Consider the following 115,343-nt stretch of genomic DNA (forward strand, 5'->3'; position numbering starts at 1 on the left):
TGACCCAGTTCAACACCCTGAGCGGCAGCCACTCGACGGATTTCGTCCGGGTTACCTAACAGTACGCACTCAGCAATGCCGCGCTCAGCACAGATTGCCGCCGCTTTCACGGTGCGTGGCTCGTCGCCTTCTGGCAGAACGATGCGTTTGCCGGCTTTACGTGCCAGTTCGGTCAGCTCGTAGCGGAATGCCGGTGGAGACAGGCGACGTGAACGCTCTGAGGTTGCGCTCAGTGAGTCGATCCACTCGCTGTTGATGTGGCTGGCAACGTAGTTTTGCAGCTTTTCAACGCGCTCGTGGTCATCCGCAGGCACTTCCAGATTGAAGCTTTGCAGGCTCAGAGAGGTCTGCCAAGTGTTAGTGTCAACCATAAATACTGGCAGGCCAGTCTGGAAGGCACGTTCACACAGCTGTTTGATTGGCTCGTCGATAGCATAGCCACCGGTCAGCAAAATTGCGCCGATTTCAACGCCATTCATCGCCGCCAGACAGGCTGAAACTAATACGTCTGGGCGGTCTGCGGAAGTGACCAGCAGAGAGCCTGGGCGGAAATGCTCCAGCATGTGAGGAATGCTGCGCGCACAGAAAGTCACGGATTTAACGCGGCGAGTATTGATGTCGCCTTCGTTGATAATACGTGCGTTCAGGTGTTTGCACATGTCGATTGCGCGGGTAGCAATCAGCTCGAAGCTCCATGGCACACAGCCCAGAACTGGCAGCGGACTGTTGGCAAACAGCTGAGTCGGATCGACTTTCGCTACGCTGGCCTTGGTGGAATCATCAAAGATTTCAGACAGGTCAGGGCGAGTACGGCCTTGCTCATCAACCGGGGCATTCAGTTTGTTAATGATAACACCGGTGATGTTTTTGTTTTTGCTGCCGCCAAAGCTGGAACGAGCCAGTTCGATACGCTCTTTCAGCTGATCTGGCGAATCGTTACCCAGCGCCAGCACGAACACGATTTCTGCGTTCAGCGTTTTAGCAATTTCATAGTTCAGCGCGTTGGCAAACTGGTGCTTGCGGGTTGGCACCAAACCTTCAACCAGAACCACTTCGGCATCTTTGGTATTTTCGTGGTAACGGGCCACGATTTCTTCCATCAACACGTCTTGCTGGTTAGAACTCAGCAGAGTTTCCACGTAGTTCATATTTAGCGGCTCGGCAGCGGTGATGCTGGAGTTGGCGCGAATGATGGTAGTGGTCTGGTCAGGCGCATCGCCGCCGGAACGCGGCTGGGCAATGGGTTTGAACACGCTTAAGCGGACGCCTTTTTGCTCCATGGAACGAATGACACCCAGGCTGACGCTGGTCAGACCCACGCTGGTGCCAGTTGGGATCAACATAATTGTACGGGACACGGCTAAACCTCTTTACGGTTGCACTCAGGCGACGGTTCTCGCCTGCTGTCGGGTGAAAACAACACCGCCAGCCTTGGCTGACGGTGTTGAGGAGACTTATGCAGTCAGACGGGCTGCGTCTTGTGCGATAACCAACTCTTCGTTGGTTGGGATGACCATCGCCAGACGGCTGCCATCTTTAGTGATGGTGCCGGATTTACCGAAGCGAGCTGCCAGGTTACGTTCGTGGTCAATTTTGAAGCCCAGCAGGCCCAGTTTGTCCAGAGTCAGTTCGCGTACCATAGCTGCGTTCTCACCGATACCGCCGGTGAAGATAACCGCGTCTAAACGACCGTTCATCAGCGCAGTGTAAGCACCGATGTATTTGGCCAGACGGTGGCAGAATACGTCCATTGCGCGCTTAGCGTCAGCTTTGGTGTCGTAGTTGTCTTCAACGTAACGGCAGTCGCTGGTGACTTCGGTCAGACCCAGCAGGCCAGATTCTTTGGTCAACATTTTATTGATTTGATCAACGCTCATACCCATTGCATCGTGCAGATGGAAGATGATTGCTGGATCGATGTCACCGCTACGAGTCCCCATGACCAGACCTTCCAGCGGGGTCAGACCCATAGAGGTATCGACACATTTACCGTTGCGAACTGCGGTAACAGAACCACCATTGCCCAAGTGGCAAGTGATTACGTTCAGTTCTTCCATTGGCTTGTTCAGAGCCTTGGCTGCTTCCTGGCTAACGAAGAAATGGCTGGTACCATGTGCGCCATAGCGACGGATGCCGTGATTTTTGTATAGGCTGTATGGCAGAGCGTACAGATAAGATTCTTCCGGCATGGTCTGATGGAACGCAGTGTCGAATACTGCGACATTTTTATCAGCCAGATTCGGGAAGGATTTCAACGCCTCAGCGATACCGATCAGGTGGGCTGGGTTATGCAATGGTGCAAACGGGATCGAATCTTTGATACCCTGAATAACTTCATCGTTAATGATTGCTGATGAAGTGAATTTCTCACCGCCGTGAACAATACGGTGACCGATAGCAGTCAACTGGGCAGAAAGCTCTGGTTTTTGTGCCAGAATAGTATTAACAATGAAATTCAGTGCTTCGCTGTGCGCTGCACCAGCACCCAATGCTGCTTCTTGTTTGCCGCTATCCATTTTCCATTTGATGCGGGCTTCAGGAAGATGGAAGCATTCGGCTAAACCAGACAGGTGCTCTTCACCGTTGGTCGCGTTGATTACGGCGAATTTCAGGGAAGAACTACCGCAGTTAAGAACCAGTACTAGCTTACTCGACATGGAAGTACCTATTTATAGTCGTGTTTGCAATAAACACGTGGTTAATAAAACGTCAATCTGACCACAAGCGTAGCGCATAATGGCGATGACATTAATGATTAACATCATGCGATAAATGAAAAAGGCATGATGGTGGAAAAATCGCTGATCAAGTGTTTAAAACCTGGTGGTTAAAATGCATCAACGATTTAACAAAAATGATTAATTTGCTGCTAAAAGTTGACATATTATGCATCTTCTTCTAGCGGCCAAAAGGCCGGGCTAGGATACCGATAGCGCGCGCTAAAAACAAAATATATTTAATCCATCCAATTTCTCGTTGGTGGGTTGCAAGAAAATTTTAAACTTTGTCTTTGAAGTTGAGGTGAGCCATGACATCCAAACCTTCTGATTCCGTTAGCTGGTTTCAGGTCCTCCAGCGCGGGCAGCACTACATGAAAACTTGGCCATCAGACAAACGTCTGGCGCCGGTGTTCCCAGAAAATCGCGTGGTTAACGCGACGCGCTTCGGTATTCGCTTTATGCCGCCGCTGGCGATTTTCACGCTGACCTGGCAAATCGCACTGGGTGGGCAGCTTGGCCCTGCGATTGCGACCGCACTGTTTGCCTGTGGTTTGCCGCTGCAAGGTCTGTGGTGGTTGGGCAAGCGCTCTATTACTCCGTTGCCGCCGACTTTATTGCAATGGTTTCACGACGTGCGTAATAAACTGGCTGAAGCCGGGCAGGCGGTTGCGCCCATAGAGAAAACACCGACCTACCAGTCGCTGGCTGAACTGCTGAAACGGGCGTTTAAGCAGTTGGATAAAACTTTTCTCGATGATTTATGATTTTTTACAACGATAAATAAATACAAATCCGAGGGTCGGCAGCGGCTCTCGGTGAATCCTTTCACCAAACCCCCTGTCAAATCAAAGAATGTCCTGCTAGTAGTACCACTGAAAGATGCTCTATGCGATGATTTCACCATTAACTTGCCTTTCAGGAGATCATGATGGATATGACTAACGCCCAACGGCTGATCCTTTCAAACCAATACAAAATGATGACCATGTTAGATCCGGATAACGCCGAGCGTTATCGTCGTCAGCAAACCATTGTCGAGCGCGGTTTTGGTCTGCAAATGCGCGAGCTGGACCGTGATTTTGGTGAGTTAAGCGAAGAGACCTGCCGCACCATTATTAATATTATGGAGATGCACCACGCGCTACAGGTGTCTTGGGATAATCTGAAAGATAAGCAAGATCTGGACGAGCGCCGCATCGCCTTCCTCGGTTTTGATGCTGCCACCGAATCTCGTTACCTGAGTTACGTGCGCTTTATGGTGAACACTGAAGGGCGTTATACCCATTTCGATTCCGGCACTCACGGTTTCAATGCCCAAACCCCAATGTGGAAGAAATATCAGAGCATGCTGTCTGTCTGGCAGTCCTGCCCGCGTCAATATCATTTGAGCGCGGTTGAGATTTCGCAAATCATTAATGCCTGATTAATCACCCGCCAAATTGCTTACTGTTCAAGCGAGACGAGGGGAAATAGGCCATTGGCTCGGTGACGGTTTGTCCGTTACGGTGCCCATAGGTATATTAACCCCTCGTTTACCCGCCCCTGTGGCCGGGCTTGCCGTTAAACTCAATAAATAGCCTGATGATTTAGGTTTCAAGAGGATGTACTTGTGGAGTGCAAAGGTTTTCTTTTTGACTTGGATGGAACGCTGGTAGATTCATTGCCAGCCGTGGAGCGAGCATGGATTGGCTGGGGAGCCAAGCACGGTATCGAATCATCGGTGGTATTGGGCTTTATTCACGGTAAACAGGCTATGACCTCCTTGCGTCACTTTATGCCGGGGCAGAGTGATGAGGCGATTCAGGCCGAGTTTCTGGCGTTGGAAAAAATCGAGTCGGAAGATACCGAAGGCGTCACCGCATTGCCGGGTGCCGTTGCGCTGCTGGAACGTCTGAATCAGTTGGATATTCCTTGGGCGATTGTTACTTCGGGTTCCGTACCCGTTGCGTCCGCCCGTCGCGCAGCCGGTCATTTACCCTTACCGGAAGTGTTTATCACGGCTGAACAGGTCACTCACGGCAAACCTAAGCCCGATGCCTATCTGCTGGGCGCAGAGCGTCTGGGGCTGAAACCGGAAGATTGTGTTGTGGTGGAAGACGCGCCCGCGGGGATTCTTTCCGGTCTGGCCGCTGGCTGTAAAGTGATCGCGGTTAACGCACCTGCGGATACGCCAAAACTGGATCAGGTTGATTTGATTCTGAGTTCCCTTGAGCAAATAGCGGTAGAGAAAACGCTAAACGGCGCAGTGATTAAGCGAGTTAAGTAGCTTTCCTGCTTATTCATTGAATCTGCGATAAAAACTAAGAGCGCCTTAAGGCGCTCTTTTTACGTATACCGAGTCTCAACTGCAACTTAACCAGCAGGAAGGGAAAAACTGGCCGCCAGACTCTCCAGATTTTGCGGTATCACCTTAATCACGCCGCCGCGCGGGCTATCTATATCGGCAATCAACATAAACGAGAAAGAGATAACCAGCGGCAATATCAACAGCATTACTTTTCGCCCTTTGCCGCTTTTAAAACCGTAGCCCACTAACGTGCAGCAGCAGATTGCAATAATGCTCATCAACATCCATGCCGCAGGGGGAATACGGTTCCACCAAGCCGCCTGAGTGTAACCGGCTGAGTTCAATACATCGTTCATTCCAGCCAGTACCAGCGCCATCGGTGGTGTTGGCTGTTGCGCCGCAGGGTCAAGCAGCACTGTCCAGAGTTCGTCCTGTAGCCGATTGGATTGGCGGTTAATTTCCATCAGCTTGGCGCTATCGCGGGTGCGATAAAACAGAATTCGTTGATCCACGTAGCGTATCAGCAGATCTTTGGTTTTATCTCGCGCGGCGGGCGAGAGCAGGTCTGCACGCAGGTATTCGGTGCTAATAGCGTTGGCTTCCGCTTCTTCATAATTTTTACGTAAATCGTAGCGGCTGATAGCCATGGAAAAACTGAAGCCAATAATCAGCCCCAGTAGCGTCAGTGTCGCACCCTGGATAACGGTGAAGTTTTCCTGAGTGTTGCCATCCATGGTTTGTCCATGACGAAAAAACGCCTGACCGATAAGGGCGCAGCCCCACAGCACCAGAAAAGTCAGGATAAACAGAACCAGCGGATAATTAGTGATATTAAACATTTAGCGACCTTGCTCTGATGGATAATTTCAGCGGTGACTGCCGCGCGGCTGTTACACGGCCTACGTTTACGGAGTAACCCAAACCCGGTGGGTTGCCACCAGTATAGTCAGATGTTGCCCGGATTGCCGATAGGCTTACTGTTTATGCGGATATATATCGCCAACGAACAAATGACTCACTTCCGGCGAATAATCAGCAAATCGGCAATAAATGGGATAAAAATACACCATAAAAACGGTATAAGACTGATAAGCGACAATTTTTTAATCAATATTGATCGCAGGCAGTGGAACTCGCTGCGTTTAATGCTTTACTGATAGCGCCTAATCTTTGATTTCCGATTTACCAGCGAGGCCATTTTGAATAGCGAACTATTGTGGGTATTAACTTTACTTCTAATAGCGATAGGACTGTTTACCACGAATAAATTGCGAATGGATGTGGTGGCGCTGTTGGTGATTATTGCCTTTGTGATGAGCGGCACGCTGACGCTGGCGGAAGCTACCAGTGGTTTTAGCGATCCCAACGTGATTTTGATTGCCGCGCTGTTCGTGATTGGCGAAGGTTTGGTCAGAACCGGCGTAGCTTATCAGGTGGGGGATTGGCTGGTTAAGGTGGCAGGGCACAGCGAGACCAAAATGCTGGCTTTGCTGATGGTTACCGTAGCCGGATTGGGCGCATTTATGAGTTCTACCGGCGTAGTGGCTATTTTTATTCCGGTGGTGCTAAGCGTTGCCAGCCGAATGAAAACATCGCCCAGTCGTTTAATGATGCCCCTGAGCTTTGCCGGATTAATCAGTGGCATGATGACGCTGGTGGCGACGCCGCCCAATATGGTGGTGAACAGTGAACTGTTGCGAGAAGGCATTCAGGGCTTCGGTTTTTTTGGCGTCACGCCAATCGGCCTTATTATTCTGCTGTTGGGCGTAGGCTATATGCTGATTGCCCGCCGCTGGCTGGGCAGCAACGAACCACGCTCAGATAAGGAAAAGTGGCAGCGTCGTACTTTCCGCGATTTAATTCGGGATTATCGACTCACAGGCCGCGCGCGTCGTCTGGCGATTCGTAAAAGTTCCCCACTGATAGGGCATACGCTGGATGAACTGCATTTACGCGCTCGCTATGGCGCTAATGTGGTTGGGATCGAGCGCTGGCGGCGTTTTCGCCGGGTGATGGTCAGCGCGACCGGTAATTCCGAGCTACGAGAAGGGGACGTATTGTTGATCGATATGTCCGATTGTGACGTGGATTTACGCGAATTCTGTAGCGATCAATTGTTGGAACCGATGGTACTGCGGGGGGAATATTTCTCTGAGCAGGCGCGAAATGTCGGTATGGCCGAGGTTTCTCTGATTCCTGACTCCACTTTGATCGGGAAAAGCCTACGGGACATGACATTTCGCAGTCGCTATGGCCTGAATGTGGTGGGCATTCGCCGCCACGGTAAAGCGATGGAAGGGAAGCTGGTGGATGAGAAACTCCAGTTCGGCGATATTTTGCTGGTGATTGGCGACTGGAAACTGATTCGCCAGCTTCAGTCTCAAACCAAAGATTTTATCGTACTCAGTTTACCGGCAGAAGTGGACGAAGTGGCTCCGGCTTTGTCACAGGCTCCTCACGCGCTGTTTTGTCTGGCGTTGATGGTCGCCATGATGCTGACCGACGAGGTGCCTAACGTGATTGCTGCGTTGATCGCTTGCCTGCTAATGGGGCGTTTTCGTTGTATTGATATGGATAGCGCTTATCGAGCGATTCATTGGCCAAGTTTGATTCTTATTATTGGGATGATGCCTTTTGCGCTGGCACTACAGAAAACCGGTGGGGTAGACCTTATTGTTCACGGCCTGATGGATGTCGCGGGCGGCGCGGGGCCTCGGGTGATGCTGCTGTGTCTGTTCGTGCTTTGCGCCGCGATTGGGTTGTTTATCTCTAATACGGCCACGGCGGTATTGATGGCGCCCATTGCCATCGCGGCCGCGAGAGAAATGTCGGTATCACCACTCCCATTCGCCATGATTGTCGGTATTGCCGCTTCCGCTGCCTTTATGACGCCGGTTTCATCGCCGGTTAATACGCTGGTATTAGGCCCCGGTGGTTATAAATTTGGCGATTTTGTACGTATGGGCGTGCCATTTACGCTGCTGGTGATGGCCGTCAGCGTGATGGTCGTACCGCTCTTATTCCCATTCTGATTAGCTTCCGCCCTTGGTGTTAAGAGCGGTTGGCGGCACTGATGCACCGAGTTACTGACGTGAGCCCGCTCATTAGGTTGGGTTCACGTCAGCTACGGATCTGGATTATTCCAATGGGTCGAGGCTGATTTCATCCAGAGACAGGCTGAAGCTAGGCACGAAGACTTCCATAAAGTAATCCATTTCCGGGCTTTTACGCAGGTCGAGAGTTTTCTCCAACCGTGTTTTTGCTTGGGTAAACTCGTGATTTCCCGCCGAAAGCTCTTCCAAACATTTCAGATAGGCACACAGGGCATCAGCCTGTTTAACCAGCAGTTTTTCATCTTCACTGTAATAGTTTTCATCCAGCAAGCAGCGGAAATCATGCTGTAATTCGGCGGGTAACATTTCGATCAGTTTCTGCTGCGCCACTTTTTCTATCTTCTTATATTCGTGGGCAATCTGCGGATTGTAATACTTGATAGGCGTGGGCATATCGCCGGTAATCACTTCGCTGGCGTCGTGGTACATGGCTAACAGCGCGATGCGATCGGCGTTCAGATTGCCATTGAATTTACGGTTTTTGATGATTGCCAACGCATGCGCGACAAAGGCCACTTGTAGGCTGTGTTCCGATACATTTTCAGTTCGAACATTACGCATCAGCGGCCAGCGGTTAATCAGTTTCAGGCGGGATAAATGGGCGAAGAAATGGCTCTGACTCATCATTTTCTCTCTTTATTTTTTCTACGGCGATAAATCGGTAATCAAACAGGGAGTCGGGGTGATTTTAGGTTTATAGCCTAACAGAAGAGAAGGTGAGTTTTGTAATTTCTCATCTGCGATAGCGATGAGGTGATCAGATAATTTGAGGTGGGTTTTGAAAGCCTGACGGCTCAGTTGCTCCTCACTCGTCGTTGAGGCTTCCGAGCAGGGTTGGCCTGCACACGGGCTTGGCGCGAAAGCGGGTTTCTTCGAACTTCCCTCGTGCATGTTTCGTCCGGCGAGCCAGCGCGAGCGAATCGCGACATTCCGTCAGCGGAGGCGATGAGTGAGGGAAACCACGCAGTGGGCAGGGAGGCGCGGATTGTTAAGACGTGGGGAACAGGGGGGCGCGTAGCCCCCCCAGAATCAATTATTGATGGTATGTCTCTAGGAACCGACCTAGCTTCCCGACCGCCATTTCTAACTCATCTACGCGCGGTAAGGTCACGATGCGTACGTGGTCGGGGTACGGCCAGTTGAAGGCGCTGCCTTGTACCAGTAACACTTTTTCTTGCAACAGCAAATCCAGCACCAGTTTCTGATCGTCTTTCAGATTGAAACGCTTGGCGTCGATACGCGGGAACATATATAGCGCACCGCGAGGTTTCACACAGGAAACCCCAGGAATCTGATTGATCAATTCCCAGGCGCGATCCCGTTGTTCATACAAACGACCGCCGGGCTGAATAAATTCGCTGATGCTCTGATACCCCCCCAGAGCGGTCTGAATGGCGTGTTGCATCGGCACGTTGGCACACAAACGCATCGACGCCAGCATTTCCAGACCTTCAATATAACCTTTAGCGTGCTTCTTCGGCCCGTTCAGCACCATCCAGCCCTGACGGAAACCCGCCACGCGGTAAGTCTTTGACAAACCGTTAAAGGTCACGGTCAGCAAATCTGGTGCTAATGCAGCAATCGAATGGTGCTGCGCATCGTCATACAAAATCTTGTCATAGATTTCATCGGCAAAAATGATCAAATCATTCTGGCGGGCAATCTCAACAATTTCCAGCAATAGCTCTTTGCTATATACCGCGCCGGTTGGGTTGTTCGGGTTGATAATCACAATGCCGCGAGTGCGTGGAGTGATTTTGCTACGGATATCATCCAGATCGGGGAACCAGTCAGATTCCTCATCACACATATAGTGCACAGCTTTACCGCTGGACAGGGAAACTGCAGCGGTCCACAGCGGGTAATCCGGCGCGGGTACTAGCATTTCGTCGCCAATATTCAGTAAAGCTTGCATGGATTGCACAATCAGCTCGGAAACGCCGTTGCCGATGTAAATGTCCTCCACCGTCAGATCGCGCATATCCCGCGCCTGATAGTGCTGCATAATGGCTTTGCGCGCCGAGTACAGGCCTTTGGAGTCGCAATAGCCTTGCGCCGTGGGCAGGTTACGAATTACGTCTACCAGAATTTCATCCGGTGCGTCGAAACCAAACGGGGCAGGATTGCCGATGTTCAGTTTCAGAACCTTATTACCTTCTTCTTCAAGACGCTTAGCTTCTTTTAGCACCGGGCCACGAATGTCGTAACAGACGTTGTCCAGTTTGCTGGATTTTTCAATGGGGGACATAAAACAGAGCCTTTTCACTGGTAAACGCGTGTCCTGTTCCTGGAACACGGCAAGGTGTTCAATGTACTCCGCTGCCGCACATTTTTGAAGTTCTATACATCGCTTAACTGCAAATGTTTATCGATGCTAACCGACTTATCAGTTTTTCTGTTTGATTCATCAGGAAAACCTTACTGATGAGATAAATTGAAGTGTCAGCTGTCTATTTTCTGATCGAAATGACGTATTTCGGCGATAAAGCAACCGGTGACGCATAATATTTATCCAGAATTACTTATCAAGTTAACGTGTTCCCTTACTATTTTGACAATAAAATATTGGCCAATTTCTTTTATATAATAAGTCGATAGCTAAATATCCACGTTTTTATCATACATATTGTAGATGCCAGTCTAAAAATGGCCGGGAAGCTAAAAACTATAAATAGGAAAACTATTAAGAACATTTAATGTAAGGGATTCATTCTCACACTTTAGTAGAAAATTATTAGTTAAATCTTTTTGAAAAGATAAACCACCATCTTGGTGATAAGTTGTTTTTTTATATATAAAATAAGCTGCCATTAAGGCGAATTTAATTAAAAACAGTACATTAGGAGCATTAAGTTTAGCTGCGGGAAATGGCGTTCCCCAGTACAAAAAATCTTCATTTATCGAAGATTTAGCGTTTTTTTGTGACGCTATTCATATAATTGGATGACAGGTTGGGAAAAGATGTTTTTGAAAAAGAGATAAAGATAACGAAATATAAGTTATTTTTTTGCCCTACTCTAATGAGTGGGGTACTGTCATACTTAACATTGTCCCATTTGATAATGTTGTTAGTTAAACACCAGGGTAGTTTGTAATTAGAATTCAAAAAAGTGAAGAATACACTATGACAAATGCAAATCGTCCGATAATTAATCTCGACCTCGATCTGCTTAGAACCTTTGTCGCTGTTGCTGACCTGAATACTTTCGCCGCCGCTGCTGCCGCAGTATGTCGAACTCAATCAGCAGTTAGCCAACAGATGCAACGGTTAGAACAGTTGGTTGGTAAAGAGTTGTTTGCCCGCCATGGGCGCAACAAGTTACTTACTGAACATGGTCTCCAGTTACTTGGCTATGCCAGAAAAATTTTGCGTTTTAACGATGAAGCCTGCACTTCCCTTATGTACAGCAATGTAGAAGGCGTGCTGACCATTGGTGCATCTGATGATACCGCGGATACGCTGCTTCCTTTTCTTTTGAATCGGGTGGCAACTTTATATCCGCGTTTAGCTATAGATGTGCGGGTCAAACGCGGGCCGGAAATTGCTGAGATGCTGAGCAGTGGTGAAGTTGATTTAGCGATCACCACGGCAGCAGTAGAAAGTCTTCCCCATCTGATGTTGAGAACCTCCCCAACGCTGTGGTATTGCTCTGCGGACTATCAGTTTGTCCCTGGAGAGGCCATTCCGCTGGTGGTGATGAATGAGCCAAGTCCATTTCGTGACATGGCAATAGAGCATCTGACACAGGCAGGTATTCCGTGGCGCATCGCCTACGTTGCTTCTTCGCTTTCAGCCATCAGGGCAGCGGTGAGGGCAGGGTTGGGTGTGACCGCCAGACCTATCGAAATGATGAGTCCGGACCTGCGGGTATTAGGCGAAACAGAAGGATTACCTCGGTTGCCTGAGACCCACTATGCGCTGTGCAAAGATGATGCATGTGAAAATGAGTTAGCATTGGCGATCTTTAGTGCCTTGCAAAATGGTTATCAGCCTTCATTGCTGACCGGAACAGAGCCATCCCAGGGTTCCGAATTGTATATCGATAATTAATAATAATTATTTAACATCTCGTGTTTCGTTAATCCCCTGTTTAAACAGGGGATTTTTCGTTTCTAAGAAGATAAAAACCTAGTTATTGCCATTATGTTGATATTTCGTGACTAAAGGCGCGTTTTCCACACTTATTTTGGGGTATAGACCAAGAGAGCCAGGCTGCGGTCTGGACTCATACCTATACAGCTCCCCGCATTATTTTTTTTCTTTTCGTTAACACGACCCTAGTTGGTTCGAAACGACGTTTCACTATTTTTAGTGTCAATAGCAGATTTTTATTTGTTAATAAACTGCCTAATAACACTCAAAACGTGTTCTGGATCAAAAAAATACCCCTAGCTAGTGAGTGGAAGAACAGGTTATTCCTGCGACAATGGTATAGTAAAAACGAAAGATCCACGTTGCTTTATATGTGCATGATAGCGCTCAACAAATGACTGACTCGATTTAGCTTTCGAGGTCGCACCAAATGTTAAGCAAGATCGTGCGTTTGTAAATTAATGTGTACTTACTTTTGTCAAAGTTGACAAAAGGTTATTGAAAGGAGTAAAAAGCCCACAGTAAAACACTGGCTAAATAGTTGTAAAGACAGTGTCTTTGTGTGGTTATTATCCTTCCCTTGAATCGATGTGGTGCACAACTGCCGACACAAGAGCAGAACGTTCGACGCCACTTTTGATGAGTAAGCAATGAGTATGTCAACAACCACTGAAGTTATCGCTCATCACTGGGCGTTCGCTGTATTCCTCATTGGCGCTATCGGGCTGTGCGGTTTCATGCTGCTAGGTGCGTTCTTCCTGGGTGGGAGAGCTCGGGCCCGTGCCAAAAACGTACCCTATGAGTCCGGCATCGACTCGGTTGGCTCTGCGCGTATGCGCCTGTCGGCCAAGTTCTATCTGGTCGCCATGTTCTTCGTTATTTTCGACGTTGAAGCCTTGTACCTGTATGCCTGGTCGATTTCCATTCGTGAAAGCGGCTGGATAGGTTTCATCGAAGCCACCATTTTCATTTTGGTGCTGCTGGCTGGCTTGGTTTATCTGGTGCGCATCGGTGCTCTGGATTGGACTCCTGGGCGGTCGAACCGCCGCGTGAGCAAACCGAGCACGGTCACAAATTCCAAAGGTATTCCGCCCGATTTGCGCCAATAAATACAGCGAGGCATTAACATGGACTATACGCTAACCCGCATAGACCCCAACGGTGAAAACGACCGTTATCCCCTACAAACACAGGAAACCATCAGCGGCGATCCGCTCGAGCAAGACATCCATCGTAGCGTGTACATGGGTAAACTCGAGCACGCGATGCATGACATGGTGAACTGGGGACGTAAAAACTCACTTTGGCCGTATAACTTCGGTCTTTCTTGCTGTTACGTTGAAATGGTGACCTCGTTTACCGCTGTGCATGACGTGGCGCGTTTCGGGGCTGAAGTATTGCGCGCCTCACCGCGTCAGGCTGACTTCATGGTGGTTGCAGGAACCTGCTTCACTAAGATGGCTCCGGTTATTCAGCGTTTGTACGAGCAAATGCTTGAACCTAAATGGGTTATCTCGATGGGAGCCTGCGCCAACTCCGGCGGCATGTATGACATTTACTCCGTGGTGCAGGGCGTAGATAAATTCCTGCCGGTGGATGTGTATATCCCAGGTTGCCCACCGCGTCCTGAAGCTTATATGCAAGCGCTGTTACTGTTGCAGGAATCCATTGGTAAAGAACGCCGCCCACTTTCTTGGGTTGTCGGCGATCAGGGCGTTTATCGCGCCAATATGCAGCCAGAACGCGAGCGTAAACACGCTGAGCGTATTGCGGTCACTAACCTGCGTACTCCTGACGAGATTTGATTCTGTCGATTTGACAATCAATCTAGGTACGACAGCTAAATTCGCGGCGCACTGACCACGAAATGACCCCGGTAGTGATCAAAAAAGTTGTGGTGAAAAAAAATTATGACAGATCATACAACGACCGACAGCGCCCAGCCCGCATGGCAAACCCGCGATCATCTCGATGATCCGGTAATAGGTGAGTTGTCGAACCGTTTTGGGCCAGAGGCCTTTGTTGTTCAGGCGACCCGTACCGGCATGCCGGTAGTCTGGGTGAAGCGTGAACAATTGCTGGAAGTAATGTCGTTTTTAAGAAAACAGCCTAAGCCTTACGTTATGCTGTTCGATCTGCATGGGGTGGATGAACGTTTACGTACCCATCGCCAGGGCTTGCCTGATGCGGATTTCTCTGTTTTCTATCATTTGCTTTCTATTGAGCGTAACCGCGACATTATGCTGAAAGTGGCACTGTCTGAAAAAGACATGCACGTGTCCACAGCAACCAAAATTTTCCCGAATGCCAACTGGTATGAGCGGGAAACTTGGGAAATGTTCGGTATTACCTTTGATGGCCACCCACATTTGACGCGCATTATGATGCCGCAAAGCTGGGAAGGTCATCCGCTGCGTAAAGACTATCCTGCTCGCGCCACGGAATTCGATCCCTTCGTGCTGACCAAGCAGAAAGAAGATATGGAGATGGAGTCTCTCACCTTCAAACCCGAAGATTGGGGTATGAAGCGTGGAACCGAAAATGAGGACTTCATGTTTCTTAACCTCGGGCCTAACCATCCGTCTTCTCATGGTGCTTTCCGTATTGTATTGCAGTTGGATGGCGAAGAAATTGTCGATTGCGTGCCGGACGTGGGCTATCACCACCGTGGCGCGGAAAAGATGGGCGAACGTCAATCCTGGCACAGCTACATTCCTTACACTGACCGTATCGAGTACCTCGGCGGCTGCGTAAACGAAATGCCTTACGTGCTGGCGGTAGAGAAACTGGCCGGTATCGTGGTGCCCGATCGGGTTAACACCATTCGCGTGATGTTATCCGAACTGTTCCGCATCAATAGTCACTTACTGTACATCAGTACCTTTATCCAGGACGTGGGTGCGATGACCCCGGTGTTCTTCGCCTTTACCGACCGTCAGAAAGTGTATGACGTGATCGAGGCGATTACCGGCTTCCGTATGCACCCAGCCTGGTTCCGTATTGGTGGCGTAGCCCACGACCTGCCGCGTGGCTGGGATCGTTTGCTGCGTGACTTCCTCGACTGGATGCCAAAACGCCTGGATTCCTACGTCAAAGCGGCATTGCAGAACAGTATCCTGAAAGGGCGTTCTGTCGGCGTCGCGGCTTACAACGCCAAAGAAGCATTGGATTGGGGTGTAACCGGCGCAGGCCTGCGTGCTACCGGCATCGACTTCGATGTGCGTAAATGGCGCCCGTATTCCGGTTATGAAAACTTCGAATTCGAAGTGCCAATCGGTAATAACGGTGACTGCTATGACCGCGTCATGCTGAAAGTGGAAGAACTGCGTCAAAGCCTACGAATTCTGGAGCAATGTTATAAAAACATGCCAGAAGGTCCGTTCAAGGCTGACCATCCGCTGACTACGCCGCCGCCGAAAGAACGTACGCTTCAACATATCGAAACGCTGATTACTCACTTCCTGCAAGTTTCATGGGGCCCGGTGATGCCAGCTAACGAGTCATTCCAGATGATTGAAGCGACCAAAGGGATCAACAGTTACTATCTGACCAGTGACGGTAGCACCATGAGCTATCGCACCCGGATACGTACTCCGAGCTACGCCCATTTGCAGCAGATCCCATCGGTAATCCGTGGCAGCCTGGTATCTGACCTGATCGTCTATCTGGGCAGTATCGATTTTGTAATGTCTGATGTGGACCGCTAATTATGAGTGATCAAAAAGAGACACAGGATCATAAAGATCAACTTGATGTGGTGAACCTGGCTGTCGATGCAGCGCAGTCTGCTGCCGCTGAGCGCTCTGTCGCTGAACAGCCGACTACCGCACAAGAAGCCTTTGAACTGAGCGCGGAAGAACGTGATGCCATCGAGCATGAAAAGCATCATTACGAAGATGCTCGCGCCGCGTCGATTGAAGCGCTGAAAATCGTACAGAAAAAACGCGGTTGGGTGCCAGACGGTGCGATTCACGCTATTGCTGAGGTGCTGGGTATTCCGGCTTCCGATGTTGAAGGCGTAGCCACTTTCTACAGCCAGATCTTCCGCCAGCCGGTCGGTCGCCATGTGATTCGTTACTGTGACAGCGTGGTTTGCCACATTACCGGTTATCAGGGCATTCAGGCGGCTATCGAGAAAAAACTCAGCATCAAGCCGGGCCAGACCACTTTTGATGGGCGTTTCACGCTGCTGCCAACCTGCTGCTTGGGTAACTGTGACCGTGGTCCGACGATGATGATCGACGACGATACTCACAGCTACCTGAAGCCTGAAGAAATTGAAAAGTTACTGGAGCAATATCCATGACAAATCCTTCAGGTTTTACTCGTGAAATTATCCGTACCCCGGAAATGCATCCGCTGACCTGGCGTTTGCGCGATGATAAACAGCCGGTATGGCTGGATGAATACCGCAGCAAAAACGGCTATGTCGGAGCAGAAAAAGCCTTAAAAGGCATGGCTCCGCCGGACGTTGTCAATCTGGTCAAAGATGCGGGTCTGAAAGGGCGCGGCGGCGCAGGTTTCTCCACCGGTTTAAAGTGGAGCCTGATGCCGAAAGACGAAAGCATGAACATCCGTTATCTGCTGTGTAACGCCGATGAAATGGAGCCGGGCACCTATAAAGACCGCCTACTGATGGAGCAATTGCCCCATCTGCTGGTGGAAGGGATGCTGATCAGCGCCTTCGCGCTGAAAGCCTACCGAGGCTACATCTTCCTGCGCGGTGAATACATCGAAGCGGCAGTGCATCTGCGTCGCGCTATTGCCGAAGCGACCGAGGCCGGTTTGCTGGGCAAAAATATTATGGGCAGCGGTTTCGATTTTGAGCTGATTGTCCATACCGGTGCGGGTCGTTATATCTGCGGGGAAGAAACCGCGCTGATTAACTCACTGGAAGGCCGCCGCGCTAACCCACGCTCCAAGCCGCCATTCCCTGCGTCTTCCGGCGTGTGGGGCAAACCGACCTGTGTCAACAACGTGGAAACCCTGTGTAACGTACCGGCAATTCTGGAACATGGCGTGGATTGGTATCAGGGAATCACCGCGGGCAAGAGTAACGATGCAGGTACCAAGCTGATGGGCTTCTCTGGTCGGGTGAAAAATCCAGGCGTATGGGAATTACCGTTTGGTATTTCAGCTCGTGAAATTCTGGAGGATTACGCCGGTGGTATGCGTGACGGTTTGAAATTCAAAGCCTGGCAACCGGGCGGAGCGGGTACCGACTTCCTGACTGCCGATCATTTGGATCTGCCTATGGATTTCGAAAACATCGGCAAAGCGGGCAGTCGTTTAGGTACGGCGCTGGCAATGGCGGTGGATCACGAAATCGGCATGGTTTCGCTGGTCCGTAATCTGGAAGAGTTCTTTGCCCGTGAGTCATGCGGCTGGTGTACTCCGTGTCGTGACGGTCTGCCGTGGAGTGTTAAAATTCTGCGTGCGCTGGAACGTGGCGAAGGCCAACCGGGTGACATCGAAACGCTGGAACAGCTTTGCCGCTTCTTAGGGCCGGGTAAAACCTTCTGTGCTCACGCGCCGGGCGCGGTTGAACCACTACAAAGCGCGATTAAATATTTCCGGGACGAATTTGAAGCCGGGATCGCGACTAAGGACTATGGCAATACCCGAGCCATAGCCGGTATTCAGCCTAACCTGTTAAAAGCGCGCTGGTAGCACTGATGCCCTTGCTATCTATAAATCGTTATAAGTAGCAAACAGTTATAAGCAGCAAGGGCCAGAATTTTTTGATTAATGCTTGTAAAAAAAACGGGTTCAAGGTCGTCGTGAGCGACGGTCAAACGAGGAAGAAATCAGTAAGAAAGCGTATTTCTGGCTGATTTTTGACGAAGTATCACCGAGCGCAACAGACCTTGAATGTGTTCTGACGCAAGCCACTTGGAAGCATGCTGATATGGCTACGATTCATGTAGACGGCAAAGAATATGATGTAAACGGGGCCGACAACCTGTTACAAGCCTGTCTCTCCCTGGGACTCGATATTCCTTATTTTTGCTGGCATCCGGCGCTGGGAAGCGTCGGCGCTTGCCGCCAATGTGCGGTAAAGCAATACCAAAACGCCGATGACACCCGTGGGCGTTTGGTGATGTCCTGTATGACCCCGGCCACCGATGGCACCTTTATTTCCATCGATGACGGCGAAGCAAAGCAGTTCCGCGAAAGCGTGGTTGAATGGTTAATGACTAACCATCCACACGATTGTCCGGTCTGTGAAGAAGGCGGTAACTGTCACCTGCAAGATATGACGGTGATGACCGGCCACAGCTTCCGTAAGTACCGTTTCAGTAAACGGACTCACCAGAATCAGGATCTCGGTCCGTTCATTTCCCACGAAATGAACCGCTGTATCGCCTGTTACCGCTGTGTGCGTTACTACAAAGACTATGCAGACGGCACTGATTTCGGTGTATATGGCGCGCATGACAACGTGTATTTCGGTCGTACCGAAAGCGGCACGTTGGAAAGCGAGTTCTCCGGTAATCTGGTAGAAGTTTGCCCGACCGGCGTATTCACCGATAAAACTCACTCCGAGCGTTATAACCGGAAATGGGATATGCAGTTTGCCCCAAGCATCTGCCAACAGTGCAGCGTCGGTTGTAACACCAGCCCAGGCGAGCGCTATGGCGAACTGCGTCGTATCGAAAACCGCTATAACGGCAGCGTAAACCACTACTTTATGTGTGACCGTGGCCGCTTTGGTTATGGCTACGTCAACCTGAAAGATCGTCCGCGTCAGCCGCAGCAACGTCGTGGCAACGATTGGATTGCTCTCAACGCCGAACAGGCTATGCAGGGGGCGGCAGATATTCTGCGTCAGGCGAAGAAAACCATCGGTATCGGTTCCCCACGAGCCAGTCTGGAAAGCAACTTTGCGCTGCGTGAACTGGTGGGAGCAGAAAATTATTACACCGGCATCGCCGCGGGCGAGCAACAACGTCTGCAGTTGATGTTGAAAGTGCTGACTGAGGGCGGTATTCACACGCCGGCGCTGCGTGAAATTGAAAGCTACGATGCGGTACTGGTTCTGGGTGAAGATTTGACCCAAACCGGCGCGCGCATTGCGCTGTCTGTGCGTCAGGCGGTGAAAGGCAAAGCTCGTGAAATGGCCGCTGCGCAAAAAGTTGCCGATTGGCAAATCGCCGCGATCATGAACATTGGCCAACATGCCAAACATCCGCTGTTTATCACTAACGTTGATAACACCCGGATGGATGATATCGCTGCCTGGAACTACCGTGCGCCAGTGGACTGTCAGGCTCGTTTGGGCTTTGCTATTGCCCATGCGCTGGACGAGTCCGCGCCGGCAGTGGAAGACCTGTCAAAAGATCTGAAGGGTAAAGTGGATATCATCGTGCAGGCATTGGCCGGCGCGAGAAAACCGCTGATTATTACCGGTAGCAGCGCGGGTAGCGATGCAATCATCGAAGCGGCAGCCAACATCGCCAAAGCGCTGAAAGGCCGAGGATCTGACGTAGGCATTACCTTCGTTGCGGCAGCAGCTAACAGCATGGGGCTGGCGATGGTCGGCGGCGGTTCGCTGGATCAGGCGTTGGCTCAGTTAGCCAGCGGCGAAGCCGATACCGCTATCGTGATGGAAAACGATCTTTATCGTCATGCGGCGGCGGATCAGGTTGACGCGGCGTTAGCCAAAGCGGAAAACCTGATTGTGCTGGATCATCAGCGTACCACTATTATGGATAAAGCCAGTTTGATTCTGTCTGCGGCCAGCTTTGCTGAAAGCGATGGTACGCTGGTGAATCAGGAAGGTCGCGCACAGCGTTTCTTCCAGGTTTACGATCCAAGCTACTACGACGAAAACGTGTTGATGCTGGAAAGCTGGCGTTGGCTGCATTCTCTGCATTCAACCTACACCAGTCGCCACGTAGACTGGACTCAGCTGGATCACGTGATTCAGGCCTGTGTCAAAGCATTGCCACAGTTGCAGGGTATTGTGGAAGCTGCGCCAGACGCGACTTTCCGTATCCGAGGTCAGAAACTGGCACGTTCACCGCACCGTTACAGTGGTCGTACTGCGATGCGCGCCAATATCAGCGTGCATGAACCGCGTCAACCGCAAGACATCGATACGCCGTTTGCCTTCTCAATGGAAGGGAACAACAGTCCATTGGCCGATCGTCAGCAAATTCCGTTTGCCTGGGCGCCAGGTTGGAACTCACCGCAGGCGTGGAATAAATTCCAAGCTGAAGTGGGGGGGAAACTGCGCTTTGGCGATCCGGGCGTGCGCCTGATCGAAGCTGGGGAGGGCAGCCTAGCTTACTTCACCGGTATACCTGCCGCCTTTGCGGCAAATGACGACGGCTGGCGTGTGGCACCTTACTACCATCTGTTCGGTAGCGAAGAAATGTCTCAGCGTTCAGACGTGATTCAACAGCGTATGCCAGCGCCTTATGTGATGGTCAATCCATCCGACGCAGCGCAACTGGGGGTTAACCTCGGTACGTTGGTCGAGTTCAACTGTTCCGGTCAGACGCTGCGTCTGCCAGTGCGATTGAGTGAAACTTTGGCTCAGGGTCAGGTCGGCTTGCCGCTTGGCTTACCGGGCATTCCACCTATATTGGTGGGCACCCGCGTTGAGAACCTGCGGGAGGCGGTGCTATGAGCTGGTTTACCCCTGAATTGATCGAGATCCTGATCTCCGTCCTGAAAGCGGTAGTGATTCTGTTGGTGGTTGTCACCTGCGGCGCGTTTATGAGCTTCGGTGAGCGCCGCCTGCTGGGTCTGTTCCAGAATCGATACGGGCCAAACCGTGTCGGTTGGGGCGGCTCGCTGCAGCTGGTGGCCGACATGATCAAAATGTTCTTCAAAGAAGACTGGGTACCGCGCTTCTCTGACCGGGTAATCTTTACTCTTGCACCGGTTATTGCCTTTACCTCGTTGCTGCTGTCTTTCGCGATTGTCCCGGTCAGCCCGACTTGGGCGGTTGCTGATCTCAACATCGGCATTCTGTTTTTCCTGATGATGGCCGGTCTGGCGGTATACGCGGTACTGTTCGCCGGCTGGTCCAGTAATAATAAATATTCTCTGTTAGGGGCGATGCGTGCGTCAGCACAAACCCTGAGCTACGAAGTGTTCCTCGGCTTATCGCTGATGGGCGTGGTAGCGCAGGCTGGCTCATTCAATATGCAGGATATTGTTAACTCTCAGGAGCACGTCTGGAACGTTATCCCGCAGTTCTTTGGCTTCGTGACCTTTGCCATTGCGGGCGTTGCGGTGTGTCACCGTCATCCCTTTGACCAACCGGAAGCGGAACAAGAGCTGGCCGATGGTTACCACATTGAATATTCCGGTATGAAATTCGGTTTGTTCTTCGTCGGTGAATACATCGGTATCGTGACCGTCTCTGCACTGATAGTCACCTTGTTCTTCGGTGGCTGGCAAGGCCCGTTCCTGCCGCCATTTATCTGGTTTGCGCTGAAAACGGCTTTCTTCATGGTGATGTTCATTCTGATCCGTGCATCTTTGCCGCGCCCACGTTATGACCAAGTGATGTCATTCGGCTGGAAAGTTTGCCTGCCGTTGACTCTGCTGAATCTGCTGGCGACTGCCGCGGTCATTTTGTACAACGCTCAATAAGGGGTGAATGAACCATGACGTTGAAAGAGTTAGTGGTTGGTTTCGGCACCCAAGTGCGCAGCCTGTGGATGATTGGCCTTCATGCCTTCCACAAGCGTGAAACCCAAATGTATCCGGAAGAGCCGGTTTACCTGCCGCCGCGCTACCGTGGCCGTATCGTGCTAACCCGCGATCCGGACGGCGAAGAGCGCTGCGTAGCCTGTAACCTGTGCGCCGTGGCTTGCCCGGTAGGCTGTATCTCTCTGCAAAAAGCTGAGCAGAAAGATGGCCGCTGGTATCCAGAATTCTTCCGTATCAACTTCTCACGCTGCATTTTCTGCGGCCTGTGTGAAGAAGCTTGCCCAACGACCGCTATCCAGCTCACGCCGGATTTCGAAATGGGTGAGTTTAAACGGCAGGATTTGGTCTACGAAAAAGAAGATTTGTTGATCTCGGGTCCGGGTAAATATCCGGAATATAACTTCTACCGGATGGCCGGTATGGCGATTGACGGCAAGCAGAAAGGCGAAGCCGAAAATGAAGCCAAACCGATCGACGTTAAAGGTCTGATGCCTTAAAGGAGCCGTTGATCATGGAATTTGCATTTTATATAGCAGCATTGGTCGCGGTAGTGGCGACAATTCGCGTCATTACCCATACCAACCCGGTACACGCCTTGCTGTACCTGATTATCTCTCTACTGGCGATTTCCGCGGTGTTCTTCTCACTGGGCGCGTATTTCGCCGGTGCGTTGGAAATCATCGTGTACGCCGGTGCCATTATGGTGCTGTTCGTCTTCGTGGTGATGATGCTGAACCTGGGCAACGTCGATGCGCAAGAACGTGCTTGGCTGAAACCGAGCGTCTGGATTGGCCCCGGTCTGCTGGCGCTGGTGCTGTTATCGGTACTGATTTATGCCATCAGCAGCGTATCCGATCAGGGTATTAGCGGCGAAATGGTTGACGCGAAAGCCGTAGGTATCAGCCTGTTTGGTCCGTACGTATTGGCGGTTGAGTTGGCTTCAATGCTGTTGCTGGCGGGTCTGGTCGTTGCCTTCCACATTGGCCGGGAACATAAACCCGGTGATGTGCTGAGCAGCGGCGATTCAGCGAAAAGAAAAACGGAGGAACAAGCATGATCCCTCTACAACATGGCCTTATTCTGGCGGCCATTCTGTTTGTGCTAGGGCTGTCTGGGTTGCTGATACGCCGCAACCTACTGTTTATGTTGATCAGTTTGGAAGTAATGATCAATGCGGCGGCGCTGGCCTTTGTGGTCGCGGGCAGTTATTGGGGTCAGGCTGACGGACAGGTGATGTATATCCTGGCGATTACGCTGGCAGCGGCGGAGGCCAGTATTGGCCTCGCATTGCTGCTTCAGCTTTATCGTCGCCGTCATACTCTGGATATTGATACAGTCAGTGAGATGCGCGGATGAACCTATTATATTTAACAATTCTGCTGCCACTGCTTGGTTTTCTGCTGTTGGCATTCTCCCGCGGTCGCTGGTCGGAAAATACTTCCGCTACCGTCGGAGTTGGCTCCATTGGCCTGGCTGCGCTGGTTACCGCTTACGTTGCGGTTGATTTCCTCAGCCAGAAAGCCACTGGCGTTCAGGTGTTTAACCAAACCCTGTGGAACTGGATGTCCGTTGGCGACTTCAGTATTCCGCTGACTCTGACACTGGACGGTCTGTCGCTGACCATGCTGTCGGTGGTAACCGGCGTGGGCTTCTTCATTCATATGTATGCCTCTTGGTATATGCGTGGGGAAGAAGGCTACTCCCGCTTCTTCGCTTACACCAACCTGTTTATCGCCAGTATGGTGGTCTTGGTATTGGCGGATAACCTGCTGCTGATGTATCTCGGTTGGGAAGGTGTGGGGCTGTGCAGTTACCTGCTGATCGGTTTCTACTATACCAATCCGGCAAACGGCGCGGCGGCGATGAAAGCCTTTATCGTGACTCGTGTGGGTGATGTCTTCCTGGCTTTTGCGCTGTTCATTCTCTACAACGAATTGGGTACGCTGAATATTCGCGAACTGATGGTACTGGCACCGCAGCAGTTGGAAATGGGCTCCACGGCCATTACCTGGGCGACCTTGATGCTATTGGGCGGTGCAGTAGGCAAATCGGCGCAGTTGCCGTTGCAAACCTGGCTGGCCGATGCGATGGCAGGCCCGACGCCGGTTTCCGCGCTGATCCATGCGGCGACCATGGTTACTGCCGGTGTGTATCTGATTGCCCGTACTCACGGTCTGTTCCTGATGGCACCGGAAGTTCTGCATCTGGTGGGGATTATCGGGGCGGTTACGTTGGTACTGGCGGGCTTTGCGGCGCTGGTGCAAACCGACATCAAACGGGTTCTGGCTTATTCTACTATGAGCCAGATTGGTTACATGTTCCTGGCGCTGGGCGTTCAGGCGTGGGATGCAGCCATTTTCCACCTGATGACTCACGCATTCTTCAAAGCCTTACTGTTCCTCTCCTCCGGTTCAGTGATTCTGGCTTGTCACCACGAGCAAAATATCTTCAAGATGGGGGGGCTGCGTAAAACCATTCCTCTGGTTTATATCTGCTTCTTGGTGGGCGGCGCGGCGCTGGCAGCATTGCCAATCGTCACCGCAGGCTTCTACAGTAAAGACGAAATCCTCTGGGGCGCACTGGCTACCGGCCATATCAACCTAATGGTTGCTGGTCTGGTGGGGGCATTCCTGACGGCGCTGTATACCTTCCGCATGATCTTTATCGTGTTCCACGGCGAGGCAAAAACCAAAGCGCATCCGGTCAAAGGTATTACTCATAACCTGCCATTGCTGGTGCTGCTGGTGCTGTCTACCTTTGTCGGCGCATTGATCACACCACCGTTGGCGGGCGTATTGCCAGAACTTCACCTCGGTGAGGAAGGCAAAATGCCGCTGGAGATCTTCTCCGGGGTGATTGTGGTGATCGGTATTCTGCTGGCTGCAGCACTGTATCTGGGCAAACGTCAGTTGGTGAACAGCATCGGGCAAAGCGCGATCGGCCGTTTCTTCACCGTCTGGTGGTTCCACGCATGGGGCTTCGATTGGTTGTATCACAACCTGTTCGTGAAACCTTATCTGTGGATTGCGCGCTTGCTACAGCGCGACCCGCTGAACTCACTGATGAATACGCCGGCATGGATTGCACGCTTGGGTAATCGCGGCTTGACGTTCAGTGAGAATGGTCAGGTGCGTTGGTACGTTGCCTCAATGGGTCTGGGTGCAGTTGTCATACTGGCTCTGTTGCTTTTCGTTTAGAAGCCTGAATAGGCTCTTTAATTAGGGACACAAAACGCCATGCTATTACCTTGGCTAATTCTTATCCCCTTTATCGGCGGTCTGCTGTGCTGGCAGTTTGAACGCTTCGGTACCAAGGTACCGCGCTGGATAGCGTTAATCGCGATGGGGCTGACGTTGGTACTTTCCCTGCAACTGTGGTTGCAGGGCGGCTATTCACTGACTAATCCTGCGGGCATTCCGCAGTGGCAGTCGGAGTTCTCCTTGCCGTGGATTCCACGCTTTGGCATCGAGTTCCATCTGGCACTGGACGGCCTGTCACTGCTGATGGTGGTGCTGACCGGCCTGTTGGGCGTATTGGCGATTCTTTGTTCGTGGCGTGAAATTCAGCGCTATCAAGGCTTCTTCCACCTGAACCTACTATGGATTCTGGGGGGAGTCATCGGCGTGTTCCTCGCCATCGACATGTTCCTGTTCTTCTTCTTCTGGGAAATGATGTTGGTGCCGATGTACTTCCTGATTGCTTTGTGGGGTCACAAAGCGTCAGACGGTAAAACGCGTATCACCGCCGCGACTAAGTTCTTCATTTATACCCAGGCCAGCGGCCTGATCATGTTGATTGCCATCCTGGGCCTGGTGTTTGTGCATTACAAAGCCACCGGTGTCTGGACGTTCAACTACGAAAATCTACTGAAAACGCCGATGTCCCACGGTGTGGAATATCTGTTGATGCTCGGTTTCTTCATCGCTTTCGCGGTGAAAATGCCGGTGGTGCCATTGCACGGCTGGTTGCCGGATGCACACAGTCAGGCTCCAACCGCGGGTTCGGTGGATTTGGCCGGGATTCTGTTGAAAACCGCTGCTTACGGTTTGCTGCGCTTTAGCCTGCCGCTGTTCCCGAATGCTTCCCACGAGTTTGCGCCAATCGCTATGTGGTTGGGTGTTATCGGTATCTTCTACGGTGCGTGGATGGCGTTCTGCCAGACCGATATCAAACGTTTAATCGCTTACACCAGTGTGTCCCACATGGGCTTCGTACTGATTGCCATCTACACCGGCAGCCAGTTGGCTTATCAGGGCGCGGTAATTCAGATGATTGCCCACGGCCTGTCAGCCGCTGGTATGTTCATCATCTGTGGTCAATTATACGAACGTCTGCATACCCGCGATATGCGTCAGATGGGCGGCCTCTGGGGACGAATTAAGTACCTGCCAGCGCTTTCCCTATTCTTCGCTGTTGCGACGCTGGGGATGCCGGGTACCGGTAACTTCGTCGGCGAATTTATGATTTTGTTCGGCAGCTTCCAGGTCGTGCCGGTGATTACCGTCATCTCTACCTTCGGGCTGGTATTTGCGTCGATTTATTCATTAATTATGATGCAGCGCGCTTACTACGGTGCGCCGAAATCGGAAGAAGCCTTGCCGGGTATGAGCCTGCGAGAACTGTCGATCGTGTTGCTGCTGGTGGTATTACTGGTGTTGCTGGGCTTGTACCCGCAGCCGATTCTGGATACCTCTCATGCAGCGATGAGCAATGTACAGCAGTGGTTTAACGCTTCATCACCACTAGTTTCACCAAACATAACAACAAGGCCGTAATTCGCCATGACAATAACTCCTCAACAACTGATCGCAATGCTACCGCTGTTGATCGTCGGATTGACGGTGGTGGTTGTGATGCTGTCCATTGCGTGGCGACGCGATCATTTCCTGAACGCCACCCTGACGGTTATCGGGCTTAACCTGGCGCTGCTGTCTCTGTATTTCGTCGGGCAAGTCGAGCCGATGGATGTCACGCCGCTGATGCGGGTTGACGGCTATGCGATGTTCTATACCGGGCTGGTGATTATCGCCAGTCTGGCCACGGCGACCTTTGCCTATCCGTGGCTGGCAGGGTATCCGGATAACCGCGAAGAATTCTACCTATTGGTGCTGATTGCTACTCTGGGTGGCATTCTGTTAGCCAGTGCTAATCATTTGGCTTCGCTGTTCTTGGGTATCGAACTGGTTTCTCTGCCGCTGTTTGGTCTGATTGGCTATGCCTATCGCCAGAAGCGTTCATTGGAAGCCAGTATTAAGTATATGTTGCTGTCTGCGGCCGCATCGTCTTTCCTGTTGTTCGGTATGGCGCTGTTGTACGCGGAATCCGGTAGCCTGTCCTTCGCCGGTTTGGGTAAAAGCCTGAGCGATTCTGTTATTCATCAACCGCTGATTCTGGCCGGCTTGGGGATGATGATTGTCGGTCTGGGCTTCAAACTGTCGCTGGTTCCTTTCCAACTGTGGACGCCAGATGTGTATCAGGGCGCACCTGCCCCGGTATCCACCTTCTTGGCGACTGCCAGTAAGATTGCCATCTTCGCCGTAGTGATGCGTTTGTTTATGTATGCGCCGGCGGCGGACAGCGAAGTGGTTCGTCTGGTGCTCTCGATCATCGCCGTTGCCTCTATTCTGTTTGGTAACCTGATGGCGATCAGCCAGAGCAATATCAAACGTCTGTTGGGTTACTCTTCCATTGCGCACCTCGGTTACTTGCTGATTGCGTTGGTAGCGGTGCAGACTCATCAGTTGGCGTTGGAAACCGTCGGTGTTTACATGGCCGGTTACCTGTTCAGCAGTCTGGGTGCTTTTGGCGTAGTGAGCCTGATGTCCAGCCCGTATAAAGGGCCGGATGCGGAATCCCTGTTCTCTTATCGCGGCCTGTTCTGGCACAAACCGATCCTGTCTGCGGTAATGACGGTGATGATGCTGTCTCTGGCCGGTATCCCGATGACGCTGGGCTTCATTGGTAAGTTCTTCGTTATTGCGATGGGCGTTAGCGCTAACCTGTGGTGGCTGACCGGAGCTGTAGTTCTAGGGAGCGCAATTGGCCTTTACTACTACCTGCGCGTCACCGTGAGCCTGTTCCTCAGCCCGCCTGAGAAACTGGTGCGCGATACCCCAAGCAACTGGGCCTTAACTGCCGGTGGTGTTGTAGTGTTGATTTCTGCGATTCTGGTACTGTTCCTCGGTATCTACCCGCAGCCGTTGATTACGCTGGTACAAATGGCTCAGCCGATGTTCTGAGCCCGGCAATAATCCGCCAAACGGTGGGTTAATATGCTGAAATAGAACCCCTTGTCGATCTTCTGGCAAGGGGTTTTGCTTTTTGAGGGGAATATCGACATCTCGTTGATTCGTCGATAAATTTAAAACCTCATTTGTTTTTCACGATGGCCGGAGGCTGAGAAATAACAATAGAAATTAAATTCTTCTTATTTTTCTCTTTTAGATAATTGGCTAACGTGTGTACGGCGGCGGTGTCGTTGCCCCGAACTGAGTTTTCGGATATAAGATTCAGGACATAAGGGGGCGCGGTAACCGATGCGGCCAAACCTACGTTATTGCCATCGATATTCGTGGCTACGGGCAAACGAATAATTCCCCCCGCGGCCTGACCACAACATAAAAATAATTTTCATTAGGGGGGCCGTAGCCCGTTTCTAATGGTATCGCTAATGGTTTGACTAGTTTGCCAACGGTTCCTTCCTGAGACACGGGCTGTCCACCCGGATCAAGGGGAATAGTCTGCGCGCGACGGCTCGCAATCCTTCTTCGATGTGGCAAGCCTTAACCGCATATCCGGTGGTGCCGCGGGTCACGATGTTATTATTCATTTGGCCAGAATGCCCTCTGTTCCGTTAAATACCGCGACCAAACAGGAGGGTGTAATCAGTCAGCATATCCATAGTCCATACAATGCAGCGCGAGTGCTGGTCTGTTTTAATCTGGCGGAAAAGGCGCAATGTATTCCGTTAATTTGCGGTGTCTGGCCGGCGAATGCGGCACTGGGCTTGGAATGTGTCTTCGAGGCTATTGATCACCGCACGCACTCGTGCTGCCCGTTGTACGTCTGGATGTAAAACTAGCCAGATATCCACTGGCTCCTGCCGTTCAGGCCAGATTCGGACAAAATCCTCATCGTTATCTGCCAGAAAGCAGGAAAGCAGCGCAATGCCTAACCCCTTTTGAGTGGCAGAACGCAATAATATTTGCGAGTTGCTTTGCAATACGACATTGGGTTGAACCAGCATTTCGCCACATAAGCTTTGCCAGTGGCGAGGAACGTCTTGCTGAGGGAACAGCAAGAGATCGTGACCGCGAAAGTGTTCGCCGAGCTGAGGGACGCCTCGCAGGGCGATATATTCATGGGAGGCATATAAACCCATATTGATCGTCGCCAGCCGCTTAACGATTAACTCTTCATTTTCAGGTCGATTGCCGCGAATGGCCAGATCGGCGTCGTGATGTGCCATATTGGTAATGTTAATGCTGGTTGCGACGCTATAACTGATATTTGGATGCTGCTGACGTAGTAATTTCAATGCGGGAAGAACAAATCCTTCGGCCAGCGTATCCGTGGTGACAATAGAAACCGTGCCTTGTAACCGGTCGTCGCCGTTGGCCGCTTTACGATTAATCGCCTGTGCCGCACATTCCATAGCAACAGCATCAGTTAGAAGCTGCTCACCCAATAAGCTAAGAGTGAAATGTTTTGGCGTGCGAATAAATAGCTTTGAATTTAAGGCATGTTCCAACGCTGAAATTCTACGCCCGACAGTAGCCTGATCGACATGTAGCTCACGTGCGGCCTGACGCAGAGTACCGGCACGCGCCACGGCGAGAAAGAATCGTGCGTCATCCCAATTCATCAACTTTTCCTTTCGGTATCAGTCCGTTTACTGTGGTTAGTTTAATGCATAAATGCATCGAGGTGATGCATTTATGTCTATTTTGATGCAATTTTGCAGGCGTATAATCCGGAACTTCTTTTGTTGTCTGTGACAAGGTATTCCCTTGTTGTTTCCCCGTTTTAGGAGCTATTTATGTCTCTGGGAGTTGCCCCCGTTGCCCACTCTGCTGCCCGGTATTTCCCGGTGCTGTGCTTTCTGGCATTGGCGCTGACTGCGGCATTACTGAATAGTAGCGTGCCAACGCCGCTGTACCCGCTCTATCAGCAGCAACTGGGGCTCAGTTCGGTCAGTTTGACAATGGTGTACGCCGCTTATGCCGCTGGCGTGTTAATTTCGCTATTGGCGGTAGGGAATCTGGCGGGAAAGATTCGGGACCTTCGCATGATGATTGTGCCTGCTCTGGTCGCGGTACTGGCTGGAGCCTGGCTGTTTGCTATTGCAGATACTTTTGGTCGTCTGTTTGTAGCGCGATTGCTGGCTGGAATTGGCACCGGAGCGTTAACCGGTGCGGCGAACCTGGCGCTGATCCGTTTTTGTCCGCCGGATGGTGGTAAGCGAGCAGCGTTAATTGCCACGCTTTCTTTTACCGCTGGGTTGGCCCTGGGGCCGATATTTAGTGGCGTAGCGTTACAAACCCAATTTCACCCTACGGTGCTCCCCTTTACTCTGATTATTGCTATGGCCGCGTTGGCTGCGGCAGGAATCACATTGGGCTGGCCGGAAACTCGCGCCTTGCGGCATAAGAACATAAAGCTGAATCGCGGGGCCAGTGGTGCAGTGAAGTCTGCTGGCGGTTTACTCAGTGGACTCACTGCTACGGGAATGCGGTTTTTCTTATGCGCCGGTGCATTGTTTGTCTCTTGGGTCGTTGCCGCCAGCATTCTGGCTATCGGCCCGGCGATTGCGAAGCAACTGTTGTCTTTACCGGGGCAAGGCGGATTGGGCTATGTGATCGCTGTCTATCTACTGATTGCGGGTATCTGTCAGTTGGTCAGTCGTAATATTCCTAGCCGTATCTCCCTGTATAGCGGCTGTCTGGCTCAGGCGGCTGCGGTGGTGTTCTTCGCCGCTGCGCTGTATTTTCATTCATTGCTGCTGGGAGGCATTGGTATGATCGTGACCGGCTACGCTTTTGGCGCCATCTTTGTCGGCAGTGCCGCGTTGGTGAATTTAATCTCACCCAAAGCCAGCCATGCCCCCTTGCTGTCGCTATTTTATGTGATCGCATACACCGCTAATTGGGTTCCCGTCGCATTAGGATGGGTGATAGACCGCCACGGATTATTATTAGCAGCTAATCTTTTATTCTGGGTAAGCTCGCCGATATGTTTGCTGCTGGCATGGGGGATAAAACGCACCGCGTTCTGCGCTTATGAGTGATATTTTGTGACAAATATCACAAGATAATTTATCCAATTGCATTGTTGCTATAATGTTTGTGATTTAAATCGCTATAAAATTCGCCAGTTCGGGTAAAATGAGTTCATTACTATCTCCCGTTTATTGAACCGAACTTTATCGCGAGTGAATCCTGATGAACATTATCTTGATGATTGCTATCACCACCGGTGTGCTTTCTGGCATTTGGGGCTGGATTGCTGTCACCTTTGGTTTGCTCAGTTGGGCGGGTTTTTTGGGTTGTACCGCTTATTTCGCCTGCCCACAGGGTGGAATAAAAGGATTGATTATCAGTTTGCTGACCTGCGCTAGCGGCGTTTTTTGGGCGATGATGATTATTCATGGCAGCGCATTACAGCCAGAGTGGACGATACTCGGCTATCTGTTGACCGGCGTCGTCGCATTTTTAATGTGTATTCAGGCCTGCCAGCAATGGCTGTCTTTTGTACCCGGAACCTTTATCGGCGCCTGCGCGACTTTTGCCGGTGGCGGCGATTGGAAGCTAGTTTCAGCCTCATTATTAGTCGGATTGATATTTGGCTATGCCATGAAGAACAGCGGGCTATGGTTGGCGGAGAAAAGAGAGAAGCTAAAGAATGAAGCTAAGCAGCCAGCGGCAATGGATATAGAGCCAGAAAACTGAAAAACCGGTCATCGAGACAAGTAAAACAAAAGGGCGGCTATCCGCCCTTTTTGCTGGAGTTTAGAGTAAATGATTGGCGACTTTGATCACCAGCTTACGCAGTGGTGCCGGCTCGCTTAAGGTTCCCATTGGGCGGTGAAGTTCTCCTGGGAATAGCATCACTACATCGCCGGGTGTCAGCGTCAGCAGCGTTTCTTGCGTGATACCTTCGAACAGGCCGTAATCTTTCTCGCTATCAAAATCCATAGTAGGGCGTTGCCCTTGCGTATCCGGCGCAGCCCCAATCACTTCGCTTCCTTCCAGCAGAATATGCAAATCAATGTAATAACGGTGCAATTCAGACCGTTGCTGAGACAGGGGCTTAGTTTGGCCGATAATGTGATTGAGGTAGATTTCGCGGCCTTCCAGATCCAGTTCCCCGGCGGGTAGGGCCGATAAATCCATCTGGCAGAGGCGGGTCAGCGTGCGGCGAATAACCTCCGGATAAAGCGGATTATTGGCTGCACTTTTTAATTCATCCAATATCATAATAAGCCTTCTTTTTTAGTAGTGATAAATTCAGGCGTGGCAGTGGGCGGTGTCGGCCTGCTCTAATGCTGTGATGCAGTTTTGCACTACGCCAGCCAACGGCGGGGTGATATCAATTTTGATGATGTCCCGCTCCACTGCGTCTGGGGCTTCCAGTGTGGCAAACTGGCTCTGTAATAGGCTTTCTGGCATAAAATGTCCGGCACGTTGCCGCATTCTGGCCAGTACCAGCGAATAATCGCCGGTTAACCATAGAAATTGAATATCCTGATTGCCAGCGCGTAGTCGGTCACGATACTGCTTTTTCAAAGAGGAACAGACTAGAAAACCGGTTTCATTTTTCTGTTGCAGGCTGTAAGCCACATCACTCAAACGTTCCAGCCAAGGCGCGCGATCCTGATCGTTGAGCGGTTGGCCCGAGGCCATTTTCTGGATATTGGCGCGCGGGTGTAAATCATCACCATCGATAAATTTGGCATTCAGCCGCGAGGCCAGCGCCTGACCGACGCAGGATTTACCGGTTCCTGCGACGCCCATAACAATAATGCATTTGCCTGTCATCATGTCCCCCGCTTTATTTCTGTTCTGATACGGTTTTACGTTTTCGGCCTAATACAAAAATCAGCGCGATTAACACCAATACGCCCACAACCATAGCCGGAGCCATATAAGGCTGTAGTTTCGCCAGTAGCGGAACCGGCCCACCGGCGCGTAACTCAGCGACATCAGCCTCGCTGACGTTCACCTGCGGATTGCCGTAATTCTGTAAAACATAATTGGCTATCAGCGCAATCTCTTTGTCATTCAGATAATTGACGTAGGATTCCGGGCCAAAGTTCGGCATCAACACATGTTCATTACCCACTTTCCGATCGACACCGAATAACATGGCAGAAATCAGGTTAGCCGGATTGCTGGAACCAGTGGCGGTGTTATTGAACAGGGATGGATAAGCCTGATTTTTGCTGCCGCTACCGTCCGGTTGATGGCAGCTGGCGCAGTTACCGCTAAATAACGCCGCACCGGTGTCCTGAGTATGGTTGGCGGTCGCCGGATGCAGGCCACGTAATCCGTTCTCCACATTAACCGGCTGACCGAACTGGTCTGCCGCCTGCATATCCAGCGGGTCGCGTACCGGCTTGGTGCTTTTCAGGTAAACCGCAATCGCCAACAGGTCTTCATTGGGTAAATATTGCAGGCTGTTTTGTACCGCTTCCGCCATGCCACCCGCCGCCTGATTTTTACCCTTGGTGCGGCCGGTAGCCAAATATTCCACGAGCTGCTCATTGCTCCAGCCGCCAATACCACTCACTGGGTCTGAAGTAATATTCGGCGCATACCAAGGCCCAACCATACCACCGGCGAAAGCTTTGCCGTGGTTTTCGCCCATCAGTAGATTACGAGGCGTATGGCAGGTATCACAGTGGCCGGGACCGTTCACCAGATAAGCGCCGCGATTCCATTGTTCACTTTGGCTAGCGTCAGGTTCAAAGCGGCCTTTGTCGAGGAACATCATGTTCCAGCCGATCATGGCAAAGCGCATATTGAATGGAAAAGGCAATTCCGTCGGGATGTTTTCCTCATCTACCGCTGTAACGCCGTGCATAAAGTAGGCGTACAGCGCCTTAATATCCTCGTCACTCAAGCGTGTGTAGGAGGTATAAGGCATGGCGGGATACAAATGGCTACCGTCAGAGCGAATGCCGTCGCGTACTGCCCGGGCGAACTGTTCTTCGGTGTAGTGGCCAATACCGTCAGCTTTGGAAGGCGTGATATTGGTGGAGTAAATCACGCCCATCGGCGAGCTGATACCGTAGCCGCCAGCGTAAGGCGTTCCGCCTTCGGGCTTGGTGTGGCAAGCCTGACAGTCAGAAGCAATGGCAACTTGCTCGCCTTTGTGAATCCACGCCTGCTGGCTGAGAGGAACATTGTCCGCTGCCAGAGCCACCGCGCTGATGAAAGACAGAGAAAGCAAGGAAGCGCTCATTCGTTTTTTCATCATTTGCCCGCCATTGAACGCGCCATATCGTCGGCTGCTTTCAAACCCAGCGCCGCCATTGTCAGGGTGCTATTTACCACGCTGGCGGAAGGAATGGCGCCACCGCCTGGTAACCACAGGTTGGCGTGATCGAAGGTTCGACAGTTTCCATCCACTACCGAATCCTTCGGATCGCTGCCCATAATTGTTCCCCCCATAATATGGTTGTTGGCATTCAGACTGGTGGTGATTTTGAATTCATCGGCTTCAAACAGTAGACCGATATGCTCTAGCTGTTTGTGCGCGGCCTCGGCACCCTGACGTACATAGTCACCGACATCATAATAAATATCCGGGCATGGCAAACCGTGGGCATCTGTGCGGGTTTTGCTCAGTGTCAGCCGGTTTTCCGGATCGGGCAGCGGTTCTAGGCTGATAGACAAATCAGCGCCATAAGCCGCTCGGCGACGGATTTCGTCATCCAGTTCCTTGCCGACTAGCCCCATCTCCAGCGCTTGCTGAGTCGCAGGCAAGACCCGATTGATATTGTTGAGAATCATTTTGTTAGCCGAATAATCTTTACGGAACTCGCCGTCCCGTGGGCCAACCAAACAGCTGCTTTGCGCCGGGCCGCGGCCTAGCCACAGCGGTTCTTTGGCCAAAAACGTACAGTGGAAACCGGAGTGGTCCATCATGTTGCGACCGACCTGATCGGAAGAATTGGCGATACCGTTCGGGTTTTTCTCATTCGCCGCGATCAGCAGTAGTCGCGGTGTTTCAATCCCGTTACAGGCTAATGCGAAGGTTTTACCGGTGGCTTTATGAGATTTTTTTTGGTTATCCAGCCAGTGTACGGCGGTAACCTGATTATTCTCATCGGTATCAATTTTGTAGACCACGGCTTCCGCCAGTACCGCCGCGCCTTTCATTTCTGCGCGTTCGATGTGATGGATGCCGTTATACATGGCACCGATTGGGCAGATCGGTTGGCAATTATTGTTACCGCAGCAGGTTGGGCGGCCTTCCCACGGGCGGGTACTGCGTCCCTGCGGAATGGGCACCGAATGATAGCCATGAGGGTTAACCACTTCGGCAAAGCGAGTATCGCCGTAAGCCCAAGGTACACTATCCATCGGATAGGGTTGACTGCGTTCAGACGGAGATTGCTTAGCCGGATCGTTCGGTCCAGCTACACCAATTTCGTCTTCTGCACGGCAATAGTAGGGTTCCAGTTCGTCATAAGAAATCGGCCAATCGCGGCCCACGCCGTAGAGCGTTTTCATCTGGAAATCGTTGGGAACGTGACGCCAGCAAGATGCGGCCCAATGCCAGGTGGTGCCGCCAACGGTGCGTAAATAGCCTTGTTTAAAGCTACCGGCGCTTGGGCCACTGAGTTCGACGTAATGATTTTCCGGAAAATACAGCGGCGCAGTGGCATATTTTGACTGCGGATAAAGCCCTTGATAATCCGACCCCGCACGGTTATCAAACGGCATATTCCGCCAGTTTTCTACGGCCTGACCGCGGCTGATGCGCAGACCGGCTTCCAATACTAATACCGAGTAGCCTTGGCTGACTAATTGGTCGGCCATCATGCCGCCGACAATACCTGAACCCACGATGATAACGTCGGCAGAGGCGTCACCATTGGCGCTAAAAATAGGTTTTTTCATTATGAATGGCTCACATTGTCAGGCTTAGGCAAATTGATATCAGGTGGGGCGGCGGTCCACCACAGCGGGCCGTTGCCACAGTAGGTTGGTACGATCAGGCCATCACTGACAGGGCGATACATCAGTGCATCTTTGTAGGCGATTAACACCGCCTGCTGGCCGTGTCCTACGGTGCCGGTGTACCAGGCTGCCATGATGTTGCTGACCACTTTTTGTAGATTATGGCCGCTAGCCGCAGCCAACAGTTGCTGGGCGCTTTGTTCTGGCTGCATCAATGTGGTGAGTTGGATTATTTGATCGGCAAACTGAGCGTCACTGTTGTGCAGTGCGGTAAAGATCCGCGCCGACAGACCTTGATCGATACCTTTATGTTCTGTCAGTGTCTGAGACAATGTGAAGAAGCGAGCGAAAGCCAGTGGGTTGGCAGCGGCGGTAGCCTGTTCGGCTTTAGTCAAAAATGGGTAGCCTAGAAGTGAGGTTGCCACCATCGCGGAGGCCACGCCAAACAGCAATTCCCGTCGGGTGAAACCGGTTCCATTTTTTTCCGGCTCAATAACATTGCGAGATGAAATTTTTTCCATCGAGAGTCTCTCTTGGATCGGGTGTGGTGCTGAACATCAGCTTTGAAAATGAATTATTGTTATTTTATGTAGCGTTTTTTAGAGGTTATATGGCCGCAGAGTGGGCAAATACAGTGTGAGAGTGCCATTCACTAGGAGATTGTCACCGCTTCAATGAGCGGTAAATTAACAAGCTATTAAACAATTTTCAATAAAATTGGTTAGGTGTCTAACCATTTGTTGATAATTTGCGCGGTTCTTAACAATCCTAATTCGGGGATCGTGGGCGAGAGGATTTAGGGCCAATCTTCATCAGGATCAAAATGGTAAGTCCGATTATAAGCTATGGTTAGTAGGGAAAGGTTATAGGGTGTAATTGATTTTTTTAATCACGGAGAAGTCACATGAGCAGAGTAAATGACCCTCAACAAACCTCGTTAGATGACGACTTGAGCATGTTGACCGACACGCTGGAAGAGGTGTTGCGGTCATCCGGCGATATGGGTGACGATGGCTACCAGATTGTGAAAGCCCGGGCTGAAAATGCGCTGAAAGCGGTAAGAGATCGCTTGAATAGCAACACTGATTGCTATATTGAACGCGCTAAGCAGGCGGCCTGTCGTACCGATGAATACGTGCGGGAAAAACCTTGGCACGGCGTGGGTATCGGTGCCACCGTTGGCCTGATCGTCGGATTGTTATTAGCTCGTCGCTAGCGATAAATGCGGTGGAGTGACTCAACGGCTCATTTATGAGCCGTTTTTTTGGGCCTGCCTATTGCGTTTTTTCAGTCACAAATTAGCGGAAATAGTTACGTGTGTGACTAATGATTAGCGGTTCATGCATTATTTTCACAAGGGCAATATAAATCATATTACTATTATCACCTTATGTATTTTGGTTAATATAATTTCATCTTTAACAATGAGTAATAGGTTTTTGGCAATAATATAAATTAAATATTGTAATTTATTAAGATGCTGTAATTAGTAGGTATGAGTTTATTTGTGAAAGGTGTTGTTTTTTCTAGTAGATGAGCAATATTATTTTTTTAAAAAAATAATATATATGTTTATCTGGTTATAACTCACTGATAAGTTAGGGTAAAATAGAATGCTCAATTATTTGTCGATATTAAAAATGTGATGTTGATCACGCCAAATGGAAAAAACAAAAAAAAGATTTGAAGGCTTGTGTATATAAACTAACCTTAATCTTACTTCCGAATTATTAATGAAATGACAATTAATCCCTTCACTAGTAATATCGGGCGATTTTTTTATCCCTATGTAAATGCTATTTTTTATCTGTATTTTATCATGTGTTTATGGGGTTGTTTTTTGCTGGTATTTTCTCATTTATAAGATTTCATTTTGTTTTTTGACGTTTTCACCCTTATTTATTATTGTGAATAAAATAGAATTTTTATTTTAAATCTTGGGTCGGTGTTGATTGCTGATATCGAGACGTAGTGATGCAGTTCGTTTTATTTTTTTTATTTTACACACAGCGCTTTATCTAAAGCGAAAAAACTAATGTTGAAAGGATAGATATTATGTCGAAGCAAATTGTAATTAAAGTGTCTAAGGATTTTAGCGATTTCTGTAAAAGCAATAATTTCTCACTTGCAGCATTTCGTGGAGCAAGTGCCAGTAATACTAATGGCGTTCCCGTTGTTTGGTTTAACGTGGATAATACCAATATTGTTCCGAATAATCCGATAAACGTGAATTTTGATCCTGCTTATCAGGTTTACGATTCTTTGGTGAATGCGGTCATTCCTGATGGCAGAATTACCGTGGGGCAATCCATGTCGGCGAGACTAAGCGACAGCTTTGGTATTGTGGACAAACAGCTAACAAAACTGCCCGATGGCGGTATTCCTACGGGTATCCGTATCATTAACAAAACTACCGGGGTTAATATTGTGGCCGGTCTGGCAGGTGATAATGGCGTACCTATTGCAGCCTTTGTGTGCAATCCGAATGTCAATTTATTCTTGGAGCCGTTACAGACCGTAACGATTTCGTTAATCGGAGCGGCCTTTGGCGTCGGTACTGCGATTGTTAAAGCGACCGGGCCATCGGTATTGTTGGATCTTACCAGTAATGATGTGGCCAATATTGAATATAATGTTTTAATGGGTGCATGGGAGCTGTCTGTAGGTTCACCGAGTGTGCCTTTAACTCAAATTCCTGCGGAGACGATAATGCAGCCATTTGTATTGCCAGGAATGAACAGTGCAAAACTAGAACAGTTATCGGCTATGAAATTTTAGGCAGTGAAATAACATAATGGATATTAAAAATCACTGAATACCCGCTTCTTGCGGGTATTTTTTTAGGGATAATCTTAGCTAATGTAGGTCAATGCTGTTTATGGCACCCACGGTATCCGGTGCTAAGTTTGTAATAGAACTTCTTTTCTGATGTTCACTCCGTATAATCACATTCTTTATGTTGATTTACCGAGGTGCGCGTGACACAACTTTCTGATTTGCTGGAAGAATTACGGCACCTTTTGGATGCTGATTTTCCCGATCGGGCCGGTGTCCGACAGATCGCTTTGGCAGTGCCTGCCGTGCTTGGCGTTCAATTGCTGGAATGGCTGGCAACGCAGCCTGTGTTTCCGCAGTTTTACTGGCGCCACCGCGATGGACATGAAGAGGCTGCGGTATGCGGTCAGGTGCGCTTATTCCGTGATATGTCTGCCGCCGATGAATTTATCCGGCAATATAAAAATCATACCGGATTACGTATTTGGGGGTTGAATGCCTTTGAGCCCTTTCCGGCTATCGCTAATGAAACAGACATTTCCTCCGCTTTCCTTTTTCTGCCGCGAGTGCAACTGCTGCGTCGCGGTGGAGAAATTATCCTGACGCTCAATTTAGCCAGTGAAACCTCCCTGCGACAGGATGTTTGTCGGGCGCTGGACTTCATCGAGCAATTACTGACACCGCGTCCAATTCCTGAACTGGCGGTCAGCGTTGAGACACTTGTTCACCAGCCCGATCAAAATGGCTGGTACCAACTGCTGGAACAGGCATTACGGGCAATTGCCAACCAGCAGATGGAAAAAGTGGTGCTGGCGCGCATGACTCGTCTGACCCTACGGGAAACCTTATTCAGCCCGGCATTTATGGCCGCCAGTCGTCAGGTTAATCACCAGTGTTTCCACTTTATGCTGCGTTTTGACGATCGGCGGGCGTTTCTGGGCTCCAGTCCGGAACGTCTGTATCGCCGTCAGCAATCACAGTTGGAAACTGAGGCGCTGGCGGGAACCGTGGCGAATGATAAGGATGATGCCAAAGCCGCACGCTTAGCCCATTGGTTAGCCGATGACGATAAGAATCAGCGGGAAAACCTGCTGGTGGTAGACGATATTTGCCAGCGCCTGCAAGGCGGAGTTTCAGCGGTGGATGTGATGCCTGCCGAGGTGATTCGTCTGCGGAAAGTGCAGCATTTGCGTCGTCGGATTCGGGCGCAATTACAGCCGAATGTCGCCGATGCCGATTGTTTACAACGTTTGCAGCCCACGGCAGCGGTGGCGGGATTGCCCCGTAAACCGGCGCGGTTGTTTATCCTCGCTGAAGAGCCGTTTTCTCGCGGCTGGTACGCCGGTTCCGCAGGCTATTTTTCATTGGCGCAATCGGAGTTCGCGGTGGCGCTGCGCTCGGCGCAAATCGAGGGCAATCAGGTTCAGATTTATGCTGGAGCTGGCATCGTAGCCGGTTCTGACCCATTAATGGAATGGCAGGAAATCGAGAATAAATCCGCCGGATTACGCAGTCTATTGGAAAAATAAGCCCTTAATCGATAACCACTAACTAATAGTGGGTAATTACCCCTACCGCCTATGAGGGCGGATTGTGGCGTTGATTCGGCAGGTGTAAACTATATCGCCGTTATTCATCGGTAAAACTTTGGCCTAGCGCAGGGCTTTTCCTTCGCTGCCGAGTGAAAATATTTATTTAGGCTATCAGCCTGTTAACTGACTGTTGAGCGAACCATGTCGACAAGCGTCTTTAACCGCCGTTGGGCGGCCTTGCTACTGGAGGCATTGACCCGCCACGGTGTGCGTCATATCTGTATTGCTCCAGGGTCTCGCTCTACGCCTTTAACGCTGGCTGCAGCGGCGAATCCGTCACTGGTTTGCCATACCCATTTTGATGAGCGCGGTTTAGGGCATTTGGCGCTAGGGCTGGCTAAAGCTTCGGCTCAGCCGGTAGCGGTGATTGTCACTTCCGGTACGGCGGCGGCCAATTTGTATCCCGCGCTGATAGAAGCCGGGCTGACCGGCGAACGTCTGGTCTTTCTGACGGCGGATCGCCCGCCAGAGCTAATTGACTGCGGTGCTAATCAGGCGATTCGTCAGCCAGGTATGTTCGCCAGCCATCCCAACGCCAGTCTGAATTTGCCGCGCCCAACGCCGGATATTCCCGCAAGTTGGCTGCTTTCCAGCCTGGATAACGCGATGGCGCAGTTACAGCAAGGGGCATTGCATATTAATTGTCCTTTCGCTGAGCCATTGTACGGCGGTGACGATAGCCAATATAGCGAATGGTCCGCGGCGCTGGGGGATTGGTGGCAAGGTCGCGAGCCTTGGTTAAAGTCTTCATATCCTGCCAGCCACGCCGTCCAGTCTGATTGGTATTTCTGGCGCCAAAAGCGCGGCGTTGTGATTGCCGGACGCATGAGCGCAGAAGAAGGGATTCAAGTTGCTGAGTGGGCGCAGCAATTGGGCTGGCCACTGTTGGGCGATGTACTATCTCAAACCGGCCAGCCGCTGCCCTGCGCGGATTTATGGTTGGGGCATCCGCAGGCACAAAAACTGTTACAGCAGGCGCAGGTGGTGGTGCAATTCGGCAGCAGCCTGACGGGCAAACATTTATTGCAATGGCAGGCTCAGTGTCAACCGGAAGAATACTGGCTGGTGGATCATTTAGCAGGTCGCCTCGATCCGGCTAACCACCGCGGGCGGAGGTTGATCGCCAATATCGACGCATGGTTGGAGCAACATCCGGCGCAGCCGCGTGCCCCTTGGGCCGCAGAGCTGGCTTTGTGGTCCGACAGCGCCGAAGGCTGCGTGGCAGAATATCTGAACGACAAATTTGGTGAAGCTACGGTGGCCCACCGACTGGCGGAATTACTGCCTGAAAGCGGGCAGCTTTTTGTCGGTAATAGCCTGATCGTGCGTTTAGTCGATGCGCTAGGCCAGCTTCCCGCTGGCTATCCGGTTTACAGTAATCGCGGTGCCAGCGGTATCGACGGCCTACTTTCCACCGCCGCCGGTGTGCAGCGTGCTACCGCCAAACCGACTCTGGCGATCGTCGGCGATCTTTCTGCGCTCTACGATCTGAATGCCTTGGCGTTACTGCGCCAGTGCTCGGCTCCAACGGTACTGCTAGTGGTGAACAATAACGGCGGACAGATTTTCTCCCTGCTGCCAACGCCGGCAGACGATCGCCAGCGCTTCTACTGCATGCCGCAGAACGTCAGTTTTGATCATGCCGCCACCATGTTTGGCCTGCGATATGCCTGCCCGTCCAGTTGGGATCAATTGCATGAAGAGGTGCAGCAAAGCTGGCGACAGGGGGGGGTGACGCTGATTGAGCTACAGGTTCCGGCTAGTGAAGGGGCGGAGACGTTGCAATATCTGACGCAGCGGGTAGCGGAACTGTGACTCTGGCCTGCCGCATCGTCAATTCGCACAACAGTACGAAACCTTGGCTGGTCTGGCTGCACGGTCTGCTGGGCAATGGCGAAGATTGGTCGGGGGTAGCCGATCGCTGCACCGAATTTTCCTCGCTGTTTGTTGATCTTCCGGGCCACGGCGGTTCGGTTGCCCAAGCGCCCGGTGATTTTGCCGAGGTCAGCCGTGAGCTAAATGCGACATTGGCGGCGCAAAATATTCAGGATTATTGGTTGATAGGCTACTCGTTGGGTGGGCGCATTGCCATGTATCACGCTTGCTGCGGTGAACATACCGGGCTGCGTGGTTTGCTGGTCGAAGGGGGAAATCCCGGCCTGGAAAACGAAGAATTGCGGCGAGCGCGTCTGCTTCATGATGCCCATTGGGCGCAACGTTTTCGTCAGGAACCCATGGCGCAAGTTTTGGCAGATTGGTATTTACAGCCGATTTTCGCTGATTTAACCGCCAGTCAGCGCCAAGCGTTCATAGATTTGCGCTCGGTCAATCAGGGCCTCACCGTAGCTGCTATGCTTGAATCCACCTCTTTGGGCCGCCAGCCTTATTTGCTGCCCGCACTGCACCAGTTGGCTATACCTTTTGCCTACCTGTGTGGTGAGCGAGACTTTAAATTTCAGCAACTGGCGCGCCAGAACCGGTTGCCGTTATACACCATTGCCGGAGCTGGCCATAATGCCCATCGGGCCAATCCCGATGCTTTTGCCGCGCAGGTGCGTTTATTCTTATCACTCTCCCGTTAAAGGAATGCTTAATATGCTGTATCCGAGCGAAGAACAATTGTACGCCGCCATTGAGTGGCAGGACTGCTCAGCCGGGTTTGAAGATATTCGTTATCATAAATCCCGCGATGGTATCGCCAAGATCACCATTAACCGCCCTCAGGTACGCAATGCGTTCCGTCCCCAGACGGTAAAAGAGATGATTCAGGCGCTGGCCGATGCCCGTTATGACGATCATATCGGCGTGATTATTCTGACAGGAGAAGGGGATAAAGCCTTCTGTTCCGGTGGCGATCAGAAAGTGCGCGGCGACTACGGTGGCTATCAGGATAACAGCGGTGTGCATCATCTGAATGTGCTCGATTTCCAGCGCCAGATCCGTACCTGTCCAAAACCAGTTGTGGCAATGGTTGCAGGCTATTCCATTGGCGGTGGGCATGTATTGCATATGATGTGTGATTTGACCATAGCTGCAGACAACGCCATTTTTGGTCAGACGGGTCCGAAAGTCGGTTCTTTCGACGGCGGCTGGGGCGCAGCCTATATGGCACGCATCGTAGGGCAGAAAAAAGCGCGTGAAATCTGGTTCCTGTGCCGCCAGTACGATGCTAAACAAGCGTTGGACATGGGGCTGGTTAACACCGTGGTGCCTTTGGCCGATCTGGAAAAAGAAACCGTGCGTTGGTGTCGTGAAATGCTGGAAAACAGCCCAATGGCGCTGCGCTGTCTGAAAGCGGCGCTGAATGCTGACTGTGACGGTCAGGCCGGTCTGCAAGAGCTAGCGGGTAACGCCACGATGCTGTTCTACATGACTGATGAAGGTCAGGAAGGGCGTAACGCGTTTAACGAAAAACGCCAGCCGGACTTCAGCAAATTCAAGCGTAATCCGTAATGCGTCGGGCGAGTTTATATCGCTTTAGCCTGCCCATGGAGGCGGGCGTGATTCTGCGTAATCAACGGCTGAAAAGTCGCGATGGGCTATTGGTGGAACTGACCGAAGGCGAAAGCAGCGGCTGGGGGGAAATCTCCCCGCTGCCGGAATTCAGTCAGGAAACGCTGACTGAAGCCGAAGCGGGGACCCTGCAATGGTTACAGGCTTGGCTAAGCGGAGATCAACCGGCGGAAAGTCCGTTGCCTTCAGTGGCTTTTGGCCTGAGTTGTGCGCTGGCTGAGTTGGATCAGACATTGCCGGTACAGGCGGATTATCGTAAAGCCCCGTTGTGTAACGGCGATCCCGATGAGCTTTTTGACGTACTGATGGCGTTGCCCGGTGACAAAGTGGCAAAGGTCAAAGTCGGGCTATATGAAGCCGTCCGCGATGGGATGATCGTCAACGTATTGCTGGAAGCCTTGCCGGATCTCACTTTGCGTCTGGATGCCAATCGAAGCTGGACGCGTGCCAAAGCCGACGGATTTGCCAAATACGTCAATCCCGAACTGCGTTCCCGCATTGCTTTTCTGGAAGAACCTTGCAAAACCCGCGACGAATCCCGCGCTTTTGCTCGTGAAACCGGTATTGCTATCGCCTGGGATGAAAGCGTGCGCGAAGCTGATTTTCAGGTACAGGCCGAACCGGGCGTTGCGGCAATCGTGATCAAACCGACGCTGGTTGGCAGTATCGCCCGATGCCGACAATTGGTGCAACAGGCTCATCAGGCGGGCTTAGTCGCGGTGATCAGTTCCAGTATTGAATCCAGCCTCGGGTTATCGCAATTGGCTCGTTTGGCCAGTTGGTTAACGCCAGATACGGTGCCGGGTTTGGATACGCTGGATCTGATGCAGGCGCAGCTATTACGCCCATGGCCAGACAGTCAATTGCCGCTGATTCCGCTGGAACAGCTGGAATGCGTATGGCGCAGCTAAACCAATGGCCGTGGCGGCACTGGGCGGAGTTACAACCACAGAAAGAGGCGTTGCGGCTGGAAGGTCGGTCTATCAGTTGGCAACGGCTGGTGGCGGATATCGACGCCGTGGCGGCCAGCTTTCATCATCAGGGCGTGGTGGAAGGCCGTGGTGTTGCGGTCAGAGGGAAAAACAGTTATGCCTTGCTGTTGGCCTATCTGGGCGCTTTGCAGTGTGCCGCTCGCGTCCTGCCGCTCAATCCGCAGTTACCTGAAACGTTACTCAAACAGCTGCTTCCGGGGTTGGATATTGAGTTTATTTTCGATTCTCACGGGAGCGACTTAGCAGGCTTAGATTTAATTCCTCTGACCGACAGCGTGGCGTTGCCTGTAACGCCGCAGCCTTGGGATGGGCAGCGTTTAGCGACGCTAACCCTGACCTCAGGATCCTCCGGTTTGCCCAAAGCGGCAGTACATCGACTCGATGCTCATCTGGCTAGCGCGGAAGGGGTATTGAGTCTGATGTCTTTCCATACCGACGAGAGCTGGCTGCTGTCACTGCCGCTGTTCCATGTTTCCGGGCAGGGCATTATCTGGCGCTGGCTTAGCGTGGGTGCCACGTTAGTTATTCGTCCAATGCAATCATTATCTGAAGCGCTGGCGGGATGTACTCATGCATCACTGGTACCGACTCAGCTTTGGCGTTTATTGACTCAACCTTCGGATAAACTGAGCCTGACGGACGTATTGTTAGGTGGCGCTATGATTCCGACTGAACTGACCGAGCAGGCCGAAGCGCGGGGTATTCGCTGCTGGTGTGGTTATGGTTTGACGGAAGCGGCTTCCACAGTGTGCGCCAAGCGAGCCAATGGCAGTGCCGGGGTGGGCGTGGCGCTTTCCGGGCGACAGGTGAAGTTGGTGGATCAGGAAGTTTGGGTGAAGGGAGATTGTCTGGCCGCCGGTTATTGGCAGCGGGGGGAATTACTTCCTTTGACTGACGAAAACGGCTGGCTGCACACCCGCGATCGCGGTCAGTGGTTTGAAGACGAACTGCATATTTTGGGGCGGCTGGATAATCTGTTTTTCAGCGGTGGGGAAGGGATTCAACCGGAAGATGTTGAGCGCATTTTGCTGCGACATCCTCAGATTTATCAGGCATTTATCTTGCCGGTAGACGATAGCGAGTTTGGTCAGCGTCCGGTAGCGGTGATCGAAAGCGATCCCCAACTTTCATGGTCAGATCTGACCGATTGGCTGACACCGCAGGTAGCGCCATTTCAGCGTCCGGTGGCTTTCTATCGCTTACCCGAAGAATTGAAGAATGGCGGAATTAAGATCTCACGGCGTTCGGTGGGGGAGTGGTTAAGGTGATGTTTTTGTTTGCGAGTATTTTCGCGACCGGAAACCGAGATTGGATCCGTTCCGACAGCCCAATAGCCCCGAGTCTCCTCACTTGCCGTGAAGGTTTCCAAGCAGGGGGGCCGTCGGCCCAACCCTGAACCCGCACCTTGTGGATTGTTAAGGCTCGCGCTTACGAGCCTTAACTCGGTTGAGGCTGCAGAGGTGAGGTATTCACAACGAGAATACCAACCGAAACCTGATCCGATTTTAGAGTTGAACTTCCACCATAACGTTTTTTACCAGAGCGATATTAGTTTAGCCCTAGCGCCTTTTTCACACCCATTCCGTAGTCTGGATGTACTTGCTCAAATAGCGCTATCTGACGGCGTTGAATCTCCTCGGGCACCTGCGAAAGTTCCCCAGCGATACGGGTAAACATGCGCTGATGTTCTTCTGTGCTCAACAGGTTAAATAAGGCCCGTGGTTGACTAAAATAGTCATCGTCATCGCGGTGATTCCAGTGATCCGCCGCACCGGTCAGCGTTAATGGTGGTTCGCTAAAATCAGGCTGTTCCTGGAATAAACCGAAGCTGTTCGGCTCATAGGTGGCCGTATTGCTGCTGTTTCCGTCCACGCGCATTGCACCATCACGATGATAGTTGTGGAACGGGCATTTGGCGCCGTTAACCGGAATCTGATGGTGGTTAACGCCTAAACGGTAACGATGCGCATCGCCGTAGGAGAACAGGCGGCCTTGCAGCATTTTGTCCGGAGAGAAGCTAATGCCCGGTACCACGTTGGCCGGGTTGAACGCCGCTTGCTCCACTTCAGAGAAATAGTTCTCCGGGTTACGGTTCAATTCGAAATATCCGACGTCAATCAGCGGATAGTCACCGTGTGGCCAAACTTTGGTTAAATCGAACGGATTGTACGGCACTTCCGAGGCTTCGTGCTCTGGCATAATCTGCACTTGCAGATTCCAACGAGGGAAATCACCGCGCTCAATGGCTTCGTACAAATCGCGCTGAGAACTTTCCCGATCGGAACCGATCAGTTTTTCCGCTTCATCGTCCATCAGGTTTTCAATGCCCTGCTGGCAACGGAAATGGAATTTTACCCAATAACGCTCGTTCTGATTGTTGATAAAGCTAAAAGTATGGCTGCCGAAACCGTGCATATGACGGTAGGATTTTGGCAGGCCGCGATCGCTAAAATCGATAGTTAACTGGTGAAGTGATTCAGGAAGCTGGGAGAAGAAATCCCATTTGTAGGTTGGGTTCCGCAAGTTGGTTCGAGGATCACGTTTGACCACATGGTTCAAATCCGGGAATTTCAACGGGTCGCGCAGATAAAACACTGGCGTATCGTTGCCCACTAAGTCCCAGTTACCTTCTTCGGTATAAAACTTCATGGCAAACCCGCGAATATCCCGCTCTGCATCAGCAGCGCCGCGTTCACCGGCTACCGTTGAAAAACGCACGAACATATCGGTTTTCTTACCGATCTGAGAGAAAATCTTAGCGCGAGTATACTTAGTAATATCGTGAGTCACGGTAAAGGTACCGTAAGCGCCAGAGCCTTTGGCGTGCATACGGCGTTCAGGAATCACTTCCCGATCAAAGTGAGCTAATTTCTCAAGAAACCAGACATCTTGCAGTAACATCGGGCCGCGAGGGCCTGCGGTCACCACGTTATTGTTGTCGACAACGGGTGCGCCAGCTGCCGTAGTTAGTCCTTTCTTTTTGCTCATCATGTTCTCCAGTATCGCTGTTGAATTGACTGCGGGTGTTGAAATGAGTCTGAGTGAGAGACTCTGTCAAAAATTGGACTTATTGCCAGATGACAAAGAATGACTTTAGCGAATTGCCGCTGACTGTTCTTTGATCACCCCACTAGTTGTAGCTGTATAGATTGCCTTCGGCAAATAGGTATAGGTTATCGCTGGGATTAAATCTGCGGCAGGACGATTCATCGCATTTAGTTACAATCATATGAAATGATGAGTTATTTATTCGGTTTTTTCTGGCTTATTATGGAATGCTTTTCGGTTAAACTCGTGGCGGGAAAGGTCTGTCGGCAAGTTGCACGGCAGATAATTGAATAATAACGAGAGATTATATGAAAAAGACACTTATTGCCTGTACAGCAAGTTTGCTGTTTGTTGCAGGTTCAGCCAGCGCGATCAGCGTCACTGCAGAAGCAGGACGTCATTACACTAATCTCGGTGTCGGTATGGGCACCAACAGCGGCGGCCTGGCTGTGAGCGGTAACTGGGCGCGCAGCGATCACGACGGCGACATGGGAAGCTTGGGTCTGGGTTTTAACCTGCCAGTTGGTCCATTGATGGCGACCATTGGCGGTAAAGGTATCTATATGGCGCCTGAAGACGGTAAAAACGGCGGCGCAATTGCCGTTGGCGGCGGGTTAAGCTATCCGATAACCAAATCATTCACGTTGTACGGTGAAGGTTACGTCGCGCCAGAATCCATGACCAGTGGGATGAAATCCTACACCGAAGCGAACGCCGGTGTGCGTTGGAGCGTGATTCGCCCTCTGACGGTAGATGTGGGTTATCGCTACATCAATATGGAAGGGAAAGAAGGCCGTCGGGATAACCGTCTGGCGGATGGCATGTATATCGGAGCCGGTCTGAACTTCTGATTTAATTCGTTGAAAACAAAACGGGCGATGGGTGTGATACCCGCGCCCGTTTTTTTATCTGGAGATACTCGATTTTTATGTGGAGATGATAGGTATAAAACCTGTCACCTCAGGGTACTAACCCACGGCGGGTAATACCCCTGCGACAATACCGACCTGAATCGCAATCACGGTCACGCCGCAGGTAAATACCAGTGCCAGAGCCGGTTTACCGCCCCAAACACGATAGTTTTTTCCCTGATGCATCTGGCGGGCTTTCCAAGCCAATAACGAAGGCAAAATCAGCGCCAGAACCGATAGGGCAACGGCGGCAAAGCCCAGCGCCATGACAAATCCGCGTGGGTAAAACAGCGCGAACAGCAGCGGTGGCAGGAAGGTGATTACACCGGTTTGCAGACGACCGCGCACCGTATTACGACGCTTAAATAAATCTGCCAGATAATCGAATAATCCTAAGGCTACGCCGAGGAATGAAGTCGCCAGAGCCAAGTCGGCAAACAGGTGTACCGCCAGTTCAACGTGCGGTGAGGCGACGACTTCACGCACTGCCTGTAATAAACCGTTTAGACCGGCCTGCTGCGCCAGAATACCGACAAAGGTATGAGAAGAAATCGCGCCCAGCGTCGCTAATTGCCAGAAAATATAAGCGATTAACGGAATGGCGCTGCCAATGATAAACACCCAGCGCAGTTTGCGAATATTACCGCCCATATAATTGACGATACTCGGCACGCTGCCATGGAAGCCGAAAGAGGTAAAAATCACCGGAATGGCAGACAGCGCCAGCCCTTGCTCCAAAGGTAAGGTCAACAGGTTGGCTTTTTCCACGTGTGGCATCATTAATGCCAGCATAACCACGAGGAAAATAATTTTCGCGCTGAATAGGATTCGGTTAAATAAATCGACTGAATGGGTGCCAATGCACACCACTCCACCGGCTATCAATGTGAATAGCAGTACGCCGAGATAGGTCGGGAAGCTTTGTTCCGTCCATTGGCTAATACTGGTAGCCAAAAGCTCACCGGCGCCGCTGATATAGGCAGAGGTCAGTGCGTACATCAAAAACATCATGCTAAAGCCGGTTAACCACTGGCCACGGCTGCCCAGATAGCGTTTGGCCAAAGTGCCCAGACCGGTATCGGCAGCTTCGTGTTGATATACTTCAACCAACAATAATGCGGTGTAGCACATCAATAGCCAAAGTGAGACCAGAAGGGTCAAGGTTATGCTGAAACCCACGCCAGCGGCAGCAAGCGGCATTGCCAGCATCCCTGCACCAATAGTGGTTCCCGCCACGATAAAAATACTGCCAAGAGTGCGATTCTTCACGCTTTCCTCTGCTAACCGACATTTTATTGAAATTATTGAGTGCAGCAGAGTAGATGATCCTATTAATTCTGTCAAATCGACGTTACAAGTAGTGTAAGTTTATGTTTACACTTGATCGTTGATTGATTTATCAGGTTTTAATACAGAGCTGCTGCGGGCGTGGTGGAAAGCGTGGAAAAGATTGTGTTTCACCGAGGCTGTTCTTAAAGTGTGAGTAAGGGAATTTGCGGAGAGAGAAATGCTGAGAATTGAGATGTTAAGCACCGGCGATGAAGTATTGCACGGGCAAATTGTAGACACCAACGCCGCCTGGCTGGCGGACTATCTGTTTACTCAAGGATTGCCGATGAGCAGCCGGGAAACGGTAGGAGACGATCTGGAGGCGCTCATTGCCGTACTGTTGGAACGCAGCCATGTAGCCGATGTTTTGATCGTCAACGGCGGGTTGGGGCCGACCAGCGACGATTTAAGCGCGCTGGCCGCAGCGCGTGCCTGCGGCGTGGAACTGATCGAACATCCTCAATGGATTGCCCGTATGGAAGCGTTTTTCGCCGAGCGTGGAAGAGTGATGTCCGCCACTAATCGCAAACAGGCACATATACCGGCCAACGCAGAAATGCTGGATAACCCCGTGGGAACTGCCTGCGGTTTTGCGTTCAAACTGAATAAATGTCAGATGTTTTTCACACCGGGTGTACCGTCTGAATTCAAAGTGATGGTCGAGCAGCAGATTGTGCCGCGTTTGCGGGCAAGCTATCCGCAGACTGCGCCACCGCTTTGTTTACGTATGACCACCTTTGGTCGTTCGGAAAGCGATCTGGCGATGGAGCTAGACCCACTGCCGCTGCCAGAAGGCGTGGTGCTAGGTTATCGTTCTTCCGCACCTATTATTGAGCTGAAACTGACAGGCCCGGCTTCACAGCGTTCGGCGATGGAAGACGTCTGGCAGCAGGTGCGTCAGGTGGCCGGTGAAAGCCTGATTTATGAAGGCACAGAGGGATTACCCACGTTGATCGCCGGGCAGTTGAATCAGCGCGGATTAACGTTGGCGCTCAGTGAGCAATTTACCGGCGGACTGATCAATCTACAGCTACAAAGCGTGCAGGCACCTTTAGCCGGTGGGGAATTGCTACCGTTATCCTGTGTGGAAACTTTGCCTGAGCTAGCCGCTCGCGCTCAGTCGTTGGCTGCCCTGTGCGGTGCGCCGTTGGTATTGGCGGTTAGCGCAATGAAAGGTGAAAATCTTAGCATAGCCTTACATACACCAAACGGCACTTTCGGTCAGACGGTACGCTATCAGGCCAGTCGTCACGGGTTAATCATTCGACAGGAAACGAGCGCGATGCTGGGCCTGGAAATGTTGCGTCGCTGGCTGGCAGGAGGCAAAGTCTGCGGCCAGCACGGCTGGTTGACGGTGATTGAAATGCTGTGATCTCATGGCGCAAATAAAAAAGCAGACAGTGCCATCACGCTGTCTGCTTTTTATCTAATTTTCGTCGGTTTTCATTGCCACCGGGGATTATTTTTCCTGCGCGCTGTGTACGTCTTTACTGGCTTCCCACAGACGATATTTTACTTCCACGCCTTGTGGCACATATACCACGATTGGCAGGCGGCTGTTATAACGCTGCATGGTATTGCTACCCAGATTGGCGGTAACAAATGCCTGATGGTTAGCGCTTTCTGGGCATGCCATCGTGGTTGATATACCTTCGGAGATTTCATTCATTACCAGATAGTCGTAACCCCAACCCTCCAGAGTATGGGATTTTAATTTTCCGCCCAACATATGGCGGTTACAGTCAACTTCCAGATTTTTGCCAATCAGCAATTCAACTTTAAAGCGATCTTCATCTGGCCGCTGCGGCAGATAAATAACTTGGCGGCTCATACCGGTTTCAGCGGCAGGGAAGGGAGCGATCTTTTCCAGCGGCTGCTGTTCTGGTGCCGTATTGTCTGCGGCGATTGCTCCGGCGGAGGCCGCAAGCAGTAAACCGGCGATCAGGGAAAATGCTTTATTCATATTGATTTCTCCTTGCGATTAATGCAGATAATTTTAACACAAAAGTATCATAAGATTAGTCAGTATAATTGGTTAGAATCATATTAGTCATGGATGATTATATCCCTATTCTTTCGTTGAAGCTCAGAATATAATTTTACAATGCTCGTTTTATAAAATGAAAAAAATCAACCATGTCTTATTATACCTCCTCAGAATAGTGCAGGTATGTATATTCCCAATGATTCTTATGATGCGTGATTTTATATTTATGCCATTGATGAATGAGCGTTTTTATATATTAATTTTTTGTAAAAAGGAGAGGCTATGAATGTTGGTATGACATCAGGGGTTTATAAGATTAATAATTCAATGGAGAACGTCGCTGAAATTAAAAGTGGTTCCCAGTTCACCCATTCGTTGGCTAAATTATTAACTAACGTTAAAAATGTCTATAATTCACTTGTTACTTCGGTTAGGTCATCAGCGGTATCGAAAGGAGAAGATAAAAATCCCCCTGAAATGAAATCAGAAGGACTATTACAAAGATTTCTAACCGGAATTAAACTGTTATTTGGCTCTTTACCCACATCCTGTAATGTCGATAAACCCAAATTATCAGCAGCCAGTTTTACGTTAAATAGTCTATTTGATATTAAGGAAGGAGAACGCGGTGGTGGAGTTGAACAACTTTGTAAGAAAATAAAAGAGACCGCAAAGCATGAAGATATTCTTGCTATGTTCAGGATGTCACCGTCAAGCGATGATGCTCAAGAAATAAAACAAAAAAGTTTTGGCTTTGAACAATTTTGTTCAAGTCAGTATTGTACACCTGAAATTTTGTCCTCAATTTTCAAAAAAGAAATGAGCCATCTTTTGCCTAAAATAGATAATAATGATTTTAAGCGTCTTCCTGATATTAATCCCGACAATAAAAAAACGCTTGATGATTGCAAAGACGCGGTACGGAATATCTTGATAGAGAAAATTAATCAGATGCCGGCGGATAAAATAAAACTTGTAGTTATGATGCTCAACACGCTAGCAGAAGTTAAAAAAGTGGCAATAGACAAAGAGGTCCACACACTCAGAGACATCAATGGACTTAACCGTTATGTCATTCCCCATTTGATTGGTGATGATCTTGAATCTCGTTATTTAGAAAAAATCCCCGGAACCAATAAGATGATGAAGGATGATATCGAAGCTAAGTTAACTACGCCATTTAATCACTGGCAACATCTATCCATAGATCAATCTGGTTGCGTAAGTGTAGTTAACTGAGATAAAAAATTCGGTGGTTATAGCTTAATAAAAAACCGCGCTTAGGGGGCGCGGTCTCAGCTTATTTTATGTTTTCGGATTTTTATCGGTCTGTCTGAAATCAGTGCGCGGCAGACTAAATTTCCAGCTCAATATCGCCCACCGGCTGGCAGCAGCAGGGGAGAATCTCCCCTTCTTGCACAAAGGCCAGCGGTTGCTGGGCGTAGCAAACTTCGCCTTTTAGCAAACGGATACGACAAGAACCGCAATAGCCAGAGCGGCATTGGTATTCGACCTGAATCTGATGCTGCTCCAGCACTTCCAACAGGTTGGATTGATTATCGGGATAGGGCAACTGCGTACCTGAAGTACGCAGATTGATAATAGATTTTTCCATACAATTAAAGCTGGAAATCACTCAAATCGTCGGCGCTGACTTCGGAATCAATCTGACCGACCAGATAGGAGCTAACTTCCACTTCCTGCGGGGCAACCTGCACATTATCTGACACTAACCAGGAGTTAATCCATGGAATTGGGTTGGTGCGGGTTTTAAACGGAATGCCTAACCCTACGGCCTGCATACGGATATTGGTGATGTATTCCACGTATTGGCACAAAATATCTTTATTCAGGCCGATCATGGAACCGTCGCGGAACAGGTATTCTGCCCATTCTTTTTCTTGCTGAGCGGCCAGTACAAATAGGTCGTAGCACTGTTGCTGACATTCTTCCGCAATTTCAGCCATTTCCGGATCGTCTGCACCGGAGCGCATCAGATTAAGAATATGTTGAGTGCCGGTCAGATGCAGAGCTTCGTCGCGGGCAATCATTTTGATGATCTTGGCGTTGCCCTCCATCAGTTCGCGCTCGGCGAAGGCGAAAGAGCAGGCGAAGCTAACGTAGAAGCGAATAGCTTCCAGCGCATTGACGCTCATCAGGCACAGATACAGCTGCTTTTTCAGCTCACGCAGGTTAACGACCACGGTTTTACCGTTGACCTGATGGGTGCCTTCTCCCAACAAATGGTAATAGCTGGTCATTTCAATCAGATCATCGTAATAAGCCGAAATGTCTTTAGCGCGTTTCAGAATCTCTTCATTTGTCACGATATCGTCAAATACCACCGCCGGATCGTTCACGATATTGCGAATGATATGGGTGTAAGAACGAGAGTGAATAGTTTCCGAGAACGACCAAGTTTCTACCCAGGTTTCCAGTTCAGGAATGGAAATCAGCGGCAGTAAAGCCACGTTCGGGCTACGACCTTGAATGGAGTCCAGCAGCGTTTGATATTTCAGGTTGCTGATAAAAATGTGTTTTTCGTGTTCCGGCAACGCATTGTAATCGATGCGATCGCGGGAAACGTCAATCTCTTCGGGACGCCAGAAGAAAGACAGTTGCTTTTCAATCAGCTTCTCGAAAATTGGGTGTTTCTGTTGGTCGAAACGTGCCACGTTAACGGACTGACCAAGAAACATGGGTTCGAGTAACTGGTTGTTTTTGTTCTGAGAAAAAGTGGTATAGGCCATGATGTCCTCGAGGATATCGCAAAAGGCAAAAAGAAATAGCCCTCAGGATGACTCGATTTTTGCGCGGACGAAACGGCAGGGCGCAAAATGATCAACCGCCAGCCAATCGCTGAATGGATTGTCCGGCGGGAGGGCCTTAACTAAAAATTAAATCTTACACGCACCGCCTTCGCAGTCGTCGTCTCCTGGCTGACCCTGAATGTCTTCCTGCACATCGTCAGCACCGTCGCGGGTGTTTTGATAATACAGCGTCTTCACACCAAATTTATAGGTGGTCAGCAGGTCTTTTAGCAATTGCTTCATCGGCACTTTGCCTGATGGGAAACGGGCCGGATCGTAATTGGTATTCGCTGAAATCGCTTGATCGACGAATTTTTGCATTAAACCGACCAGTTGCAGGTAGCCATCATTATTTGGCATTTCCCACAGCAGTTCGTAAGCATCTTTCAGGCGTTCATACTCAGGTACAACCTGACGCAGAATACCGTCTTTCGAGGCTTTGATGCTGACATAGCCGCGCGGTGGCTCAATACCGTTGGTAGCATTAGAGATCTGCGAAGAAGTCTCTGACGGCATCAGGGCAGACAGCGTGGAGTTACGCAGGCCGAATTCCTGAATATCTTTACGCAGCGTTTCCCAATCGTAGTGCAGCGGCTCATCGCTGATCGCGTCCAAATCCTTCTTATAGGTATCGATCGGCAGAATACCTTGAGAATAAGTGGTTTCGTTAAACCACTGGCATGCGCCTTGCTCACGCGCCAACTGGTTAGAAGCTTTCAGCAGGTAATACTGAATGGCTTCAAAAGTACGGTGAGTCAGGTTATTCGCGCTGCCATCGGAGTAACGCACGCCGTTTTTCGCCAGATAGTAAGCGTAGTTAATCACGCCGACGCCCAAAGTACGACGACCCATCGCGCCACGGCGAGCCGCTTCGATCGGATAATCCTGATAGTCCAGTAATGCATCCAGCGCGCGAACGGCCAGAATAGCCAAGTCTTCTAATTCATCCAGACTATCAATTGCGCCGAGGTTGAAGGCAGACAGCGTACAAAGCGCAATTTCACCGTTCGGATCGTTGATGTCGTTCAGCGGTTTGGTCGGCAGCGCGATTTCCAAGCACAGGTTAGACTGGCGTACCGGTGCAATCTTCGGATCAAACGGGCTGTGTGTGTTGCAATGGTCAACGTTCTGAATATAGATACGGCCAGTTGACGCACGTTCCTGCATCATCAGGGAGAACAGTTCCACCGCTTTGACGCGTTGTTGACGGATGCTGCTGTCCTGCTCGTACTGGGTATACAGACGTTCGAATTCTTCCTGATCGGCGAAGAAGGCGTCATACAGCCCTGGTACGTCGGACGGGCTGAATAAAGTGATGTCGCCGCCTTGCAGCAGACGTTGATACATCAGCTTGTTGATTTGTACGCCGTAATCCATGTGGCGGACGCGGTTGCCTTCCACCCCACGGTTGTTTTTCAGCACCAGCAGGCTTTCAACTTCCAGATGCCACATTGGGTAGAACAGGGTGGCTGCGCCGCCGCGAACGCCGCCCTGCGAGCAGGATTTCACGGCGGTCTGGAAATGCTTGTAGAACGGGATACAGCCGGTGTGGAACGCTTCACCGCCGCGAATTGGGCTACCCAGCGCACGGATACGACCGGCGTTGATACCGATACCGGCGCGTTGAGAAACGTATTTCACTATGGCGCTAGAAGTGGCGTTAATAGAATCCAAGCTGTCGCCGCACTCGATTAGCACGCAAGAGCTGAACTGACGGGTAGGAGTACGCACGCCGGACATAATCGGCGTAGGCAGTGAGATCTTGAAGGTAGACACTGCATCATAGAAACGCTTGATGTAATCCATGCGGGTATCACGCGGGTAGCCGGAGAACAGGCAGGCCGCAACCAGGATGTACAGGAATTGGGCGCTTTCGTAGATTTCACCGGTAACGCGGTTCTGCACCAGATATTTACCTTCCAGCTGCTTAACCGCAGCGTAGGAGAAGTTCATATCGCGCCAGTGGTCAATAAAACCGTCCATCTGCTCGAAGTCTTCAGCGGTGTAGTCTTCCAGCAGATGCTTATCGTATTTGCCCATGTCGACCATTTTGCTGACGTGGTCAAACAGCTTTGGCGGCTCAAACTGACCGTAGGCTTTTTTACGCAGATGGAAAATCGCCAGACGCGCGGCCAGATATTGGTAATCCGGTGCGTCACGGGAGATCAAATCCGCTGCGGCTTTGATAATGGTTTCATGGATATCGGCGGTTTTGATGCCGTCATAAAACTGGATATGAGAACGCAATTCTACTTGAGATACTGAGACGTTATGTAAACCTTCCGCGGCCCAGTCGATGACTCGGTGGATTTTATCAAGGTTGATGCGCTCTTTGCTGCCATCGCGTTTAGTAACAAGTAGACTTTGGTTCATGTGTTCGTGACCTTTTTTCCCCTGTTCAGCCTACATAAAACACAAGTCTATGCTCTCCTTGATTGCAGTAATCATTGAGGGCAGTAGTGCATTGTTCAGTATGTAAACACTATATGTGGGGGTAGTATGTTGGTGAGATAACAAGATAGTGAGAAACGACGATTTTAGCAAGTGAACAAAACGGATGAATTGTGTGGATAACTTGGGGGTGAAATGTTACCAACGGCTTACAACCTGCGTCAGCACTGGAGATCTTGCACCCTCAGTCTGGGGGATAAGATTTTACCGAAAATCTTAAAAAATTGATCGTTTGACGCTTTATTAAACGTTAGAAAAAAACGCGATGAGGTATCTGTTTTCATGTCAAAAAAAGAGGCTTGAATCACATTTTTTTGTTGACGTCGTATAAATCAACGCATTTCGGATAGAAGCTGGTCAATCTGATAAAAACTCGGGCGACGTGCAATTGGCCGCCATCGCCCGTAAAGCCATAACTTATTCAAACATTACTCGTTAATCAAACACGACCCGTTAAGACTTTCTTGGCTCATTTGGGTGTGTAGCATGTAGTTGACGTCTACATTGCGACCAAGCTTAAAGTGATCGGTCAGAGGATTATAATGCAGGCCAATAATATGCTTTTCTCGCAGCGGAGTTTGGTCGATCCAACCGATCAATTCTGACGGACGAATGAATTTTTTCGAGTCGTGGGTGCCTTTCGGTACCATTTTCAAAATGAATTCAGCGCCAACTACCGCCATCAGCCAGGATTTGGTATTGCGGTTAATGGTAGAGAAGAATACGTGGCCGCCGGGTTTGACCAAACGGGCGCAGGCGCGAATTACCGAAGCCGGATCGGGAACGTGCTCAAGCATCTCCATGCAGGTCACGACATCGTATTGCTGCGGATGCGCTTCAGCGTGAGACTCGACGGTTTCCTGCACGTAATCCAGCTTGACGTCGGTTTCCAACGCGTGCAAACGAGCCACTTGCAGCGGCTCTGTGCCCATATCCAGCCCGGTGACAACTGCGCCTTCCCGCGCCATACTTTCCGCCAAAATGCCGCCGCCGCAGCCGACATCCAGAACTTTCTTACCGAAAATGCCGTCTGCGCGCTGCAAAATATAGTTCAGTCGCAACGGATTGATCCGATGAAGGGGTTTGAATTCACCTTCTAAATCCCACCAACGGGAGGCGACGGCCTCGAACTTGGCGATCTCGCTTTCATCAACGTTAGGGTGGTTTGCTGGGGTTTCTGCACGCATGGCTGAATATCACTCCTCTATCTCTTTGCGCGGATTATACATGCTCCCCGCAGATTGGCGCAGTTTTGTATCATCAGCCTAAGTTTCATCAGAAGCTTGTGGAACAAGAATTCGAGGATAAACTTGGCATATTCACGTCTGTAGTTTCCCCAAAATCTGCGGTTTGTGATATAGTTCCGTACCTTTGAATCCGGTAATTAGTAGAGGGATAGCGGCTCAATGAGCGACCTTGCCAGAGAAATAACACCGGTCAACATCGAAGAAGAGTTGAAAAACTCCTATTTGGATTATGCGATGTCCGTCATTGTGGGACGTGCGCTACCAGATGTTCGAGATGGATTGAAGCCGGTACACCGTCGCGTTCTGTTTGCGATGAATGTACTGGGTAACGACTGGAATAAACCATACAAAAAATCGGCCCGTGTAGTTGGGGACGTTATCGGTAAATATCACCCGCATGGTGACAGCGCGGTCTACGACACAATTGTGCGTATGGCTCAGCCGTTCTCACTGCGCTATATGCTGGTGGATGGGCAGGGCAACTTCGGTTCCGTTGACGGCGACTCCGCCGCGGCGATGCGTTATACCGAAGTGCGCATGTCAAAAATTGCTCACGAACTGCTGTCGGATCTGGAAAAAGATACCGTCGATTACGTGCCTAACTACGATGGCACCGAGCAGATTCCTGCCGTTATGCCAACTCGCATACCGAACCTGCTGGTCAACGGTGCGTCGGGTATTGCTGTCGGTATGGCAACCAACATTCCACCGCATAATCTTTCTGAGGTTATCGATGGCTGTCTGGCGTATATCGAAGATGAAAACATCACCATTGAAGGGTTGATGGAGTACATCCCAGGGCCAGACTTCCCAACAGGCGCCATTATCAATGGTCGCCGTGGCATTGAAGAAGCTTATCGTACTGGCCGTGGCAAAGTGTATGTCCGCGCCCGTGCTGAAGTGGAAGCTGATGCTAAAACCGGTCGCGAAACCATTATTGTTCACGAGATTCCGTATCAGGTGAACAAAGCGCGGTTGATTGAAAAAATCGCCGAGCTGGTGAAAGAGAAACGCGTCGAAGGCATCAGTGCACTGCGTGACGAGTCTGATAAAGACGGTATGCGCATTGTTATCGAAGTGAAACGCGACGCGGTAGGGGAAGTGGTTCTTAACAACCTGTATTCTCTGACTCAATTGCAGGTCACTTTCGGTATGAACATGGTTGCCTTGTCTCAGGGCCAGCCAAAATTACTGAATCTGAAAGATATTCTGGTGGCATTCGTGCGCCACCGCCGCGAAGTGGTTACGCGCCGGACTATCTTTGAACTGCGTAAAGCCCGCGACCGTGCTCATATCCTGGAAGCGCTGGCGATTGCACTGGCTAACATCGATCCGATTATCGAACTGATTCGCCGTGCGGCAACGCCAGCCGAAGCAAAAGCCGGTTTGATTGCCAATCCGTGGGAACTGGGTAACGTTGCCTCCATGCTCGAACGTGCTGGCGATGACGCCGCGCGCCCGGAATGGCTGGAACCAGAATTCGGTATCCGCGACGGTAAATATTACCTCACCGAGCAACAGGCTCAGGCGATTCTGGATCTGCGTTTGCAGAAACTGACCGGTCTGGAGCATGAAAAACTGCTGGATGAGTATAAAGAACTGCTGACTTTGATCGGTGAGCTGATCTTTATTCTGGAAAATCCAGAGCGTTTGATGGAAGTGATTCGTGAAGAATTAGTGGCGATTAAAGAACAGTACAGTGACGCACGTCGTACTGAAATTACCGCCAATACTTCCGATATCAACATCGAAGATCTGATCAGTCAGGAAGACGTGGTTGTGACGCTGTCCCATCAGGGTTACGTCAAATACCAGCCGCTTTCTGATTACGAAGCGCAGCGTCGCGGCGGTAAAGGTAAATCAGCAGCCCGTATCAAAGAAGAAGACTTCATCGATCGCCTGCTGGTTGCCAATACCCATGACACTATTTTGTGCTTCTCCAGCCGTGGTCGTCTGTACTGGATGAAGGTGTACCAATTGCCAGAAGCCAGCCGCGGTGCTCGTGGTCGCCCAATCGTTAACCTGCTACCGCTAGAGCCGAATGAGCGTATCACCGCTATTCTGCCGGTGAGGGAGTATGAAGAAGGCCGTCACGTCTTTATGGCAACCGCCAGCGGTACCGTGAAGAAAACTGCGCTGACCGAATTCAGCCGCCCTCGCAGCGCCGGTATTATTGCCGTCAATCTGAACGAAGGCGATGAGCTGATTGGCGTCGATCTGACCGATGGTAGCAACGAAGTCATGTTGTTCTCTACCGAAGGTAAAGTGGTTCGTTTCCCAGAAGAACAGGTTCGTTCGATGGGTCGTACCGCGACCGGTGTGCGCGGGATTAACCTGAACGGCGATGACCGTGTAGTGTCACTGATTATCCCTCGGGGTGACGGTGAGATTCTGACGGTGACAGAAAACGGCTACGGTAAACGCACGGCGGTAGAAGAATATCCTACTAAGTCTCGTGCAACGCAGGGTGTTATCTCCATCAAAGTCAGTGAGCGTAATGGTAAAGTGGTCGGTGCGGTTCAAGTTGCGCCAACTGACCAAATCATGATGATCACCGATGCCGGTACTTTGGTGCGTACTCGCGTTTCTGAAGTCAGCATTGTGGGCCGTAATACCCAGGGTGTGACGCTGATTCGTACTGCTGAAGACGAGCACGTTGTCGGCCTGCAACGCGTTGCAGAGCCAGAAGATGACGAGTTTGAGGATGACATCCTTGACGGTGAAGAAGGCAACGCAGAGAACGCTGAGCAGCCAGCAGCACCGGAAGATGATGCCTCCGACGCGTCGGAAGACGACAACGCATAACGTTAAAACAGGTGCGGAGAATCGCGCCTGTTATTGACTGCTGTGATGAAAAGACAAGCCAGCCTCAGTGCTGGCTTTTTTATGTGTTATCGGTAGTGTATTCTGTTAGCAGAACTGCCCATCCGGCAACGTTTTCACCATGGTATCCGATTGAAATATCTTTCTTCTTTTCGAACAACGCTAAAAATATCCCGCTATTTATTCCGGGTACTTGCCGTTATGCTGTGGTCGCTAGGCGCACTGCTGACTACCTTCTATATCCTGAATATTCTGAATGAGAAAAAATCAGATATTCGTCAGGAATATAATACCAATTTCGAACAGGCGCAGAATTACATCCGACATTCCGCTGATATTATCCGTGATATCAGATATATGGCAGAAAACCGCCTCACCGATCTCAGCAATTCCGTCGAGATACGCAGCAATGGCATGGTACATAAAGCCAGTGAGCCAAAATATTATCCGCTTAATGCCAACGCCGAATGTGGCGATCTGCGTTCTTCGTACCATTCTTCGCTGGAATCGCTGAGCGATCTGATTTTGTACTGGAAAGAGAACTTTGCCGCAGCCTATGACCTTAACCGGATCTTTTTCGTTGGCGCAGAAAGCCGCTGTCTGGTTGATTTCAATATTCGTAACACGCCGTTGGATCAGAAAAACCTGCTTTCCGCTATGCATGAGCATATGCAGAAATATATGGATGCGAAAAATCAGGATAAAGACAACACGCTGTACTTTGTGGTGCCCGGCGCACGCTCAGATACCGGTTTTCTTTATGTGCTCACGCCGGTGTTTATTGGCAATAAGCTGGAAGCGTTGATTGGCACTGAGCAGACGATTCGCCTGGAGGACTTTATCTCCACGGGAACCTTACCAATTGGCGTGACTTTGCTCGATCAGAATAATGAGCCGGTGCTGCGACTGGCTACCGGCGAACGCTATGCCTCTATGCTGGATGAATATCCGGACTCGCCGTCCTATTTTGGCTATGCAGATGATTATAACGACCTGATCCTGAAGAAGAACTTACTGCCTTCTTCGCTCAGTATTGCTTATTCACTGCCGGTGAAAACCGTGGTTGAGCGTTTTAAGATGTTGATTTTTAACGCGCTGCTACTCAACGCTTTGTCTGCGGTTGTGATTTTCACTTTAGCCTGGGTCTTTGAACGCAAAATGTTCCGCCCGGCAGAAAATAACGCTTCGCAGCTGGAAGAACATGAGCAATTTAACCGAAAAATCGTGGCTTCCGCGCCGGTGGGGATCAGCATTTTGCGGCTCAGCGATGGGACTAATATCCTGAGTAATGAGTTAGCTCATAACTATATTAATTTGCTGACCAATGAAGACCGGGAACGCATTACGCGAATTATCTGCGATCAGCAGGCTAATTTTGTCGATGTGATGACCAGTAATAACAATAACTTGCAAATCAGCTTCGTCCATTCCCGCTACCGTAATGAAGACGTGGCGATCTGCGTGCTGGTAGACGTCAGTTCGCGGGTAAAAATGGAAGAGTCGTTACAGGAGATGGCCGCCGCCGCTGAGCAGGCCAGCCAGTCCAAGTCCATGTTTTTGGCTACGGTTAGCCACGAATTGCGCACGCCGCTGTATGGCATTATCGGCAATTTGGATTTACTACAAACCAAGGAGCTGCCGCCGGGCGTAGACCGTTTAGTCACGGCGATGAATAACTCTTCCGGTTTACTGCTGAAAATCATCAGCGATATTTTGGATTTCTCCAAAATCGAGTCAGAACAGCTAAAAATCGAGCCTCAACCCTTCTCCTGCGTCGAAGTGATCACTCATATTGCCGCGAACTATTTGCCGCTAGTGGTGAAAAAACGGCTTGGCCTGTACTGCTTTATTGAGCCTAACGTTCCGGTCATGATGAACGGCGATCCGGTGCGTTTACAGCAGGTTATCTCCAATCTATTGAATAATGCCATTAAATTCACCGATACCGGCTGCATTATTGTGCAGGTCAGGCTGCATGGCCTGTATCTGGAATTCCGCGTGCAGGATACCGGCGTCGGTATTAACGGCAAAGAAATCACTCAGTTGTTCGATCCCTTCTTCCAGGTCGGCACTGGCGTTCAGCGCCACTTCCAGGGAACAGGTTTGGGTCTGGCGATCTGCGAAAAGCTGATCAACATGATGGACGGCGATGTTGAGGTGAATTCCGAGCCGGGTATCGGCAGCGTATTCTCAATCCGAATTCCGCTGTATAACGCGACGTTACCGACGCCTCCGACTGGCAAGTGCTGGAAGGGGAAGACTTTGCTGATGGAAGTGCGGAACGCGCGCCTCGAATCTTATCTGACCAGCCTGTTTTGCAGCTACGGCGCAGATATTCAGCGTTACAACGGTCAGGCAACCCGTGGTGATGAGGTACTGATTACCGATTATATTCCGCATGTCACCACACCGCTGTTGGCGCGAATTTATTTTTCTATCGAACATATTGGTTTACCACAGGAAACCCGGCCGGGCTACTGGATGATCAGCACGTCGACGTTGCTGGAAGCCGTTCCTCTATTGCATCGAATTTTACTGGATGTATCGATTATGACGTCCACGCCGTTGCAATTACCGGTGCTGGATAAAGATAATCAGGTGGATAATAGCGATATGCATATTCTGGTGGTAGATGACCATCCGATAAACCGTCGTTTATTAGCTGATCAGCTAACGTCCTTGGGTTATCAGGTGCTTACGGCTAATGACGGCGTTGATGCATTGACGGTATTGGGTGGCAATCATATTGATATCGTGCTGACAGATGTCAATATGCCAAATATGGATGGTTATCGCCTGACCCAGTGTCTGCGTGAACAGGCGCTGAATTTCCCCGTGATTGGTGTAACAGCTAATGCGCTAGCGGAAGAGAAGCAACGCTGTCTGGATGCGGGGATGGATGACTGTCTGGCTAAGCCGGTGACGCTGGATACGCTGCAACAAATGCTTAATCAATACAGTGAAAAGGTGCGGCAGGGGCGGTGAGTGGGTTTGAAATAATAAACCCAGCGTGAGAATGCCGGGTTTATTGGTAGGAAAACCGCTTTATTACTCTTTATATTACTCTTTATCAACCTGGCTGATGCTGACGGAAGACAGGTAATTTAGCAGGGCAATATCGTTATCCACACCCAGTTTCAGCATAGCTGATTTTTTCTGGCTACTGATGGTTTTGATGCTGCGGTTCAGTTTCCGGGCGATCTCTGTCACCAGGAAGCCCTCGGCAAACAGGCGCAACACTTCGCTTTCTTTGGGAGAAAGACGTTTGTCGCCGTAGCCGTTAGCGCTGATTTTTTCCAGCAGTTTAGCCACGCTTTCCGGGGTGAATTTTTTCCCTTTCTGCAATGCGGCCAAGGCTTTGGGTAAATCGGTCGGCGCACCTTGTTTGAGCACAATCCCATCGATATCCAGATCCAAAACGGTGCTGAGAATCGCCGGGTTATTATTCATGGTCAAAACAATAATGGCCAGATGCGGATAATGACGCTTGATATATTTGATCAACGTAATCCCGTCACCGTACTTGTCTCCAGGCATGGAGAGGTCGGTAATCAGAACGTTGGCATCAAGTTTTGACAAGCTGTTTATCAGTGCAGTGGAGTCTTCAAACTCACCCACTACATTTACCCATTCAATTTGTTCTAGTGATTTCCGAATGCCAAACAAAACGATTGGATGGTCATCTGCAATAATTACGTTAAGGTTGTTCATGTTATGGGTTACCTTGCTGCAGCAGCCTACTGACGAACGAATCAATCTGGCTGATGCTAGTTTCGATCTTCAACTGATCGCCGTTTGCGATATGCTGTTCTAATGTTTCACACAGTTGCTTGCCGAGAACCAGGTTCAACATAGCAAACACGCCTTTCAATCGGTGCGCAGTCTGCGAGAGCGATATAAAATCACGTTGCTGGGCCTCAGTATACAGTTTCTTCAAATCTACCGGTACTGTCTCAACAAACAGCGCATAATAGTCACTGGATTTTAACTGTTGCTCATATCCAAAAATATCATCCTCGACAGGGTTTTCTTCCGCTATTTCCACGCTATGAGCGGAATCATCGGAGGAAATCTGCTGCTCTATCAGTAACAGAATGGCATCTATTACCGCGCTGCCAAGGTTGTAATTAACCCGAATATAGTTCTGTTGCAACTGCTGTAAACCCGGTTCGTCTGAGGTCAGTAAGAGGGTATAAGGCGCATAGTTTTGCGGGTTATCCGTTAACATTACGTCATACTCTCTACCCGGCAGACGATCGTCAGCAATAATACAATTTGCACCGAATGCATTCAGTAGCGTAGTCACGATAGATTTCACTTCATCTGAAGTAATATCCAGCATCGCGGTTACGCCATCCAGTAATTTCTCCTCTTCATCTTCTTGATTTTCCTGAAATCCCATAGCAACGCGGACGGTGTAACGAGTACCGATGTCCACTTTACTGCGGATTTCCAGCTGTCCATTCATTTTTTTGCATAACTGATTGCATAAAAAGAACGTCAGACCAGAGCCCTGACTATAGCGGTCGACCAACGTTTGGCTTAGGAACGGATAGCTGAGATTACTGATTTCTTCGTCTGAAATACCGGCACCGGTATCCACAATCTGAATAGTCAGTAACTCTGGATGCTCAGGTTCATGTTTCACCGTTAAGGTGATTTTACCGTAGCTGGTGGTCACAATGGCATAGTCCAGCAGCAACGATAGTACTTTACGCAATGCACGCTCATCACCGATATAGGTTTTGTCTACATCTGCCAAATAATGGTTGAATAAACTCAATCCTTTTCGGTTTATGGACGGCAAAGCTTTCAGCAATAGCTCATCGATCAGTCTGGATAGCGAGAAATTCTGCTGTTCCGGTTGCCAATCCTGAGTTTCCAGACGGGTGAGCAGAGTGATGTTATCGATGAGCGTTAGCACGCTATCTGAATGATGCACCAACTCGTTGATGACAGAATCACGCACCGCTGGATCGGCGTCCGGATGTTGTTGCAACTGGTGCACCAGCTGATTTAACGTGCTGACCGGTTGATTCAATTCAATGCCCAGGTTATGCAGCATCAGTTTACGCGCCTGTAGATTCTTATCGTATTCGCGCCGCGCCATTTGCAGTTTTTTGTTCACCAGTACTTCTTTATCCTGATCGTGTAACAGGAAAAGGTAAGTTTCTGGGGATAATCGACTGCGGAACATTCGTATTTCATAGACTTCGTTGTTAACCGTTCCCTGAATGACCCCGTGATGCTGTTCCGCCATATGGGCAATTTTTTGCAAATTCAGGTGAGGCAGCAAGTGCTCGGCAATTTTGTTACTGGCCACCAGCTTACTGGTCGCAAAGTTATATACCAGTAATCCTAAAGGCAGGCTGGTAATAATTTCCTGACTCAGAGACTTCTGCGCTTCCAACTGCTCGGCCATATCTTCGCTGGGGCGAACATACTGATGGCGAATAAAATAGATGCACAGCAGCGTCAGGCCGAATAAGAACAGATTAGTTAATATCAGCCAGAAATTATTACGTGCTAGATCGAGGGCCAGACCGGTCAGAGGAACGCGATACATGACTTTGAGCGAGGCATTAGCCAGCGGAGCGGAAAACTCCAGCCATGAACCGTTAATGGCGATCGAGGCGGTAGCCAAATCTTCCGGTGCCATCCCGCCATCGCCAATTGGCGTGTTGTCCGGCTGGAGCAGGAAGCTGGAGCGCGCCATATTGACAGGAATCAGATCGTTAATCGGCAAATCAAAGGCAATAACCGTTGCCAGATGGCCGGGATGGTTGAAGGTGGTTCTGAGCGTAAAATAATAGGCATTTTGAAAACGCTGTTTACGTAACGGAGAGAAACTTTCCCGCTCATCCAGCGTATTGGCCTGTTGCAGCATTTCCGCCCGGCGAGACTCAGCGGACGCCGTCAGGTAGGTTTCCTTAAAGCGGGTGGTAAGCTCTTTTAGCGACTGAGTCGTAATCAGAATCAGGCTGTTATCCTGCCCGTTCAAGTAGTACATGGAAAAGGTGTCGCTCTGTGAACCCCAGCGGCTATCCAGATAGTTGGACATGCGCAAAGTCATGCCCAGCGTGGCTCTATCATGATTACCAAAAATCACCGCATCAGTTTTAGCTCTGGGTTTTTCAATGAAATAAACATCAGGCCGCAGGCGGGTTTCTTCTACGCCCGCGGGTAGCACATCATCGGCATCATTGTAGGTGGGGTTGGTTGCCAACTCGTAAATCTGATAGGTATTGTAGCGATAATCATCAATGCGCTGCTGCAAGCTGGTAGCGATATTATTCAGAGCAAACTTTTTTTCTGCCAGATATGCGTTGGTATAGTTGTAGCCGTAGAGACCCACGGCGATCAGCAATAGCAAGATAAACAGCCAAAAACAGCGTGCGATATTGGTCAGGCTAAGAGGTAACGAATTATTTTGCATAGGGAGAACGCTGATTCCTTGGTTAACGCGTTACTGTCCGGGCGCTGGCCGTCACGCTGAGTAACAGAACCGCCACGCACCCGAAGGCAAAGGACAAACTACTGAGCTGTGCGATAAAACCTATCAGCGCAGGACCTGCCAGAATACCGGCGTAGCCAATGGTTGTCATTGAGGCAATGGCTAAATTAGTTGGCATAACTCGCTGATTGCCTGCTGCGGTAAACAGAATTGGTACCACGTTTGAAGCCCCTAACCCGACCAGCATAAAACCCGCCATAGTTGCCGTAGAATTATCAAAGCTGATAGCAATAATAAAACCGGCGGCGGCAAACAGGCTACCGCCCAATAATACGGCATAGCGGCCCAGTTTGTTCACGATACGATCGCCGTTCAAACGCCCCAGCGTCATAGCGATGGCAAAAATAGCGTAGCCCATGCCGGCCTGAGAAGGTTCGATACCGCGTAAACTAGTGAGAAACAGCGCGCTCCAGTCCAACATGGAACCTTCGGCCAAAAACATCACGAAACACAGGAAACCGAGAAACATCACCCAGCCTTTAGGGCGAACAAACAGCGGGCCGTCGTGCGGTTCTCCGCTGCCTGCCAGCAGGTTTCTGTTCGCCATCGCCAGCAAGGCAATAATGATTATTACGGTGATCAATACCGCGACTAAAGGAGTCAGTCCCAGCCACAGTAGCGCACTGACTCCGCCGGCACCGGCGATACCGCCAACGCTGAATAGGCCGTGGAATCCTGACATCATGGCGCGACCGCTGGCTTTTTCGACAATCACCGCCTGAATATTCATGGCTACATCAATTACCCCGATAGCCGCTCCAAATAGTAGCAATGCCACGGCCATGCTGACGGGAGTATCCATCAGAACCAGCAGCGGTAAATCCAGACACAAAAGGGCACCGGCAATCAAAATAACCGTGCGACAGCCCCATTTCGCCGTCATTACGCCGGTCAATGGCATAGCAAGCAGGGAACCCACACCGATACACAGTAGCAGTAACCCTAATGAAGCATCATTAAGAGCAATTCTGGCTTTGGCGAAGGGAACCAGCGGTGCCCACGCGGCCATTGCCAAACCGGCAATAAAAAAGGCCAGGCGGGTAGCGACCTGTTGAGGGACGCCGGGCAGTTCGTGTTGTTGCTCTATTTGGGTGCTCATGTTGATTTTGGCTTGTCGTGAGGGTGAATAACTAAAATTGAGACTTGTTTCTATCACAAAGCGAAATCCGGGTCGAAGATATTCACGGCTTCGGATGGATTAATAGTGGGTTAGCGTGCTGGGCTAGCCGATTTTTTGTCACCCATTTTGGGTCGTCGCGCTGGGTTGAGAGGATAAAGGTCGTTTCATCGGGGGGAATTCAGCCTGTTATTATTTTCTCTGGATTTTTTAATGATTCAAAAAATTTAACAATATTGTTTGACGGTGATTCTGCCAGTGATTATCTATTTTTATCATATTAAAAAAACAGATAATCACTGTCAGGGAGAAAAAAGCGAGTAAAACGCCGATAGATCATTTGATGAACCGTTTGATTAAATATAAACGTATTGTAATTAATTGGTTAACGTTATGTAAACCAAAATGACACGTTAGGGTCCTTCCCGCCATTAATTTCCCCACTATTTATCATGATTAGTATTCACACAAATAATGAAAATATTTTTGTACAAGCGTTGAAATATCTACTTATATCTAAGTATTAGCTTTTGAAGTAACTACGCAAAATTGTTAACAAAATAAATGTATTTGTCGTTCCTTGATTCATTTTTACGTTGTCATCAACACCGAGAACAAGCTTAAACCCAGATTAACAAGGTTTACTTTACTCTCCTGCGTCTGACTGACCGGCTTCCGGGTTAGTTTTACGTGGAGGTCGCGTCTTGCTTGCTTTATGAGGTTTCCTATGGCGAACACCGCTGCTGGCTCAGTTGATATCATTTCCCGTCTAAATGGCAAACAAATCACCCGTGTTGCCGGTGGCAATCAAATTGTGGCGCTTAATGAACCCAGCGTGGTGCGCATCCATGCGGCTACGGATAGCGTTATTCGCTATGAACGTCAAGGTAACGATCTGATTTTGCATATGAAAGATGGTAGCACCGTACGCTATCAACACTTTTTCCAGACAGATGCGGAAGGCCACTACAGTGAGCTGGTATTTGATGACGGCGAGCATCAACCGGTTCATGCCGTCTTCCCCATGGCGCTGTTGACCGCAGGAGGCGAAACCGTTGCTCTGGTACCGGAATTTGCCGCCATCAATGGGCTATCCAGCCTAGTCTTAAGCGAAGGTATTGCCTCTAACGCTGTGCTGGCTGGCGTTTTAGGCTTTCTGGCCATCGGTGCCGGTATTGGTATCGCGGCTGGGAGTAGCAGCGGCGGCGGCGGCGGTAACCCCAACACGCCGACTTTGACGGTAAATCCGTTGACCGGTGACAACCGTTTGAATGCGAACGAAGTTCATGCTTCGCAGGTATTGAGCGGTGAGACAACCTTTATTTCTGCGGGTCAGACGGTTACGTTGATTTTGAACGGCGTAACCTATACCACCACCGTCGGTGCCGATGGTAAATGGAGCTTCAATCTCCCCGCTTCGGTACTGGAAGGCCTGCAAGACGGCAGCTATAGCGTGATTGTCAAAGTGACCACGCCAGGTGGGCAGACGCTGGAAAAAGATTTCACACTGACAGTGGATACCGTTGCGCCAACGCTCACGGTTTCACCTTTGGCTGGCGACGGTATTCTGGATGGTGCGGAACTGACTCAACCGCTGGTGGTGAATGGCACCGCGTCGGCTGGAGATGCAGGACAAACCGTAACCGTGGGTTTTAACGGACAGACATATATCACCACGGTAGGATCTGATGGCAGTTGGAGCGTGACAATTCCGCCTTCGGCTTTGACCGGTATCAGCGAGGGAACTCATCCGGTGACGGTTACCGTTTCCGATGCGGCGGGCAATACGACTACGGTAACTCAACCCTTGACTGTCGCGGGCAATCCTTCGCTGACTATCGGCGACTTTGCGGTGAATAATATTCTGGATGGAGCAGAACAGCAGCTTAATCAAACTATTAGCGGCAGTACCAAAGGCATTGCGACCGGGCAAGCCGTAACCGTAACTTTGAACGGTAAAACCTACACCGCTACCGTGGATGCGAATGGCAATTGGAACTTGTCCGTTCCTGCCGCCGATCTGGCGTTACTGATGAACGGCAATAGCACCATTAATGCCTCGGTTAACGATCCGGAAGGACGTCAGGTCACTGGCAGCCATGATTTCATGGTGAATAACAACTTCAGTGCCATTGCTATCAGCCCGGTATCCGGCGATGGCCTGATTAATGCGACCGAAGCGCAAAGCGATATTACCGTCAGCGGCAGTACCAGCAACGTTGCAGCCGGTACTCAGTTGACGCTGACCTTAAATGGCAAAACCTATACCGCGACCGTTGGCCTCAACGGCAGTTGGAGCGCGCAGATTCCAAGGGCGGATCTGGCATTGCTGGCCGATGGCAACATTACATTGACCGTAAGCGGCACTGATGCTGCCGGTAATCCGGTCAGCGGGTCGCAGCAACTGGGCGTTTATATCCACGATCTGCCGTCAGCTAGCCTGAGCTTGCCTTTTGGTGATGGTTCATTGAACGGCGTTGATGTGCAGGGGAATCAGACGTTAAGTGGTTCGACCGGAGTAAACGGTGCGGGGCAAACCGTGAGCGTCACCCTAGGTGGAATCACCTATCCGGCCGTGGTAGCAGTGGACGGCAGTTGGTCTGTCAGCATTCCGACTTCAACCTTACAAGGTTTGGGGCAAGGCTCACAGCCGATCTCGGTGACGGTGAGCGATATCGCCGGTAACACGAATACGCAAGTCACGCCGGTATTGGTGGATACTCTCGCGCCAACCTTAACCATTTCACCTATTGCTGGCGACGGAACAATTAACGCAATCGAAGCCGCGTTACCGGTTGCCGTTAGCGGTACTTCTTCTGAAGTTGGTTCGACCATTACGGTGAGTTTCAACGGCGGCAGTTACACCGGTGTGGTGCAAAACGACGGCACCTGGAGCGTGAATATTCCAGCCAGCGCCTTTGTCGGTCTGCCGGACGGCCCAGTATTGGTTAGCGTGACGGTCACTGACGCCGCAGGCAATACGACGACGGCAAATAAAACCGTCATTATGGATGCCGCTCCGGCTAATTTGCCGACGTTGGATATCCATAACTTTGCTGGCGATAACGTCTTGGACGGCGCTGAGCAAAAAGTGAATCAAACCATCAGCGGCAGTACGACTCATATCGAACAGGGTCAGGTTGTGACCGTGACTTTGAATGGGAAAACCTACACCGCAACGGTGGATGTATTAGGGAACTGGAGTACTCAGGTGCCTGCTGCCGACTTGGCGTTGCTCGCTAATGGAACAGCCACCATCAATGCTCAGGTTGGTGATGTCAGTGGTAATCTGGCGTTTAAAAGCGAAATTATTAACGTTGATAGCACCAAGGGGGGGCTGGCTATCAACACCATCGCTGGCGATAACTTACTGAATATTGATGAAGCGTCGGCCTCTATCAATATTACCGGTACTTCTGCCAACGTAGCCGTGGGAACGCTGTTACAGGTGACGGTCGGTGGGGTACCTTATTTTGCTACGGTTCAGGCTGGTGGGATATGGAGCGTAACCATCCCATCGGTTAGCTTGTTCGCATTGCCTGAGGGGAGTAATCCGGTCACCGTCTCCGGGGTCGATCTTGGGGGGAACCTGGTCTCCAGTACTCTGGATTTAGGCGTATTCACACATAATCCGCCAACTATTTCAGTCGATCCGCTGTTTATCGATAACAGGCTGAACGCTGCAGAAGTGGCGGTCAATCAGACGATTACCGGTTCTACCGGGCTTCTCGGCCCTGGCCAAACCGTGGCCGTGACTTTTGGTGGTGTCACTTATCAGGGTAATGTGGCTGTGGATGGTAGCTGGAGCATCACGTTGCCAAGTGCGGCGTTACAAGCTCTGGGGCAAGGTCTGCTGCCTTTCAATATCCTCGTTAAGGATATCGCCGGTAACGAAGGATTCTTTGCGACCAATATTCTGGTTGATACCGTTGCGCCAACGCTTGCCGTGAACCCGGTTGCTGGCGATGGCATTATCAATCTGGCTGAAGCTACTGCAACGGTAGTGATCAGCGGAACCAGTTCGGAAATGGGTGCGCAGATCAGTGCGACGCTCAACGGAAAAACCTATTTTGCAACCGTAATGATTAACGGTACTTGGCAATTTGACGTACCGCCGGCAGATCTGGTGGGGTTAGCACAGGGCAACTATTCGCTATCTGTGATCGTAAAAGACGGCGTTGGCAACACGACAACGGTTTCAAAAAATCTGACGATCGATGCCGATCCAGCCAATTTACCAACGCTGACCATCAATACCTTTGCGGGTAACAATATTCTGGACGGTGCCGAGCAACAGGTAACGCAAAGCATCAGCGGTGTCACCACCGGTATTGAAGCGGGTAAGAGCGTGACCGTGACTTTAAACGGTAAAAGCTATACCGCAATCGTAGCCGGTGACGGTAGCTGGAGCACGCAGGTTCCATCCGCAGATTTGGTATTACTGGCGAATGGTAGCGCCACGATTACTGCTAGTGCCAGTGATGCCGCGGGTAATCCGGCGGTAGGCTCGGAGAATATTACGGTAAATAATCAGCTCGCTGGGCTGAGTATCAATCCGGTCACTGGCGATAACCTGATTAATGTCGCCGAGGCGGCCAGCAATATTACCGTGAGTGGCGCCTCGACCAATGTCAATGTCGGGCAAACAGTCACTCTGACGCTCAATGGCAAAATCTATACCGCTACGATTGGAGCGGGCGGCATATGGAGTGCGCAAATACCCGCGGCTGATTTGGCACTGCTGGCCGATGGAACAATTACCCTGACTGCCAGCGCTACCGATGCAGGGGGTAATCCGGTTTCTGGTTCAGTAGATTTGGGCATTTATATCCATAACCTGCCGGTCGCTAGCGTCGGTCCTCTGTTTGGCGATGGTGTGTTGAATATTGCTGAAGCGGCGGTAAATCAAACCATTACCGGTAGCACAGGCATTAACGGCGTGGGGCAGAAAGTCTCCATCACCGTTGGCGGCGGAACCTATATCGGTATTGTGGCGGCAGATGGTAGCTGGAGCGTCACGTTGCCAAGTGCGGCGCTGCAAGGATTAAATCAAGGCGGTCAACCGCTGATAGTGACGGTTTCCGATGCCGCCGGTAATACCAGCAGCCTGAGCACGCCGATTACGGTAGATACCCAAGCTCCGCTACTGACTCTGGCACCGATCGCCGGGGACAATATTATTAACAACCCTGAAGCTCAAGGTATTATTACGCTAAACGGGACTAGCTCAGAGCTGGGTGCTACCGTTTTCGTCACGATTAATGGGCAAACTTATACTGCGGTCGTTCAGCCGAGCGGTAACTGGAGTCTGTCATTGCCCGCGGGCGCGTTGTCTGGCCTGAGCGATGGTAACTATGCGTTCACGGTGAAAGTGACAGACGCGGCGGGCAACCCGACCACGGTAACGCAAAATGTCGTCGTCGATGCCGATCCGGCTCATTTACCAACCCTGAGTATTCATGTTTTTGCGGGGAATAATATTGTTGATGGTGCCGAGCAGCAGGCCACGCAAATCATCAGCGGTGTCAGTACCGGGTTAGAAGCTGGACGTATCGTTACCCTGACCTTGAATGGCAAAACCTATACCGCGACGGTCGGCAGTGATGGTAACTGGAATACGCAGATTCCGGCGGCTGATTTGGTTCTGTTAAGTAACAGCCAGTTCACCATTACCGCCAGCGCCACGGATACTAGCGGCAACCCAGCCACCGGTAGCCAAAGTATTACGGTAGATAATACCGCTAGCGGTTTGTCCATTAGCCCGCTAACCGGTGATAATCTGATTAATGTGGGTGAAGCTCAGGCAGGCGTTACGGTTAATGGTACTTCCAGCAATGTGAACGTGGGTCAAAGTGTGGTTATCACGCTGAATGGCAAAATTTATACCGCGACGGTTCAGCCTAACGGTAGCTGGAGCACGACGATCCCGACCGTTGATTTAGTGTTACTGGCCGACGGAAACATAACTTTATTCGCCACCGCTACCGATGCCACGGGCCATTCCGTTAGCAGCAGTGCCGATCTGGGCATCTATCTACACAAACTGCCAAATCCGCAAATCAACACGCCATTTGGTAATGGCACGTTAGATGCTAGTGAGGCGGCGGTTACTCAAACGATTACCGGTACAACCGACGTCAGTGGGTTGGGACAAACGGTGACAGTGACTATCGCTGGCGTCAATTATCAGGCGCAGGTGGGTACCAATGGTCAGTGGGCGCTCAATCTGCCGAGTAGTGTTTTACAGGGGATCGGCCAAGGGGCGCAGACCATTGATGTGACCGCTACCGATGCTGCCGGTAACTTCACTAGTCATTCATTCCCCATTTCCGTCGATACCGTGCCGCCAACGCTGAATGTAGGCAATATTTCCACTGATAACGTTGTGAATGCGTTGGAAGCAACGGCCATTGTGCCGATTAGCGGAACGACGTCAGAGTCGGGTGCGACCGTTAGCGTCACCATTAACGGCATAACCTATACCAGCTTAGCCAATGGTTTAGGCGTTTGGACCGTCAATATTCCGGCCAACATCTTTAATAAATTACCGGATGGGATTTATCCGGTACGAGTCAGCGTCACGGATGTTGCGGGCAATACTACCGTGGATACCCCGAATATTAAGCTGGTTACTCAAGGCGTGCCGGCTCCATTCCTGAATACGCCGTTTGGCGACGGTTATTTAAACGCCGCCGAAGCGGGAACTAGCCAAACTCTGACTGGCAGCACCGGCGTTTCCGGTAGTGGTCAAAGCGTCACGGTAAACGTGGGCGGTACGCCTCATTTGGTCAGCGTGGACAGCAGCGGAAACTGGCAGTTGGTGCTGCAAAGTAGCGAACTTTTAGCATTGCCAAACAGTAATGTGGCGATTGTCGTTACCGCGACCGATTCATACGGAAATAGCGTGGTGTTGAACGATTCTGCGGTGGTAGATAAATTAGCACCGACGCTGAATATTGCCCCGATTACCGGCGATAACATTATCAACGCCGCAGAAGAACTGGCGCCTTTGGTCGTTACGGGGACGACGGATGTCAGCGAAGCCGGACGTACGATTTCCGTGGTATTGAACGGGGTAACTTACACCGGCCTAGTACTGAGTGACGGTAGCTGGAGTGTGTCGCTGAGCAATTCGGCGGTGCAGGCATTGGCCGATGGCAACTATACCTTGACCGTTAGTTTGCAGGATCTGGCGGGTAACCAAACCTCAGTAGATCGGGTGATTACCATTGATGCTAACCCGGCTAATTTACCGACTATCACCATCGGTGCAATTTCCGGTGACAACTATATCAGTCGGGCTGAATCTACACAGGACGTATTGATCAGCGGTGTAACTGAACGCGTCGAGCAAGGTCGTCAGGTCACCGTTGTGTTAAATGGGAAAAGCTATTTCGGTACGGTGCAGTTGAACGGCAGTTGGTCGGTAACGGTACCGGCCGCAGACGCTACGCTGTTGCCGGAAGGGCCACTCACGGCGCAGGCTAACGTTAGCGATGTGGCTAATAACCCAGCCTCGGATGTTCATCAGGTCACGGTGATTGCATCGTTGGCGGATCAGCCTTCTCTGGCGGTTGGAACTGTGGCTGGCAACGATATTATTGATTTGCAGGAAAGTAACTCGCCGCTGATTATTTCAGGGACCAGCCAGCGGGTTCCGGCTAATCAAACCGTGACCGTGACGTTAAACAGCAAAACCTATACTGCGCAGGTTCAGGCCGACGGTAGTTGGCAGGTCAGTGTGCCTTCTGCCGACGTGAAAAACTTGCCGCAGGGCAGTAATACCATTGGGGCCACGGTGAACGATGCGGCGCAGAACCCGGCTAATGCGACTCACAATGTTAGCGTGGATACTCAAGCACCGCTACTGGTGGTGGACGTAGATACCAGCATTAACGGCGTGCTGAATCTTGCGGACGCTTTGCTGGGCCTAGTGGTTCACGGCACCTGTATCGGCGATTCGGGTCTACAGGTGACCGTTACCGTCGCGGGCAAACCTTATCAGGCGACGGTGCAGAATGACGGCACCTGGACTTTAACCATCCCAACGGCGGATTTACTGCTACTGGGCGATGGTCCATTGGTCGGAGGTATCGATGTTAGTGTCACCGACGCCGCCGGTAATAAATCCGAGCAGGTGGTGGATTTGACCGTCGCTGTGCATCAATTGCCGACGCTAACCTTCGATCCGCTGTTCACCGATGGCATTCTGAATCATGCCGAAGCTGCAATAAACACCACTTTGACCGGTGTCAGCAGCGGGCTGGCCGTGGGGACGCCGGTGACCTTAACCCTTAATGGTGTAGGTTATCAGGGCAGCGTGACCTCGTTGGGCGTGTGGCAGGTGGACGTCAATGCATCGGTACTAACCGGTTTGGCTGACGGTACGCTGCAAGTTTCGGTTTCCGCGACGGATCCGACTACCGGCAACCCGGCCAATGGTTCGGTCAGTCTGGATGTGCTAACGCATAATATTCCGAACGTCACTTTCCCAACCTTGCCGTTTGGCGATGGTTTTATCAGTAAAGTAGATTCCGGTTTAACCCAGTTGTTAACCGGGCAAACCGGCGCTACCGGCGCCGGACAGACTGTTTCCGTCAATATTAACGGTGTGGATTATCTGGCTAACGTGGCATTGAATGGTACCTGGACGCTGTCAGTACCGAGTTTGAGCCTCGCCAGTTTGACCGACGGTTCACACACCATTACCGTCACCGCGACCGACCGCGCGCAAAACGTGAGCGTGGAAAGTGTTGACTTCACCTCGATTATCAACGGCATGCCAGCACCGACTATCAGTTCCGTCAGTTTTGGCACCGAGCTGAATGCGACTGAAGCGCTTTCTCCAGCGCTATTGACCGGTACGGTGGGTTCTCTCGGAACTTTTGGCAATGTGCAGGGTGTCACGGTCTTTATCAACGGCTTTGGCTATAGCGCAATACTACCGAATCCGCAGGATGGCACCTGGTCTCTCAGCGTACCCTCAGCAATATTGCAGGCCTTGCCGGACGGTTCATGGCCGATTCAGGTGGTGACCACCGATGCGGCGGGTAACACAGGTTCTGTGAGTGGCTCGGTCGATGTACTGATTCACGGGCTGCCTTCTCCGACCGTTAATCTTCCGTTTGGCGATGGCATTTTGACACAGGCGGAAGGCACGCTGACGCAAAATCTGACCGGCACCACGGGTGCGCTCGGGGCGGGGCAAACGGTGACCGTCGTCATTGACTCACTGCCGGGGTTAACCTTTAGCGTTGCTGCGAATGCGGACGGCACCTGGTCGCTGCCTCTGCGTTCCAGTGTGTTGCAGTCTCTGGCCGGTGGAAGCCATACCTTTAGCGTCTCCGTAACCGATCGGGCGGGCAATGAAGCCACGATCACACCGCTGCCGTTCTTGTCGCAGCAACAACTGCCTTTGCCAACCATCGATATTCTGTCGTTTGGCACTAGCCTGAACGCGTCGGAAGCCTCTGGGCTGATTATTATTAGGGGGACTACCGGATTAAGCGGTCTGGGCCAGAATGTTTCTCTGAAGATTGATATTGCTGGCGTCAGTTATCCCGGCATTGTTGATTCAGTCGGTGGCTGGTCGGTGAGCATTCCTGCTGGTGCGTTAGGTGGCTTACCCAACGGTTCCCATTCTATCAATGTCACCGCGACCGATTCTGTGGGTAACAGCGGCAGCATCAGCACGCTGTTCGATAGTTATGTTGTGTTGCCTGTTCCAACGATCAATACACCATCCTTTGGCGACTATTTGAGCGCCAACGAATCGAACGCTGAAGTCACCTTTACCGGGAACTCTGGCACTTTAGGCGCAGGTCAAAGCGTGAAGTTTTACATCAACGGCTCAGAATTTACAGCGACCGTTGACCCATTGACCGGTTCCTGGACGGTGCCGGTTAGTTCTCCTAACTTACAACCTTTGCTTTTGGTAGATGGCGTACAAACCATGAAAGTAGTGGTGACGGACGCTGGCGGTAACGTTGTGAATACCACACAAGAATTCACTTCCGTTATTCATAATCTGCCGACTATCACTGTTGGAGCATACAGCTTTGGTAGCGAGCTGGACTTTAGCGAGAGTCATATTAATCAGACGATTAGTGGAACGACCACCAACATCGGTATTGGTCAGCAAATTACCGTGAATGTCGGCAGTCTGGATCCGCTAACGGCTACCGTAGGTGTGGGAGGAATCTGGTCGCTGACGTTAACGCCGGCTCAAATGACGGCGGCGAGTCTGGGCGCCAGTCCGGTACATGTTGCGACATCTTATACGGATGTGGCCGGTAATCCGTCCGCTGGCACCGTTCTGCCAGATTTTACCCTGAACCTGACGCCGCCGGCGGTCAACCTGACGATCAATGCGGTCACTGGCGATAACATCATTAACGTTGCGGATAATCTGTCGGGTTTACCTGGCGGCCTGATTACTATTAGTGGCACCGTGACTGGTGCGAACCCGTTATTACAAACCGTTAAGGTATTCATTAACAATACGCCGATTTCCGTATCGTTACCGATTACCGGTAATACCTGGACCACTCAGGTACTGGCTTCGTTTTTTAACAACAATGCGACAAATACCGTTGAAGCAATGTTGGATGGCATCGGCAGCCCGGCTTCGGCCACGGTCTCCGTGATCCGTGATACCACGGCGCCAACGCTGACGCTGGCTGATTTTACAGGTGACAACATCTTGACCCTCGCCGAATCTCAAAGCAGCAAGGCAATCAGCGGTACCGCCTCACTGGATGTGGTTGGGCAGGTGGTTACTGTCACCCTGGGAGCCAAAACCTACTTTGCAGAGGTGCTGGCGGGAGGCGCCTGGAGTGTGACGGTTTCACCTACCGATCTACAAGCTCTGGCGCAGGGGAATGTCACCCTGTCAGCCTCGGTGAAAGACAGTGTGGGCAACGTGGGGAGCGTAAGTGAAATCATTGTGGTTGATACCGTAGCGCCACTTATTTTGCTGGATGTCGGTACTAATCTGTTGAATAACCTCGGCGGAGTGTTATCAGGTACGGCGACCGGTGCGGAAGGTAAAACGTTGACTATTACGCTGGGGAGCAATCCGGCGAACGTGATCAACGTAGTCGTGGGCTCCGATGGTAAATGGACGGCCAATATCGATCCATCCAATCTGGTTGGTCTGATTAACGGTCCGTTAGTGGCGGATATTACCGTGACCGACGGCGTGGGTAATACGGCAGATACGCACGTGACTCTCAGCGTGGCGCTCAACGATACGCTGGCGCTGGTGGTTGATCCGCTGTTTAACGGTGGCTACCTGAACGCCGCCGGATCTTTGGTTTCGCAGGTTATTTCCGGCGTTGCCACCGGAGCCGGTTTGGGTTCTAAGGTGAGTCTAACCATCGGCGGTGTGACGCTGGAAGCAACGGTGGGTAGCAACGGTAAGTGGAGTCTGACGATTCCGAGCGCCCAGTTGGGTAATCTCAGCGACGGTCTGGTTCAATTGGATCTGGTGCTGACCGATGCTAACGGTAACACCACCAATAAAGTGGTGGATTTGAACGTACTGAGTCACTTGCTGCCGAGCTTCGGCACCAGCAGTCCGGTATTTGGCCTTGATGGCATTCTGAGCGCGGCGGAAGCCTTAACCACTCAGACGCTGAGTGGCGTAATCAACAACGTTGCACCGGGGGCGTTAGTCACGGTAGCCGTAGGCAGTACCTTGCTGTACACCACGGTCGGCGCTGGCGGTGCCTGGAGCATCAATCTATTACCAGCGTTGCTGGGTGGGTTGCAGGACGGTTCGTTGCAAATTGGCATTTCGGTGAAAGATGTAGCCGGAAATATCGTTAATTCGGCGCTAAATCTGAATGTTTTAACTCACAACCTGCCAAGCATTACCCTGAACCCGATCTTCGGCGATGGAATCCTGAATCTGGCGGAGGTATCGCTGGGGCAGGTCATCAGCGGTGTGACCAAGAATCTACCGGTTGGTTCGACCGTCAATATTATGTTTGGTAGTACGCCACTCAGTGCCATCGTTGGGGCGGACGGTACCTTCTCCGTACCGGTTCCGGGAGGTGTGCTAAGTGCGCTGACTAACGGCACGGTGAATGTGACTGCTAACGCCATCGATGCGGCGGGCAACCCGACATCTTCAACTGGCGTACTGAATGTCAGCGTGACTTTACCGCAAATTACTTTGCCAGTACTGTTTGGCGACGGGGCCCTGAGTCTGGCGGATACCGCAGTGGCTCAGTTGATATCCGGTACGGTGAGCGGTGTGGCCACCGGAACTCAGGTTAAAGTGAGCCTAGGGGGGAAAGATTTCTTTGGCGTTACCGCAGCCAACGGTAGCTTCAACATGACTTTGCAACCGGCCGATCTGAAAGCGCTGGCGGACGGTAATCTGTCTGCCGTTGTTTCGGTGACCGATGCGGCAGGCAACACCGGCACCGCCAGCGGCCCGCTGAATGTCATTATCAACAATGTACCGAAACTGATACTCAACCCAATCTTCGGCGATGGTTTGCTCAGTCAGGCCGATTCCTTACTGCCGCAAATTATTAGCGGGCAGGTGGTCAACGGCGTGGTTGGCTCACAGGTTCAGGTGACGGTGGGAGCGACAACGTTGTATGCAACGGTCGGAACCGATGGAATTTGGAGCCTACCTGTGCTGCCGGGAATTCTGTCCGGATTACTGGACGGTACACAAAACATCAGCGTTTCTCTCACTGATAGCGTCGGTAACACCAGTAGCGCCAGCGGCTCGGTGAAAGTGCAAATCCATGCGTTGCCAACCCTGACGGTGCAACCGATCTTTGGCGACGGTGTGCTTAGCGTGGCGGATCTGTTGATGGCGCAAACCATCAGCGGGACGTCGACCAACGTGGCCGTGGGAACGCAGATCAGTGTCACGCTGAATGGAAAAACCTACCTGACTACGGTGGGAACCGGCGGTGGCTGGAGCGTGGTGGTACCACCATTGGACCTGAAAGCGATTCTGACCGACGGCAGCATATCGGTTAACGCTAGTCTGACGGACGCAGTGGGCAATCCGGCAACGGTTTCCGGTTTGCTGAACGTTATTTCTAACGCGCTGCCGAGCCTGACGTTAGACCCTATCTTTGGCAACGGCTTGTTGAACGCGGCGGAAGCGGCGCTGACTCAAACTATCAGCGGGCAAACCACCAACGCGGTGGGCTCAACGGTGAATCTGACCGTTGGCGGGCTACATTTCAGTACCACAGTGGGGGCGAACGGCAGTTGGAGCATTGCTATACCGCCAACCAGTTTGTCTCAGTTGTTGGATGGTCCCATTGGCGTTAGCGCCAATGTGGTAAACGCCGCGGGTAATAGTGCGGGCGCGGCAGTCAATGTGACGGTGGGCATTCACAACCTGCCAACTTTAAGTCTGGGCACCTTCTTTGGGACGGACAACTATCTGAACGCCGCCGAAGCGTTGGCAGCACAGGTTATCTCTGGCACCAGTACTCATGCGGCGGGGGGAACCGTGACCGTGACCGTAGGCGGGGCTACGTTGACGGCTAGCGTTAATCAGGATGGCACCTGGAGCGTGCCCATCACCCCATCTGCGCTGACCGGATTACTGGATGGTACCGCCAGCATTGGTGTGACGCTGACCGATACCGTGGGTAATAGCATCAGCAACACCTCCTCCTTTACCGTTAAAACCCATGCGTTACCGCTGTTGGGTGTTAACCCGGTCACCAGCCTGTTTGGGATACTGCTAAATGGTCTGGTGGTTTCCGGCAGCAGTAAAAATGTCAGCCCGCCTGCACAAGTCAGCGTGACCTTGCTCGGCCAGACACTACAGGGTGATATCGCGCCAGATGGAAAATGGAGCGTGAAATTCACCGGTTCCATACTGAATCTGCTGAATCTCGGCAATCTGCTGACTACGTTGGTCAACGTCGCGGTGACTGATGAAGCCGGCAACCATAAAGAACTAACCGTCGGCTTGGGCGTGGGGTCTCTGCTGCCGATTTCTCTGTTGGCAGAATCAGAGACTCAGGTCACCAGCTTTATGCTGGCCAGCGATACCGATACCAGCGACACCACCACGTCAGATCAGCATCAAACGGCGGCGATAAGTGGTGAAAGCAGCGATACCGGATTACACACTGCGGTAGCGGCGAATACGGTGCAGGCGGAATCCACTTTGGTTGAACCATTGGCACAGCCAATCGATAGCATCCTGACCACGGATGTGACCGAGGGCGGCTACACCATCGGCGGCGTTACGCTGAATCTAGCGGATGGCACCGTGTTAAACGGTGAGTCGCTGATCGGTAGCGCCGAGAACGATGAGTTCATTCTGAATACCATGGACTTTACTCATATCGACGGCGGTTTGGGCACCGATACCTTGTTGTTGGGCGGTCTGCATCAGGTGCTGGATCTCACCAGTCTGGGGCTGAAAGTAGAGCATATCGAGGTTATTGATTTAGGCACCAGCGGGACTAACAGCATTGTGCTTAATCTACATGATGCGTTAACCATCACTGATAAGCCGCAGGACGACCTGCTGATTAAAGGTGCGGAAGGTGGTCAAGTTACGTTGAGTAATACCGAAGGCGGCGTTTGGAGCAGCGTCAGCCAACGTACCGTTGATGGGCAAACCTTTGACGTATACCACAATTCATCATTAGACAGCGGCAATACTCTGGGTGATGTATTGGTGCAGCACGGTTTGCAGGTGCATTTGGTCTGAGGCTCAACGGCGGCGAGGTGACAGTATGTCCCTCGCCGTATTTTTATCGTAAATCAGATGGTTAAACGCTGGATTCATCAGCGCGAGACACGAGGTTGAGCAGTATCGAAATGGGTGCCTGGGAGCGCCTTTTTCGCGGGGCGCAATGCCAGTCGGCGTTACTGGCTGATACATCAGTACCGCAACATTATTCTAATAAATAATCTCGGCAAAGGAGTCGTGTCGGTGATGAAAAAAACACAGCAGCACCTTCTGCCCCGGCGCATTATGGGCAACTTGTTGGCAGTAGGTATTCTTTCAATAGGCATTAACTCCGCTACGCTGGCTGAAGATGTGCCACCGGCGGCAGTCTTTAACTGGCAGGCGGCGCCCAGTGAGGAGGCCCTTGCCGAACTCAGCCTGCGGGAAGCCATTCTGCGGGCTTTCGCGCGTAATCCGCAAATCGCTCAGGCGTCCGCGCAAATTCGGGTGGGACAGGGGGATTTGGACGTCGCTGAAAGCGCTTGGTATCCGCAAATTTCTTTACAGGGAACGGCGGGTAAATCCCATCAAACTGATTCTGCCGGCAGCTTGAACAGCAACGCATCTGCCGGTGTGATGCTCAGTCAGTTGCTGTATGACTTCGGGAAAACCGGAGGCAGCATTGATGAACAGAAACAACTCTCCGACGCCTATCGCTATGAATTGTTTAACACTATGACCGCCGTGGGGTTAAGCACTTTGCAGGCCTATTTACAAGTCAAACGCTATCAGGCGCTCACCGCCGCGGCCAGAGACAATCTGGCTTCTCTGGAGCGAGTCAGAGACATTGCTCAACTGCGTGCTGATGCCGGTCTTAGCTCTCAATCCGACGTGTTACAGGCGGGAACCCGCATTGCCGGTATGGTGGCGACGCTGGAGCAATATCGAGCGCAGCAGCGCTCTGCTCAGGCGCAGCTCACGGTGCTCACCGGTGTGGTTTCCGACAACCTGCCGGATCTGCCTAAAACGCTACTCAATCAGAAAATTGCTCTTAACGCGATTCCTTACGATGCCAGCAGCGCGGTGCGCGGGGCGGAATCCAAGCAGCAGGCGGCCATGGAACGGGTACGACAAAATCAGGCGCAGCATTGGCCGACGTTAAAAGTACAGGCGGGGCGCACTCGCTATGAAAATGACTCACGATCTTACTGGGACGATCAGGTTCAGTTGGCAGTGGAAGCGCCCTTGTATCAAGGGGGCGCGGTCAGCGCGCGAGTACGTTCTGCCGAAGGCGCCAGAGCCGCTGCACAGGCTGAAGTGGAAAAAGCCAAGCTAGATGTGAACCAACGTGCCTCTACCGCTTATGCCGACATGATTGGGGCTCAGCAGCGCCAGCTTGCCGGCGATCAGCAGTTACAAAGCGCGCGTCATACCCGCGAGGTGTATCAGGATGAATATAAGCTCAGCAAGCGCAGTCTGAACGATTTGCTCAGCGTGGAACAGGATGTATTACAGGCCGATTCAATGCGTCTGATGGCGCTGTATGACGGATGGGATGCTACCGCGCGTTATGCCGCTGCGGTAGATAATCTGATCGATATGTTGGGAATTGATCGTGTGGCCCAGAGCGGCGAAAAGCTACCTGCTCTCTGATAACCGGCCCTTACGCTATTGAGGTAAGGATGAGGTGTTTAATTGACCGTTTCTGATGAGGCGACAGGGGTAACATGACAGCACAATCAACGCCAACGGAGGTTTGGATCACGGCGATGGCAAGGGTTGCCAGTCGCTATGGTCAACCGACCGATACCAATTTTCTCAGCCAGCAAATGCGCTGGTATGAACAACTCAGCTGGCCACGTCAGTTGGAGCGACTCAGTAGTTTGCTGGGATTACAGGTAACGCTGGTTCCGGTCAGCAAAGTCCATTGGCGCAATGAATTAATGCCGGTGTTGCTAGAGCTGGAACCGGGCAGTGTAGCGGTAATCGAAGGCATCACCGAAGCAGGCGTCGTCAATTATTGGTTGAGCGATGGCGGCGATTTGGTGCGGGAAGCAGATCTGCCGGAGCTGCTGGCGCGCAGTCCGGGCATGGCCATTATGGTTGGTATTGCCCCCCGAGGCCGCGACCAGCGTATTGATGAATTTGTGCAACCTTATCGTAAACACTGGTTTTGGCGACATTTCCGCGGTGCCGGACGCAAAATTGCCGAAATTTCGCTGGCATCCGTCATAGGTAACGTACTGGCACTGGGGGGAATTCTATTCTCCATGCAGGTCTACGACCGAGTGATTCCAGCACAGTCTTATTCGACGCTGTGGGTACTGTTCTTTGGCGTACTGCTGGCGGCGGCGATGGAGTATGTCATTCGTCTGACCCGTACGCAGGTTTCGGATCTGATGGGGAAAAGCATCGATCTCAACGTGTCCTCTATGCTGTTTGTGAGGGCGATGGCGATCAAGAACGAAGCGCGCCCGAAATCTACCGGTTCCTTTATCTCGCAACTGAGGGAAATCGATCAGGTGCGAGAGTTGCTGACGTCCACTACCGTGGGCGCGGCGGCGGATATGCCTTTTGTGCTGTTGTTTTTAGCGATAATGGCGTTTATCGGCGGGCCGTTGGTGATTATTCCGCTGCTGGCGATCCCGCTGATTGTGATTCCCGGTTTACTGATTCAATGGCCGATGGCCAAGCTGGCGAAAGAAGGGATGCGCGAAGGCGCATTGCGAAACGCTATTTTAGTCGAAACCATCGAAGGCATCGAAGACATAAAAGCGTTGCAGGCTGAGCCGTATTTCCAGCGTCAATGGGAACAAACTCACGAAGTTAGCGCCGCAGTAGGGATGAAACAGCGCCTGTGGGGCGCCCGTCTGACCGGTTGGGCATCAACGGTACAACAGCTTACCTACGCCGGTATGCTGGTATTCGGTACTTATCTGGTTTTGGCCGGAGATATCACTACAGGTACGCTGGTTGCAAGCAGCCTGCTTTCCTCACGGACTATTGCGCCGTTGATGCAATTAACCATGGTGTTTTCCCGCTGGCAACATGCCAAAAGTGCCATGACCGGTCTGGACGAATTACTGAAAAAACCGCTGGATCGGCCCGAAGAGGGTGAACTGGCACATTGTCCGGTACTCAACGGCCACTATTTGCTGCGCAACGTGCAATACACCTACGACGCGGAGAAAGGGCAAAACGTTATTGGTATTAGCTCGCTGGAAATCAAACCCGGAGAGAAAGTGGCGATTCTCGGCAAAGTTGGTGCGGGGAAAACCACTTTACTGAAGCTATTAGCCGGTCAGGCCAGCGCCAGCAAAGGCAAAGTTATTATTGATGGCGTGGATATGCAGCGCATTGAACCCGCCGATTTGCGTCGCCAGCTCGGCTTTCTCTCGCAGGATTCACGTCTGTTCTTTGGCTCCTTGCGTCAAAACCTGATGCTTGGTCATCCGCACGCTACTGAGCAGGAAATGCTTCAGGCTCTGCGTATCAGCGGTGCTCTCAGTTTCGTACAGCAGGACGCCGCTAGCCTGGATCGCATTATTAATGAAGGGGGACGCGGTTTGTCCGGCGGCCAGCGCCAGATGGTATTGCTTAGCAGAATGATACTGCGTAACCCGCAGGTCGTTCTGATGGATGAACCCACCGCTTCGATGGATGAACAGCTGGAAGACTATGTTATTCGCCAAATGAATGCGTGGCTTGCGGGGCGCACCTTAGTGCTGGTGACTCATCGGCCAGCGCTGCTCAAATTGGTTGACCGCATCATCGTGATGGATGGCGGGCGGGTGATTGCCGACGGCCCGCGCGATCAGATTCTCAATGTGGTATCCGCAGCAGAAAAATCTAGGCAGGGCGCAGCGTAAGGGGAATTGGCATGGCAAATTTAGGCTTGCAGCAAGAAATGGCCCAACAGGAACGGCGTATTTCCGCCATTATTTGGTTTACGCTGGTGGGGATGGTGGTGATGTTTGTCTGGGCATATTTTGCCATTCTGGATGAAGTGACGGTGGGGGTGGGGAAGGTCACGCCCTCCAGTCGTGCGCAGCTGATTGAAAGTCTGGACGGCGGTATTATCGATGAACTGTTGGTGCATGAAGGCGCAATCGTCAGTAAGCAGCAGGTGCTGGCTCGTCTCGATCCCACGCGTTTTCAATCCAATTATGGTGAAGCTGCTGCGCGGGTGACGGCTTTGCGCGCTTCCTCAGAGCGTTTACGGGCGGAGCTGACCGGAGAGAAACTGGTTTTCAGCGCCAAAACCTTAAAAGAACCGGCTTTGGCGGCGCGAGAAATGCAGCTTTACCTCTCACGACGACAAAATATGACGGAAACCGTCAGCAACCTTCAACAGTCTCTCAAACTGGTTCAGCAAGAGCTGCAAATGACGGAGCCTCTGGTTGCGAAAGGGGCGGCCAGCCAGGTTGAGGTGATTCGACTACGGCGACAGGTAAGTGAGATCCGCGGCAAAATCGATGATGCTCGTAACCAATATGCGGTCAGAGCGCGAGAAGAGCAGGTGAAGAACAACGCCGATCTGGATGCCCAGCTTCAGGTGGTTGCCGGCAAAGAAGATCAGCTGACGCGCACCACCTTGATATCGCCGGTGCGCGGCATAGTAAAAGATATTCAGGTTTCCACCGTGGGCGGCGTGTTACAACCCGGCGGTAAGCTGATGGAAATCGTTCCTATAGAAGAGCAGCTATTAATTGAAACGCGAATCAACCCGCGTGACATCGCCTATATTCGCCCCGGATTGCCAGCAACGGTAAAAATTACTGCTTATGATTCATCAATTTATGGAAATCTTACCGGAGAGGTAGAGTCTGTATCGCCAGACACATTACAGGACGAAGTCCGGCGCGATCAGTTTTACTATCGCGTGTATGTCCGTACCGACAGGGCGGAATTAACCAATAAAGCCGGTAAAGCTTTCCCGATATTACCGGGAATGGTTGCTAGCGTAGAAATAAAGACCGGGCAAAAATCGGTGATGGATTACTTGATAAAACCGCTTAATAAAGTGAAAGAATCTTTGCGGGAACGCTAATTATTTCCTGAGAAACCTCAGTCGATGCTCAACATAAAACCTAAGCCCTTGTTTGTCGCAGGGGTTTATTTCGTTTGTTCGCCGGGGAACTCGCTCGGATAATCTAAGCTTTGCGTGCTGAAATAAACTAATGAAACTATACATTCCAATAATTATCACATGTAGCTATTTAGCAAACAGCAGAAACAAATATCCTCATTTTCTCCTTTATTGAGGTAAATAAAAAAGCCGATCAAAAGATCGGCCGTTAAATAAACGTATTTATAGAGATGCTTTAATCCGAAATGTGGGCAATAGCAAAAATAATGATGATAGCGGAATTATTATATCGTTCTGATTGACGGTATTTCTTATCAATTAGTGCTCAAAATGAAGTTCGAATAACATGATGTTTTTATGGTGTTTTTTATTTTATCTTGATTTTTGGTGCTATAAATAATGTATTTTGTAGTTCTGTGAAAGTTCGCTCGTATTTACATTGTGAAACCCTTAGTTGCTGCTTTGAAACATGTTCAGCTATTTAGTAGCATTTTCTGTATAGATTAATATTATTCTTATTACCACAATAGCAATACCCAATTGGGATAAATTGCTCGTTAGAGCAGTGGCGATAATAAGATATAATTACCGAGGATAATAACGATGAAACTTCGAGTTCTTTCTCTGTTGGTTCCAGCATTATTAGTAGCGGGTACCGCAGGCGCAGCTGAAATTTACAACAAAGACGGTAATAAACTGGATCTGTACGGAAAAATCGATGGCCTTCATTATTTTTCTGATAACAACGGCGTAGATGGCGATCAGTCTTACATGCGTTTTGGCCTGAAAGGCGAAACTCAAATTAGCGATCAACTGACGGGTTACGGCCAGTGGGAGTATCAGGCAAACCTGAACAAAGCTGAAAGTGAAGATAACAAAAACTTCACTCGTGTCGGCTTTGCCGGTTTGAAGTTCACTGACTTCGGTTCACTGGATTATGGCCGTAACTACGGCGTGATTTATGATGTCACTTCTTGGACTGACGTACTGCCAGAGTTCGGTGGTGACACTTACGGCGCGGATAACTTCCTGTCTCAGCGTGGTAACGGCATCCTAACCTACCGTAACAACAATTTCTTCGGTTTGGTTGATGGCCTAAACTTTGCTATGCAGTATCAAGGCAAAAACGGCAGTGGCACCGAAACCAATAATGGCCGTGATGTTCAGGGTCAAAACGGTGACGGCTACGGTATGTCCGTGTCCTACGATCTGGGCTGGGGCGTAAGCGCATCTGCTGCGTTCGCTAGTTCGAAACGTACTGAAGAGCAGAACGCTCCGGGTATCTATGGTCATGGCGACCGTGCTGATGCTTATACCGGTGGCTTGAAATATGACGCGAATAACGTTTATTTGGCAGCCAACTACACCCAAACTTACAATTTGACTCGTTTTGGTAATTTCAAAAACTCCAGTACTGACGCGGCTTACGGCTTCGCTAACAAAGCACAAAACATTGAGTTAGTGGCTCAGTATCAGTTTGATTTCGGCCTGCGTCCTTCCTTGGCTTACCTGCAATCCAAAGGTAAAGACATGGGTAACTACGGCGACCAGGATTTGGTTAAGTATGTTGACGTCGGCGCGACCTACTTCTTCAACAAAAACATGTCTACCTACGTTGATTACAAAATCAACCTGTTGGATGACAACACCTTCACCAAAAAAGCCGGTATCAACACTGATGATATCGTCGCGGTTGGTTTGGTTTACCAGTTCTAATCCCGATGATCTCGGGCATGATCTGATGCAGAACGCGGCCAAATGGCCGCGTTTTTTACCTGCGCACTCGGTGAGAAGGATTTGTGGGCTTGGGTTGTAGGCGAAATTTCAGGGGAAACAGGTTCTTCAGCGTATTTTTATCGTTCCTGCTAAAATTTAGTTCTGCTTTGAACAAGACGGAATAAGCAAAAGAGTGATGTGAACGCTGCAACAGCAACGGGTTCAGTCACAAAAACAGAATTAATTTTGTTCAATCTGACTTTTTTTAATCAAATTCAGAACGAAGTTTGACCAAACGAATTAAATTCCGATTTTTTTTAAATGAAACACTAGACATATCATCGCGCTAAGATGATAATGCCGCCCATTGGAAGGATGGCTGAGTGGTTTAAGGCAGCGGTCTTGAAAACCGTCGACTGTAACAGGTCCTAGAGTTCGAATCTCTATCCTTCCGCCAAATTCGCCGGCATAGCTCAGTTGGTAGAGCAACTGACTTGTAATCAGTAGGTCCCGAGTTCGACTCTTGGTGCCGGCACCAGCAGTAAGAAAAAAGACATCTTCGGATGTCTTTTTTTTCGCCCAAAATTTATCTCCTTACCTTTGCCCCCTCCAGTCCTATCGAGCTAATCTCGGAAAGTCTTTATACTCAGTCATCGCCTATGGTGGCCATTATGCGGAATCACTTATGTTTCCCCCGTTAAAGACTCAGCGTTGTCGGCTGCGAAAAATTCGCCCTTCGGATATTACACAGGTTTTTGCCGCACTGTCCGATCCGGCGGTAATAACCCACTACGGCGTAGCCTATTCCTCTCTGGCCGCCACGCAGATTCAGATGGATTGGTTTAGTAATATCTATGCGCAGCAAAGCGGTATCTGGTGGGGCATTTGCATTGCCGGAAACGATCGGGAAATTATCGGAGCCTGTGGGTTTAATCAATGGGATCATGATGTTCACTCGCTGGAATTAGGCTATTGGCTACTGCCAGGATATTGGGGGCAGGGATTGACTCGCGAGTGTGTCAATATCATTTCCAGCCATGCTTTTACAGAAATGGGGGTTCATCGTATTGAAGCCGTAGTCGAGCCGGAAAACCGTGCCAGTTGGCGACTATTGGAAAAATGTGGCTTTCATCATGAAGGCACGCGGCGGGAGTGCGAAATCAAAGATGGCAGGTTTATTAGCCTGAAAATCTATAGTCGCCTAGCAACCGATGAATATCCGGTAGGATTGCCCTGAGAAATGAAACGAAAACAATGCTCGTTGTTGAACACGATCTAAAGAAACTAATCATAAGAAACTGAAGTTGCGAGCAGGGCGCTAGAAGCCGTTTTATCGATGCTGTCCGCACAGAGATGAAGCAGGTCAGAGGATCATTGATGGATTTTTACTCATGAATAAAAAGGGCATCGGTGAGATGCCCTTATGCTTAATAATTACTTATCCGGTAATGATTGGATGGTGATTTTAGCGACCGTTGCTGGCTAAATCGGCCACCAGCTGGTTCACACCATCACTCATATTGGTGAATTTGGTCAGCTGTGTGCGAGTTACCACGACGAAAACGCCAATATTTTTTTCAGGAATCATCGCCATATAGGTAATAAAACCGCCGCCGCCGCCGGTCTTTTGAATGATTCCCGGCAAGCCATTTCTCGGAGCCATATACACCCAGCCTAAACCCAAGGCATCAGCCTGACCCGGTACGTCCATTCCTTTTAATGAAACCAGCTCATGCCGTTGGAAATACATCTTTTGTTCACGTTTCGCCGTGGCTTTTCTTGGACTGTTTTGTGTAGACAGGAACTGCTGCATCCAGCGTTGCATATCTTCTGGAGTGGAGTAAATACCGCCGCTGCCTGCCGCCGCCGTGGTATTACGGCAGGCGCTTCCGCCAACGCCAACCATCAGTCGGGCGCATTGTTCAGCCGTCGGGGTCAGGGTGGTATTTTTCATACCCAGCGGACCTGTGATTTTATCGCGCAGCAGCGTGGTGTAAGATTTTCCCGCCGCTTTAGAAAGCGCATCCGCCAGCAGGTCATAGGCCAGATTTGAATAGGCCGCCCGCACACCCGGCGGTACTGTAACTTTGGCGGTTTTCAGCCATTGCCAACGGTCGCTCTTAGTTGGCCAGGTAAATACCGGCCTTTTTTGTGGGCCACCGGGCTGTTCACGAGGAAATCCACTGGTGTGACTGGCTAAGCTCAACAAAGTTACCGGTTGTTTAGCGTTATAGCCGGGGACATAGGCCCCTTTTGGGGCATATTTTTTGAGCGGATCGGTGAGCTTCAGTTTCCCTTCTTCAGCCAGTTTCACCATAATTTCGCTAGTCATTAATTTTGTAATAGAAGCAATACGGATCAGTGAGTCCTGACGTGGGCGGATATTATTACCCGGCCGGGTTTCGCCAAAACTACGATTGACCACCTGATTGTTATCTATCACCACCAGCGCCATTCCCATTGCGCCGCTGTTATAAAAAATATGCTCGGCATGTTGATCCACAACTTGTGCCGTTAAACGTTCCGTTTGTGCATAACTTTGTACTGGCAGAGTGAACAGAGTCGCCACCAGTAAGGAAGTAGAGAAAGCTTTCAACAGTTTTTATCCATTTTCAAAAACAGAAGGGAAATTCACCCTGCTATATTAGTCAGTTATTGTCAGAAGAAAATGAAGAAAGGTGCAGTAGCGCAAGATATTTATCGTTGTTGAATATATAAAACGTTGGCAATGACCATGTTGCCCGAGAATTTCCTACAATAAATGAACGCAACATGTTGTTATTAAATGAATAAAATGAACCTAGGCTTGGCGTTCAGTTCTGAAAATAGTATCGAATTTAACTCGCACCACAAGCGCTCTGATGTTTACCGGCGGAAGGTATTTCAACGGGGGAAGGGCGTTATCAAGGAGGAAACTGTGTACTACAGCAGGTTAAGCCGGAAGAATAACCGTATTGCTGAATGACCATGGTTTCTTCGTGTGATGGCATCAATGGTCGCTTCTGATTTCGACAAGAGGCCGGTATGGCCAACAGGTTCGCAATAGCCGTTCATTGTTTGATATTAAAGTAACCGCCCTTAATGAGCGACGGTTATCCTCGTGTTATCGGCTTTCCGCTATCGGTTTGATTAATATTGCGGCCGTTTCTTTAACACCCAGCGGATTATTCCCCCAGCACTGCTCGTATTTCCAACCGGTAAGCTCTTCGGCCACCGTGCGAGCGTGGGGAGGAATATTGGCCATAGCGCCACCGGCTTTGATGCGCGCGATCTCTTCTAGCAAGATAGCGTGGTTTTTCCTGTCTAATTTCATTTGCGTGGTATAAAAAATAGCGACCAACGCTAGCGCGATCACCCCAATAGCAAAGACCCCAACAATGGCCTGAACCGCGATTTCTGGCTGCTCTGATTGACCGGAAACAAAGCCGAAGCGGCTGAGCGTCCAGCCCATAGAAAACACAATCACCGAACGCACCATCTTGCCGGCAAAAGTCATGGCACCGGCGTAAATCCCCTCGCGGCGGCGTCCGGTCAGCACTTCGTCTACGTCGGCCAAAAAGGTATAAACCGTCCACGGAATGTAGTAAATGCCACCAGTACTCAGGCCGAATACGGCGGTAATAGCGAACAATACAACTACGGTGGTGGTTTCTGACCAACCGGTAAAATACAGCGCGGCGTAAGCGATTACGCTAACAATCACAACCTGTAATGCGATACGGAAAGGGCGGGCAAAGCCCATTTTGACGCAAATACCGATAAATATGGCGGTTGATATCAGCTGCATAATCGAACTGAAACTGTTGAGTTGAGCAACCAGTGTGGCATCTTGCCCCAGACCAAAAATAATAAAGTAGGTAAATGCTGAAGCGAATAACCATTCTGCACCGAAGCCAAACAGATACATTCCTAAATGCTTGCGGAAAATGCGCAGTTGGAAAGTGGATGCCATATCAACACAGAGTTTTTTCAGCGCTTGTCCCAAGCTATGGGTGGTTTCTCTCACTACTTCACTGGCCGGTCGTTCCCAGGAAGAAGAATACAGCCAAATCATTGCACTACACATAATCAAACCGTAGGCGATGCCGGTATAAAGAAACGGCGTGGCCGAATCTTTCCCATAGATAGCAATAAACTGGCCGGGGATAAAAGCCGCCAGAAAGTTGGCCACTTTGCCAAAGATTGCTTTAGAGCCAGTGAGTTTGGAGCGTTTGGCAAAATCTGTCGTCATTTCGGTCGCCAGCGTTTCATAAGGCACCATAATTGAGGTATAGATAAGCTCGAACAGCGCGTAGGACAGCAGGTAATACCAGAAACCAAAACCGCTCATCCACAACAATGGATAAACCAATACTAGCGGGATTCCGAGCAGGATAAAGAAGCGACGGCGGCCAAATAGACGGCCCAGACGGGTGTTATAGAAATTATCCGTGATGTAGCCCATAACCGGGTTACTTATGGCATCTAGAATGCTGGCGATGGAGAAAATCGTTGCGGCCTCGACCACCGTTAACCCACAGAATGTGGTATAGAAATACATCAACCAAGCGCCGCTTATCGCCAATGCGCCGCTGCCTAAGAGATTGGCGCTGCCGTAAGCCAAGGTATGCCGCGCTGAAATTTGTCTGTTCATTCTTACCGCCGCCTCAAATATAAAACAATGTTTTATTTATAATGGTTCATTGTTTCCTTTATATGGATTTCCTTTGGTCAAAAATGAGTCAATGATCACGAAACAGTGTTTTGAATTTGAAAGAGACGAGTAACTTGATAAAAGTTGATATAAATCAACCTAGACTATAGGTATGAGAAACATCAACGACATCGCATCGATGTACCTAACGCGGTGTTAGAAAAGTGCAGGCTAATGAATAATGGCTAATTTTTCGCCGAAATTCGGTGATAAACACGGTAATATTGAAAAATTGGATTGTGATTTTTGGTCAGGTTCAAATTAGCCAACCGGTGGTTGGCGCTGGTAGAAATAACGTTGGCTGACGTGCCGATGAGGCGGTCAGCGACATTTAAGGAAATAAATGGCCAGAAAAAATCCGTATTACGATGCCAGCAAGCCGCATCACACAGAATTCGGGTTTCAGAATCTGGAGCCGGTGGCTCATCATTCGCGGGATCTCAAGCGTTGGCGCGAAGAACGGAAACGTCAATCATTACCTAAGCCGCCGTCACAGGGGTATCCGGCATTTATTGCTCAATGGTGCCAACAGGCTGATTTTAGTGGTGAAGATGATGCTGCCTGGTGGTTAGGGCATGCCTGCGTATTATTGCGTATCGGTGGGCGGACGGTACTGTTTGATCCAGTGCTGTCATCGAGAGCCTCCCCACTGCATTTCTACGGCCCACATCGTAAAACGCCAGTTCCGACCAAGGTTGAAGGGTTACCGAATATTGATGTGATTGTGATTTCGCATAATCATTACGATCATCTGGATGTCAGAACCGTCACCCAGTTATTAAAACATTCTCCTCAGGTCAGTTTTGTGGTTCCCCTAGGTTTAAAGCCTTGGTTGCTGAATCATGGTGTAAAAGTTATTCATGAAATGGATTGGTGGGAGAGTAATAAAATTGCCGATACCGAGTTTCATTGTGTTCCGGCTCGCCACTGGAGTATGCGCACGCCTTGGGATCGCAACCATTCGTTATGGTCTGGCTGGGTAGTGAAGCAGCAGGGGATTAATTTCTACTTTTCTGGGGATACCGGCTATTGCAAGCAGTTGGTTGAAATTGGTGAACGGCTTGGTCCTTTTAACTATGCGGCTTTGCCGATTGGAGCCTATGCGCCGAGATGGTTTATGCAGGCGCAGCATATGGACCCGCAGCAATCGGTTCAGCTTCACCAGCAATTTAGCGAACCTGTTACCATTCCAATTCACTGGGGCGTTTTTGAGTTAGCCGACGAATCCTTAGATGAACCGCCGGAACAGTTAGCGTTGGCACTGGCTGCCGCTGATTGTGATAAAGGCCGCTTTAAACCGATTAAAATTGGCGGCCGGATCACGTTAATCGCCTAACTCATTGAGGTCATAGCCAATGGCTTAGCGCGCTTTGGTTCCTTCAGATAGCCAGGGTGAAGCAGTACTCCAGAAAATAATATTCGCACCTAAATAGTTCTCTGCATAGTCGGTAAACTCAGCTTTGGTAAAGGGTTTGCCGGTTTTAGCATTGGTGTAGGTGAGGGTGGGTTCCTGAACGGCCATTCCAACCAGACTAAGCTTGCCTTTGTATTGATGAAAGAACGGATAGGCATTTTTCATCTGCGCTTTTTTATTTGGCACAATATCTGGCCCGCCTAGCCCCACCTTGTTTTTCGCAGCGAATTCAAACAGGCGTGACATGTATTGATGGTCATTATTCCATTCACAAGGCCAAAAATTGACGTATTGCACCACATGGGATTTAGAGAAGGCTTTACGGGCAAAAGCCATATTTTCCATCTCTGCGGCAAAGTATTTATCACAACTAAAGCCGGATTTATCCCTTTTAATATCGGGATCGATGGCGGTTTCTGGCAGATTGACGCCAAATACCCGTCCGTCGAATTTTGTAGCTAATGCCGCCAGCAGTTTTTGATAGCGTTGTTGTACTGCCGGATTCCACTGCTGGGCTACCCAACCTGAACCCACAGGCTTATTTTCGCCGGGATTATCATATTGCGGCACGATACCGCCGTTGTAGTGCGGATCTTTCATTAGATAGGCTGGAACGTTTTTAGCTTGAGGTTCAAAGAAACGGTCCTGAATTTGAATAAAAAGCTTCTTATTCAGACTATTAAGGTAGGCAAGGTCACGTTCGATCTGCGAAAAATCATACTGATCTTTGTCGGTTTCTAATGCCTTCCAATTATAGACAATTTGTACTCCGCCAATATCAGGCCGCTGAATCAGAGAGGAAATAGTCGTTAAATCGTCTGAACCGGTATACAAAAAGTTTTGTGGTACCGCGCCAGTGGCAGCATAGGAAAATAACGTTATTAGCAGACCTGTGTGTAATAAAATATTTCCCGCAAGTTTCATATTCTTCCTTAAATAAGTTGGGCTAATTATTTTGCGCGAGCTAATGGCGATAACAGTCACAGCAATATATTCACAGCATTAAAGGTTACGCAATTGAACGTAAAGTAATAAAACATGTTGATAGTGTGCACGGCTAGATGCCGGTATTCAGCCTTCGTAGCGCTTGAATAGCCTTAGGCTCAAGATAGACTACTGTTCTATGGCTGCTAATAATACGGCTTACAATAACGTTGCGTGGCCCGGTTTGCCACGCCTCACTGCGGTAGAACTGTGCCTGTTTGCGCTCAAGCTCTGCGAGATTGGCGTATGAGCGAATCAGATAATAACTGTCTTCCAGTTCTATACCTTTGCCATAAGCCACTACGTCTATACCGGCTTTCTGATGTAGCGGAATACTAATATCCTGCATAACCCGATGAAAAATATTGCTGCTATCGGGCTGTAATTTATATAGAAGAATTTCGACTGCTCGATACATGTCTATCTCCGGATAGATGCAGATCGGCGGAGATTAGCTTTCCATAGTCAGCCATTCGTCCGCTTCTTCAAACATCTCTTCGATCAATCTGTTCAGAGCAGATTTTTCCAGCTTGGTCACACCCGATACGTTGAGACCGTTGGCCTGCATGGCCTTAACGTGGACGTCAGCTTCTGGGTGAATCCGATGCACACGTTTGGTCAACTCTTCCTTGATCAAATCAGTGGCGTTGGTCAGACCGCCGACGTTTCTTTTGTCATAAATCAACTCAATACGCATATCTTCCCCTAAAAAATGTCAGGATAATTTACTCAAAAACAACTGGGTTAATATACAGTATTATGGTGTTGACACCAAGCCGGTTTTTTCTGCCGTCAGAAATTTAGGACAATATCTAAGGCTGAACCTAGCGATATGTCAGGGTAAAACTCGCTACGCTATTGGCCGCCCCGGGCGTAATTTTAACCCCGGTTTGGTAATAACGACTGGCCATCGGGATTTCATTGACTCCAACCGTGGTGCTATTGAGTAAATTCGTGAGCGTCCCCAACTGAAGGGGATTGCCATCATAAAGGATCTGAATTCCTAGACCGCTAGCCACTTGCTCTCCGGTGTCGCCGTTTAACGGCAATACACTGTCGCTAGTGCCGGAAGTTCCCAGAGTGAGTGAAACTTTGGTGTTAACTTCGCAATGCAGCCCGATGGTAAATGGGACGGAGCGGCCATAGCTGCCGGGACCGGAGAAAGAATGACTATTGACGGTACCCATAGGAACCTGAATGGAAGGCGTGGTGGTGTTACAGCCGTTGACCTGAATATCTACCGCTGGAAAGGATATTGAACCTAAACCCCGGCCATTGGTAATACCCAGACAGGTGTAACCCACATAGATCGGGTTATATGCCGACAACGCGCCAGACGTTATATTGGCATATTTCACCAAGAAATATTCCAGATTGGTGCGCATCAAATAGCCTTCAGGCGTGTTTCTTGGTGCGTAAACATCTAGCAATCCGCGTCTACCGTCGGTTTTGTACGCGATGCCGACGCCCTCCTTTGAGGTTTTATACACGGTCATTGAATCGTAATCGATGCCCGTCGTTTCGGAGAATGTTCGTGGTTGAAGAACGAAGTTTCCCGGTGCACCGAACGAATTGTTTTTAACTACTTTTACCGCATAGCTATACACGCCAGAGGCAAGTAATGTACCAATCGGAGCATTTACCGGAACGGTGATGGGTCCCTGGCTGGTACTGGGATAGATATCCCACACAGCCCAACATTCAGCTTCGGCATAACTTTTGGGAGTGAAAACCAACGCCAGCAGCAGAATGAGATAAATCCCTTCTTGTCTTATGGACAACATTTTCAATCTATTCAGCATATATTCCTCCTGCTCCATGAGAGTGTTTCCTTCATTAAGATAATGGGGGAATAGTGGTTCGCGTTTTCTTTTCCACTGAACTTTCCCCATTATCTATTTAAGGTGGTTAATAAATACTATAAATTCAATTTATTAGAGTTTTTTGTTCGGGGTTGGATTTTTAGCTAGTTTATCCAGTCGCGTATATTCCGGATTTAAATATCTATAACAGCGGTTTATTTTTCTCTGCGGCTGAAACTCTGGATCGGGTTGATGAGTAATACGGTTACGAATATCTCTTCTGAATATTTCGATGGTCCACATCCACACCACGTGACCGAACATTTCGGATAAAAGCTCATGAAAAGGCAGTTGCCACAGCGGCGGGCCCCAGCCGAAAAGTGGTAACAGCACGCCGTGGAACCCTAAAGTGACCAGAATGGCAAACGCTGCACCCTGCCAGAGTTTGATCGCTGGGAATACTTCAGCCACTAAGCAATAAAACAGGGCAAACAGGATGGAGAATAGATGATGAACGCCCGCCACGCCCCAGTTAATGATATGACCTGAATATTGATAGGTCATATCGCTGACCTTGAAACCCAAATCTTGCAGCATCTCCGCCGGTGGAATAGCTCTGTCCGCTGTTCTTGGTGGAAAAGGGATCTCCGTTCCCCATTTAACGAAGCTGGCAATATTCCCACCTAAAAAACCGGCCCATAGGGCGGCGCTATAATTCCTGTATTTTTTCTGTGTAGTAGCAAAAGATAATTTCACAAACATTCCTTATTTAAAACGACCAATACTTCGGTTTTTAGACTGAAGATTTTATTAAATTATATAATTTAATAAGTTAGAGATTTTTGAATCTCCCTTGTGTAGCTTCACTCGCGGCGAGAAAATCTTTTATCATTGGTAAATTAGGGTAAAACTTGCCACGGCGTTGGCTGCTCCTGGCGTGATTTTTTCTCCGGTTTGGTAATTACGCGCTGTTAGCGGAGTTTCGACGTTGCCAACATTGGTGTTATCCAACAGGTTAATCACTTCCCCCAAAGGGAAGGGAGCGCCCTTGTTGAGCATTTGAATCCCTAAGCCAGTGGCAACGGCTGTCCCGTCAGCACCGCCATTATTTTCCAATAACTTTGATGAATAAGAATAACTTCCCGATCCCAGCAATGTGCCTATCGGGGCATTTTTCGGCACGATAATGGGTTCCACAGTGACATTAGGTGAGATATGCCACATAGCGCGGCAATCAGCATATGCCTGAGAAGGAAATATCATCGTTAACAGAAAAGCGAAGATCGCCTGATGAGAGAGATTGTTCCCTAGGATGAAAAAATCGCCTTTATGTATCATGCTGTGTTGCTCCTGTACCCAACTTCCTGCAATGGCGCTATCTATTTGAAAAGTAATATTCTTATTGCCATCAGCATCTAATGGTGATTGGCCTGTCATTTGCTATCTGTAATTCAGGGTAATATTGGCTGTGCTTCTGGCTCGACCTGCTTTGATAAACTCATCCTTCTGGTAATAACGGGCCGATAGTAAAATCTGTGCGCAGCCTGTTTCCGAGAATGAAATACCGCTAAACAGGTACCCAAGTGTGATAGGTTGCCCGCCGTATAACAGTTGAATGCCTATTCCTTGCGCCGTGCCATTGCCGCTGTCTACTGCCAGCAGGTCAGGCGAACCTTCAATGCCAGCGCCGTCGATCGCTATTTTGATTTTGTCCGTGGCGGCACAGTTGAGTGGGATTGAAAACGCCACTTCATTTGCAGTGCTATTCAGGCCGGAAAAGGCGCTTTCTTTTACCTGTTCCAAAGGAATATTCAGTTTTGCCTTCTGAACGCTGCAGGCTCGTACCTGCACTGAAGCTCCGTACATCAACCCATTCCAGTCGTAAAGGCCGTTTCCACCGCTGGCAAAGCAGGAATAACCAACGTTGAATATTTTATAGCGTGATAGCTTTCCCCCCGAAATCGGACCGTACTTAACCAGGTAATAATCGAGATTTGAGGATATGGCATCGCCTCTCAGGCTTTTACTGTTATGGGTTATTTGCCGCTTTTCGGCACTGCCATTTGTTGGCGTAACGGTATAGGCCACGCCAACGCCGTCCAGATTGGTTTTAAATACGCTGATTCCGCGATATTTAAGCCCAGTAAACTGAGTTAACGGATTGATAGTGATAACAAAATCCCCCGCTGAGTCCGCATATGAGTTATCCATAATACGCGCCGCAATATGGGTTTGCCCCCGCGCCAGCAGGCTGCCTATGGGCGCACTTTTATCCACGGATACCGGTTTGGGAAAAACCAGAATCGGGGCGTGAGTGAGGAAAGAACGACATCCGGCCGCTCCCTCCCGCATTTCCCACATCATCAACATGAAAAATAAGGTGATATAGCCTAAATAGCGCGGTAATCTCCGAGCCTTCATCCTTGCTCCTTGCCTAAAAATGGCGGCCGCATACGTTTGGCCATCCTTTGCATATCTATGTCATTACCGCTTTACAACTGGCTTGTAGCGTCACTACCGATGAACCGTTATCGTCAGAGGTTGTGGGTAGGGTGTAGTCCGCTACACACTTCTCCTGTGTGCCGTTGCTGTCCCATTCCACCAGTAAACTTCCCTTATCAGGGATACCGCTCAGATAAACCTCTTCATTGTTGGCGACAATTCCGCTATTGATCGATAGGCCGTCATCATGTTCTAGCGATGCGTTGGCGCCGAACGGAATGGTTTTTCCATCGAAGTTCAGTTTGATTAACGCGCGTTTTCCGACGCGGGTTTTGAAATCAGCCAGCACCACAGCGCCTCTGGTTGGCACCACGGTTTGGACACTGGTATCAATATCGACGTCTTCGCCCAAGGTTTGGGTGTCCAGCGCAATTCGGTTTTTACGATAAGTGCTGACATAAGGAACGACCGCGTAACCTCGCCAGTCGGTATAGACGCCGTTGCTGTTTTGTACCTTCACTCCGCTGGCTCCCGGCGCTTTAACCAACGCCAGTGTTTCACCTTGTGATTGCGAGAAAGTGACACCAAATGGGTGCGCAACTACGCCTCCGCGCAGGTTATAGTTCAGCCGTCGGGAGTCTTTGTCATAGCTGTAACCAGAGCCGACTTCACCATAGGTGCCGCGATAGTTAGCGTTAAGGTTGCCGCTGGCACCGTTGCCCTGATTGGTATAGTTCTGCTGAATGTTGTAATTCAGATTGTTGTCCGCCAGCGCGGTGCCGCTCAAACCAAGCTGCTGGGTGGTACGTCCGGATTTGTTGTGGTTGATGTTGTAGGTAGACCAGCTGTTTGCTAACCAACGATCGAGAGGAACCTGCACGCTGAAAGCTAACACACTGTCGCTATTACCTACGCCCGGCGTCTGCGTGTGGCTATATGACAGACTGTAGTTAATGCCCCCCTGATTCAGGTTATAACCTGTGCTGATATTGCGTTCATAGCCAGACTGCCACCAATAATCCTGCTGATACCCGGAGATATAAAGATGACCGTATCCGCCCATAGACTGGTTAAGATTGAGCTGTATTTTGCTGCGTTTGTTGTAATTTGGACGCCAGCCGTTGGCATTCTCTCGATATTCATTAGCTTCGCTTAAGGTATAAAAACCTTCGGTGGAATAGCGATAACCCGCCAAAGTAAAATTGGTATTAGTAGTAGTAATATCTTTGGAGTACTGGAAGCGATAGGATTGCCCCTGGCTTTTTTTTCCGCTTCGATGAGAAGTATTAGCCTGAGTGGCATCGAGAGATATCGAGCCTATATCGCCGAAACCATGACCGACCCCGAGCACGCCGGAAGTGTATTTCTCTGCAGTCAATAATCCCCCATACAAAGTGGTATCTGCGGGCAACCCGTAAATCAGGGTTGACTGGGCAAAGTTCGGCGTTGCCGCAAAAGGGGTAGTCGTGCGATATTTCCCTGCCGTAACGGCATATTTCAACTGGCCTTCGCGTTGCATAATAGGCACTGCAGAGAAGGGCTGCACAAAGCTACGCTCAGTACCATCCGCTTCCCGAATAGTGACGTCCAACCCACCGCTGGATGAGGTCGGATAGAGGTCGGTAATGGCAAAACTTCCGGGAGGAACATAGGTTTGGTAGATGATATAGCCATTCTGTCGAATGATGACCTGAGCGTTACTCTGTGCAATACCGCGCACTACCGGAGCAAAACCGCGGCGGCTATCTGGCAGCATATTGGTGTCGGAAGCTAACTGGATTCCGCGGAATTGGACGCTATCAAACACTTCGCCGGGCGTCGAACTGTCACCCAGGGTCAGTGCACCTTTCAGCGGCTGAATATCTCGCTGTACGTAGGTATTAATGTTCTTCCATTCACGTCCACTCTTATTACTATCGGAGTACGTGGAGTAGTTCCGTAACCGCCAGGCGCCTAAATTGGCTCCGCTACGCAAGTTAAGATAATAGTTACTGTTCGTCCCTTCACTGCGCGAATCCCAGGTGTTAGAACCGGTAAAGCTGTAGTTAACCAGCGCGGCAGGAATCCCCTGATTCCATAACTTTGGGTCAATGGCATCGCGCGCTTCATTGTTAAGCGCTGCTTGTGGAATGCTGATATCCAATCGCTGCCGGTTAAAGTTAAAACGAGTGAAAGCTTCAGGGATATGTTGATCTAAATTACTGAATGCTTGATTCTGTGGTATCGTTTTAAGTGATGAAAACGCCTCAATATTGACTCCCATAGCAGCCAATTCTTTTGTGGTCAATTCCGGCTTTAGCTTGCCGTTACGATCCACAAAGGTCACTGAGCGTTCATCGACTTTGCTATCGTTCAGGTAAATATCCACCCGATAGGTTCCGGGAATTTGCGAACCGGTGGTGGAAAACTGACCGAGACTGACGTTCTGAGGCGTACCTTCTTTCAATTCAAGCGCATAAGGGTTGAAATAGTCTGCCGCCGAAACGTTGGCTATCGGTGCAGCAGATGCTACAGCGAACAGAGCCCAAAGGATATGCTGGGTGAGTCCCGCCGGTTTGCAATGTTTTTCCATAACAAAATTCCTCCATTTGGGGCCGAAAAAAGCGTACAGATACCCCTTACCCGGTAGGGATGGGCAAGATGTCATTTCGGTCAGGATTAGGCTGAGCGAATTAGAGAGAAACGGTCTCTTTAGCTGAAATGCCACCGTAATCGGTAATCGCCTGCCAGCTTATCTGCCCTGATGCGCCAGAAGGTAACGGCCAGCTGCGGCTGCTTTTCGGAGCGATCATATCCGCTTCTTTTATTTCTGATTTCCCAACGTTAAGTTCATAGAACGAAACGTAATAGGGCGTGGGATTAACCACTTCCAATTGATTGCCTTTACGGTTGAACTGGAGGGATTTATAGGCATTGGCAGCCTGGTTTCTCAGCAGCCCTGTTGGACGATAAAATAATTTGATACGCGATTGAACCGTGATTTGTAGCTGATTCTCATCGGTTTTATGCGTTGCCGGGATAGATTTAACGCTGAGCCAGAATACTGACTCGCGATCTTGCGGTAAGTTGCCGCCGGCCCGAACAATACGCAGCGTATTCTCTTGCTCGGCATCCAATCGAAACAATGGTGGAGTGACGATAAAGGGAACCTTAGTCGTGTTTGATGCATCCAGATTATCGATCCAGGATTGAATCAGGTAAGGCCGATCCTTTTCTGGATTGGTTACGGATAAAGAGGCCTCTTTTTTACTGCCATCGTATATGACGCGCGTGCTACCTATAACAATCCCGGCCTGTGCCTGATAGGTAATCGTTAGCAGGCAACATACAGAAATAAAAGAACGTATCCATGACATACCAGAACTCCTCATAACTACCTGACCAGCAGATCCTCCGCCGATAAAGATATTTTTCGTGTAAAAATAAGCATCCCTGCCTCGCCCTTGAAACATGGGTGATCCTTTTGTTTCTTTTTTAAATTTAATTAACCCTAACTAAAGCAGCGTTATTAGTTATAGGAAATACTGAACTGGGTTACAGCATTCGCTGGGCCGGTCGTGACGATGTCATTGGTTGACATATATTTGGCAATGTAGCTAAAGACAGGATTAACACCTTTCGCCACGGCTTTTTGTGCGGAAGGAGCAGTCATAGGAATCAGAGTTGTACCGTCTGCTTCGTAAATTGCGATACCCAACCCAGTAGCTACGCCAGCTCCAGTGGTCAACGCGAGCAGATTGGTATTATTTTCTGCAAAAGGACCATCAAACTTTACCAAGGCCTTTGTCACTGATTCTGGACAAGAAGTCAGGGTGATATCGAATTTTGTCGGCATGGCCGTGGCACCAATCGATGGGAAAGCTTTGGCGCTGACATTACCTAAAGCAACTGTCTGGCCAGCGCTCGCTGGGCTAACGGTACAAGCTTCAGCAATAACTGTACCGGTAAAATTGATGGTACCGTCTGCTGCATTTGCAGCAGAAGAGAAAGAAGCAAATGCTGCGCTAGCGAGTAAAATAGTTGCGCGTAATTTAGTGTTCATAAGGTCTCTCCATTTAAATAAATCACCCTAATTTACATCCTAATTTAGGGGCATTTTCTCAGCATTTAATCTAAGGAAAATAATAGGAGTCTTGTCTACTTAATAGCATATGTAATAAAAATACTATTAATTTTTTTTGACAACCCATTCTCCGAACTACGTTGATCTGACCCCGCGTAGGGTAGTTTCTACTTTCTCATGATGTAACACTTTTAACAATCACATCACATTTACGGTGTCATATTAACGAAGCATAGGTTTACACAAAAGATCAAAATGTAAAAACTTTATATCTTTTTTGATTAAAATTAAGAATAAAAAACTGTTTTTATCAAATAACGCTGTTTCAATGAGGTCTCACACAGTTACATTTTGAAATATTGAGGTGATTATTCTGACTTAATTCAAATAAGCATTATTTATTAACGAATTATTATTAAATATTTATCATTCCGAGCGAATGAATTTATGGCGAATATTTAGACACCATGCAAAAAAAGTCTAAATGGATTTTAGTGGATTTAATGAACTTAAAAGAATAATTGCCCGCGGAGAAATCTCCGTTGTGATTAATTAATTTCGTATCTTAACGATTTAAAAAACAGAGAAGATCGAGAATAAGATGTGATCTCAATTCTATTTCACATAGCACGCTTTCCTACCTAAAACTATTAAATAAATCATCTTGTTTATTTAATAGATAGAAATGGATTGTTAGTCATATATTTTGAATATTCTTCAAAATACCGAACTTAACAAGCAAGAAAATGAGTATGGGCGGATGAGTTAATCCAATGTCATTAGTAAACAGAGTTATGCGATTTTGAGTTTACAGGATGATTGTCTCAATGAGAGTCGTTTTCATTGCAACCGATTATTTACACAAAAAAAGTATGGTTTTTGCACGCCATTTATAAGATTAATCTTAGGTGTATATATAAAATAATCGCCATATTTAATTAATTCAATTACTTACAATAATAGATGTTAATTCAAAGGTTGCAGGGAGGACAATCCAGCTCTATCAGAATAATCGGCCAAAATATTGCTGCATAATCAGCATGATTGCCCAGAAAATTTGATTGGGTAAATATGCACTACGCAAAATTACCTCAATGGCTTGCCGTCTTAAAGAAACCGGTTTCGGTCATTTCAATCTGTCAGTGACTCATCATTGGATCGAAGTCGTTAGTCAGCGCTTGAATCAGATGCTGAGTGCATCATTTGACTGAAATCTAAGGTTAAGGATGCCGTATCGCTCGCAGTAGTATGTTCTTTTTGTCATACAAATAGGCTTTCGTTAAAATGCGTATTTCTGTACATTTTTGCTCTGTTGAGTTGCTCCTGACAGAGGTGAGGCAGTCGGCGAGAGATTCTGTCCTAATACGGGAGTAAACCCTCAGATAAGGGAGTGTTAGCTTAAAAATTGCTCTACGCTGGGTTTAACGCTTGTCGAGAGGCTGCGACAAAATCAGCAAACCAATCGTCAAAAAGGTTATTTGGCTAAGTCCTGTGGAGCCTGAAAGGCGCGTAGGCGAGTTTTGACAAAATCTGAGTATTACAATGCTAATGTTCTACCAGATTCGTCGTAACGCTATCGACGATAAAAAGTGCTTATTTATCAATGAATTAATTTAATCCTTTGACTTTATCTTGTCATGTTTATCTAATGTTTAATCATTTATGTTAGGGACTGGCAAATTTTATAGCACTAAATTCGGCTATATCTATATTGATAGTTTTTTTGACTGGCATGATAAGTAACGGCGAATCGGGTTATGTTTAGTAGCAACCTAGAGCCGTTATTCACAACAGGATGATTTAGGAGCCATAGAGATTTTTCCAGTGCCATAAACGCGAGTTGTGGAGAAACGGCTGTCTTTCTCTACTTATATATTAAAGTTCAAAAAACCACTGTCAGATTTAAAACTGGTTTAAATAACTGCCTATACATGGAATGGTAGTTTTATCTCTATCTCTCTAAAATGAGATGTAGCGCATTGTATTGGCCTTGACTGCGTGTGGTTAACCGCTAAGCGGAAAAGCCTAGAGAGTATCTTATGTGGGCTTAGAGGCGCTGTAAGCGAATGTTTGGCGGGTATTAACTCAAAAACTCTATATATCGAAGTACATTCTTAAGGTTTTGCTAGTTAATGCGGGTAAATGAGAACTTATTTCTCTTGGATTAAAAAGTATATTAGAACCGACATGGAGAATATTGGTTGATTTTCAGCGTGTTAACGATCGGTTCTGATTGCGCGGAAGCGCTAAGAGCGAAAATGGCAGCGAACTTGTTAGATTGATTTGTTTTACCTTCTCGGCAGCGGTTATTCATTACCCGCCTATTGCCCGTGTTATACGCAGAAAAAATAGAAAAACAGAATATAGACATAGTTACGTGGAACTGAACATTGCGCGGCAATGCTCTGCCATTCTGGTGGCCTGTTATTTTTATCGTACATCGTGCGGATTCCAGACCTGCCGGTAATCATGGATAATCGGGCTAACGACTGACGGGGTGGTTAGACGTGTGGTACTGGATTTTTGGTTGAGGCTGACCTGAAGTTGGGGGCGTTATTCTACTCGCCATCTGAAATTAACATCGGTGGCTGGCTGCGAGTTGCTTTGGTTGGCGGATAAATTCTGGCGACAATGCGAATCTAACCGGGCGCTCAGTGCTGTTATCATTTTAGCGATTACCGGTTATATCCTGCGGATCGCATCCAGAAGCTATTTTATCACCGACCACCTTTAAGCCTTGGCAACTTTATCGACTTCAGACTGCTTAAAGATCGATAGTGGGGATGAGGGGCAGGTCGAGTTTTTCGTGTTATGGGATTCGGTCACTCCCATGTTTAAGTCTTATCAAGCTGCTCTTTTGCTAGTTGAACAGGCAATGATTAAGCCATCATTAACTGGGGGAGGGGAGTGGCATAATTCATAATGTTTGATTAAGGCTAATTGACTTTGTTCATTGCGAGGGATTACAGGGATAGCGAGCGAGTAACGCTATTTTCCAGCAGTATTGATACCGCGTTATTTGTGAAAGGCGTAAAAAAACCAACCACAATAGGTTGGTTTTAAAGGGATTCTTTGGTCGGCATGAGAGGATTTGAACCTCCGACCCCCGACACCCCATGACGGTGCGCTACCAGGCTGCGCTACATGCCGACGCGGTAGATTTATACTACATTTTCTCTTCGTTAATGCAAGAGTCGGGCGCAACGAACGCTTAATAATTAATCAGTTAGGCTAGTGTGACCTAGTTGGCAATAAAGCGTTTTACGTCGGTTAACACCTGCAATAACAGCGCCAGCTGCGGTTTTTCATCTTTTATTTCATGGCCTTGCAGGTCAAAAGTTCGATAATTTCCGCTGTTGTCGAGCACAATAGTTTGGGTTGGCGTGGTAATGACCAGCACGCCGTTTTCACCGGTAGCAAGCCAATTATGATTACGCTGAGCGGCAAATAAATCCTCACCCTGCGAGTAATCTTCTGGCGAAGTGCGTACATGCAGCAAACGCTGCATCAGTGTAGTCATCACATCTTCATGGCTGGTCAATTTATTCACTTTTTGTGCCGGAGTACCCGGCCAGTGAATAATCAGCGGAACCTGTAATTGGTGACGGTTAAATTTGCTGCCCGCGCCCCAATCACCGTTGCCACTATCATTAAATTCTACGCCGTGAGACGCGGTGATCACCACCACGGTTTTATCCAGCAACCCTTTGGTTTTTAACGTATCAATGATAGTCGCAATGTGTTGATCGACGTTTTTGGCACCGTCCTGATAACGGCTGATAAAGTCATTTGGTGCGACCGGACTGACACCTTCCACCGGATCCTGCGACTCTTGTGAACCGATCAGGTTAACGTAGGAGAACCAAGGCGCCGGACTGGATAAATTATTCAACCATTGTTGCCATTCCAGCGTTGTTGCGCTGTCGCTCTGACGTTTTGGCTCAGGTAACGAGAAATCGGACAAAAGAGCCTGGCGATAGAGCGCCGACTGGAAGCCGTCAGAGGAGAATAGACCGAACTGGTAGCCTTGATTACCCAAGGCATTAATAAAGGCCGAAGGTTCACGAGCGGCTAAAATGCCGTCCAGATACGTCGGGGAGATCCCGTAAAACAGGCCAAACAGGCCGGTTTCTTTCCGGTTTCCCGCGCTGTAATGACGGTTGAACTGAATATTATACTGAGCAAAATCATTCAGCGCTGGCATGTCCTGCTTCAAACTATCTGGGCGAATACCGTCCACTACGATCATCAGCAGGTTATAGCCGCTGCCTTTATCGCTAAAGGTAATGGTATTGAGCGGATATTCCACGGTAACGGCTTCGGGATTTCCTTGCTCGATAATGCGGCGTTGATATTCCTGTTGATCCAGTAGGCCGTGTTTCTCCAGAAACTTACGTGCCGTCATAGGGTAGGAAAGCGGCAGATTGGCACGCTGCATCGTGATTGGCCGATAGAAATTGGCATCCGCCCAGATATAAATCAGGTGGGAGGCGAAAAATGCAGAAATAAACACGGCAACCAGCGGCTTAACAAACTTTTGCCGGTTCAGGCTACGCAGCTTTTGCCAGCACCAAGTGCCAAAAAGCATCTCAACCAAAAAGATAATAGGAACAGAAACAAAGATTAACTGCCAGTCTCTGGCCAACTCGCTTTGGTCGGGATTAACCACCAGCTCCCACACCACAGGATTGAGGTGCAAGTGAAAACGGGTAAAAACCTCACTGTCCACCAGTAATAAGGTCAGGCCTGTGGTGGCAAATGCGGCGGAAAGGAACCGGAGTAAACGCTGCGACATCACGACAAAAGTGAGTGGGAAAATCACCAATAGATAAGCAGCGAATACGATAAAACTGAAATGCCCTAACCAACTGACCAGAGCATAGGTGCGGCCAACCAAAGAGGTTGGCCAATCGGAAACAAATAGATAGCGGCTGCCCAGCACTAGGCTGAACAGAATATTGAATAAGGCGAACCAGTGCCCCCAACTGATCATTTGGGACACTTTTTCACGATAGCGCTGACGATTTGTCACCATATAGAGATAGCAGTCTTAATTAAGTCATTAATGAGCTTTATCTTCACGAACCGAAGCCTGGAGAGCCTCGGCGAAAGATCGCGCCAATACCTTGCGTTGCGCTGGGGCAATGCTGGTATTGAGCAGATTTGTAACCATATTCCCCAAAACCATCAAGGAAAGATCGGTTGGGGTGCGGTGTTTTTCCAGTACTTGAACCAGTTCAGAAAGCAACTGTTCAACGTGTTCGTCACTGTAACGAGATGATTGTGGCATAAAAAGTGTGCTCAACGCCTGACAAAGTCCCACATCTTACCGTATAGAGCCGCGCTTTTCCGCTATTTTATAGCATTAAGAATCAATTGCAGAGGATTCGGAGTTCACGCCGCTTTTGAGTTGCGGCGTCAGAGCATCGGTGTTTGAATACGCCCCTAGCTAAAAGGAGTATTTATCATGAGCCTTGATATCGACCAAATCGCTTTACATCAATTGATCAAACGTGACGAACAGACCCTGGATGTGATGTTGCGGGACTCTTTACTGCCGACTAATGCGGTAGTGGAAGAAATGATGACGGAACTGCATCGTGTTTATAGCGCCAAAAGCAAGGCTTATGGTTTGTTTAATGAGCAAAGTGAGTTGGCCGATGCCTTAAAACGCTGCCGTAAAGGAGACGAAGATTTTCTCGCCTTTAGCCGCGCGGCTACCGTGCGTCTGCGGGATGAACTGGCGAAATATCCTTTTGCCGAAGGCGGCGTGGTGTTGTTTTGTCAGTATCGCTATCTGGCGGTTGAGTATTTATTGATCTCAGTGCTAAGCAGTTGCAATAGTATGCGGGTTGATGAGCAGCTAGATTTGAGCACAACTCATTATCTGGATATCAATCGCGCAGATATTGTGGCTCGCATTGATCTGACCGAATGGGAAACCAATCCGGAGTCCAGCCGTTATCTGACCTTCCTGAAAGGGCGCGTTGGTCGTAAGGTTTCTGACTTCTTTATGGATTTCTTGTCCGCCGCCGAAGGTCTGGATACTAAGGCGCAAAACCGCGGTTTACTGCAAGCCCTTGATGACTATTGCGCCGATGCGCAGTTGGATAAAAATGAGCGTCAGGCATATCGTCAACAGGCTTATAGTTATTGCAACGAACAGTTGCAGGCCGGTGAAGAGATTGCATTGCAGGAACTGGCCCAAGAGTTACCTAAATTGGGTGAGAAGGACTTTAAAGAGTTCTCCACCGAGCAGGGGTATGCGCTGGAAGAGACATTCCCTGCCGATCGTAGCACTTTGCGTCAGCTGACTAAGTTTTCCGGCAGCGGCGGTGGTTTAAGCATTAACTTTGATGCTTTATTGCTGGGCGAACGTATTTTCTGGGATCCCGCCACCGATACGTTAACCATTAAAGGCACTCCACCGAATTTACGCGATCAGTTACAGCGGCGTTTAAGCGGCGGCGACAAATCCTAAGATAGTCGTTCACTCCTCAAGTGGTATTGACGTAACGCCACCGAGTCTGGAAACCTTTAAAATTAGTTTCTAAACTCGGTGGCGTTATTTTTTTATTACATATCTATGAGGTGGGTTTTATTGTTTGTTTTTTATAGTTAAATTTAAGTGAGCTAAATTTTTTGTTATTACTTGTCATTAAATTTCATTAATCAACAACTTCATTAAGCGCGTTCGGGAAATTTAGGCCGCTATTGGTTGTTTATTCTAATTTGATTTTTATCTCCCTCAGAGATAGGTTTATTACTCACCATGGTGATGTTGATTTTAACTTAATTTAATTATAGAGGGTTCAAATATGAAGACGATTGAAACTACTGAGTTAAATCTTATTTCAGGCGCAGAGGCCCCTACTCAGGCAATGGATATGACGATTGCTGTCACTACGGCGACTTCGGCTGGCGCTATAGCTGGCGCGCCATTTGGGCCGATTGGTATAGCCATTGGCTCTGCAATTGGTGCAGCAACAGGTGCTCTTTCCTCATTGGGATGGTAACGGTTTGTCTTAAAACTTAATGCTATTATCTTTTTTAATGGCCATTTGGTTTGTTATGCCGGCTTCTCTGTTATTTATAGCGGAGAAGCTTTAATGTATATAAAAATAATAAAGTGGAAGTGAGATGAATATTCCCTGTAGGCTAATCTGACGGGTTTTTTTCGTATTTTCTTTCTTGAGTGATGTGCTATTTTAATCGGATTTATATGGATTTCCGACTGAATAATTAATAGCCATAAGTGGAAGGAAATAAAAATAGCAGGTAATAAAAATGCCAGTCAGAGTAAACCGACTGGCATCTCCCATCGCATCAGCGATGCTTTCTCATTTTCGGCGTCCCGAAATATCGATATCGCAGATTAAACGCGAACGAAGTCGATATGAGTCAGTTTTGGCTTGAAAGCGTGACGCTGAACAGCCTGAACCTGAACTTTAACTTCTTTACCATCGATAACCAAAGAGATTGGCTCGTTGTAAAAACCTGGTTTTGCTTCCATGTTTTTAGTGGTGTCATGGTCCAGAGCGATAGAAACCGCTGCTTCCTCGCCACCGTAAACGATAGCTGGGAATTTATTTGCTGCACGCAGGCGGCGGCTCGCACCCTTACCCTGGTCGTTACGTACTTCTGCATTGATAGTGATCATTTTGTTTTCTCTTAAAAGAAAATTTACCCTGCTACAGGCGACCCAGCAACAGGTTCGATAGTCGGCTTACTTTGGGCGAACCCAGAGTAAAGCGGGCGGCATTCTAGCGAAATATCGACCAGACAGCAAACAAAACCGCAAATAACTCAGGGCAGAAAGGCGCTAGCCAAGCGAGTTTGCCAGGCGAAAACGCCCCTGATAATCAAACACCTTTTCGCGAATTTGCCACCATTGGCCCCGTTTCCGGGCAACGACAAAATCGGGGTGACGCAGTAGCGCCTGCTGGGCGATTACGTCCGCCGCCGTTTGCCATGTTAAGGGGATCCCCGGCGCGCGTTGATGCGGACGCAGGAATATTTGCTCAAAGGCCATACGCTGTGCGGATGTGGTGAGGCGAAAACGTTCGCTGGTACTGGTGCCGTCTTCATCGTAATAGGTGATTTTTAGCCATTCTCCTTTGGCATCTTTGCCTGATTCCAGCGCCATTCCTCCACAGCGCAGAACCAGTGCATCTTTCAGTTTTAGCGCGGCTTTCAGCATATCATCGGGATCGACCAGCACTTCCTGGCATTGATGACAGCGTCTGGCGGCAATGTCATTTTCTGCTCCGCAGTGTGGACAGCTTTTAAACCGGAAACGATAGTCGCATTGAGCGCGCTGACCTTCATCACCTTCAAACCAGCCCTGACAGCGGCGGCCATAGTGTTCGATAATATCGCCGGAGTCTGTGCATTTCCCCCAAAATACATTGGCAAAACCGCAGTCTGGGCAAAAGACCTGTACTGGCTGGCTATCGCCATGAGGCTTACTGGTGCCCACTTCGGGAGTGAACAGGTCGTGTGGATTACCGGCGTAGTCGAGAATCAAACAGTCTTCCTTACCCGGTGATAATCGCAGCCCGCGTCCAACGATTTGCTGATACAGGCTGACGGATTCGGTCGGACGCAGAATGGCGATCAAATCCACGTGGGGCGCGTCAAAACCGGTAGTCAGTACCGCGACATTCACCAGATAACGCAATTCTTGTTGTTTAAACGCATGAATCAACGCGTCGCGTTCGGCGGCGGGAGTGACGGCGCTAATCAATGCAGCCTGCCCTGCGGGGAGCAGCCCGAACACCTCTTTAGCGTGCTCAACCGTGGCGGCAAAAATCATCACTCCTTTGCGAGTGGCTCCATATTCGACGATTTGGCTGACAATATGCGGCGTAATACGGCTCTGCTGTTTGATTTCCCGATCTAGGTCTTCTTCGCGGAACAGACCATTGCTATTACTGGTCAGACGGCTGAAATCATATTGCACCACCGGCATATCCAGCCGTTCTGGCGGTACCAAGAAACCGTTTTTGATCATGTAGCGCAGGGGCAATTCATAGATACAATCGCGAAATAAACTCTTTTCATCACCACGGGTAATGCCGTGATAGTGGAATTGATAAATCCAGCCTTTGCCAAGACGATAGGGCGTAGCGGTCAAACCCAGCAAGCGTAGCTTTGGATTATTTTTCCGTAAATACTGAATGATTTGCTGATATTGGCTGTCGTCTTCATCGCTGATTCGATGGCATTCATCAATGATTAACAGGGAAAAGGCACTATCGAACAGTGAGAGATTACGGGCTACGGACTGCAC

80 protein-coding genes, 3 tRNA genes and 2 pseudogenes (2 of these 85 cut by a window edge) are annotated in these 115,343 nt (G+C 49.8%); 45 read left to right on the top strand and 40 right to left on the bottom strand.

Features of this window, described 5'->3' with window-relative positions:
- Positions 1–1,343, bottom strand: partial view of a phosphate acetyltransferase gene (gene pta, locus AD970_RS03880; RefSeq protein ID WP_049597020.1) — the 5' portion only. The gene continues 790 nt to the left of window position 1, outside the view; the window shows 1,343 of its 2,133 coding nt (coding positions 1–1,343); it begins with the start codon at positions 1,341–1,343; the stop codon falls past the left edge of the window.
- A 111-nt stretch (positions 1,344–1,454) separates the two neighbouring features.
- Entirely contained in the window at positions 1,455–2,657 is a 1,203-nt protein-coding gene (gene ackA, locus AD970_RS03885) for an acetate kinase (RefSeq protein WP_049597021.1), read from the bottom strand.
- Between the two features lie 371 nt (positions 2,658–3,028).
- Between ackA and yfbV the strand changes: the two genes are divergently transcribed.
- From yfbV to AD970_RS03900, 3 genes are all read left to right on the top strand, one after another.
- Positions 3,029–3,484 carry a terminus macrodomain insulation protein YfbV gene (gene yfbV, locus AD970_RS03890; RefSeq protein WP_049597022.1) on the top strand — a complete coding sequence of 152 codons (456 nt, stop codon included), beginning with the start codon at positions 3,029–3,031 and terminating at the stop codon, positions 3,482–3,484.
- 164 nt (positions 3,485–3,648) lie between these two features.
- Complete coding sequence (locus AD970_RS03895; protein WP_049597023.1) at positions 3,649–4,143, top strand: YfbU family protein; 495 nt, start codon at positions 3,649–3,651, stop codon at positions 4,141–4,143.
- Positions 4,144–4,329: 186 nt separating this feature from the next.
- Complete coding sequence (locus AD970_RS03900) at positions 4,330–4,986, top strand: sugar phosphatase (RefSeq protein ID WP_049597024.1); 657 nt, start codon at positions 4,330–4,332, stop codon at positions 4,984–4,986.
- Between the two features lie 86 nt (positions 4,987–5,072).
- Here AD970_RS03900 and AD970_RS03905 read toward each other — a convergent pair whose 3' ends face one another.
- On the bottom strand, positions 5,073–5,846 hold the full coding sequence (locus AD970_RS03905) for a bestrophin-like domain (RefSeq protein ID WP_049597025.1): 774 nt from the start codon (positions 5,844–5,846) through the stop codon (positions 5,073–5,075).
- A 360-nt stretch (positions 5,847–6,206) separates the two neighbouring features.
- Here AD970_RS03905 and AD970_RS03910 point away from each other — a divergent pair, with 360 nt between their 5' ends.
- Positions 6,207–8,039 (top strand): SLC13 family permease, encoded by a 1,833-nt coding sequence (locus AD970_RS03910; protein WP_049597026.1) that lies wholly within the window; start codon positions 6,207–6,209, stop codon positions 8,037–8,039.
- 105 nt (positions 8,040–8,144) lie between these two features.
- Here the strand turns inward: AD970_RS03910 and yfbR are convergent, their stop codons facing one another.
- Complete coding sequence (gene yfbR / locus AD970_RS03915; RefSeq protein ID WP_049597177.1) at positions 8,145–8,744, bottom strand: 5'-deoxynucleotidase; 600 nt, start codon at positions 8,742–8,744, stop codon at positions 8,145–8,147.
- 409 nt (positions 8,745–9,153) lie between these two features.
- A complete protein-coding gene (locus AD970_RS03920) occupies positions 9,154–10,368 on the bottom strand; it encodes a pyridoxal phosphate-dependent aminotransferase (RefSeq protein WP_049597027.1) in 1,215 nt (404 codons plus the stop codon).
- Between the two features lie 876 nt (positions 10,369–11,244).
- Here AD970_RS03920 and rovM point away from each other — a divergent pair.
- The 14 genes from rovM to nuoN all read left to right on the top strand — a co-directional run bounded on the left by rovM (position 11,245) and on the right by nuoN (position 28,121).
- The gene (gene rovM / locus AD970_RS03925; protein ID WP_049597028.1) at positions 11,245–12,171 is read left to right on the top strand and encodes a virulence transcriptional regulator RovM; all 927 of its coding nucleotides are present in this window, start codon (positions 11,245–11,247) and stop codon (positions 12,169–12,171) included.
- 692 nt (positions 12,172–12,863) lie between these two features.
- Positions 12,864–13,322 carry an NADH-quinone oxidoreductase subunit NuoA gene (nuoA, locus tag AD970_RS03930; RefSeq protein ID WP_049597029.1) on the top strand — a complete coding sequence of 153 codons (459 nt, stop codon included), beginning with the start codon at positions 12,864–12,866 and terminating at the stop codon, positions 13,320–13,322.
- 18 nt (positions 13,323–13,340) lie between these two features.
- Entirely contained in the window at positions 13,341–14,018 is a 678-nt protein-coding gene (locus AD970_RS03935) for a NuoB/complex I 20 kDa subunit family protein (protein WP_049597030.1), read from the top strand.
- Positions 14,019–14,123: 105 nt separating this feature from the next.
- Entirely contained in the window at positions 14,124–15,920 is a 1,797-nt protein-coding gene (nuoC, locus tag AD970_RS03940) for an NADH-quinone oxidoreductase subunit C/D (protein ID WP_049597031.1), read from the top strand.
- 2 nt (positions 15,921–15,922) lie between these two features.
- A complete protein-coding gene (nuoE, locus tag AD970_RS03945; RefSeq protein WP_235786901.1) occupies positions 15,923–16,519 on the top strand; it encodes an NADH-quinone oxidoreductase subunit NuoE in 597 nt (198 codons plus the stop codon).
- Positions 16,516–17,883: an NADH-quinone oxidoreductase subunit NuoF gene (gene nuoF / locus AD970_RS03950; RefSeq protein WP_049597032.1), complete on the top strand. Its 1,368-nt coding sequence runs from the start codon at positions 16,516–16,518 to the stop codon at positions 17,881–17,883. The genes nuoE and nuoF overlap by 4 nt, the downstream gene beginning before the upstream one ends.
- Positions 17,884–18,121: 238 nt before the next feature.
- Positions 18,122–20,848: an NADH-quinone oxidoreductase subunit NuoG gene (gene nuoG, locus AD970_RS03955; RefSeq protein ID WP_049597033.1), complete on the top strand. Its 2,727-nt coding sequence runs from the start codon at positions 18,122–18,124 to the stop codon at positions 20,846–20,848.
- Positions 20,845–21,822, top strand: a complete 978-nt coding sequence (gene nuoH, locus AD970_RS03960) for an NADH-quinone oxidoreductase subunit NuoH (protein ID WP_049597034.1) — start codon at positions 20,845–20,847, stop codon at positions 21,820–21,822. Before nuoG ends, nuoH begins: the two co-directional genes overlap by 4 nt.
- A gap of 14 nt (positions 21,823–21,836) precedes the next feature.
- Entirely contained in the window at positions 21,837–22,379 is a 543-nt protein-coding gene (nuoI, locus tag AD970_RS03965; protein ID WP_049597035.1) for an NADH-quinone oxidoreductase subunit NuoI, read from the top strand.
- A gap of 14 nt (positions 22,380–22,393) precedes the next feature.
- On the top strand, positions 22,394–22,939 hold the full coding sequence (gene nuoJ / locus AD970_RS03970) for an NADH-quinone oxidoreductase subunit J (protein ID WP_049597036.1): 546 nt from the start codon (positions 22,394–22,396) through the stop codon (positions 22,937–22,939).
- On the top strand, positions 22,936–23,238 hold the full coding sequence (nuoK, locus tag AD970_RS03975) for an NADH-quinone oxidoreductase subunit NuoK (protein ID WP_038244227.1): 303 nt from the start codon (positions 22,936–22,938) through the stop codon (positions 23,236–23,238). The genes nuoJ and nuoK overlap by 4 nt, the downstream gene beginning before the upstream one ends.
- Positions 23,235–25,079: an NADH-quinone oxidoreductase subunit L gene (nuoL, locus tag AD970_RS03980; protein ID WP_049597037.1), complete on the top strand. Its 1,845-nt coding sequence runs from the start codon at positions 23,235–23,237 to the stop codon at positions 25,077–25,079. Before nuoK ends, nuoL begins: the two co-directional genes overlap by 4 nt.
- 39 nt (positions 25,080–25,118) lie before the next feature.
- On the top strand, positions 25,119–26,657 hold the full coding sequence (gene nuoM, locus AD970_RS03985; protein ID WP_049597038.1) for an NADH-quinone oxidoreductase subunit M: 1,539 nt from the start codon (positions 25,119–25,121) through the stop codon (positions 26,655–26,657).
- 6 nt (positions 26,658–26,663) lie between these two features.
- Entirely contained in the window at positions 26,664–28,121 is a 1,458-nt protein-coding gene (gene nuoN / locus AD970_RS03990) for an NADH-quinone oxidoreductase subunit NuoN (protein ID WP_049597039.1), read from the top strand.
- 130 nt (positions 28,122–28,251) lie between these two features.
- On the opposite strand, the gene AD970_RS03995 is transcribed toward nuoN, so the two are convergent.
- Both AD970_RS03995 and AD970_RS04000 read right to left on the bottom strand, forming a co-directional pair.
- Entirely contained in the window at positions 28,252–28,467 is a 216-nt protein-coding gene (locus tag AD970_RS03995; RefSeq protein WP_049597040.1) for a hypothetical protein, read from the bottom strand.
- Positions 28,468–28,849: 382 nt separating this feature from the next.
- A complete protein-coding gene (locus tag AD970_RS04000) occupies positions 28,850–29,749 on the bottom strand; it encodes a LysR family transcriptional regulator (protein WP_049597041.1) in 900 nt (299 codons plus the stop codon).
- A gap of 171 nt (positions 29,750–29,920) precedes the next feature.
- Here AD970_RS04000 and AD970_RS04005 point away from each other — a divergent pair, with 171 nt between their 5' ends.
- Positions 29,921–31,168: an MFS transporter gene (locus AD970_RS04005; RefSeq protein ID WP_049597042.1), complete on the top strand. Its 1,248-nt coding sequence runs from the start codon at positions 29,921–29,923 to the stop codon at positions 31,166–31,168.
- A gap of 154 nt (positions 31,169–31,322) precedes the next feature.
- Positions 31,323–31,829, top strand: a complete 507-nt coding sequence (locus AD970_RS04010; protein WP_049597043.1) for a DUF1097 domain-containing protein — start codon at positions 31,323–31,325, stop codon at positions 31,827–31,829.
- A 60-nt stretch (positions 31,830–31,889) separates the two neighbouring features.
- On the opposite strand, the gene AD970_RS04015 is transcribed toward AD970_RS04010, so the two are convergent.
- The 5 genes from AD970_RS04015 to AD970_RS04035 are packed head-to-tail and all read right to left on the bottom strand — an operon-like array spanning position 31,890 to position 36,589.
- Positions 31,890–32,357, bottom strand: a complete 468-nt coding sequence (locus AD970_RS04015) for a YhcH/YjgK/YiaL family protein (RefSeq protein WP_049597044.1) — start codon at positions 32,355–32,357, stop codon at positions 31,890–31,892.
- 30 nt (positions 32,358–32,387) lie between these two features.
- Complete coding sequence (locus AD970_RS04020) at positions 32,388–32,918, bottom strand: gluconokinase (RefSeq protein WP_049597179.1); 531 nt, start codon at positions 32,916–32,918, stop codon at positions 32,388–32,390.
- A 13-nt stretch (positions 32,919–32,931) separates the two neighbouring features.
- Entirely contained in the window at positions 32,932–34,356 is a 1,425-nt protein-coding gene (locus AD970_RS04025) for a c-type cytochrome (protein WP_049597180.1), read from the bottom strand.
- Positions 34,356–36,008 carry a GMC family oxidoreductase gene (locus AD970_RS04030; RefSeq protein WP_049597045.1) on the bottom strand — a complete coding sequence of 551 codons (1,653 nt, stop codon included), beginning with the start codon at positions 36,006–36,008 and terminating at the stop codon, positions 34,356–34,358. The genes AD970_RS04025 and AD970_RS04030 overlap by 1 nt, the downstream gene beginning before the upstream one ends.
- Positions 36,008–36,589 (bottom strand): sorbitol dehydrogenase family protein, encoded by a 582-nt coding sequence (locus tag AD970_RS04035; RefSeq protein ID WP_049597046.1) that lies wholly within the window; start codon positions 36,587–36,589, stop codon positions 36,008–36,010. Before AD970_RS04035 ends, AD970_RS04030 begins: the two co-directional genes overlap by 1 nt.
- Positions 36,590–36,972: 383 nt before the next feature.
- Between AD970_RS04035 and AD970_RS04040 the strand changes: the two genes are divergently transcribed.
- The 8 genes from AD970_RS04040 to menE all read left to right on the top strand — a co-directional run bounded on the left by AD970_RS04040 (position 36,973) and on the right by menE (position 46,208).
- Positions 36,973–37,284, top strand: a complete 312-nt coding sequence (locus AD970_RS04040; protein ID WP_049597047.1) for a DUF883 domain-containing protein — start codon at positions 36,973–36,975, stop codon at positions 37,282–37,284.
- Positions 37,285–38,123: 839 nt separating this feature from the next.
- A complete protein-coding gene (locus AD970_RS04045) occupies positions 38,124–38,846 on the top strand; it encodes a hypothetical protein (RefSeq protein WP_049597048.1) in 723 nt (240 codons plus the stop codon).
- 200 nt (positions 38,847–39,046) lie between these two features.
- A complete protein-coding gene (gene menF, locus AD970_RS04050; RefSeq protein ID WP_049597049.1) occupies positions 39,047–40,372 on the top strand; it encodes an isochorismate synthase MenF in 1,326 nt (441 codons plus the stop codon).
- A 204-nt stretch (positions 40,373–40,576) separates the two neighbouring features.
- The gene (gene menD, locus AD970_RS04055) at positions 40,577–42,250 is read left to right on the top strand and encodes a 2-succinyl-5-enolpyruvyl-6-hydroxy-3-cyclohexene-1-carboxylic-acid synthase (protein ID WP_049597050.1); all 1,674 of its coding nucleotides are present in this window, start codon (positions 40,577–40,579) and stop codon (positions 42,248–42,250) included.
- Positions 42,247–43,017 (top strand): 2-succinyl-6-hydroxy-2,4-cyclohexadiene-1-carboxylate synthase, encoded by a 771-nt coding sequence (gene menH, locus AD970_RS04060; protein ID WP_049597051.1) that lies wholly within the window; start codon positions 42,247–42,249, stop codon positions 43,015–43,017. Before menD ends, menH begins: the two co-directional genes overlap by 4 nt.
- A 13-nt stretch (positions 43,018–43,030) precedes the next feature.
- Positions 43,031–43,888 carry a 1,4-dihydroxy-2-naphthoyl-CoA synthase gene (menB, locus tag AD970_RS04065; RefSeq protein WP_049597052.1) on the top strand — a complete coding sequence of 286 codons (858 nt, stop codon included), beginning with the start codon at positions 43,031–43,033 and terminating at the stop codon, positions 43,886–43,888.
- Positions 43,888–44,859 carry an o-succinylbenzoate synthase gene (gene menC, locus AD970_RS04070; protein WP_049597053.1) on the top strand — a complete coding sequence of 324 codons (972 nt, stop codon included), beginning with the start codon at positions 43,888–43,890 and terminating at the stop codon, positions 44,857–44,859. Before menB ends, menC begins: the two co-directional genes overlap by 1 nt.
- A complete protein-coding gene (gene menE, locus AD970_RS04075; protein ID WP_049597181.1) occupies positions 44,847–46,208 on the top strand; it encodes an o-succinylbenzoate--CoA ligase in 1,362 nt (453 codons plus the stop codon). The genes menC and menE overlap by 13 nt, the downstream gene beginning before the upstream one ends.
- A gap of 280 nt (positions 46,209–46,488) precedes the next feature.
- Here menE and katA read toward each other — a convergent pair whose 3' ends face one another.
- Positions 46,489–47,928 carry a catalase KatA gene (katA, locus tag AD970_RS04080; RefSeq protein ID WP_167337479.1) on the bottom strand — a complete coding sequence of 480 codons (1,440 nt, stop codon included), beginning with the start codon at positions 47,926–47,928 and terminating at the stop codon, positions 46,489–46,491.
- A 368-nt stretch (positions 47,929–48,296) separates the two neighbouring features.
- Here katA and AD970_RS04085 point away from each other — a divergent pair, with 368 nt between their 5' ends.
- Positions 48,297–48,839 carry a YfaZ family outer membrane protein gene (locus AD970_RS04085; RefSeq protein ID WP_049597055.1) on the top strand — a complete coding sequence of 181 codons (543 nt, stop codon included), beginning with the start codon at positions 48,297–48,299 and terminating at the stop codon, positions 48,837–48,839.
- A 117-nt stretch (positions 48,840–48,956) separates the two neighbouring features.
- Here the strand turns inward: AD970_RS04085 and tyrP are convergent, their stop codons facing one another.
- The gene (tyrP, locus tag AD970_RS04090; RefSeq protein WP_049597056.1) at positions 48,957–50,168 is read right to left on the bottom strand and encodes a tyrosine transporter TyrP; all 1,212 of its coding nucleotides are present in this window, start codon (positions 50,166–50,168) and stop codon (positions 48,957–48,959) included.
- 238 nt (positions 50,169–50,406) lie between these two features.
- On the opposite strand from tyrP, the gene AD970_RS04095 reads away from it, so the two are divergent.
- Positions 50,407–51,600: a nicotinamide mononucleotide deamidase-related protein YfaY gene (locus AD970_RS04095; RefSeq protein WP_049597057.1), complete on the top strand. Its 1,194-nt coding sequence runs from the start codon at positions 50,407–50,409 to the stop codon at positions 51,598–51,600.
- An 87-nt stretch (positions 51,601–51,687) separates the two neighbouring features.
- On the opposite strand, the gene eco is transcribed toward AD970_RS04095, so the two are convergent.
- On the bottom strand, positions 51,688–52,191 hold the full coding sequence (gene eco / locus AD970_RS04100) for a serine protease inhibitor ecotin (protein ID WP_049597058.1): 504 nt from the start codon (positions 52,189–52,191) through the stop codon (positions 51,688–51,690).
- 306 nt (positions 52,192–52,497) lie between these two features.
- Between eco and AD970_RS04105 the strand changes: the two genes are divergently transcribed.
- Positions 52,498–53,454 (top strand): hypothetical protein, encoded by a 957-nt coding sequence (locus AD970_RS04105; protein ID WP_049597059.1) that lies wholly within the window; start codon positions 52,498–52,500, stop codon positions 53,452–53,454.
- Positions 53,455–53,569: 115 nt separating this feature from the next.
- Here the strand turns inward: AD970_RS04105 and yfaE are convergent, their stop codons facing one another.
- The 4 genes from yfaE to ubiG all read right to left on the bottom strand — a co-directional run bounded on the left by yfaE (position 53,570) and on the right by ubiG (position 58,663).
- Positions 53,570–53,830, bottom strand: coding sequence for a class I ribonucleotide reductase maintenance protein YfaE (gene yfaE, locus AD970_RS04110; RefSeq protein WP_049597060.1), 261 nt, complete (start codon positions 53,828–53,830; stop codon positions 53,570–53,572).
- Between the two features lie 4 nt (positions 53,831–53,834).
- Positions 53,835–54,965, bottom strand: coding sequence for a class Ia ribonucleoside-diphosphate reductase subunit beta (nrdB, locus tag AD970_RS04115; protein ID WP_049597061.1), 1,131 nt, complete (start codon positions 54,963–54,965; stop codon positions 53,835–53,837).
- Positions 54,966–55,112: 147 nt separating this feature from the next.
- A complete protein-coding gene (gene nrdA / locus AD970_RS04120; protein ID WP_049597062.1) occupies positions 55,113–57,398 on the bottom strand; it encodes a class 1a ribonucleoside-diphosphate reductase subunit alpha in 2,286 nt (761 codons plus the stop codon).
- A 506-nt stretch (positions 57,399–57,904) separates the two neighbouring features.
- Positions 57,905–58,663, bottom strand: a complete 759-nt coding sequence (gene ubiG, locus AD970_RS04125) for a bifunctional 2-polyprenyl-6-hydroxyphenol methylase/3-demethylubiquinol 3-O-methyltransferase UbiG (protein ID WP_049597063.1) — start codon at positions 58,661–58,663, stop codon at positions 57,905–57,907.
- A gap of 219 nt (positions 58,664–58,882) precedes the next feature.
- On the opposite strand from ubiG, the gene gyrA reads away from it, so the two are divergent.
- On the top strand, positions 58,883–61,528 hold the full coding sequence (gene gyrA, locus AD970_RS04130; RefSeq protein ID WP_049597064.1) for a DNA topoisomerase (ATP-hydrolyzing) subunit A: 2,646 nt from the start codon (positions 58,883–58,885) through the stop codon (positions 61,526–61,528).
- Positions 61,529–61,678: 150 nt separating this feature from the next.
- Entirely contained in the window at positions 61,679–64,531 is a 2,853-nt protein-coding gene (gene rcsC, locus AD970_RS04135; RefSeq protein WP_049597065.1) for a two-component system sensor histidine kinase RcsC, read from the top strand.
- A 75-nt stretch (positions 64,532–64,606) separates the two neighbouring features.
- On the opposite strand, the gene rcsB is transcribed toward rcsC, so the two are convergent.
- From rcsB to AD970_RS04150, 3 genes are read right to left on the bottom strand one after another with little or no spacing between them, the layout of a single operon-like run.
- The gene (gene rcsB / locus AD970_RS04140; protein WP_049597066.1) at positions 64,607–65,257 is read right to left on the bottom strand and encodes a response regulator transcription factor RcsB; all 651 of its coding nucleotides are present in this window, start codon (positions 65,255–65,257) and stop codon (positions 64,607–64,609) included.
- Position 65,258: 1 nt separating this feature from the next.
- Positions 65,259–67,982 (bottom strand): phosphotransferase RcsD, encoded by a 2,724-nt coding sequence (gene rcsD, locus AD970_RS04145; protein WP_049597067.1) that lies wholly within the window; start codon positions 67,980–67,982, stop codon positions 65,259–65,261.
- A gap of 22 nt (positions 67,983–68,004) precedes the next feature.
- Entirely contained in the window at positions 68,005–69,159 is a 1,155-nt protein-coding gene (locus tag AD970_RS04150) for an MFS transporter (RefSeq protein ID WP_049597068.1), read from the bottom strand.
- A gap of 745 nt (positions 69,160–69,904) precedes the next feature.
- On the opposite strand from AD970_RS04150, the gene AD970_RS04155 reads away from it, so the two are divergent.
- From AD970_RS04155 to AD970_RS04190, 8 genes are all read left to right on the top strand, one after another.
- Positions 69,905–83,887, top strand: coding sequence for an Ig-like domain-containing protein (locus tag AD970_RS04155; RefSeq protein WP_049597069.1), 13,983 nt, complete (start codon positions 69,905–69,907; stop codon positions 83,885–83,887).
- Positions 83,888–84,115: 228 nt separating this feature from the next.
- Complete coding sequence (locus AD970_RS04160) at positions 84,116–85,501, top strand: TolC family outer membrane protein (protein ID WP_084728110.1); 1,386 nt, start codon at positions 84,116–84,118, stop codon at positions 85,499–85,501.
- Positions 85,502–85,575: 74 nt separating this feature from the next.
- A complete protein-coding gene (locus tag AD970_RS04165) occupies positions 85,576–87,717 on the top strand; it encodes a type I secretion system permease/ATPase (protein ID WP_235786902.1) in 2,142 nt (713 codons plus the stop codon).
- Positions 87,718–87,728: 11 nt separating this feature from the next.
- Positions 87,729–88,898: an HlyD family efflux transporter periplasmic adaptor subunit gene (locus tag AD970_RS04170; protein WP_049597070.1), complete on the top strand. Its 1,170-nt coding sequence runs from the start codon at positions 87,729–87,731 to the stop codon at positions 88,896–88,898.
- Positions 88,899–89,540: 642 nt separating this feature from the next.
- Positions 89,541–90,653, top strand: coding sequence for a porin OmpC (locus AD970_RS04175; RefSeq protein WP_049597071.1), 1,113 nt, complete (start codon positions 89,541–89,543; stop codon positions 90,651–90,653).
- Between the two features lie 369 nt (positions 90,654–91,022).
- Positions 91,023–91,110 (top strand) — tRNA-Ser (locus AD970_RS04180).
- A 5-nt stretch (positions 91,111–91,115) separates the two neighbouring features.
- Positions 91,116–91,191 (top strand) — tRNA-Thr (locus AD970_RS04185).
- Positions 91,192–91,338: 147 nt separating this feature from the next.
- Complete coding sequence (locus AD970_RS04190) at positions 91,339–91,890, top strand: GNAT family N-acetyltransferase (RefSeq protein ID WP_049597072.1); 552 nt, start codon at positions 91,339–91,341, stop codon at positions 91,888–91,890.
- Between the two features lie 228 nt (positions 91,891–92,118).
- On the opposite strand, the gene ampH is transcribed toward AD970_RS04190, so the two are convergent.
- Positions 92,119–93,252, bottom strand: a complete 1,134-nt coding sequence (gene ampH / locus AD970_RS04195; protein ID WP_049597073.1) for a D-alanyl-D-alanine-carboxypeptidase/endopeptidase AmpH — start codon at positions 93,250–93,252, stop codon at positions 92,119–92,121.
- 504 nt (positions 93,253–93,756) lie between these two features.
- On the bottom strand, positions 93,757–95,286 hold the full coding sequence (locus tag AD970_RS04200) for an MFS transporter (protein ID WP_049597074.1): 1,530 nt from the start codon (positions 95,284–95,286) through the stop codon (positions 93,757–93,759).
- Between the two features lie 403 nt (positions 95,287–95,689).
- Between AD970_RS04200 and AD970_RS04205 the strand changes: the two genes are divergently transcribed.
- Positions 95,690–96,682 carry an MBL fold hydrolase gene (locus tag AD970_RS04205; protein ID WP_049597075.1) on the top strand — a complete coding sequence of 331 codons (993 nt, stop codon included), beginning with the start codon at positions 95,690–95,692 and terminating at the stop codon, positions 96,680–96,682.
- 24 nt (positions 96,683–96,706) lie between these two features.
- Here the strand turns inward: AD970_RS04205 and AD970_RS04210 are convergent, their stop codons facing one another.
- The 10 genes and pseudogenes from AD970_RS04210 to AD970_RS04255 all read right to left on the bottom strand — a co-directional run bounded on the left by AD970_RS04210 (position 96,707) and on the right by AD970_RS04255 (position 106,030).
- The gene (locus AD970_RS04210) at positions 96,707–97,684 is read right to left on the bottom strand and encodes a hypothetical protein (RefSeq protein WP_049597076.1); all 978 of its coding nucleotides are present in this window, start codon (positions 97,682–97,684) and stop codon (positions 96,707–96,709) included.
- A 133-nt stretch (positions 97,685–97,817) separates the two neighbouring features.
- On the bottom strand, positions 97,818–98,162 hold the full coding sequence (locus AD970_RS04215; protein ID WP_049597077.1) for an NIPSNAP family protein: 345 nt from the start codon (positions 98,160–98,162) through the stop codon (positions 97,818–97,820).
- A 33-nt stretch (positions 98,163–98,195) separates the two neighbouring features.
- Positions 98,196–98,441, bottom strand: a complete 246-nt coding sequence (locus AD970_RS04220; protein ID WP_049597078.1) for a DinI-like family protein — start codon at positions 98,439–98,441, stop codon at positions 98,196–98,198.
- Positions 98,442–98,568: 127 nt separating this feature from the next.
- Positions 98,569–99,546, bottom strand: a complete 978-nt coding sequence (locus tag AD970_RS04225; protein WP_157045444.1) for a fimbrial protein — start codon at positions 99,544–99,546, stop codon at positions 98,569–98,571.
- 276 nt (positions 99,547–99,822) lie between these two features.
- Positions 99,823–100,308, bottom strand: a pseudogene (locus AD970_RS04230) (YagU family protein); the annotation flags it as partial.
- A 126-nt stretch (positions 100,309–100,434) separates the two neighbouring features.
- Entirely contained in the window at positions 100,435–100,983 is a 549-nt protein-coding gene (locus AD970_RS04235; RefSeq protein WP_049597080.1) for a fimbrial protein, read from the bottom strand.
- Positions 100,984–100,986: 3 nt separating this feature from the next.
- Positions 100,987–101,967, bottom strand: coding sequence for a fimbrial protein (locus AD970_RS04240; RefSeq protein ID WP_049597081.1), 981 nt, complete (start codon positions 101,965–101,967; stop codon positions 100,987–100,989).
- Between the two features lie 55 nt (positions 101,968–102,022).
- Positions 102,023–104,560 (bottom strand): fimbria/pilus outer membrane usher protein, encoded by a 2,538-nt coding sequence (locus tag AD970_RS04245; RefSeq protein ID WP_053215258.1) that lies wholly within the window; start codon positions 104,558–104,560, stop codon positions 102,023–102,025.
- 100 nt (positions 104,561–104,660) lie between these two features.
- A complete protein-coding gene (locus AD970_RS04250; protein ID WP_049597082.1) occupies positions 104,661–105,344 on the bottom strand; it encodes a fimbrial biogenesis chaperone in 684 nt (227 codons plus the stop codon).
- Positions 105,345–105,496: 152 nt separating this feature from the next.
- Complete coding sequence (locus tag AD970_RS04255; RefSeq protein WP_049597083.1) at positions 105,497–106,030, bottom strand: fimbrial protein; 534 nt, start codon at positions 106,028–106,030, stop codon at positions 105,497–105,499.
- A 1,082-nt stretch (positions 106,031–107,112) separates the two neighbouring features.
- Between AD970_RS04255 and AD970_RS19520 the strand changes: the two genes are divergently transcribed.
- A complete protein-coding gene (locus AD970_RS19520) occupies positions 107,113–107,262 on the top strand; it encodes a hypothetical protein (RefSeq protein WP_157045445.1) in 150 nt (49 codons plus the stop codon).
- A 1,817-nt stretch (positions 107,263–109,079) separates the two neighbouring features.
- Here the strand turns inward: AD970_RS19520 and AD970_RS20500 are convergent.
- The 4 genes and pseudogenes from AD970_RS20500 to AD970_RS04270 all read right to left on the bottom strand — a co-directional run.
- Positions 109,080–109,169 (bottom strand): annotated as a pseudogene (locus tag AD970_RS20500) (hypothetical protein); the annotation flags it as partial.
- A tRNA-Pro gene (locus AD970_RS04260) sits at positions 109,125–109,201 on the bottom strand. The pseudogene AD970_RS20500 and the gene AD970_RS04260, both read right to left, overlap by 45 nt.
- 91 nt (positions 109,202–109,292) lie before the next feature.
- Complete coding sequence (yejM, locus tag AD970_RS04265) at positions 109,293–111,086, bottom strand: LPS biosynthesis-modulating metalloenzyme YejM (protein ID WP_049597084.1); 1,794 nt, start codon at positions 111,084–111,086, stop codon at positions 109,293–109,295.
- A 27-nt stretch (positions 111,087–111,113) separates the two neighbouring features.
- Positions 111,114–111,341 (bottom strand): YejL family protein, encoded by a 228-nt coding sequence (locus tag AD970_RS04270; RefSeq protein ID WP_049597085.1) that lies wholly within the window; start codon positions 111,339–111,341, stop codon positions 111,114–111,116.
- 177 nt (positions 111,342–111,518) lie between these two features.
- On the opposite strand from AD970_RS04270, the gene yejK reads away from it, so the two are divergent.
- Positions 111,519–112,532, top strand: a complete 1,014-nt coding sequence (gene yejK / locus AD970_RS04275; protein ID WP_049597086.1) for a nucleoid-associated protein YejK — start codon at positions 111,519–111,521, stop codon at positions 112,530–112,532.
- A 337-nt stretch (positions 112,533–112,869) separates the two neighbouring features.
- Entirely contained in the window at positions 112,870–113,067 is a 198-nt protein-coding gene (locus AD970_RS04280; protein WP_049597087.1) for a hypothetical protein, read from the top strand.
- Between the two features lie 359 nt (positions 113,068–113,426).
- On the opposite strand, the gene rplY is transcribed toward AD970_RS04280, so the two are convergent.
- Complete coding sequence (rplY, locus tag AD970_RS04285) at positions 113,427–113,711, bottom strand: 50S ribosomal protein L25 (protein WP_049597088.1); 285 nt, start codon at positions 113,709–113,711, stop codon at positions 113,427–113,429.
- 162 nt (positions 113,712–113,873) lie between these two features.
- Positions 113,874–115,343: the 3' portion of a DEAD/DEAH box helicase gene (locus AD970_RS04290; protein ID WP_049597089.1), read on the bottom strand. It continues 288 nt past the right edge of the window; the window shows 1,470 of its 1,758 coding nt (coding positions 289–1,758); its start codon lies off the right edge, out of view; it ends in the stop codon at positions 113,874–113,876.

It is taken from the genome of Yersinia nurmii (assembly GCF_001112925.1).
GTDB classification, from domain to species: Bacteria; Pseudomonadota; Gammaproteobacteria; order Enterobacterales; family Enterobacteriaceae; genus Yersinia; species Yersinia nurmii.

Bases quoted from the DNA above. Each gene is read 5' to 3' on its own strand.
- ackA (WP_049597021.1), bottom strand. From the start codon at position 2,657: ATGTCGAGTAAGCTAGTACTGGTTCTTAACTGCGGTAGTTCTTCCCTG.
- yfbV (WP_049597022.1), top strand. From the start codon at position 3,029: ATGACATCCAAACCTTCTGATTCCGTTAGCTGGTTTCAGGTCCTCCAG.
- AD970_RS03895 (WP_049597023.1), top strand. From the start codon at position 3,649: ATGGATATGACTAACGCCCAACGGCTGATCCTTTCAAACCAATACAAA.
- AD970_RS03905 (WP_049597025.1), bottom strand. From the start codon at position 5,846: ATGTTTAATATCACTAATTATCCGCTGGTTCTGTTTATCCTGACTTTT.
- yfbR (WP_049597177.1), bottom strand. From the start codon at position 8,744: ATGAGTCAGAGCCATTTCTTCGCCCATTTATCCCGCCTGAAACTGATT.
- AD970_RS03920 (WP_049597027.1), bottom strand. From the start codon at position 10,368: ATGTCCCCCATTGAAAAATCCAGCAAACTGGACAACGTCTGTTACGAC.
- rovM (WP_049597028.1), top strand. From the start codon at position 11,245: ATGACAAATGCAAATCGTCCGATAATTAATCTCGACCTCGATCTGCTT.
- nuoA (WP_049597029.1), top strand. From the start codon at position 12,864: ATGAGTATGTCAACAACCACTGAAGTTATCGCTCATCACTGGGCGTTC.
- AD970_RS03935 (WP_049597030.1), top strand. From the start codon at position 13,341: ATGGACTATACGCTAACCCGCATAGACCCCAACGGTGAAAACGACCGT.
- nuoC (WP_049597031.1), top strand. From the start codon at position 14,124: ATGACAGATCATACAACGACCGACAGCGCCCAGCCCGCATGGCAAACC.
- nuoE (WP_235786901.1), top strand. From the start codon at position 15,923: ATGAGTGATCAAAAAGAGACACAGGATCATAAAGATCAACTTGATGTG.
- nuoF (WP_049597032.1), top strand. From the start codon at position 16,516: ATGACAAATCCTTCAGGTTTTACTCGTGAAATTATCCGTACCCCGGAA.
- nuoG (WP_049597033.1), top strand. From the start codon at position 18,122: ATGGCTACGATTCATGTAGACGGCAAAGAATATGATGTAAACGGGGCC.
- nuoH (WP_049597034.1), top strand. From the start codon at position 20,845: ATGAGCTGGTTTACCCCTGAATTGATCGAGATCCTGATCTCCGTCCTG.
- nuoI (WP_049597035.1), top strand. From the start codon at position 21,837: ATGACGTTGAAAGAGTTAGTGGTTGGTTTCGGCACCCAAGTGCGCAGC.
- nuoJ (WP_049597036.1), top strand. From the start codon at position 22,394: ATGGAATTTGCATTTTATATAGCAGCATTGGTCGCGGTAGTGGCGACA.
- nuoK (WP_038244227.1), top strand. From the start codon at position 22,936: ATGATCCCTCTACAACATGGCCTTATTCTGGCGGCCATTCTGTTTGTG.
- nuoL (WP_049597037.1), top strand. From the start codon at position 23,235: ATGAACCTATTATATTTAACAATTCTGCTGCCACTGCTTGGTTTTCTG.
- nuoM (WP_049597038.1), top strand. From the start codon at position 25,119: ATGCTATTACCTTGGCTAATTCTTATCCCCTTTATCGGCGGTCTGCTG.
- nuoN (WP_049597039.1), top strand. From the start codon at position 26,664: ATGACAATAACTCCTCAACAACTGATCGCAATGCTACCGCTGTTGATC.
- AD970_RS04005 (WP_049597042.1), top strand. From the start codon at position 29,921: ATGTCTCTGGGAGTTGCCCCCGTTGCCCACTCTGCTGCCCGGTATTTC.
- AD970_RS04010 (WP_049597043.1), top strand. From the start codon at position 31,323: ATGAACATTATCTTGATGATTGCTATCACCACCGGTGTGCTTTCTGGC.
- AD970_RS04015 (WP_049597044.1), bottom strand. From the start codon at position 32,357: ATGATATTGGATGAATTAAAAAGTGCAGCCAATAATCCGCTTTATCCG.
- AD970_RS04020 (WP_049597179.1), bottom strand. From the start codon at position 32,918: ATGACAGGCAAATGCATTATTGTTATGGGCGTCGCAGGAACCGGTAAA.
- AD970_RS04025 (WP_049597180.1), bottom strand. From the start codon at position 34,356: ATGAAAAAACGAATGAGCGCTTCCTTGCTTTCTCTGTCTTTCATCAGC.
- AD970_RS04030 (WP_049597045.1), bottom strand. From the start codon at position 36,008: ATGAAAAAACCTATTTTTAGCGCCAATGGTGACGCCTCTGCCGACGTT.
- AD970_RS04035 (WP_049597046.1), bottom strand. From the start codon at position 36,589: ATGGAAAAAATTTCATCTCGCAATGTTATTGAGCCGGAAAAAAATGGA.
- AD970_RS04040 (WP_049597047.1), top strand. From the start codon at position 36,973: ATGAGCAGAGTAAATGACCCTCAACAAACCTCGTTAGATGACGACTTG.
- AD970_RS04045 (WP_049597048.1), top strand. From the start codon at position 38,124: ATGTCGAAGCAAATTGTAATTAAAGTGTCTAAGGATTTTAGCGATTTC.
- menD (WP_049597050.1), top strand. From the start codon at position 40,577: ATGTCGACAAGCGTCTTTAACCGCCGTTGGGCGGCCTTGCTACTGGAG.
- menB (WP_049597052.1), top strand. From the start codon at position 43,031: ATGCTGTATCCGAGCGAAGAACAATTGTACGCCGCCATTGAGTGGCAG.
- menC (WP_049597053.1), top strand. From the start codon at position 43,888: ATGCGTCGGGCGAGTTTATATCGCTTTAGCCTGCCCATGGAGGCGGGC.
- menE (WP_049597181.1), top strand. From the start codon at position 44,847: ATGGCGCAGCTAAACCAATGGCCGTGGCGGCACTGGGCGGAGTTACAA.
- katA (WP_167337479.1), bottom strand. From the start codon at position 47,928: ATGAGCAAAAAGAAAGGACTAACTACGGCAGCTGGCGCACCCGTTGTC.
- AD970_RS04085 (WP_049597055.1), top strand. From the start codon at position 48,297: ATGAAAAAGACACTTATTGCCTGTACAGCAAGTTTGCTGTTTGTTGCA.
- AD970_RS04095 (WP_049597057.1), top strand. From the start codon at position 50,407: ATGCTGAGAATTGAGATGTTAAGCACCGGCGATGAAGTATTGCACGGG.
- eco (WP_049597058.1), bottom strand. From the start codon at position 52,191: ATGAATAAAGCATTTTCCCTGATCGCCGGTTTACTGCTTGCGGCCTCC.
- AD970_RS04105 (WP_049597059.1), top strand. From the start codon at position 52,498: ATGAATGTTGGTATGACATCAGGGGTTTATAAGATTAATAATTCAATG.
- yfaE (WP_049597060.1), bottom strand. From the start codon at position 53,830: ATGGAAAAATCTATTATCAATCTGCGTACTTCAGGTACGCAGTTGCCC.
- nrdB (WP_049597061.1), bottom strand. From the start codon at position 54,965: ATGGCCTATACCACTTTTTCTCAGAACAAAAACAACCAGTTACTCGAA.
- nrdA (WP_049597062.1), bottom strand. From the start codon at position 57,398: ATGAACCAAAGTCTACTTGTTACTAAACGCGATGGCAGCAAAGAGCGC.
- ubiG (WP_049597063.1), bottom strand. From the start codon at position 58,663: ATGCGTGCAGAAACCCCAGCAAACCACCCTAACGTTGATGAAAGCGAG.
- gyrA (WP_049597064.1), top strand. From the start codon at position 58,883: ATGAGCGACCTTGCCAGAGAAATAACACCGGTCAACATCGAAGAAGAG.
- rcsB (WP_049597066.1), bottom strand. From the start codon at position 65,257: ATGAACAACCTTAACGTAATTATTGCAGATGACCATCCAATCGTTTTG.
- rcsD (WP_049597067.1), bottom strand. From the start codon at position 67,982: ATGCAAAATAATTCGTTACCTCTTAGCCTGACCAATATCGCACGCTGT.
- AD970_RS04150 (WP_049597068.1), bottom strand. From the start codon at position 69,159: ATGAGCACCCAAATAGAGCAACAACACGAACTGCCCGGCGTCCCTCAA.
- AD970_RS04155 (WP_049597069.1), top strand. From the start codon at position 69,905: ATGGCGAACACCGCTGCTGGCTCAGTTGATATCATTTCCCGTCTAAAT.
- AD970_RS04160 (WP_084728110.1), top strand. From the start codon at position 84,116: ATGAAAAAAACACAGCAGCACCTTCTGCCCCGGCGCATTATGGGCAAC.
- AD970_RS04165 (WP_235786902.1), top strand. From the start codon at position 85,576: ATGACAGCACAATCAACGCCAACGGAGGTTTGGATCACGGCGATGGCA.
- AD970_RS04170 (WP_049597070.1), top strand. From the start codon at position 87,729: ATGGCAAATTTAGGCTTGCAGCAAGAAATGGCCCAACAGGAACGGCGT.
- AD970_RS04175 (WP_049597071.1), top strand. From the start codon at position 89,541: ATGAAACTTCGAGTTCTTTCTCTGTTGGTTCCAGCATTATTAGTAGCG.
- AD970_RS04190 (WP_049597072.1), top strand. From the start codon at position 91,339: ATGTTTCCCCCGTTAAAGACTCAGCGTTGTCGGCTGCGAAAAATTCGC.
- AD970_RS04200 (WP_049597074.1), bottom strand. From the start codon at position 95,286: ATGAACAGACAAATTTCAGCGCGGCATACCTTGGCTTACGGCAGCGCC.
- AD970_RS04205 (WP_049597075.1), top strand. From the start codon at position 95,690: ATGGCCAGAAAAAATCCGTATTACGATGCCAGCAAGCCGCATCACACA.
- AD970_RS04210 (WP_049597076.1), bottom strand. From the start codon at position 97,684: ATGAAACTTGCGGGAAATATTTTATTACACACAGGTCTGCTAATAACG.
- AD970_RS04215 (WP_049597077.1), bottom strand. From the start codon at position 98,162: ATGTATCGAGCAGTCGAAATTCTTCTATATAAATTACAGCCCGATAGC.
- AD970_RS04220 (WP_049597078.1), bottom strand. From the start codon at position 98,441: ATGCGTATTGAGTTGATTTATGACAAAAGAAACGTCGGCGGTCTGACC.
- AD970_RS04225 (WP_157045444.1), bottom strand. From the start codon at position 99,546: ATGCTGAATAGATTGAAAATGTTGTCCATAAGACAAGAAGGGATTTAT.
- AD970_RS04235 (WP_049597080.1), bottom strand. From the start codon at position 100,983: ATGACAGGCCAATCACCATTAGATGCTGATGGCAATAAGAATATTACT.
- AD970_RS04240 (WP_049597081.1), bottom strand. From the start codon at position 101,967: ATGAAGGCTCGGAGATTACCGCGCTATTTAGGCTATATCACCTTATTT.
- AD970_RS04245 (WP_053215258.1), bottom strand. From the start codon at position 104,560: ATGGAAAAACATTGCAAACCGGCGGGACTCACCCAGCATATCCTTTGG.
- AD970_RS04250 (WP_049597082.1), bottom strand. From the start codon at position 105,344: ATGTCATGGATACGTTCTTTTATTTCTGTATGTTGCCTGCTAACGATT.
- AD970_RS04255 (WP_049597083.1), bottom strand. From the start codon at position 106,030: ATGAACACTAAATTACGCGCAACTATTTTACTCGCTAGCGCAGCATTT.
- yejM (WP_049597084.1), bottom strand. From the start codon at position 111,086: ATGGTGACAAATCGTCAGCGCTATCGTGAAAAAGTGTCCCAAATGATC.
- AD970_RS04270 (WP_049597085.1), bottom strand. From the start codon at position 111,341: ATGCCACAATCATCTCGTTACAGTGACGAACACGTTGAACAGTTGCTT.
- yejK (WP_049597086.1), top strand. From the start codon at position 111,519: ATGAGCCTTGATATCGACCAAATCGCTTTACATCAATTGATCAAACGT.
- AD970_RS04280 (WP_049597087.1), top strand. From the start codon at position 112,870: ATGAAGACGATTGAAACTACTGAGTTAAATCTTATTTCAGGCGCAGAG.
- rplY (WP_049597088.1), bottom strand. From the start codon at position 113,711: ATGATCACTATCAATGCAGAAGTACGTAACGACCAGGGTAAGGGTGCG.